Source organism: Actinoallomurus sp. NBC_01490, from assembly GCF_036227085.1.
In the GTDB taxonomy this organism is placed as follows: domain Bacteria; phylum Actinomycetota; class Actinomycetes; order Streptosporangiales; family Streptosporangiaceae; genus Actinoallomurus; species Actinoallomurus oryzae.
Map to the genome: position 1 here is coordinate 6,299,375 of NZ_CP109433.1, position 110,311 is coordinate 6,409,685.

116 protein-coding genes and 1 pseudogene (2 of these 117 cut by a window edge) are annotated in these 110,311 nt (G+C 72.2%); 54 read left to right on the forward strand and 63 right to left on the reverse strand.

Translation table 11 applies throughout. The features are described 5' to 3' along the window. On the forward strand, positions 1–95 hold the end of the coding sequence (locus tag OG417_RS29420) for an MFS transporter (RefSeq protein ID WP_329235283.1). The gene continues 1,432 nt to the left of window position 1, outside the view; only the last 95 of its 1,527 coding nucleotides appear in the window; its start codon lies off the left edge, out of view; the stop codon is at positions 93–95. A gap of 72 nt (positions 96–167) precedes the next feature. Here the strand turns inward: OG417_RS29420 and OG417_RS29425 are convergent, their stop codons facing one another. Next, a complete protein-coding gene (locus OG417_RS29425; RefSeq protein ID WP_329235287.1) occupies positions 168–1,700 on the reverse strand; it encodes an MFS transporter in 1,533 nt (510 codons plus the stop codon). A 249-nt stretch (positions 1,701–1,949) separates the two neighbouring features. Between OG417_RS29425 and OG417_RS29430 the strand changes: the two genes are divergently transcribed. Together OG417_RS29430 and OG417_RS29435 are read left to right on the forward strand one after the other, a co-directional pair. Next, positions 1,950–2,888 carry an RNA polymerase sigma-70 factor gene (locus OG417_RS29430; protein ID WP_329235290.1) on the forward strand — a complete coding sequence of 313 codons (939 nt, stop codon included), beginning with the start codon at positions 1,950–1,952 and terminating at the stop codon, positions 2,886–2,888. 72 nt (positions 2,889–2,960) lie between these two features. Next, the gene (locus OG417_RS29435) at positions 2,961–4,745 is read left to right on the forward strand and encodes a hemerythrin domain-containing protein (protein WP_329235294.1); all 1,785 of its coding nucleotides are present in this window, start codon (positions 2,961–2,963) and stop codon (positions 4,743–4,745) included. Here the strand turns inward: OG417_RS29435 and OG417_RS29440 are convergent. Further along, positions 4,692–5,699 carry an alpha/beta hydrolase family protein gene (locus tag OG417_RS29440; RefSeq protein ID WP_329235297.1) on the reverse strand — a complete coding sequence of 336 codons (1,008 nt, stop codon included), beginning with the start codon at positions 5,697–5,699 and terminating at the stop codon, positions 4,692–4,694. The two genes, OG417_RS29435 and OG417_RS29440, sit on opposite strands and share 54 nt — an antisense overlap. Positions 5,700–5,863: 164 nt before the next feature. Between OG417_RS29440 and OG417_RS29445 the strand changes: the two genes are divergently transcribed. Next, the gene (locus tag OG417_RS29445; RefSeq protein ID WP_329262699.1) at positions 5,864–6,235 is read left to right on the forward strand and encodes a MerR family transcriptional regulator; all 372 of its coding nucleotides are present in this window, start codon (positions 5,864–5,866) and stop codon (positions 6,233–6,235) included. A gap of 134 nt (positions 6,236–6,369) precedes the next feature. On the opposite strand, the gene OG417_RS29450 is transcribed toward OG417_RS29445, so the two are convergent. From OG417_RS29450 to OG417_RS29460, 3 genes are read right to left on the reverse strand one after another with little or no spacing between them, the layout of a single operon-like run. Continuing rightward, entirely contained in the window at positions 6,370–7,158 is a 789-nt protein-coding gene (locus OG417_RS29450; RefSeq protein WP_329235300.1) for an ABC transporter permease, read from the reverse strand. Further along, positions 7,155–8,672 carry an ABC transporter permease subunit gene (locus OG417_RS29455; protein WP_329235303.1) on the reverse strand — a complete coding sequence of 506 codons (1,518 nt, stop codon included), beginning with the start codon at positions 8,670–8,672 and terminating at the stop codon, positions 7,155–7,157. Before OG417_RS29455 ends, OG417_RS29450 begins: the two co-directional genes overlap by 4 nt. Then, positions 8,669–9,535 (reverse strand): ATP-binding cassette domain-containing protein, encoded by an 867-nt coding sequence (locus tag OG417_RS29460; RefSeq protein ID WP_329262706.1) that lies wholly within the window; start codon positions 9,533–9,535, stop codon positions 8,669–8,671. The genes OG417_RS29455 and OG417_RS29460 overlap by 4 nt, the downstream gene beginning before the upstream one ends. A gap of 252 nt (positions 9,536–9,787) precedes the next feature. Between OG417_RS29460 and OG417_RS29465 the strand changes: the two genes are divergently transcribed. Both OG417_RS29465 and OG417_RS29470 read left to right on the forward strand, forming a co-directional pair. Continuing rightward, the gene (locus OG417_RS29465; protein WP_329235306.1) at positions 9,788–10,450 is read left to right on the forward strand and encodes a response regulator transcription factor; all 663 of its coding nucleotides are present in this window, start codon (positions 9,788–9,790) and stop codon (positions 10,448–10,450) included. Beyond that, positions 10,447–11,643, forward strand: coding sequence for a sensor histidine kinase (locus tag OG417_RS29470; RefSeq protein ID WP_329235309.1), 1,197 nt, complete (start codon positions 10,447–10,449; stop codon positions 11,641–11,643). Before OG417_RS29465 ends, OG417_RS29470 begins: the two co-directional genes overlap by 4 nt. A gap of 60 nt (positions 11,644–11,703) precedes the next feature. Here OG417_RS29470 and OG417_RS29475 read toward each other — a convergent pair whose 3' ends face one another. Further along, positions 11,704–12,972, reverse strand: a complete 1,269-nt coding sequence (locus tag OG417_RS29475; RefSeq protein ID WP_329235311.1) for a hypothetical protein — start codon at positions 12,970–12,972, stop codon at positions 11,704–11,706. A gap of 329 nt (positions 12,973–13,301) precedes the next feature. Here OG417_RS29475 and OG417_RS29480 point away from each other — a divergent pair, with 329 nt between their 5' ends. Beyond that, the gene (locus OG417_RS29480; RefSeq protein WP_329235314.1) at positions 13,302–14,468 is read left to right on the forward strand and encodes a tyrosine-type recombinase/integrase; all 1,167 of its coding nucleotides are present in this window, start codon (positions 13,302–13,304) and stop codon (positions 14,466–14,468) included. A gap of 76 nt (positions 14,469–14,544) precedes the next feature. On the opposite strand, the gene OG417_RS29485 is transcribed toward OG417_RS29480, so the two are convergent. Together OG417_RS29485 and OG417_RS29490 are read right to left on the reverse strand one after the other, a co-directional pair. Next, complete coding sequence (locus OG417_RS29485; protein WP_329235317.1) at positions 14,545–15,306, reverse strand: B3/B4 domain-containing protein; 762 nt, start codon at positions 15,304–15,306, stop codon at positions 14,545–14,547. Continuing rightward, positions 15,303–15,914 (reverse strand): LysE family translocator, encoded by a 612-nt coding sequence (locus OG417_RS29490; protein WP_329235320.1) that lies wholly within the window; start codon positions 15,912–15,914, stop codon positions 15,303–15,305. Before OG417_RS29490 ends, OG417_RS29485 begins: the two co-directional genes overlap by 4 nt. A 69-nt stretch (positions 15,915–15,983) precedes the next feature. Between OG417_RS29490 and pdxR the strand changes: the two genes are divergently transcribed. From pdxR to OG417_RS29510, 5 genes and pseudogenes are all read left to right on the forward strand, one after another. Further along, positions 15,984–17,474, forward strand: coding sequence for a MocR-like pyridoxine biosynthesis transcription factor PdxR (gene pdxR, locus OG417_RS29495; protein WP_329235322.1), 1,491 nt, complete (start codon positions 15,984–15,986; stop codon positions 17,472–17,474). Beyond that, positions 17,468–17,782, forward strand: a pseudogene (locus tag OG417_RS54465) (hypothetical protein); the annotation flags it as partial. The gene pdxR and the pseudogene OG417_RS54465, both read left to right, overlap by 7 nt. Continuing rightward, the gene (locus tag OG417_RS29500) at positions 17,730–17,936 is read left to right on the forward strand and encodes a malic enzyme-like NAD(P)-binding protein (RefSeq protein ID WP_329262713.1); all 207 of its coding nucleotides are present in this window, start codon (positions 17,730–17,732) and stop codon (positions 17,934–17,936) included. The pseudogene OG417_RS54465 and the gene OG417_RS29500, both read left to right, overlap by 53 nt. Then, complete coding sequence (locus OG417_RS29505) at positions 17,937–18,368, forward strand: hypothetical protein (protein WP_329235325.1); 432 nt, start codon at positions 17,937–17,939, stop codon at positions 18,366–18,368. Between the two features lie 242 nt (positions 18,369–18,610). After that, the gene (locus OG417_RS29510; RefSeq protein WP_329235328.1) at positions 18,611–19,336 is read left to right on the forward strand and encodes a dienelactone hydrolase family protein; all 726 of its coding nucleotides are present in this window, start codon (positions 18,611–18,613) and stop codon (positions 19,334–19,336) included. Here the strand turns inward: OG417_RS29510 and OG417_RS54470 are convergent. Together OG417_RS54470 and OG417_RS29515 are read right to left on the reverse strand one after the other, a co-directional pair. Next, positions 19,333–19,908, reverse strand: a complete 576-nt coding sequence (locus OG417_RS54470; protein WP_442875585.1) for an alpha/beta fold hydrolase — start codon at positions 19,906–19,908, stop codon at positions 19,333–19,335. The two genes, OG417_RS29510 and OG417_RS54470, sit on opposite strands and share 4 nt — an antisense overlap. A 597-nt stretch (positions 19,909–20,505) precedes the next feature. Further along, positions 20,506–21,078: a TetR/AcrR family transcriptional regulator gene (locus tag OG417_RS29515; protein WP_329235331.1), complete on the reverse strand. Its 573-nt coding sequence runs from the start codon at positions 21,076–21,078 to the stop codon at positions 20,506–20,508. A gap of 55 nt (positions 21,079–21,133) precedes the next feature. On the opposite strand from OG417_RS29515, the gene OG417_RS29520 reads away from it, so the two are divergent. Beyond that, positions 21,134–22,315 carry an MFS transporter gene (locus OG417_RS29520; protein ID WP_329235334.1) on the forward strand — a complete coding sequence of 394 codons (1,182 nt, stop codon included), beginning with the start codon at positions 21,134–21,136 and terminating at the stop codon, positions 22,313–22,315. 92 nt (positions 22,316–22,407) lie between these two features. Here the strand turns inward: OG417_RS29520 and OG417_RS29525 are convergent, their stop codons facing one another. Continuing rightward, on the reverse strand, positions 22,408–22,986 hold the full coding sequence (locus OG417_RS29525; protein ID WP_329235337.1) for a TetR/AcrR family transcriptional regulator: 579 nt from the start codon (positions 22,984–22,986) through the stop codon (positions 22,408–22,410). Between the two features lie 78 nt (positions 22,987–23,064). Between OG417_RS29525 and OG417_RS29530 the strand changes: the two genes are divergently transcribed. The 4 genes from OG417_RS29530 to OG417_RS29545 all read left to right on the forward strand — a co-directional run bounded on the left by OG417_RS29530 (position 23,065) and on the right by OG417_RS29545 (position 24,669). After that, on the forward strand, positions 23,065–23,223 hold the full coding sequence (locus OG417_RS29530; RefSeq protein ID WP_329235340.1) for a hypothetical protein: 159 nt from the start codon (positions 23,065–23,067) through the stop codon (positions 23,221–23,223). 8 nt (positions 23,224–23,231) lie between these two features. After that, positions 23,232–23,354 carry an SDR family oxidoreductase gene (locus OG417_RS29535; RefSeq protein ID WP_329235343.1) on the forward strand — a complete coding sequence of 41 codons (123 nt, stop codon included), beginning with the start codon at positions 23,232–23,234 and terminating at the stop codon, positions 23,352–23,354. A gap of 30 nt (positions 23,355–23,384) precedes the next feature. Further along, positions 23,385–23,753 carry a VOC family protein gene (locus tag OG417_RS29540; RefSeq protein WP_329235346.1) on the forward strand — a complete coding sequence of 123 codons (369 nt, stop codon included), beginning with the start codon at positions 23,385–23,387 and terminating at the stop codon, positions 23,751–23,753. Between the two features lie 106 nt (positions 23,754–23,859). Further along, positions 23,860–24,669: a YwqG family protein gene (locus tag OG417_RS29545; RefSeq protein WP_329235349.1), complete on the forward strand. Its 810-nt coding sequence runs from the start codon at positions 23,860–23,862 to the stop codon at positions 24,667–24,669. 49 nt (positions 24,670–24,718) lie between these two features. On the opposite strand, the gene OG417_RS29550 is transcribed toward OG417_RS29545, so the two are convergent. Continuing rightward, a complete protein-coding gene (locus tag OG417_RS29550; RefSeq protein ID WP_329235352.1) occupies positions 24,719–25,372 on the reverse strand; it encodes a TetR/AcrR family transcriptional regulator C-terminal domain-containing protein in 654 nt (217 codons plus the stop codon). An 18-nt stretch (positions 25,373–25,390) separates the two neighbouring features. Between OG417_RS29550 and OG417_RS29555 the strand changes: the two genes are divergently transcribed. The 4 genes from OG417_RS29555 to OG417_RS29570 all read left to right on the forward strand — a co-directional run bounded on the left by OG417_RS29555 (position 25,391) and on the right by OG417_RS29570 (position 28,622). Beyond that, positions 25,391–26,038, forward strand: coding sequence for a zinc-binding alcohol dehydrogenase family protein (locus tag OG417_RS29555; protein ID WP_329235356.1), 648 nt, complete (start codon positions 25,391–25,393; stop codon positions 26,036–26,038). Continuing rightward, on the forward strand, positions 26,035–26,289 hold the full coding sequence (locus tag OG417_RS29560; RefSeq protein WP_329235357.1) for a hypothetical protein: 255 nt from the start codon (positions 26,035–26,037) through the stop codon (positions 26,287–26,289). The genes OG417_RS29555 and OG417_RS29560 overlap by 4 nt, the downstream gene beginning before the upstream one ends. Before the next feature lie 180 nt (positions 26,290–26,469). Next, entirely contained in the window at positions 26,470–27,681 is a 1,212-nt protein-coding gene (locus OG417_RS29565; RefSeq protein WP_329235359.1) for an MFS transporter, read from the forward strand. Positions 27,682–27,746: 65 nt separating this feature from the next. Continuing rightward, positions 27,747–28,622 (forward strand): alpha/beta fold hydrolase, encoded by an 876-nt coding sequence (locus OG417_RS29570; protein WP_329235362.1) that lies wholly within the window; start codon positions 27,747–27,749, stop codon positions 28,620–28,622. A 208-nt stretch (positions 28,623–28,830) separates the two neighbouring features. On the opposite strand, the gene OG417_RS29575 is transcribed toward OG417_RS29570, so the two are convergent. Beyond that, a complete protein-coding gene (locus tag OG417_RS29575; RefSeq protein ID WP_329235365.1) occupies positions 28,831–29,529 on the reverse strand; it encodes a TetR/AcrR family transcriptional regulator in 699 nt (232 codons plus the stop codon). A gap of 124 nt (positions 29,530–29,653) precedes the next feature. On the opposite strand from OG417_RS29575, the gene OG417_RS29580 reads away from it, so the two are divergent. Further along, a complete protein-coding gene (locus OG417_RS29580) occupies positions 29,654–30,784 on the forward strand; it encodes an FAD-dependent oxidoreductase (RefSeq protein ID WP_329235368.1) in 1,131 nt (376 codons plus the stop codon). 87 nt (positions 30,785–30,871) lie between these two features. Here the strand turns inward: OG417_RS29580 and OG417_RS29585 are convergent, their stop codons facing one another. Then, entirely contained in the window at positions 30,872–32,032 is a 1,161-nt protein-coding gene (locus tag OG417_RS29585; protein WP_329235371.1) for an FAD-dependent oxidoreductase, read from the reverse strand. A 53-nt stretch (positions 32,033–32,085) separates the two neighbouring features. On the opposite strand from OG417_RS29585, the gene OG417_RS29590 reads away from it, so the two are divergent. The 4 genes from OG417_RS29590 to OG417_RS29605 all read left to right on the forward strand — a co-directional run bounded on the left by OG417_RS29590 (position 32,086) and on the right by OG417_RS29605 (position 34,817). Further along, complete coding sequence (locus OG417_RS29590; protein WP_329235374.1) at positions 32,086–32,778, forward strand: TetR/AcrR family transcriptional regulator; 693 nt, start codon at positions 32,086–32,088, stop codon at positions 32,776–32,778. Continuing rightward, positions 32,775–32,987, forward strand: coding sequence for a hypothetical protein (locus tag OG417_RS29595; RefSeq protein ID WP_329235377.1), 213 nt, complete (start codon positions 32,775–32,777; stop codon positions 32,985–32,987). The genes OG417_RS29590 and OG417_RS29595 overlap by 4 nt, the downstream gene beginning before the upstream one ends. Before the next feature lie 171 nt (positions 32,988–33,158). Then, entirely contained in the window at positions 33,159–33,968 is an 810-nt protein-coding gene (locus OG417_RS29600) for an inositol monophosphatase family protein (protein ID WP_329235380.1), read from the forward strand. Between the two features lie 27 nt (positions 33,969–33,995). Then, positions 33,996–34,817, forward strand: coding sequence for an alpha/beta fold hydrolase (locus OG417_RS29605; RefSeq protein ID WP_329235382.1), 822 nt, complete (start codon positions 33,996–33,998; stop codon positions 34,815–34,817). 31 nt (positions 34,818–34,848) lie between these two features. Here OG417_RS29605 and OG417_RS29610 read toward each other — a convergent pair whose 3' ends face one another. Further along, positions 34,849–36,078: an MFS transporter gene (locus tag OG417_RS29610; protein WP_329235385.1), complete on the reverse strand. Its 1,230-nt coding sequence runs from the start codon at positions 36,076–36,078 to the stop codon at positions 34,849–34,851. Between the two features lie 81 nt (positions 36,079–36,159). Between OG417_RS29610 and OG417_RS29615 the strand changes: the two genes are divergently transcribed. Beyond that, on the forward strand, positions 36,160–36,504 hold the full coding sequence (locus OG417_RS29615; RefSeq protein WP_329235387.1) for an ArsR/SmtB family transcription factor: 345 nt from the start codon (positions 36,160–36,162) through the stop codon (positions 36,502–36,504). A gap of 94 nt (positions 36,505–36,598) precedes the next feature. Then, on the forward strand, positions 36,599–37,411 hold the full coding sequence (locus tag OG417_RS29620) for a pentapeptide repeat-containing protein (RefSeq protein ID WP_329235390.1): 813 nt from the start codon (positions 36,599–36,601) through the stop codon (positions 37,409–37,411). On the opposite strand, the gene OG417_RS29625 is transcribed toward OG417_RS29620, so the two are convergent. Continuing rightward, positions 37,408–38,346, reverse strand: a complete 939-nt coding sequence (locus tag OG417_RS29625; protein WP_329235393.1) for an alpha/beta hydrolase — start codon at positions 38,344–38,346, stop codon at positions 37,408–37,410. The genes OG417_RS29620 and OG417_RS29625 overlap by 4 nt on opposite strands. Positions 38,347–38,442: 96 nt before the next feature. Here OG417_RS29625 and OG417_RS29630 point away from each other — a divergent pair, with 96 nt between their 5' ends. Beyond that, the gene (locus OG417_RS29630; RefSeq protein ID WP_329235395.1) at positions 38,443–39,021 is read left to right on the forward strand and encodes a GNAT family N-acetyltransferase; all 579 of its coding nucleotides are present in this window, start codon (positions 38,443–38,445) and stop codon (positions 39,019–39,021) included. Here the strand turns inward: OG417_RS29630 and OG417_RS29635 are convergent. The 3 genes from OG417_RS29635 to OG417_RS29645 all read right to left on the reverse strand — a co-directional run bounded on the left by OG417_RS29635 (position 39,005) and on the right by OG417_RS29645 (position 41,710). Continuing rightward, entirely contained in the window at positions 39,005–39,487 is a 483-nt protein-coding gene (locus tag OG417_RS29635; RefSeq protein WP_329235398.1) for a methylated-DNA--[protein]-cysteine S-methyltransferase, read from the reverse strand. The two genes, OG417_RS29630 and OG417_RS29635, sit on opposite strands and share 17 nt — an antisense overlap. 35 nt (positions 39,488–39,522) lie before the next feature. Continuing rightward, positions 39,523–40,992: an AlkA N-terminal domain-containing protein gene (locus tag OG417_RS29640; RefSeq protein ID WP_329235401.1), complete on the reverse strand. Its 1,470-nt coding sequence runs from the start codon at positions 40,990–40,992 to the stop codon at positions 39,523–39,525. 91 nt (positions 40,993–41,083) lie between these two features. Beyond that, positions 41,084–41,710 carry a TetR/AcrR family transcriptional regulator gene (locus OG417_RS29645; protein WP_329235403.1) on the reverse strand — a complete coding sequence of 209 codons (627 nt, stop codon included), beginning with the start codon at positions 41,708–41,710 and terminating at the stop codon, positions 41,084–41,086. A 196-nt stretch (positions 41,711–41,906) separates the two neighbouring features. On the opposite strand from OG417_RS29645, the gene OG417_RS29650 reads away from it, so the two are divergent. Further along, positions 41,907–43,340 (forward strand): DHA2 family efflux MFS transporter permease subunit, encoded by a 1,434-nt coding sequence (locus OG417_RS29650; RefSeq protein WP_329235405.1) that lies wholly within the window; start codon positions 41,907–41,909, stop codon positions 43,338–43,340. 43 nt (positions 43,341–43,383) lie between these two features. Here OG417_RS29650 and OG417_RS29655 read toward each other — a convergent pair whose 3' ends face one another. Together OG417_RS29655 and OG417_RS29660 are read right to left on the reverse strand one after the other, a co-directional pair. Then, the gene (locus tag OG417_RS29655; RefSeq protein ID WP_329235407.1) at positions 43,384–43,830 is read right to left on the reverse strand and encodes a GNAT family N-acetyltransferase; all 447 of its coding nucleotides are present in this window, start codon (positions 43,828–43,830) and stop codon (positions 43,384–43,386) included. Between the two features lie 285 nt (positions 43,831–44,115). Then, positions 44,116–44,247: a hypothetical protein gene (locus tag OG417_RS29660; protein ID WP_329235409.1), complete on the reverse strand. Its 132-nt coding sequence runs from the start codon at positions 44,245–44,247 to the stop codon at positions 44,116–44,118. A 223-nt stretch (positions 44,248–44,470) separates the two neighbouring features. Here OG417_RS29660 and OG417_RS29665 point away from each other — a divergent pair, with 223 nt between their 5' ends. Beyond that, positions 44,471–45,796: a lectin-like domain-containing protein gene (locus OG417_RS29665; RefSeq protein ID WP_329235413.1), complete on the forward strand. Its 1,326-nt coding sequence runs from the start codon at positions 44,471–44,473 to the stop codon at positions 45,794–45,796. A 76-nt stretch (positions 45,797–45,872) separates the two neighbouring features. Here the strand turns inward: OG417_RS29665 and OG417_RS29670 are convergent, their stop codons facing one another. Further along, positions 45,873–46,544 (reverse strand): class I SAM-dependent methyltransferase, encoded by a 672-nt coding sequence (locus OG417_RS29670; RefSeq protein ID WP_329235416.1) that lies wholly within the window; start codon positions 46,542–46,544, stop codon positions 45,873–45,875. Between the two features lie 89 nt (positions 46,545–46,633). On the opposite strand from OG417_RS29670, the gene OG417_RS29675 reads away from it, so the two are divergent. Next, positions 46,634–47,146: an SRPBCC domain-containing protein gene (locus OG417_RS29675; protein ID WP_329235419.1), complete on the forward strand. Its 513-nt coding sequence runs from the start codon at positions 46,634–46,636 to the stop codon at positions 47,144–47,146. Here OG417_RS29675 and OG417_RS29680 read toward each other — a convergent pair. After that, complete coding sequence (locus OG417_RS29680) at positions 47,135–47,872, reverse strand: alpha/beta fold hydrolase (protein WP_329235422.1); 738 nt, start codon at positions 47,870–47,872, stop codon at positions 47,135–47,137. The two genes, OG417_RS29675 and OG417_RS29680, sit on opposite strands and share 12 nt — an antisense overlap. Before the next feature lie 95 nt (positions 47,873–47,967). Between OG417_RS29680 and OG417_RS29685 the strand changes: the two genes are divergently transcribed. Beyond that, positions 47,968–48,927 carry a helix-turn-helix transcriptional regulator gene (locus tag OG417_RS29685; RefSeq protein WP_329235426.1) on the forward strand — a complete coding sequence of 320 codons (960 nt, stop codon included), beginning with the start codon at positions 47,968–47,970 and terminating at the stop codon, positions 48,925–48,927. 93 nt (positions 48,928–49,020) lie between these two features. Here OG417_RS29685 and OG417_RS29690 read toward each other — a convergent pair whose 3' ends face one another. Both OG417_RS29690 and OG417_RS29695 read right to left on the reverse strand, forming a co-directional pair. Further along, entirely contained in the window at positions 49,021–49,674 is a 654-nt protein-coding gene (locus tag OG417_RS29690) for a response regulator transcription factor (RefSeq protein ID WP_329235429.1), read from the reverse strand. Continuing rightward, positions 49,671–50,876 carry a sensor histidine kinase gene (locus OG417_RS29695; RefSeq protein ID WP_329262718.1) on the reverse strand — a complete coding sequence of 402 codons (1,206 nt, stop codon included), beginning with the start codon at positions 50,874–50,876 and terminating at the stop codon, positions 49,671–49,673. The genes OG417_RS29690 and OG417_RS29695 overlap by 4 nt, the downstream gene beginning before the upstream one ends. A 156-nt stretch (positions 50,877–51,032) precedes the next feature. On the opposite strand from OG417_RS29695, the gene OG417_RS29700 reads away from it, so the two are divergent. The 3 genes from OG417_RS29700 to OG417_RS29710 are packed head-to-tail and all read left to right on the forward strand — an operon-like array spanning position 51,033 to position 54,078. Then, positions 51,033–51,944, forward strand: coding sequence for an ABC transporter ATP-binding protein (locus tag OG417_RS29700; RefSeq protein ID WP_329235432.1), 912 nt, complete (start codon positions 51,033–51,035; stop codon positions 51,942–51,944). Continuing rightward, positions 51,941–52,804, forward strand: coding sequence for an ABC transporter permease subunit (locus tag OG417_RS29705; protein WP_329235435.1), 864 nt, complete (start codon positions 51,941–51,943; stop codon positions 52,802–52,804). The genes OG417_RS29700 and OG417_RS29705 overlap by 4 nt, the downstream gene beginning before the upstream one ends. Positions 52,805–52,827: 23 nt before the next feature. Then, a complete protein-coding gene (locus OG417_RS29710; RefSeq protein ID WP_329235439.1) occupies positions 52,828–54,078 on the forward strand; it encodes an alpha/beta hydrolase in 1,251 nt (416 codons plus the stop codon). Between the two features lie 138 nt (positions 54,079–54,216). Here OG417_RS29710 and OG417_RS29715 read toward each other — a convergent pair whose 3' ends face one another. Continuing rightward, positions 54,217–54,984: an SDR family NAD(P)-dependent oxidoreductase gene (locus OG417_RS29715; protein WP_329235443.1), complete on the reverse strand. Its 768-nt coding sequence runs from the start codon at positions 54,982–54,984 to the stop codon at positions 54,217–54,219. 144 nt (positions 54,985–55,128) lie between these two features. Here OG417_RS29715 and OG417_RS29720 point away from each other — a divergent pair, with 144 nt between their 5' ends. Both OG417_RS29720 and OG417_RS29725 read left to right on the forward strand, forming a co-directional pair. Continuing rightward, entirely contained in the window at positions 55,129–56,352 is a 1,224-nt protein-coding gene (locus tag OG417_RS29720; protein ID WP_329235447.1) for an SLC13 family permease, read from the forward strand. A gap of 3 nt (positions 56,353–56,355) precedes the next feature. After that, a complete protein-coding gene (locus OG417_RS29725) occupies positions 56,356–56,856 on the forward strand; it encodes a universal stress protein (protein ID WP_329235450.1) in 501 nt (166 codons plus the stop codon). Here OG417_RS29725 and OG417_RS29730 read toward each other — a convergent pair whose 3' ends face one another. Both OG417_RS29730 and OG417_RS29735 read right to left on the reverse strand, forming a co-directional pair. Beyond that, positions 56,857–57,561 carry a DedA family protein gene (locus OG417_RS29730; protein ID WP_329235452.1) on the reverse strand — a complete coding sequence of 235 codons (705 nt, stop codon included), beginning with the start codon at positions 57,559–57,561 and terminating at the stop codon, positions 56,857–56,859. 92 nt (positions 57,562–57,653) lie between these two features. After that, positions 57,654–59,294, reverse strand: coding sequence for an FAD-dependent monooxygenase (locus OG417_RS29735; protein ID WP_329235455.1), 1,641 nt, complete (start codon positions 59,292–59,294; stop codon positions 57,654–57,656). 90 nt (positions 59,295–59,384) lie between these two features. Here OG417_RS29735 and OG417_RS29740 point away from each other — a divergent pair, with 90 nt between their 5' ends. After that, the gene (locus OG417_RS29740; protein ID WP_329235457.1) at positions 59,385–59,987 is read left to right on the forward strand and encodes a TetR/AcrR family transcriptional regulator; all 603 of its coding nucleotides are present in this window, start codon (positions 59,385–59,387) and stop codon (positions 59,985–59,987) included. A gap of 27 nt (positions 59,988–60,014) precedes the next feature. Here OG417_RS29740 and OG417_RS29745 read toward each other — a convergent pair whose 3' ends face one another. Together OG417_RS29745 and OG417_RS29750 are read right to left on the reverse strand one after the other, a co-directional pair. Further along, the gene (locus OG417_RS29745) at positions 60,015–60,659 is read right to left on the reverse strand and encodes a response regulator transcription factor (protein WP_329235460.1); all 645 of its coding nucleotides are present in this window, start codon (positions 60,657–60,659) and stop codon (positions 60,015–60,017) included. Continuing rightward, entirely contained in the window at positions 60,656–61,810 is a 1,155-nt protein-coding gene (locus OG417_RS29750) for a sensor histidine kinase (RefSeq protein ID WP_329235463.1), read from the reverse strand. Before OG417_RS29750 ends, OG417_RS29745 begins: the two co-directional genes overlap by 4 nt. 161 nt (positions 61,811–61,971) lie before the next feature. Here OG417_RS29750 and OG417_RS29755 point away from each other — a divergent pair, with 161 nt between their 5' ends. Further along, positions 61,972–62,685 (forward strand): ABC transporter ATP-binding protein, encoded by a 714-nt coding sequence (locus OG417_RS29755; RefSeq protein WP_329235466.1) that lies wholly within the window; start codon positions 61,972–61,974, stop codon positions 62,683–62,685. A gap of 56 nt (positions 62,686–62,741) precedes the next feature. Beyond that, a complete protein-coding gene (locus OG417_RS29760) occupies positions 62,742–63,503 on the forward strand; it encodes a hypothetical protein (protein ID WP_329235469.1) in 762 nt (253 codons plus the stop codon). Positions 63,504–63,540: 37 nt separating this feature from the next. On the opposite strand, the gene OG417_RS29765 is transcribed toward OG417_RS29760, so the two are convergent. The 3 genes from OG417_RS29765 to OG417_RS29775 all read right to left on the reverse strand — a co-directional run bounded on the left by OG417_RS29765 (position 63,541) and on the right by OG417_RS29775 (position 67,686). Further along, the gene (locus OG417_RS29765) at positions 63,541–64,869 is read right to left on the reverse strand and encodes a cytochrome P450 (protein WP_329235472.1); all 1,329 of its coding nucleotides are present in this window, start codon (positions 64,867–64,869) and stop codon (positions 63,541–63,543) included. Positions 64,870–64,903: 34 nt separating this feature from the next. Next, the gene (locus tag OG417_RS29770; protein ID WP_329235476.1) at positions 64,904–66,508 is read right to left on the reverse strand and encodes an FAD-dependent oxidoreductase; all 1,605 of its coding nucleotides are present in this window, start codon (positions 66,506–66,508) and stop codon (positions 64,904–64,906) included. A gap of 200 nt (positions 66,509–66,708) precedes the next feature. Next, on the reverse strand, positions 66,709–67,686 hold the full coding sequence (locus OG417_RS29775; RefSeq protein WP_329235479.1) for an EamA family transporter: 978 nt from the start codon (positions 67,684–67,686) through the stop codon (positions 66,709–66,711). Between the two features lie 156 nt (positions 67,687–67,842). Here OG417_RS29775 and OG417_RS29780 point away from each other — a divergent pair, with 156 nt between their 5' ends. After that, the gene (locus OG417_RS29780; RefSeq protein WP_329235482.1) at positions 67,843–70,275 is read left to right on the forward strand and encodes a hypothetical protein; all 2,433 of its coding nucleotides are present in this window, start codon (positions 67,843–67,845) and stop codon (positions 70,273–70,275) included. Positions 70,276–70,294: 19 nt separating this feature from the next. On the opposite strand, the gene OG417_RS29785 is transcribed toward OG417_RS29780, so the two are convergent. From OG417_RS29785 to OG417_RS29805, 5 genes are read right to left on the reverse strand one after another with little or no spacing between them, the layout of a single operon-like run. Next, a complete protein-coding gene (locus tag OG417_RS29785; protein WP_329235485.1) occupies positions 70,295–71,092 on the reverse strand; it encodes an urease accessory protein UreD in 798 nt (265 codons plus the stop codon). Positions 71,093–71,152: 60 nt separating this feature from the next. Further along, entirely contained in the window at positions 71,153–71,899 is a 747-nt protein-coding gene (locus OG417_RS29790; protein WP_329235488.1) for an urease accessory protein UreF, read from the reverse strand. Continuing rightward, positions 71,899–73,608: an urease subunit alpha gene (locus OG417_RS29795; protein ID WP_329235491.1), complete on the reverse strand. Its 1,710-nt coding sequence runs from the start codon at positions 73,606–73,608 to the stop codon at positions 71,899–71,901. The genes OG417_RS29790 and OG417_RS29795 overlap by 1 nt, the downstream gene beginning before the upstream one ends. Beyond that, positions 73,601–74,023: an urease subunit beta gene (locus tag OG417_RS29800; RefSeq protein WP_329235493.1), complete on the reverse strand. Its 423-nt coding sequence runs from the start codon at positions 74,021–74,023 to the stop codon at positions 73,601–73,603. Before OG417_RS29800 ends, OG417_RS29795 begins: the two co-directional genes overlap by 8 nt. Next, a complete protein-coding gene (locus OG417_RS29805) occupies positions 74,020–74,322 on the reverse strand; it encodes an urease subunit gamma (protein WP_329262724.1) in 303 nt (100 codons plus the stop codon). The genes OG417_RS29800 and OG417_RS29805 overlap by 4 nt, the downstream gene beginning before the upstream one ends. Before the next feature lie 333 nt (positions 74,323–74,655). On the opposite strand from OG417_RS29805, the gene OG417_RS29810 reads away from it, so the two are divergent. Next, on the forward strand, positions 74,656–75,438 hold the full coding sequence (locus tag OG417_RS29810; RefSeq protein ID WP_329235496.1) for an alpha/beta fold hydrolase: 783 nt from the start codon (positions 74,656–74,658) through the stop codon (positions 75,436–75,438). Positions 75,439–75,618: 180 nt separating this feature from the next. Here OG417_RS29810 and OG417_RS29815 read toward each other — a convergent pair whose 3' ends face one another. Beyond that, the gene (locus OG417_RS29815; RefSeq protein ID WP_329235499.1) at positions 75,619–76,554 is read right to left on the reverse strand and encodes a hotdog domain-containing protein; all 936 of its coding nucleotides are present in this window, start codon (positions 76,552–76,554) and stop codon (positions 75,619–75,621) included. A 204-nt stretch (positions 76,555–76,758) separates the two neighbouring features. Between OG417_RS29815 and OG417_RS29820 the strand changes: the two genes are divergently transcribed. Beyond that, complete coding sequence (locus OG417_RS29820) at positions 76,759–77,514, forward strand: nuclease-related domain-containing protein (RefSeq protein ID WP_329235502.1); 756 nt, start codon at positions 76,759–76,761, stop codon at positions 77,512–77,514. Positions 77,515–77,551: 37 nt separating this feature from the next. Here OG417_RS29820 and OG417_RS29825 read toward each other — a convergent pair whose 3' ends face one another. From OG417_RS29825 to OG417_RS29835, 3 genes are all read right to left on the reverse strand, one after another. Next, the gene (locus OG417_RS29825) at positions 77,552–78,736 is read right to left on the reverse strand and encodes an acyltransferase family protein (RefSeq protein ID WP_329235505.1); all 1,185 of its coding nucleotides are present in this window, start codon (positions 78,734–78,736) and stop codon (positions 77,552–77,554) included. A 103-nt stretch (positions 78,737–78,839) separates the two neighbouring features. Beyond that, entirely contained in the window at positions 78,840–79,496 is a 657-nt protein-coding gene (locus OG417_RS29830; protein ID WP_329235508.1) for an alpha-ketoglutarate-dependent dioxygenase AlkB family protein, read from the reverse strand. Between the two features lie 161 nt (positions 79,497–79,657). After that, positions 79,658–80,125 carry a hypothetical protein gene (locus OG417_RS29835; protein WP_329235510.1) on the reverse strand — a complete coding sequence of 156 codons (468 nt, stop codon included), beginning with the start codon at positions 80,123–80,125 and terminating at the stop codon, positions 79,658–79,660. A gap of 888 nt (positions 80,126–81,013) precedes the next feature. On the opposite strand from OG417_RS29835, the gene OG417_RS29840 reads away from it, so the two are divergent. Next, complete coding sequence (locus OG417_RS29840) at positions 81,014–82,093, forward strand: WD40 repeat domain-containing protein (protein ID WP_329235513.1); 1,080 nt, start codon at positions 81,014–81,016, stop codon at positions 82,091–82,093. A gap of 141 nt (positions 82,094–82,234) precedes the next feature. Here the strand turns inward: OG417_RS29840 and OG417_RS29845 are convergent, their stop codons facing one another. The 9 genes from OG417_RS29845 to OG417_RS29885 form a co-directional block, all read right to left on the reverse strand. Then, positions 82,235–82,702 carry a DUF4158 domain-containing protein gene (locus OG417_RS29845; RefSeq protein WP_329235516.1) on the reverse strand — a complete coding sequence of 156 codons (468 nt, stop codon included), beginning with the start codon at positions 82,700–82,702 and terminating at the stop codon, positions 82,235–82,237. 49 nt (positions 82,703–82,751) lie between these two features. Further along, a complete protein-coding gene (locus OG417_RS29850; RefSeq protein ID WP_329235520.1) occupies positions 82,752–82,955 on the reverse strand; it encodes a DUF3040 domain-containing protein in 204 nt (67 codons plus the stop codon). Positions 82,956–83,068: 113 nt separating this feature from the next. Beyond that, positions 83,069–83,950, reverse strand: a complete 882-nt coding sequence (locus tag OG417_RS29855; RefSeq protein ID WP_329235523.1) for a carbohydrate ABC transporter permease — start codon at positions 83,948–83,950, stop codon at positions 83,069–83,071. Then, complete coding sequence (locus tag OG417_RS29860) at positions 83,947–84,870, reverse strand: carbohydrate ABC transporter permease (protein ID WP_329235525.1); 924 nt, start codon at positions 84,868–84,870, stop codon at positions 83,947–83,949. Before OG417_RS29860 ends, OG417_RS29855 begins: the two co-directional genes overlap by 4 nt. Next, positions 84,870–86,219: an extracellular solute-binding protein gene (locus OG417_RS29865; protein ID WP_329235528.1), complete on the reverse strand. Its 1,350-nt coding sequence runs from the start codon at positions 86,217–86,219 to the stop codon at positions 84,870–84,872. The genes OG417_RS29860 and OG417_RS29865 overlap by 1 nt, the downstream gene beginning before the upstream one ends. 260 nt (positions 86,220–86,479) lie before the next feature. Next, the gene (locus OG417_RS29870; RefSeq protein ID WP_329235531.1) at positions 86,480–87,322 is read right to left on the reverse strand and encodes a methyltransferase domain-containing protein; all 843 of its coding nucleotides are present in this window, start codon (positions 87,320–87,322) and stop codon (positions 86,480–86,482) included. Continuing rightward, entirely contained in the window at positions 87,319–87,909 is a 591-nt protein-coding gene (locus OG417_RS29875; RefSeq protein WP_329235534.1) for a hypothetical protein, read from the reverse strand. The genes OG417_RS29870 and OG417_RS29875 overlap by 4 nt, the downstream gene beginning before the upstream one ends. Positions 87,910–88,248: 339 nt before the next feature. Further along, positions 88,249–89,676 (reverse strand): extracellular solute-binding protein, encoded by a 1,428-nt coding sequence (locus OG417_RS29880; protein WP_329235537.1) that lies wholly within the window; start codon positions 89,674–89,676, stop codon positions 88,249–88,251. A 139-nt stretch (positions 89,677–89,815) separates the two neighbouring features. After that, positions 89,816–91,366: a glycoside hydrolase family 10 protein gene (locus tag OG417_RS29885; protein ID WP_329235540.1), complete on the reverse strand. Its 1,551-nt coding sequence runs from the start codon at positions 91,364–91,366 to the stop codon at positions 89,816–89,818. A 124-nt stretch (positions 91,367–91,490) separates the two neighbouring features. On the opposite strand from OG417_RS29885, the gene OG417_RS29890 reads away from it, so the two are divergent. From OG417_RS29890 to OG417_RS29900, 3 genes are read left to right on the forward strand one after another with little or no spacing between them, the layout of a single operon-like run. After that, entirely contained in the window at positions 91,491–92,570 is a 1,080-nt protein-coding gene (locus tag OG417_RS29890; RefSeq protein ID WP_329235542.1) for a site-2 protease family protein, read from the forward strand. A gap of 41 nt (positions 92,571–92,611) precedes the next feature. After that, a complete protein-coding gene (locus OG417_RS29895; RefSeq protein WP_329235545.1) occupies positions 92,612–94,642 on the forward strand; it encodes an intein-containing Rv2578c family radical SAM protein in 2,031 nt (676 codons plus the stop codon). A 19-nt stretch (positions 94,643–94,661) separates the two neighbouring features. Continuing rightward, positions 94,662–95,309 carry a spermidine synthase gene (locus OG417_RS29900; protein ID WP_329235548.1) on the forward strand — a complete coding sequence of 216 codons (648 nt, stop codon included), beginning with the start codon at positions 94,662–94,664 and terminating at the stop codon, positions 95,307–95,309. Here the strand turns inward: OG417_RS29900 and OG417_RS29905 are convergent. The 5 genes from OG417_RS29905 to OG417_RS29925 all read right to left on the reverse strand — a co-directional run bounded on the left by OG417_RS29905 (position 95,282) and on the right by OG417_RS29925 (position 98,885). Beyond that, a complete protein-coding gene (locus OG417_RS29905; protein WP_329235551.1) occupies positions 95,282–96,214 on the reverse strand; it encodes an SRPBCC family protein in 933 nt (310 codons plus the stop codon). The genes OG417_RS29900 and OG417_RS29905 overlap by 28 nt on opposite strands. Beyond that, complete coding sequence (locus OG417_RS29910; RefSeq protein WP_329235554.1) at positions 96,211–96,573, reverse strand: ArsR/SmtB family transcription factor; 363 nt, start codon at positions 96,571–96,573, stop codon at positions 96,211–96,213. Before OG417_RS29910 ends, OG417_RS29905 begins: the two co-directional genes overlap by 4 nt. A gap of 58 nt (positions 96,574–96,631) precedes the next feature. Further along, positions 96,632–97,393, reverse strand: coding sequence for an alpha/beta fold hydrolase (locus OG417_RS29915; protein WP_329235557.1), 762 nt, complete (start codon positions 97,391–97,393; stop codon positions 96,632–96,634). Between the two features lie 214 nt (positions 97,394–97,607). After that, entirely contained in the window at positions 97,608–98,030 is a 423-nt protein-coding gene (locus OG417_RS29920; RefSeq protein WP_329235560.1) for a nucleoside deaminase, read from the reverse strand. A gap of 3 nt (positions 98,031–98,033) precedes the next feature. After that, positions 98,034–98,885 (reverse strand): LLM class flavin-dependent oxidoreductase, encoded by an 852-nt coding sequence (locus tag OG417_RS29925; protein WP_329235563.1) that lies wholly within the window; start codon positions 98,883–98,885, stop codon positions 98,034–98,036. Between the two features lie 93 nt (positions 98,886–98,978). On the opposite strand from OG417_RS29925, the gene OG417_RS29930 reads away from it, so the two are divergent. Together OG417_RS29930 and OG417_RS29935 are read left to right on the forward strand one after the other, a co-directional pair. After that, positions 98,979–99,434 (forward strand): Lrp/AsnC family transcriptional regulator, encoded by a 456-nt coding sequence (locus OG417_RS29930; protein WP_329235566.1) that lies wholly within the window; start codon positions 98,979–98,981, stop codon positions 99,432–99,434. A 60-nt stretch (positions 99,435–99,494) separates the two neighbouring features. After that, on the forward strand, positions 99,495–100,550 hold the full coding sequence (locus OG417_RS29935; RefSeq protein WP_329235569.1) for a zinc-dependent alcohol dehydrogenase family protein: 1,056 nt from the start codon (positions 99,495–99,497) through the stop codon (positions 100,548–100,550). Here the strand turns inward: OG417_RS29935 and OG417_RS29940 are convergent. After that, positions 100,516–101,736 (reverse strand): FAD-dependent monooxygenase, encoded by a 1,221-nt coding sequence (locus OG417_RS29940; protein ID WP_329235572.1) that lies wholly within the window; start codon positions 101,734–101,736, stop codon positions 100,516–100,518. The two genes, OG417_RS29935 and OG417_RS29940, sit on opposite strands and share 35 nt — an antisense overlap. A 133-nt stretch (positions 101,737–101,869) precedes the next feature. Between OG417_RS29940 and OG417_RS29945 the strand changes: the two genes are divergently transcribed. Beyond that, positions 101,870–102,478, forward strand: coding sequence for a TetR/AcrR family transcriptional regulator (locus OG417_RS29945; RefSeq protein ID WP_329235575.1), 609 nt, complete (start codon positions 101,870–101,872; stop codon positions 102,476–102,478). A 15-nt stretch (positions 102,479–102,493) separates the two neighbouring features. Here OG417_RS29945 and OG417_RS29950 read toward each other — a convergent pair whose 3' ends face one another. The 4 genes from OG417_RS29950 to OG417_RS29965 all read right to left on the reverse strand — a co-directional run bounded on the left by OG417_RS29950 (position 102,494) and on the right by OG417_RS29965 (position 104,599). After that, positions 102,494–102,949: an ABC transporter permease gene (locus OG417_RS29950; RefSeq protein ID WP_329235578.1), complete on the reverse strand. Its 456-nt coding sequence runs from the start codon at positions 102,947–102,949 to the stop codon at positions 102,494–102,496. Then, the gene (locus tag OG417_RS29955) at positions 102,943–103,362 is read right to left on the reverse strand and encodes an ABC transporter permease (RefSeq protein ID WP_329235581.1); all 420 of its coding nucleotides are present in this window, start codon (positions 103,360–103,362) and stop codon (positions 102,943–102,945) included. Before OG417_RS29955 ends, OG417_RS29950 begins: the two co-directional genes overlap by 7 nt. An 89-nt stretch (positions 103,363–103,451) precedes the next feature. Next, positions 103,452–104,090, reverse strand: coding sequence for an ATP-binding cassette domain-containing protein (locus OG417_RS29960; protein ID WP_329235584.1), 639 nt, complete (start codon positions 104,088–104,090; stop codon positions 103,452–103,454). Positions 104,091–104,092: 2 nt separating this feature from the next. Beyond that, complete coding sequence (locus OG417_RS29965) at positions 104,093–104,599, reverse strand: PadR family transcriptional regulator (protein WP_329235586.1); 507 nt, start codon at positions 104,597–104,599, stop codon at positions 104,093–104,095. A 409-nt stretch (positions 104,600–105,008) separates the two neighbouring features. On the opposite strand from OG417_RS29965, the gene OG417_RS29970 reads away from it, so the two are divergent. Further along, the gene (locus OG417_RS29970) at positions 105,009–106,247 is read left to right on the forward strand and encodes an isochorismate synthase (RefSeq protein ID WP_329235589.1); all 1,239 of its coding nucleotides are present in this window, start codon (positions 105,009–105,011) and stop codon (positions 106,245–106,247) included. Positions 106,248–106,299: 52 nt separating this feature from the next. Here the strand turns inward: OG417_RS29970 and OG417_RS29975 are convergent, their stop codons facing one another. Further along, positions 106,300–107,349 carry an Lrp/AsnC family transcriptional regulator gene (locus tag OG417_RS29975; protein ID WP_329235592.1) on the reverse strand — a complete coding sequence of 350 codons (1,050 nt, stop codon included), beginning with the start codon at positions 107,347–107,349 and terminating at the stop codon, positions 106,300–106,302. A gap of 90 nt (positions 107,350–107,439) precedes the next feature. Here OG417_RS29975 and OG417_RS29980 point away from each other — a divergent pair, with 90 nt between their 5' ends. Continuing rightward, entirely contained in the window at positions 107,440–108,963 is a 1,524-nt protein-coding gene (locus OG417_RS29980) for an MFS transporter (protein ID WP_329235595.1), read from the forward strand. Between the two features lie 108 nt (positions 108,964–109,071). Then, positions 109,072–109,746: a TetR/AcrR family transcriptional regulator gene (locus OG417_RS29985; protein WP_329235598.1), complete on the forward strand. Its 675-nt coding sequence runs from the start codon at positions 109,072–109,074 to the stop codon at positions 109,744–109,746. A 5-nt stretch (positions 109,747–109,751) separates the two neighbouring features. Here OG417_RS29985 and OG417_RS29990 read toward each other — a convergent pair whose 3' ends face one another. Then, positions 109,752–110,311: the 3' portion of a carboxymuconolactone decarboxylase family protein gene (locus OG417_RS29990; protein ID WP_329235601.1), read on the reverse strand. The gene runs 127 nt beyond the window's last position; the window shows 560 of its 687 coding nt (coding positions 128–687); the start codon falls outside the window, past its right edge; the stop codon is at positions 109,752–109,754.

Here is a 110,311-nt window from a genome sequence, read left to right on the forward strand (position 1 = left end):
TTTTTCGCGGGCGTCGTATCTATCCCCGCGATGTCGCCACGGCCGCCGAGTCCGAGCGTGTGACGGCCGGAGCGAACGGCCCGCGATCTCCCTGACCGCCCGCCGGCTCAAGAGGCGCCTCGGCCGAGCGGCTTCAAGCCTTGGGCGGTCAGGAGTGCGGGGCGTCGCTATCGTGCGGCCGTGGCCCGCTCGGACGGCTGCCGCACAGTGGTGTCTCCGGGGCGGGTCAGCGGGCCGGGTCGCAGCAGCGCGCCGCAGATGACGGCGCCGGCGGCGAAGATGCCGGCGCACCACCAGAACACCGTGGTGTAACTGTGGATCGCCGCGAGCTGGACCAGCCGCGGCGTCGGCCGTCCGTATGAATGGCCGGCCAGGTAACCGGCGGCGGCGCTGGCCGCGACGGTGTTGAGCAGCGCGGTGCCGATCGAGCCGCCGAGCTGCTGCCCGGTGTTGATGCTGGCCGAGGCCACCCCCGCGTCGGACGGTGCGACGCCGAAGGTGCCGGTGGCGGCAATCATGCCGAAGATGAGGCCCATGCCGGCGCCGGTCACCATGAGCGGCCCGAGCAGCGCCGACGCATAGCCCGAGTGCACGCCGATCCTCGTCAGCCAGACCATGCCGGCCGCGTTGAGCAGCATGCCGGCGATGACCATCGGTTTGGGGCCGATCCGCGGCATCAGCCGGGTGTTGCCCAGATTGGCCACGGTGCCGCTGAACGCCACCATCGGCAGCATGGCCAGGCCCGAGACGACCGCCGAGTACCCCAGGGTCACCTGCATGTAGTAGATCAGGAACAGGAAGACGCCGAACGTACCGGCCCCGCTGATCAAGACGGTGAGGTAGGCCCCGGCACGGTTGCGGTCGAGCACGACGCGGGGCGGCAGCAGCGGGTGCGCGGTGCGCGACTGCCAGGCGGCGAAGGCGATCAGCAGAGCGACGCCGACGATGAGAAAGCTCCAGGTCGAAGGCGTGTGCCAGGTGTGGGTCGCGGCGTTGGAGAAGCCGTAGACCAGGCAGAGCATCCCGCCGGACACCGCCACCACGCCCGGGACGTCCAGCCGGCCGCCCGGCGTCCTGTGCTGCCGGCCCAGCAGCAGCACCCCTCCGGTGATCGCGGTCACCGCGAAGACCAGGTTGACGTACATGCACCATCGCCAGGACAGGTAGGAGGTCAGCGCACCGCCGAGCAGCAGCCCCAGGCCACCGCCGGCGGCCGCGACCGCGCCGTAGACGCCGAACGCCTTGGCCCGCTCCTTGGGGTCTTTGAAGGTCGTGGCCAGCAGCGACAGGGCGGACGGCGCGAGCAGTGCGCCGAAGACACCCTGGCAGACGCGCGCCGTCACCAGCATCGAGAAGTCGACCGAGGCACCGCCGACGGCCGAGGCCGCCGCGAAGCCGACGAGCCCGGTGAGGAAGGTGACCTTGCGGCCGATCAGGTCGGCCAGCCGCCCGCAGAACAGCAGGAGGCTCCCGAACGACAACGCGTACGCGGTCACGACCCACTGTCTGTCGGCGGCCGTGAACTTCAGCGCCCGCTGCGCCGACGGCAGCGCGAGGTTCATCACGGTCAGGTCGAGGACGACCATGAGCTGGGCGGCGGCGATGACGGCGAGGATCAGCCACCGTCTCGGATCCCCGGCCGCCGTCCCGGCCGCCTCGGGGCCCGGCCCGGTCGCCGGGAGTGCGCTGCGTGCTGCCACCGTCATCTCCTTGTCACATTGAACGGATCGAGGCACAGGGCGTCACTTCGCGGTCCCCTGCCTTTTCTCAGCCGCCGGGTGCCGCGATCGTTCGCCGCGGCGTCCTGACGAACACGAGACGCCGCCGGCCCGATCCCTGTGACAGCGCGCTTTTGTGACGTGGACCACCGGCCGTGGATGTCACAGAACGGCGGGGCCCGGCGTCTTGTGCGTGTGGCAGGGCTGAGAGCGAACAGGCGGGAGCCGGGCATGAGCGAGCGAACCACGGACACGGCCGAACCGATCGATGGTGCCGGCCGCGTGGATTCGGTGGACTCCGCCACCGAGGCGTTCGTCGCCCACCGCAACCTGCTGTTCACCGTCGCCTACGAGATGCTCGGTTCGGCCGCGGACGCCGAGGACGTCCTGCAGGAGACGTGGCTGCGCTGGGTGCGTGTCGATCTCGGCACCGTGCGGGAGGAGCGGGCCTTCCTGGTGCGGATCGTCACCCGGCAGGCGCTGGACCGGCTGCGTGCGCTCGGCCGGCGTAAGGAGGCCTACGTCGGGCCGTGGTTGCCCGAACCGTTGCTGACCGCGCCCGACGTGGCCGAGGACATCGAGCTCGCCGACAGCGTCTCGATGGCGATGCTGCTGGTTCTGGAGACTCTCGGACCGGTCGAGCGGGCGGTGTTCGTGTTGCGGGAGGTGTTCGACCTGGACTACGACGAGATCGCCGAAGCCGTCGACAGGAGCCCGGCCGCCGTCCGCCAGATCGCCCATCGGGCGCGGGCGCACGTCGCCGCACGCCGGCCACGCGGCACCGCCTCCCCGGCCGAGACCCGAGCCGTGCTCCAGGCCTTCCAACGAGCCGTCGAAACCGGTGACCTGCAGGGCCTGCTCGACGTCCTCGCACCGGACGTCGTCGCCCTGGCCGACGGCGGCGGAGTCAAGCATGCCCTGCTGCGGCCCATCGTGGGCGCGGACAAAGTGGCCCGCCTGCTGGCGATCCGCTGGTGGAAACGCGACGCCGAAAGGTCGGTCGAGCCGGTGCAGGTCAACGGCGGCCCGGGGCTGCTCGTCCGCGTCAACGGGGAGATCGACGGCGTGCTGGCGGTGCGGGTCGAGAACGGCACCGTGACCGGCCTCTACCACGTACGCAATCCGGAGAAGCTGTCGCGTGTGGAGCGGGAGACCGCCGTGAGCCGCTGAGGCCGGAACGACCGGGAGCCGGGTGCACGCCGGAAAGCTCATAGGCCCTGTTCGTCCGGGTAGGTCTAGTACATGACCTGCCTTGGCCTGGCAGATTCCGATGATCGATCGTTGATCTGTGTGCTTAGCCGTGATCACGAACGCATCATGGGTCTGCTCATGCGGCTGCCCGCGGCACGTGAGGCAGGGCGCCGGCGGGTGGTCGACCAGGTGACCGGTGAGCTGATCAGGCACGCGGTGGCCGAGGACATGTACCTGTACCCGGCGATCCACGCGAGCGTGCCGGACTGGGCCATCGACATGACCAAGGAGACCCGGGCCCACACCCGGATCGAGCGGCTGCTGGCCGCCCTCGCCGCCACCGACACGGACGACGTCGCCTTCGACGCGCTGGTCACCGATCTGCTGTGGGAGGTGGACGGGGAGATCATGCACGAAGAGATGGACGTGTTCCCGCTGCTGACCATGTGCGTCGACCCGCAGATGCTCATCGACCTCGGCGAACAGGTCCAGGCGTTCAAGACGACCGCGGTCGTGGAGAAGACCCCCGACACCGGCCTGAGCATCCGCTACGGCGAGCGGGTGCTGCAACGCTGGGGACTCTCCGGGCACGCAGACGGCGAAGCCACAGCGGGCGCGCCCCGTGAGGCCGGTGCGGTGCAGACGCCGATGGCATCAGTGGTCTCCGCGAACGCGGACCGTGCCGAGTTCGACAGAGTTCTGCGGGAGCAGGCGGCGTTCCGCCGGATAGCGGTGCTGGTCGCGCGCGGCGGGCCGCTGCCGCAGGTGTTCGCCGCCGTCGCCGGGCAGATCGGCCGGCTGCTCGACACCGACTACGTCATCATCAACCGCTTCGCATCCGATCACGCCACCACGGTGGTCGGTCACTGGACTCGACCCGGCAGGCCCGGCTTCGTACCGCCCGCGGTACCGAGCCGGCGGATCTCCGACGGCTCCGTGGCCGCGGCGGTGGCACGGAGCGGACGCCCGGGACGGATCAACGGGCACGTCGACACCGAGAGCGAGATCGGCGTACGGCTCCGCGACGGCCCGGTCACGTCCCTGGTCGCCTGCCCCATCATGGTCAAAGGACGCGTGTGGGGCACGACGGTCTCGCTCGGCTGTGGTCCGCAACCGGCGAACACCGAGGCACGCATGCTCCAGTTCATGGTGCTGACCAGCGCCGCGATCACCAACGCCGAGACCGACGCGGAACTGCGCGCCTCCCGCGCCCGCGTCCTCAACGCCGCCGACGCGGCCCGCAGCCGCATCGAGCGCGACCTGCACAACAGGCTGCAACAGCGCCTCATCTGCCTCAGCCTGGAACTACGCGCCGCGCAGGACGCCCTCACCCCCGAACAGGACGCCCTCAAGGGACAACTGGCCCGTACGGCTCAGGCGCTGACGAACGTACTGCAGGATCTGTGGTCCATCTCGCGAGGGCTGCACCCGGCGATCCTGTCCCGTGGGGGGCTGAAGGCCGCCCTCAAATCACTGGTGCGCCGCTGCCCGATACCGGTCGAGCTCCATGTGCACGTCGGCAGACCCTTGGACGAGCCCCTCAAGGTGGCGGTCTACTACATCACCTGTGAGGCGCTGAGCGCCGCCCTCGCCCACACCGATGTGAGCGCCATCCGCCTCGACCTGCTCGTCGGCAAGCACACCGTTCGCGTCCTCATCCACGACGACGGCGCCATGGCGACCAGCGTCACCGACGCCGCCGACGTCGACTGCGAAGCGGGCCCGATCAACCTCGGCGACCGCGTCGAGGCGCTCGGCGGGAAGATCTGGACCAACCGCGAGTCAGAGGGCAACCGCCTGCTGATCACCATCCCCCTGTACCCCGGGACCGCCTGACCTGGATTCGATCCGCCCCCGTGGCGTGGCGCTCTGGGACAGAGCCTTGCGCGCCGCCGACCAGGCGGCGTCCTCGATGCCGAGCGCATGGCGAAGGTAGGCCCACGTGACCCGCTGGATCAGGGCGACGCGCTCGGGATCTTCGTCCGTCGTCTCCTGGACCTCATAGCCGCCGATCCCGCCGAGCGAGTGTTCCGCCCCGAACAGAGTGAACAGGCTCTTCTCCCCCGGACTCAGCAGGTACGGGTCGGCCATCCAGTCCGGTCCGCGGACGGTCAGCCGGTGCTTGCGCGGAGTGTCGTCCCGGTCCCCCACGACCACCAGCGCCGGCGTGGTCATGTACGCGAAGTTCGGGTTCATGAACGGGAAGTGCTCGGCCGCGAACGGTGTCAGGTTGGCCCCGCCCTCACCGGCCGTGGCGAACAGCACGCCGGCCTTGACGCGCGGGTCGGACAGGTCCTCTTCCCTCTTGGTCTCCGGGTCCAGGACGCGCAGGCCCAGCAGATTGCCCGCCGTCTGGCCGCCGAAGGAGTGTCCGGCCGCGGCGATGCGGCTCCGGTCGAGGCGGCCGCTGAGACCGGGTACGGCGGCTTCCAGCAGATCGAGCCGGTCGAGGATGCGTTTCAGGTCCTCGACGCGGAACCGCCACAGTCGCGGTCCGCGGGCATCGTCCTGGGCAAGGCCCACTGTCCTGGAGTCGAGGTGGGTTGGCTGGATCACCACGAAGCCGTGAGCGGTCCAGAAGTCGGCCAAGGGGCCGTAGCCGTGCAGCGACGAGCCGAAGCCGTGGGAGAAGACGATGATCGGCAGTTCGCTCCCGGTCGTCGGCGCGGAGACCCTCACCTGCAGGTCCTCGCCACGGCCCGGCGCTTCCAGCGTTACCGGCTGCACCGAGACGACGGGGCTGGGCGCGGTGAGGGCCACCTCCGTCGTCGCCATGTCTGATGCGGTCATGGAGCGCTTCCTCCAGCTGTTTCACGGTTGATGTGGGGTGTCGCGCGGCGGGGATGTTGTCGAGCCGCGGTGTACCGAGGGCGTGAGGCCCACGTGAGATACGCTAAAACCTGACGTTGACGTCAGAGGCAAGGAATGTGGTCCGAGTCACGTCGGAGGGCATGATGCGTATCGGCGAACTCGCCACCAGGGCGGGCGTCAGCGTTCGGGCGCTGCGCTACTACGAGGAGCAGAACCTGCTCGCCGCAGAACGCAGCCCCAGCGGCCAGCGGCACTATCCGGACAGCGCGGTCGACCGCGTCCGGCTGATCCAGCAGTTGTACGCCGCCGGGGTGACGAGCAGGTCGATCGCGGATCTGCTGCCGTGCGTCGTGGACGGTCAGGCCACGCCGGAGCTGCTCGACCGGCTCTCCGCCGAACGAGACCGCATCGACCAGCAGATCGGCGACATGGTGAGCGCCCGAGACCGGCTGGACACCGTCATCGCCGCCGCCACCGCCAACTGGCGCACGGGCCAACGCTGCCGACCCGAGTGACCGGTGTCCGTGGCCGTGACCGGTGCCCTGCCGACGCGCGGCCCGGCCGAGTACGAGCCCGGCCGCGGCCGGCAACTGACCGACGGCAGGTGCTGGCCGCGTGGGACCCCCGCCTGCCCAGAGGCAATTGATGTTCAGGCGTCGCCGGTGCGCAGCAGCAGGCCGCCGGCGAGCAGCGCCGCGGCAGCCCATCCGGCGGTCACGCCGAGACCGGCCCAAGGACCGATGGGCAGGTCGTGCAGATCGGTGGTGGCCTGGACGGTGAGCCCGGCGTTCATCGGCCCGATCTGCCGGAGCAGGCGCTGCCAGTGCGGACCGCCGATCGTCTGGGAGAGGATGGGGAACAGGTAGAGCAGGCCCAGGACGATTCCGATGCCGGCCGCGGAGTCGCGTACGGCGGTGGCGACGCCGAGGCTGAGCAGGGCGATCAGGATCAGGTAGAGGACCGACCCGACGGCCGCGCGCAGGGTGGGCCCGTCGGCCAGGGACAGGGCCGAGTGGCCGCGGGCGGCCGTGAAACCGTGGCCGGGCAGGATGAGCCATCCGGTCAGCAGCGACCCGAGGACCGCGACGGTTCCGGCCGCGGACACGATGCCGGTGAGGGTGACGGTTTTGGCCGCGAGGACCGTGATCCGGCGCGGCACCGCCGTCAGCGTGGTGCGGATCATGCCTGAGCCGTACTCACCGCTGATGATCAGTACGGCCAGGACGGCGACCGGCGCCTGGCCGAGCATGACGCCGATGAGGCTGAGCCTGGTCGTGTCGCCGCCGCAGCCGGCGGACGTGCAGGTCACCACCGAGGTCACCACCGAGGTCGCCCCGGCGCTCAGGGCCACGGTCGCCGCGATCGCGCCGAGCAGCAGCCACAGCGGGCCGGCGACGGTCCGGATCTTCGTCCATTCCGCGTGCAGGGCCGATCTCATGCGTCCCTCCTGCGGAGGAGGACGGCGGCTACCGCGAGGCTGACCACCGCGTACCCGGCCAGGACGGCGAGCCCCGCCCACGGCCCCAGCGGGTAGTAGCCCTCGTACGGCGTGTAGACGCTGCTGACCTGGTGATACCGCACGAGCGTCTGCTGGACGGCGAAGGCCGCGGCCGGTGTCACGCGCGTCAGCCAGTTCGCCACGCTCGCGGGCATGAACGGGATGGCGACCAGGATGTAGGGCAGCACGATGCCCACGATGACGGTGGTGACCGCGCCGGCACTGTGCCTGAAGATGGCCCCGACGGACAGGGCCATGATCGAGGCGGTCGCGAGCAGCGCCGCGATCCCGAGCTCCACCCGTAGCTCGGTCGAGGACGTCACCGGGAAGATGTACACGCCGTTGGCCCGGGCGAGCCGCTCGCCGAGCCGAACCGCGACGGCCGCACCGGCCAGCCCGGCGACGAAGGTGACGGCTCCCAGCACGGTCGCCTTGGCCACCAGCACCCGGATCCGCTTCGGGCTGGCGGCCAGCGTGACGTGGATCAGGTTCTTCCGGTACTCCGTGGTGATGAACAGCGCCCCCACGACGACCACGGCGATCAGCGCGGCGAACGTGCCGATGAGGATCTCTCCGAGGGCGCCGCCGGTCGGCAGGGTCACGCGAACGGCGGGCGCGATGTCGCCGGCGCCGGTCACCGTGAAGCGGCCCGCAGATCCCGTGACCGAACCCGACGTGTTCGGCGGGTAGCCGGAGAAGCTCGGGGATTCGGGCCCCACCTGGTCACCGGCCCAGTCGCCACCGGCCCAGCGCCCCTGGACGCGCAGGTCGTCGAAGACGGCCGTGGACACACTGCCGCTCGTGCCCATGCCGTGCACGGAAGGCGGGGATGCGACGAACAGCCCGCCCTGCGCGGTCGGTCCGAGCCCGCTCACGTGCACGGTGCCCACCGTGGTCCAGTGCGTGCCGTCGCCCGAGGCACGACCGGTGATCGCGTCGCCCGAGCGGTCCAGCCGCAGCCAGCGGGGCGAGGCGGCGGAGACGGGCCCGGGGAGGCCGGCCGTGTCGCCGGCGTAGTCGTCCTGCATCCGTACGCCGTGGCCGCCGGTCACCATGATCGCCGCGTACGGTGATCCCTGGCGCGTGCTCTGCTTGATGATGAGCCCGGCCTTCGACCACGGCACGACGCCAGGCCGCAGGTCCGTGAGACCCCTGGGAATGCTGCTCCGGAGCGCGGAGACGGAGACCGTGATGCTGCCGTCTCCGGCCAGCGGCCGGTGCACGAAGTAGAAGCTGTCGGTCACCGGTTCACCGCCCGGCCCGACCGGGACACGCGATGCGTCATCCTGAACGCTGCCGGCCCCGGCGAGCGCGGCGAACAGCACCAGCATCAGCGCCGCGACCACCGTGCCGATGACCCACCCGCGGACGGTTCGGAACTTGGTCCACTCCGCGCGCACGACCTGGGCAAGGCCGTTCCGGCCGGAGCGCGACCGTGTGACGGCGGCGGTCACCGCGCGACCTCCCCGGACGTCGCCGCGGGGAACTCGACCGCCTCGCGGGTGAGCTCCAGGTAGACCTCCTCAAGGGAGGCGCGGTGTGCCGCCACCTCCGAGAACGGCACCGCGCTCTCGCTGAGCAGCGTCACGATCCGGTCCGCGGGCAGTCCGGAGACGGCGATGGTGTCGCGGCCGGCGGGCGCCACGGTCGCGCCGGCGTTCGTGAGCACCCTCGTCGCGTGCGTCCCGGCCGTGGTCCGCAGGGCCACCCGGTCCCTGGAGACCGCCGCGATCAGGTCGGCGACGCCGGCGTCGGCGATGGCCCTGCCGCATCCGACCACGACGAGATGGTCGGCGGTGTCCTGCACCTCGCTCATCAGGTGGCTGGAGACCAGCACGGCGCGGCCATCAGCGGCCAGCGACCGCAGGAAGCCGCGCATCCAGATGATGCCGTCGGGGTCCATGCCGTTGAACGGCTCATCGAGCATGATGACCGGCGGGTCGCCCAGCAGGGCCGCGGCGATGCCGAGCCGCTGCCGCATGCCGAGCGAGTAGCCGCCGGCCTTGCGCCGGGCCGCCGAGGTCAGGCCGACCTGCTCGATCACCTGGTCGACCCGGCGCGCGGGCAGGCCCTGTGAATGCGCCAGCCAGAGCAGGTGGTGACGAGCGCTGCGGCCGGGGTGCAGCGCCGAGGCGTCCAGCAGTGAACCGACGTGGTTCAGCGGGTGCCGAAGGTCGTGGTACGGCCGGCCCTCGATCAGCGCGGTGCCCTCCTCGACCGCGTCCAGGCCGAGGATCACGCGCATCGTGGTGGACTTCCCGGCCCCGTTGGGCCCCACGAAGCCGGTCACCCGTCCCGGACGGACGGTGAAGGACATCCCGTCGAGGGCCAGAGTCGCCCCGTACCGCTTGCGCAGTCCGGCGACGACGATTCCCGGGGCGCTCACCGCGGCGAGTTCGGGGTTCGAAACGGATTCATGCCGACGGTTGTACGCGGTGCCCGGTTCCAGCCCGGTCGCGGCGGCTGCGACCTGGTTGCGACCGGGGATCTGGCATCGTCGGGGCATGGCACCTCGACCCGATGGCCGGTTCGGCCGCCCGGCCCGTACGACGACCGGCGGTGAGCGGCGGTGAGGGTCCTCGTCGTCGAGGACTTCGAGATCCTCGCCCGCTCGATCGGTACCGGGCTGCGCCGCGAGGGCATGGCCGTCGACGTCGTCCTCGACGGAACCGCCGCGCTCGACCGCCTGTCCGTCACCCGCTACGAGGTGGTCATCCTCGACCGCGACCTGCCCGGCGTCCACGGGGACGAGATCTGCCGGCGGCTCGCCCACGGCCGGTGCGAGACCCGCGTCCTGATGCTCACCGCCTCCGACACGATCGAGGACCGCGTCGACGGGCTCAGCCTCGGCGCCGACGACTACCTGCCCAAGCCGTTCGCGTTCGCCGAACTGGTCGCCCGCGTCCGTGCCCTGGCCCGCCGCGCCACCCCACCACTACCGCCCACCCTGGCCTGGGAGGACATCACCCTCGATCCGGCCCGCCGCATCGCGTTCCGGGCCGGCCGGCGCCTTCAGCTGAGCCCCAAGGAGTTCGCCCTGCTCGAATGCCTGCTCGCCGCGCCCGGTCTGGTCAACTCCGCCGAGGAACTGCTCGAACGCGTCTGGGACGAGGCCGCCGACCCGTTCAGCAGCGCCGTCAAGCACACCATGCACCGGTTGCGGGCCAAGCTCGGCGACCCACCCGTGATCGAGACCGTCCGCGAAGGCGGCTACCGCATCGGATCGTCATGACCGCCCCGCCCACCCGAAGGTCCCTGCAGACGCGGCTCGCGCTGGCGTACGCGGCGGGCATTTACGCCGCCGGGGTCTTCGTGCTCGTATTCGTCGACGTCCCGCTCGCCGGCGTCCAGTCGGCCACGCCCAAAGGCCATCCCTCATCGGGCACGATCACCGGTACGGGGGACGGGGTCGGCCTGCCGCAGCTCCTCATGGGATCCGCCGTCGCCCTGATCGCCTTGGTTCCCGTCGCCCTGGCCCTCGGATGGTTCGTCGCCGGCCGGTTCCTGCACCCGCTGCGCGCCATCACCGCCACCGCCAAAGTCATCTCCGCCGGCGACCTCCACCGGCGCCTCGACCTCGGCGAACCCGCGGACGAACTCACCGAACTCGGCCGCACCCTCGATGACCTGTTCGCCCGCCTCCAAGCCTCCTTCGACGCCCAGCGCCACTTCGTCGCCAACGCCTCCCACGAGCTGCGCACTCCCCTCGCCGGGCTGCGCACCCTCCTCGAAGTCGCCCTCGCCGACCCCGACGCCGACGCCGGCACTCTGCGCGCGGCCTGCCAGGAGGCCCTCATTCTCGGCGGGCACCAGGAACGGCTCGTCGACGCACTGCTCGCCCTCGCCACCAGCGAACGCGGGATCTCCCGCCGGGACACCCTCGACCTCGCCCGGCTCACCGCAGAGGTGCTCGCCTCCCGCCGCGACCGAGCAGCAGAGACAGGCATCGACCTCGTCGAACACCTGACGCCCGCGGTGACGGCCGGGGATCCACGGCTGGTCGAAAGCCTCATCGCCAACCTCATCGACAACGCCATCCGCCACAACCACCCGGGCGGGCACGTAGAGGTCACCACCCGGACCTCCGGCACGCAGGTGACCTTGACGGTCGGCAACAGCGGGCCGGTCATCCCCGACGACCAGGTCCAGCGGCTCTTCCAACCCTTCCAGAGACTGGCGCCCGACCGTAACGGCCACCACGACGGCCACGGTCTCGGCCTCGCCATCGTCGACGCCGTCACCCGAGCTCACCACGCCACCCTCACCGCCGGCGCACGCCCCGAAGGCGGCCTGTCCATCACCGTACGGTTCGCGCACGCGTCTCATCCGCGCAGCGCGACGACGCAGGGACCGCGGTGCGATGGCCCGGACGCGAGGGCGGAAACGCGCCGGCGTCCTTCGCCGCGTACGAAGCGGCGCCGCTGACTCGGCACCGAATCCGGTGTTCCTGCCGGCGTTCGTGGCCTCATGGCAGGTTCGTCACCGTCATACCGCTTCTCCCCCGGGCGCAGGAACGTCGGAGTGCCGGGCGCTGATGGCCAGCAGTGCGCGGCCGAGCGTGCGCGCCTGCTCTCGGGTGTGACGGTCCTCGACGCCGCGGAGCAGGATGTGTTCTCCGTCGGTCACGACCGTGCCGTCTTCGACGCGAACGCCGGGCCGCCCGTCGATGTCCTCCAGCGGCGGCAACTCACGGGCCTGGCGAGCGGCGGTCTCGGCGGTGCGGGCGCGTTGTTCGGCCACGGCGGCGCGTTCACGCTGCGCGGCGGCATCGGCCCGGGCGGCGGTGAGCTCTTCTTGGAGGAACCGAAGTTGAGTCCGGTGACCGCCTTGGGCGGCGGCCAGATCGGTGCGGGCCTGGTCGCGTTCGGCGGTCAGGCGCTCGGCGGCCTGCTGCGCGGCTTGGACGTCGCGTCCGGTCCTCTCGAGCTCCTGTTCGGCACCCGCGAGGCGGCTGGAGAGATTCTCGATGGCGGCGGTGTCGTGAGCGTGCTGCCGGTGAGCGGCCGTCAGGTCGGCGGTGGCCGCCTGCAGCCGCCGATCGCGTTCGTCGAGTTCGGCGCGTAGCGCCTCGATCCTCTGGTCCGCGTCGCGGAGCCTGACGGCGAGTTCGTCGCGGTCGCGCCGGGCGGCGTCACGCTCCTCGCGGGCCTCCTTCTGGCCGGCCAGGGCGTGGTCGCGTTCGGTTTCGGCGGCGCCGCGGGCGGCCTCGTGCTCGGCGATCGACTCGGTGGCGCGCTCGGCGATCGCGGCCACGCGGCGTTCGGCGTCCTCGGTCGCGCGGCGGGCGGCGAGCTCGGCGGCCTGCCGGGCCTGGACGGCCTCCCGCGCGGCCGCGCGGGCCTGGTTCTCGCGGCGTCCGGCCTCGGCGGCGGCGGCCTGCGCGGCGACGGTCTCGGTGTGGGCCTCGGCCTGCTCGCGTTCGGCCGCCTCGACCCGGCCGGTGAGGTCGCCACGGATCTCCTCGGCCAGCCGCAGCAGTTCGGCGATCCCGGGCGCGATGCGCTCGTAGGTCTCCTCGAAGCGGCGCAGCGCCCCGTCCGTACGGGTGACGGCGGCACGACGGCGCAGCTGGGAGGCCCGGTCGGCATGGGCCTTGCTGCAGAACTTGGGCGGCTGACCGCCCTTACGCCGCCCCAGCGCGTCCACCGCCGGCGCCGGTGCCGGGTTGTCGCAGGTCTCCCATTCGTTCAGCGCGCACCGCCACGCGTCGGCGGCCTCGTCCTGCTCCGCGCCGGTCACCAGCTCGTCGTCCATGATCGAAAGTATTTCACATTCGCTTTCGCGTGTCGCGTTATTAATATCGCGACCCGCGAAAGCGATACTGATCATCCCAGGAAGCTTGGCTTAATGAGGAATTAAGCCAAGCCCGTGTCGTCCGCGACGCTACGATGCGGATGGCATCACACCGGTGCGAGCGCGCGTGGGAGGCCGGGCGAGGGGCGGTTCGACGTGGCGAGGGCGGGAGCGAAGGTGGGTATGAGCGACCGCGACGGTCGATGCGGACCGGTCCCGGGTGAACCCTGCCGATGCTCTGGCACGCCGACCCACCTCCCCCGCTCCCTCAGGGTCCTGGAGGTGGCGGCGTGAATCCGCAGGACGCGACCTCGGCCGTGCCGGTCGTCCTGCCTGCGCCGGCCGGTGAGCGGGCGCCGATCCGCTCCCCGGCGCCGGCACTGGTGCCCGCCGACCCGGACCACCAGCTGTCGGAGGACGCGGCGGCGCTGGTGGCACGAGGCCTGGCGGCCAACACCCGGGCCGCCTACGAACGGCACTGGGCACCGTTCGAGCGCTGGTGTCACCTGCGCGGGCGTACGCCACTGCCCGCGACCGCCGCGACCCTCGCCGAGTACGTGCACCACCTGACCCGCACCACCACCCAGTACGGCGGGCCGCCCAGCGCCTCCACCATCAACCACGTGCTCGGCTGCCTGCAGGCCGCCCACAAGCACGCCGGGCAGGTCTGCGACGTACGGCTCGCCCGGCTCGCGCTACGCGCCTACCGCCGCGACGCCAACGCCCCCGACGGTGACATCGCACCTCGGCGGCGTGGCCGCCGCCGGTCGGCACCGATCGCCGTGGCGCAGCTTCGCTCACTGGTGCACGCGATCCTCACCGCGGTCGCCGAGGGCACGGTCCACCCGGTCAAAGGCCAGCGCGACCAGCTCGCTCTCGTGCTGGGGTTCGCGATGGCCGCCCGCTCCGCCGAGGTCGCCGCTCTGAACATCGCCGACCTGGCGTTCTCCGACCGCGGCCTGACCATCACCGTCCGCTCCTCCAAGACCGATCAGGACGCGGCCGGCGCCACCGTGCGCATCAAGTACGGCCGCCGCCTGGAGACCTGCCCGGTCCGGCTCACCCAGGCGTGGATCGACACCCTCGCCGCGCACGGCATCAGCAGCGGACCGCTGCTACGCGGCGTCGACGCCCGCGGCCGTCTGGCCGGGACCCCCCACTACGCCGGCCGGACGCCTCCCGACGGCCGCCCGGCACCGATGACCAACACCGCCCTGAACGACCTGCTGCGCACCGCCGTACGCCGGGCCCGTACCGCCGACCCCGACCTGGCCGACCCCGAGGACTACTCCTGGCACGGCCTGCGCGCCGGATTCGCCACCGCCGCGGCCGAAGGCGGCGCCGCCCCGAGCGCCATCGCCGACCACGGCCGGTGGAAGGGCCTGCTCATGGTCATGCACTACTGGCGCGGCGGAACCGCATGGAACAACCACGCCCTCGACAAGATCGACCTGTAAAGGCCCGAGGCGGTCAACGGTGCGTTCGTGGACGAGGTCGCGGGCGTGCAACTCCTCTTCGAGAAGCACGAGGAGTTCAGCGTTGCGTTTCGTCTCTGGCTCCGCTCGGCTGGACGGCGAAGTCGAAGCGCGGCGCGTGGCGGCTCAACGTCGCGGTCCGCACCGTGGCCGGCCAGACGCTGCTCAGCGCGTCCGACAGCGTGGCGATGAGACGTGGGACGTCAGTGGCCGCCGAGGCATGCACTCCCTCCGCGACGATCAGGACTGTGTCGGTCGTGTCGCGGACGGCAGAGTGGCCGCTCTGCCGGTTCGTCCATCGCCGGGCGTGCGTGTGCCCGGCGGCGTCGACGAAGGTGACCTCTCCCGGTTCTGGGTTCTCCGGCTCTCCCGACAGTGTCAGGTAGTTCTCGTCGCCGGCCGCGTGCCGGACTTCGAGGTGCCTGGAGATCCTGTCGACGTCCAGCGCGGCCACCGGGATCGCGAAGGCGAGCGAGATGGCGTTGCAGAGGTCGACCAACGGGTGGATCCGTGGCAGGGCGCCTTCTTTGCGGAAGCGTCGCAGCAGCGACTCCGAAGCGCATCGGTATCGCGTGGGCTTGAGCCCCATCTTTGAGAAGGTGCGCCGCCAGGCCTGGATCTCGGGCAGGTCGGCCTCCGTGCCCGCTGCGAGCCGCGCCTTGGCGAGCATGGTGAACGCCTCGATCCGGGGTTCGACGACCGCGTCGGCGGTGATCCCCGTGGCGACGAGCGCGCCGACGACGAGTTCGGGGTGGTCGGACCAGATCTCGTCCGAGTGCTGGAAGTACATGTTCGGGTCCGTCGTGGAGTGCGCGGTCATCGGGCGGCGAGCGCCAGCTTGGCGCCGAGGGCGACGAAGGACCCGGCGAAGCCCCTGCGCAGCCAGGCCATCAGCCGCGGCCGCGCGGTCACGTGGTCCCGCACCGAGGCGGCGAAGACGCCATAAGCGGCGAAGACCGCCAGTGTGACCAGCATGAAGACGGCGCTGAGTTCCAGCATCCGTAGCACGTGGCCCGGTTCGCCGGTGTCGACGAACTGCGGCAGGAAGGCGAAGAAGAAGATCGTCAGCTTCGGGTTGAGAAGGTTGATCAGGACGCCGGAGGCGATCACGCGTCCGGCCGGGCGCGGCGCGGATTCCTTCTCGGCGACGATCGGATCCGTGTCCTTCAGCGTGGCCCACGCCATGTACAGCAGGTAGGCCACTCCCAGGTATCTGACGAGCTGGAACGCCGTTGCGCTGGTGTGCAGCAGCGCCGCCATGCCGGTGATCGCCGCCACCATGTGGGGAACTGTGCCCAGCGTGCATCCGATCGCGGCGACGACGCTCGCACGGCGGCCGTGCGACAAACCCGCCGACAGTGTGTAGATCGCCCCGGTGCCGGGCGTGGCGACCACGACGAGCGTGGTGAGGAGGAACGCGATGCTCAAGGCGGCTCTCCTGATTGGTTGCGGTGATGGCCGTTCTCGTGACCGGAACTCTGCCGCCACAATGGCCCGATGGACAGGTCCAATGAAGACCTCTTCGAGGGGTCCATAACAGCGGGCTCGGATTTCCTCCAGCTGAACGTCGAGGACGCACCCGCCGGTGGGCTGTCCGAATGGCTCGCCGACCGATTCCGGTCGGCGATCTACGACGGCCGCCTGACCGTGGGAAGCAGGTTGCCTGCGAGCAGGGTGCTCGCACGGGACCTGCGCGTGTCCCGCGGCGTCGTCACCGAGGCGTACCAGCGTCTGAACGAGGAAGGCTACGTCGCGGGGCGCGGCCGGAGCGGAACGATCGTTGTCGGCGCTCCGGGACGGAGGCCCCCGGCCCGGCCGCGGCCCGCTCCAGCGGATGCGACGGCGGCGGACGCGGTGTTCACGGCGTCGCCCGGCGTCGAGGCCTTCGACTCGCTGCGGGCGGCCGCGGCAAGGATCGACCTGTCACCGGGCGTGCCCGACCTGGCCGCCTTCCCGCGGACCGCATGGCTGCGCGCCGAACGCTCACTGCTCGCCGGCCTGGCGTCTTCCGCCCTCGGATACGGGGATCCGCGAGGATCCCTGGCGTTGCGCGCCGCCGTGGCGAACTGGCTGGCCCGCAACCGCGGGATCCTCGTCGACCCGGTAGATGTGATCATCACCGCCGGCACCGCTCAGGCGCTGGGACTGTTCGCGGAGGTGCTCGTCGAGAGCGGGATCCGCGAGGTGGCGGTAGAGGATCCCGGATCACTGGGTGCCCGCCAGCATCTGCACAACCGGCGGCTGGCCACCCCGCCGGTGCCGGTCGACGCCGACGGGATAGATGTCGGCGCGCTGCGCGCGACAGGCGCACCGGCTGTCATGCTCACCCCCGCACATCAGTTCCCGACCGGCGTGGTGCTCGGCGGCGACCGGCGCCGCGAGCTGATGCGGTGGGTCGATGAGGGCGGCTTGATCATCGAGGATGACTACGACGCCGAGCACCGTTACGACCGGCCTCCGGTCCCGGCGCTACGGTCGACACTCGGCGAGCGCGTCTGCTACGCCGGGAGCGTGTCCAAGCTACTGGCTCCGGCGCTGAGGATCGGATGGTTTCTCCCGCCACCGCGGTACCGCGACGCCGTCGTGGCCGCCAAGCGGTTCGCCGACCTCGGGAACGCAGTGCTGCCGCAACTGGTACTGGCCCGCCTGATGGAATCGGGAGAGATGGAACGCCATCTGCGGCAGCTGCGCAGACGCCACCGCCGTCGCCGAGACGCCATGATCGACGCGATCGGAGCCCAGCTACCGGACGCGACGGTGCACGGCGCCGCAGCGGGCCTGCACTTGACGATCACCTTCAACGCCGGCTTCTGCGACGTCGACCTCGCCGCCGCGTCGCTCGCGCGCGGGGTGAAGGTACAGCCGCTCTCGTGGCACCGGCAGTGCCCCGGCCGCCCCGGGCTCGTGCTGGGCTACGCCGCGAGCGCCCCGACCGCCATCGGCGAAGCCGTGGCGGTCATAGGCGAGGCACTACGCCGTGTGTGCTGACGGCTCCTCGGGTTGCAACGCAAAAACACTGGAGGTGGCCGGACGCCCACGTTCACCTGCTGGTCTCCCAGGGCTTGAGGCGGAGTGTCAGCTTTGAGTACCGGCGGCCGCGGGGCGTTTGCGTGTCCGTCGACGACGCCGACGGCACCGAACGCGCCTTCGCCGACCTTGCACTGGGGGCCGACGACGTCGATCTGGTGGTGGCCTCCGACGCCGAAGAGATCCTGGGGATCGGGGACTGGAGTGTGGGCGGCGGTGCCGGGATCGCGGCCGGCAAGCTCGCGGTGTACACCGCTGCGGCAGGGATCGACCCGACCCACCGCGGGTCTCGGCATCGCAGACCAGTTGCGCGTAGCGATGGTCCGGGACGGCCTGGACCACGAGGCGGCCACCCGGCGGATCTGGCCCATCGACAAGCAGGGTCTGCTCGTCGAGACCATGTCCGACCCGCGGGACCTCTAGGTGCCGTACGCCCATCCTGCCGCCGAGGTCGCCGGCTGGAAGAGGGACGAGGGCCGTTTCGGGCTGGTTGAGGTCGTCGAACGGGTCAAGCCGACGATGCTGCTGGGCACCTCGACGGCGCAGGATCCGGTGCACCCGAACGACCAGGTGAACATGGGCCGATCCTCCAACGGCACCTCCGTGTCCGCCATGCACATCGCCGCCGTCGTGATGATCGAGACCAGGCCGCCGCCCGCCCTGGACCGGCCGGCCGCCCGGATCGCGCACCGCGCCCTGGACGAAGACCTGCCCCTGAAGGACGCCGCGCTGAAGTCCGGAGTCAGACCGGAACTTTACGAACGCGTCGTCATATCGGAGGCCCTCACCCGGCCCGGAGTCGCCGGCACCTCGGCCGGCGAGAACAGCGATCACACGAGGCGAGATCGCTCCTGAGGCACGCCACGGGTCGGCCTTGGCCTTTTAGGCAGAGTGGCTCCGTGGCGTCCGGCCACGGAGCCTCGGCAAAGCCGTTGGCTGACCACGGTGACCACTGCTACCTTTCCGGAGGCCGTGCCAGAGAACGAGGAGGTGGTACCCGTGAACGCACTATCGACATGGGTGCTCCCCTCTGGGGTCACGGTCGGGCGTTAGGTCGTCCGGGAGCGCCGTTCAGAGCACTCCCGAAAGGCACGACCATGCGATTCACCTCCGAGCAACGCCTCGACGACGGCGTCCTCGAACGCGAATTCACCCTCGGCGAGATCCCCGGCATCCTGTGGACACCCGCATCCGCACCGGCGCCGCTGATCTTGCTCGGCCACCCCGGCGGACTGCACAAGATGCGCCCCCGGCTGGTGGCCCGGGCCCGGCACTCGGCGGAGCACGGCTTCGCCTCGGCCACCATCGAACTCCCCGGGAGCGGTGACCGGCCTCGCTCGGCCGTCGCCGAGCAGGCCCGCGCCGACGTGCGCCGGGCGGTAGAGGCCGGTGAGCCGGTCGACGAGGAGATCGTCGACCGGCTCATCCTCCCCCTGGTCGAAAAGGCGGTGCCGGAATGGCAGGCCGCCCTGGACGCCCTCCTTTCGCTGCCCGAGATCGGCGGCCCGGTCGGGTACTCGGGCGGAGTGATCGCCATCGGCGTCCGGCTGGCGGTGGTCGAGCCGCGCATCTCGGCCGCCGTTCTGTTCGCCGGGAGTTTCGTGCCCCGCGCCACGTTCGAGGAGGCCCGGCAGGTCACCATTCCGCTGCATGTCCTGCTGCAGTGGGACGACGAAGGGAACGACCGGCAGGCGGCCCTGGACCTGTTCGACGCCTTCGGCACCAAGGAGAAGACGCTGCACGCCAATCTGGGCGGGCACACCGGCGTCCCGCAGTTCGAGGGAGACCCCGCGGCCCAGTTCTTCACCCGGCATCTGAGCTAGTCGCCGAGCACGCAGTGCGGCAGGTTCGCCCTGCCGTACTGCGTCGAGCTCAGACGCCTGCTGTTGGTGAAGCGCCGTGGCGCCGGTTCACAAGCCACACGGCGACAGGGGTCGCCGTCCTCAGAGTGATGGCTGGTCGAGGATGGCCGCCACCTCCGCCGCTCGGAGCAGGAACCCGACGTGTGAGGTGTCCAGGGAGTGGACGTCGCAGGGGTTTGTCCGGGGTCAGGGCATCGGCTTCGGCGATCAGCCGGTCCTGCATGGTCACCGGAAGCGTGCGGTCTTCGGTGAGACGGGCGTAGGTGCGAGCCGGCCCACCAGCGCGGGGATCTCGTTGCCCACCCCCGTGGTGGTCGTTCCGCCGAGCTGGCGCCGACCAGCACCACCGGCCCGTACTCGGCCCCGTGGCCCGGCAGGTCGACGGCGTAGCCGCGGTGGCCGCGCAACGCCAGTTCGCGTTGGACCGGCGCCCACATGGGTGAGCTGGTGCCGGAACCGTGGACCAGCACGAAGGTGGGAGCGTCGGCGGTCTGACGTCCAGGACGGGAGGGGCTGTCGGAGACAGGTGACATACAGGTCAACCCGATCGGATTGGAGCGCGGCGGCCACACCCGGTATCGGGCATGGGGAGGGAGATGCCGCTGACGGAAGTGGCGAGCGCGCACAGCGGTGGGCTCGGTGGCGGCGCCCCGTCGAGCCGTGCGTCGGCCCGTCAGGGGAGAACGCGGCTGAGAGCATCAACCGATGGCTGTGCGGAGTTGACGGTTCGGGTCGGATGAAGCCCGTGTGGCGGCGTCACACTGCCGGGGCCTCCTCAACCGCCGCGGGTCACCCCTTGACCGGCGGGAGCAGACCGTCTCAGGCGGTCCGAAGACGGACGAACATGTAGACCATGGCGTGGCCCTAGCAGCACCAACAGCACGAGTTGATCACCCGGCCTTTTGACGCACCGAGGACGGGCGCCCTTCCGCGGGCTCGTCCTCGACCTGTCCATCGCGCTCCACCGTCGCCGAATCCCATCGCCATCACGCCCCCGCGAACCCGCGACCGATGCTCGGAGCGACGCACGAACGCTGCTGCTTCTCGCGTACGCGATCAGGGAGGGGACGATCTGTGGCGGGCGCCGGTTGATGCGGTCTCCGGTTCGGGTGTCGATGTTGAAGACCCCGTTAGGCCCGGGCGAGGAGGCGGCGGGCTGCGTCACGCGCGTCCTGCCCCGCGGCCGGGGTCCCGTCGATTGCGGTGACGACGCTGGCGCCCTCGATCAGCAGCAGCAGTTGCCGCGCCACCGCCGCCGGGTCGGCGAGGCCCAGGCCGTCCAGCCGGTCCTCCAGCAGCGCGCGGTACCGGACGAGGTGGCGGCGCGCGATGGCGGCGACCTCGCCGCTCGCGCGGGTGTCGGTGACGGTGTTGACGACGGCGCACCCGTGGTAGCCGGGCCGCGCGAACCAGTCGATGAGGAGGTCGAAGACCGACAGCACCCGTTCGGGCCCGGGGGGCGCGGACGCCGTCTCGCGGTCGAGCCAGGCGTGGATGCGGTCGCTGTACTCGGTGAGCATGGCCTGTACGAGCAGTTCCTTGGACGGGAAGTACCGGTACAGGCTGAGTTTGGACGCGCTCGCCCGCGCGGCGATCTCGTTGACGCCGACGGCGTGGACGCCGCGCTCGTAGAACAGATCTGCGGCCGCTCCCAGGATCCGGGCGCGGGTGGCGGCCTGGCCCGCCGTCATCGTCTCGGCCATGGCCCCACGATACCGGGTTGTACTGTCACAGTACAGAACTGTACTGTCTTGCCACATGGACGATCAGGTGCCGATACGGCGACTCTGGACGGCGGTTCTCTGCGGCTACCTCGCGCTCGGCGCGACGCTGCAGGAACTCCCCGGATACGTGACCGACGACATGGGCCGGGGCACCGCGGCGGCGGCGCTGGCCGTCGGCACCGCTTTCGCCGCCACCGCGCTCGTCCGCCCGTTCGCCGGACGCGCCGGGGACGCCGGACTGGCCCGCCCGGTGGTGATGGCGGGCGGCGCGCTGACCGCCGCCGGCGCCGTCGGCCATCTGCTCGCGCCGAACCTCACCGTGCTGCTCACCGCCCGGCTGGTCATGGGCGCGGGCGAGGCGGCCCTGTTCTCCGGTGCCCTGCCCTGGGTCCTCGCCGGAGCCACCGGCGGCCGGAGGGGCCGGCTGACGGGATGGTTCGGGCTGTCGATGTGGGGCGGCCTGTCCGCCGGCCCCGTGCTCGCAGTCCTCCTCCACCGGCTCGGCGGCGTGGACGCCGTCTGGTGGACGGTCGTGGCCCTGCCACTCGTGTCGAGCGCCCTCGTCGCCACCACCCGTTCGCGTCAGGAGCGGCGGCCGGCCTCCTGGCACGGCCTCCTGCCCGGCGGCGCCGGGCTGCCGGGGCTGTGCCTCGGCCTCGCCGCCTATGGCTACGGCACCCTGACCGCTCTGCTCGTCCTCTACCTCGGCGACCGGCACATCGGCGGCCGGCAGGCGGGGCTGGCGCTGTTCGCGGTGCCGTTCTTGCTCGCGCGCTCGGCGGGCAGCCCCCTGGTGGACCGGTACGGCGGCGTCGCCGTCGCCCGGATCGTCCTGCTGGTCGAGGCGGCAGGCCTGACCCTCCTCACGGCCGCGGCGTCCGAACCCGTCGCGCTCACCGGTGTCGCCGTCACCGGAGCGGGGCTCGGCCTGGTCTACCCCTGCACGACCACGATCACCCTCGGCCGTACGGGGGCGCTGCGGCCCGGCGCGGCGGTCGGCACGATGACGTCCTTCTGGGACCTCGGCATCCTCGCCGCCGGACCGCTCGGCGGCCAGATCGCCGCGCACCTCGGATACCGGACGGCCTTCGCCGCCGCCATCGCCGCGGCCCTCGGAGCCTTCGCGACGGCCGCAGCCCTCCGCCCCCGCCGCACGTTGGCCCGCGAGAAGGCCGAGTGCGTGATCAGCGGTAGCCCCGGCAGGTCGTCCTCGTGACGTACGAGGTCCACCTCAACCGCAACGGCTGGGCACAACCAGGAGTGAACCTTGTCGATCTCGCCCGAACCACAAGCGACAACGTCCGCGGCTCAGGTTGCCCGTGGGGCGCCGTAGCGCAGGCCGTCGAAGAGGAGGGCCGTGATCTGCTGGGCTTCGCCCAGCCAGCCTTCCGTGGCGCGCATCCCGCAGATACCACCCAGGGCGCGCAACAGCGTGGGACCGGTGACGCCGTCGCGGACCGTGCCGGCCGCGGCGCCCGCGTCGAGCAGTTGGGTGAGGGCGTTCGCCATCCGGGTGCGGGCGGTCTCGAAGACCGGTGAGTCCGTCGCCATGATGCTCTCCAGGGCGACCGACATCCCCTTCCCCACGGCGGCGTGGTCCACGAGCAGCAGCAGGAAGCGCCGTAGGGCCTCGTCCGGGGGGTGCCGCTCCAGGAGCTTGGAAGGTGCGGCGCACAGGTCGTCGACCTCCTTGCGATAGACCTCCTCGATGAGGACTTCCCGCGTCTCGAAGTGGCGGTAGAGCGTCCCGACGGCCACGCCGGCGCTGCGGGCGATTTCCTCGACGTGTGCGTCGGCGTCGCCGCCGAGGAACGCCTCCCGCGCGGCGGCCAGGAGCGCCTCGCGGTTGCGTCGCGCGTCCGCGCGCAGCGGGCGTGATGACGACAACAGAGCCTCCATAAGGTGAGTCCGGTTCCGGTTGTGTATGGTTTCCGGAGTCCGGTTCATCTTACGGAGGAGATGCCCATGACGATCGCGGACGAAGGTCGCGAGCACGGGGGGCGCGTGGTGTGCGTCCTGCCCGGCTTCGTCGGCACCGACGGCGCCACCGCCCACCTCCGGCACATGGCCGACCAGCAGGGCGTCACCACCGGCGAGGTCACACGGCCAATGTGGATCACCTGAAGGTCCCCATGGGCCGCCCCGGAGACCCCGAGGACGTCGCCGAGATGATCGTTTTTCTCGCCTCCGGCCGCGCGAAGTGGCTCACCGGACCGCAGTTCCGCGTCGACGGCGGCATCATCCCGACCATCTGAGCACCGACCGGCAACAAGAACAGGACCCCCATGCCCATCACCCTGGCCTCTGTGATCATCGACGCCGCCGATGTCGAGGCGGAGAGCGCCTTCTGGCACCGGCTGCTCGACGGCTCGATCACCCGCACACCGACCCACCACTTCATCCAGGCCCCCGGCCTGCCGGTGATCGTCGTCCAGTCGGCCCCCGGACATGTCGCCCCGAACTGGCCGGACGGCACCTCCCAGCAGATGCACCTCGACTTCGGCGTCGACGACCTTGCGACCGCCGACCGTACGGCCACCGAAGCCGGCGCCACCCGACTGCGGCCCACCGACGACGTCACCCCGGAAACCCGCACCGGCAGCCGGGTCTACGCCAGCCCGGCCGGACACCCCTTCTGCCTGCGATCGGCCTGAGACTGCCGTCGTTCGCCGCGCCGTACCTCGCGGCCGCCGAGGGCGGTGAGGGTCTCGTTGGGTTCAGCCATATTGCGGGCGAATCGGTAGTGGTTGGATGCCCCGCATGAACGTGGACATGGAGGTGCTGGCCGAAATCCAAGAGCACTGCGTTGAGACGTTGGGCGATCCTGACGGGCCGCGGATAGCGGCGCTGGCGCGACGCGGCTACCGGATCGCTCCGGCCGGTGAGGACACCACGCCCGCGGGCCGCAGCCGTCTGGGTGGCAGCGCGCTGCTGGAGCCGACCACCGAATGGCCGCACGTCGAGGGGATACCGCTTAACCTCATGGCGGTCCTGGATGTCGACGTCCTGGCCCCCTGGCTCGGCGAGGAGCTACCCGCCGTTTCCGGACTGCTCAACTTCTTCTACTTTGAGCCTGACCTGCCCTACGACGAATACCGGCATATCGACGAGTTCACCGACTCGCGCTGCTGGCGGGTCATCCCCGCCGACCCGCAGCGCGCGATGGGGAGGTCCGCTCCCTACCCCGCGCACGCCTTCGACCCTCGTCCGGCAGCCGCCGCACCGATCATCAGCCTGCCCGAATGCCAGGAATCGGTCGTGCGAGATGTCCTTGATTCCGACGACGAAGACGGCATGCCGAAATGGCTCAAGGCGTTCAACCTCAATGACGAGTGGAGATCAGGTAGCGGCCACCCGGCCTACGACTGGAACCGCCACCACCGTGCCTTCGGCTGGCCGTGGCCTCTCCAGGGCGGCTTCATGCGGGACGACGAGGTTCATCTCCTTCAGCTGGACAGCGACAGCCAATGGCAATTCGGCGACTTCGGCCTGCTGTACTTCGTCATTCCGGCCGATGCTCTTCGCGCGGGCGACTTCAGCCAGGTCCGCGTCGAGATGCAGTGCCACTGACCCGATCCCGCACGCCGGCCCTTCTTGCCCTGAGTGATGACCGGCAAGCTCAGCCGGTGCCAGGCCGCGGCCCGCTCGAGTTCGCGGCAGGACCATGGATGATCTGTTCCAGGCAATCGCGAAACAGATCGTCGACGGTGCGGCCGGGTTGGAAGTACTCGGCCACGCCGGCCGTCACGATGGGGTACGCCGCGGCGTACGCGTCCATGTCGAAGCCGTCCAGGGCGTCCTCGTCGGGGCGGCCGACCTGTTCCTCCAGGACGAAGCCGACGGTGAAGCGCAACACCGTCAACACGATCAGGCGAGCCTGCCGCAAGGGAATGTCCCGCCCCACCAGTGTGCTCATTGCCAGTTCGGAGATGGCGGCCATCTTGAGGGACAGTTGGGAGGCCGCGATGATCCGGGCTCCGTCCGGGTGGGCCGGCAACGCGTGCCGCAGCCGTCCGGCCAGGCCGATCAGCCAGTCCTGCCGGCACTCCTCCGGCGCGGGCGACGCCAGTTCGGGGAACTGCTGCTCAAGGATCGCCTCGGCGATCGCGGTGACCAGCGCCGCCTTGTTCGGGATGTGCCAGTAAAGGGTCGGCGACTGTACGCCGGGCCGGGCGGCCCGTTTGCGCGTGGTCACGCCGTCGAGAGCCTCGGCGTCCAGTAGCGCGACGGCCTCGGTGACGATCCGCTGCTTGTCCAGAGCCAATTCCGGCATGAGGACTTCCCTGATCCGGTGGCCGGCGACGGCGAGGTGATCATCGACGTCAGGGCGGTCGCCGTCGAGAATGTCGACAAGGCGATCGCGGCCGGTACGCACTACGCCGGCGAGACGTACATCGGCCGGTTTCCGGTGATCCCTGCCTTCGACGGCATCGGCACCCTCCCAGACGGCACGCTCGTCGGGTTAGGTGACATCCGCCCGCCCCACGGCGCGCTTGCCGAGAAGGTCGCGGTGCCGCAGGGCTCCTACGTACCGATCCCCGACGGCATCGCCCCGGCCGTGGCGACCGTGATGGCCTCGGCCATCACCGCGATGTCGATGAAAGCGGCCGCGGGGTCGGTTCCCGGGGAGACGGTGCTGGTGCAGGGCGCCACCGGGGTCGCCGGGCGGCTCGCGGTCAAGGTGGCCCGGCTGCTGGGCGCCGGCCGGATCGTCGCCACCGGCCGAGACGACAACCAGTTGCGTGAGGTACGGGCCATCGGAGCCGACACGGTGATCAACACCGCGGTCTCCGACGAGGCGCTGGCGCAGGCGTACCTCGACGCCAGGGGGGACGGCTACGACGTCGTCGTGGACTACCTGTGGGGCAGGCCCCCAGCGAGATCCTGCTGCGCGCGCTGGTGCCCCGGTCGTTCGCGTTCGGCAAGCCGACCCGGGTGATCCAGATCGGCGAGTCGGCCGGCGCCGAGCTCGCCCTCGCCGCGTCGAGCCTGCGCACTTCAGGTGTGGAGATCTACGGCGCGGCCAAGGGGCTCGCCCCGCAGACCATGGACGAGGTGTACCAGCAGATCGTGACATGGACGCGGTCCGGCGAGCTCACCTTCGACGTGGAGAAGGTCCCGCTGAGCGACATCGAGACCGCCTGGCAGCGAACCGACCTCAAAGGCAGGCGACTCATCGTGATGCCATGACCGCCCCGCGCCCACGATCGACAGTTCCACGGTGCGCACTGAGGATGACGGTGAGGTCGAAGGAGCCGACCGAGGGCTCGGGCAGGGTGCGCGGCACCGCTGCCCCGTCTCAATTGTTTGACGTCCATCGAATCGTACTCTAGCGTCCATCGTGTGATGATTCGACAGACATCAAACGATTTGCCGACCCGCCGCCTGGTCATCCTCGCCGTCGGCACGTTCGTTCTCGGCGTCGACGGTTTCGTGCTGGCCGGGCTGCTCCCCGCGGTCGCCCGCAGCCTGCACGTCGGCGTCGCGCAGGCCGGCCAGCTGACCACCGCGTTTGCGATCGCGTACGCGCTCGGCTCGCCGCTGATCGCGACCGTCCTGGGCCGATTCGACCGGCGGGTGGTGGTCGGCGGCGGGATGGCGGTCTTCCTTCTCGGCATGGTCGGCCAGGCGCTCGGCCCGACCTATGGGGTGGTGATGGCCGGCCGGATCCTGTCGGCGCTGGGCGCGGCCGCGTTCCAGGCCAACGCGTACGCGGTCGTCGGGGTGCTCTCATCGCCGGAACGGCGGGCGCGCTCGCTGGCGATGGTCGGGGCCGGGTCCAGCCTGGCCACCGTCGTCGGGGTGCCGGTCGGGGCGCTGGTCGGACAGCAGATCGGCTGGCGCGCGACGTTGTGGGGAATCGCCGGCATGGCCGCGGTGGCCGCCGGCCTCTGCCTGGCGCTGCCCGCCGTCAGGCTGCCCGCCGCCTCGCTGCGGGAGCGGTTCCGCATTCTCCGCACGCCGAGCATGCTCCTGTTGCTCTGCGGCACCGCGCTCCAACTCGTGCCGCAGTACGCCGTCATCGGCTACATCGCCCCCATCCTCGGCGCCCAGGGACGGACCGCCACCCGGACGCTCCTGGCGCTGATGGTGTTCGGCGCCGCCTTCTTCACCGGGAACCGGCTGGTCGGACAGCTCGCCGACCGATGGGGTGGGCTCCGAGTGATCACGCTCGGTCTGAGCATCAGCGCGCTGGCGCTGGTGACGCTCTGGGCGGTACGGCCGAGTATCGTGCCCGCGCTCGCCGCCCTCGCCGCCCTCGGCCTGGTCGGCTCCTTCCAAGTGACCCCGCAGCAAACCCGCGTCTTCGCGGCCAGCGGCACGGCCGCGACCGTGGCGCTCGGGCTGAACGGCTCGATGATCTACGTGGGCAGCGGAGGCGGGGCCGCGCTCGGCGGTGGGGTGCTCGCGTTGGCCGGCGCCGGGTTCGTGCCCCTTGTCGCAGCGGGAGCAGCCCTGGTCGCGCTGACCTTCCTGCTGGCCACGGCGCCGGAACGCAAGGCAGCTCAAGGAGACGCCAGCTGCCGAAACGGCTCGTCTCTACCTACTGCGATCGCGGCTCGTCAGCCGACCGGTCGTTGAGTTACAAGATGACAAAAGGGAGACAGAGAATGTTGTCAAGTGTCACGGACCGTTTCACTCACCGCGTGACGTCGGCCGGGCCGGCCCAAGGGATGACGTTCGCGGGCCGGCGGCGATTTTCCGAGGGGGCGGACAACGAGGATCTTCCTCTTGTCGTCGCGGTGCACGGGGGCGGTTACACGTCTGCGTACTTCGACGTTCCCGGCTACTCGCTTCTGGACCGGGCGGCGGGGCTGGGAGTGCCGATCATCGCGATCAACCGGCCCGGGTACGGCGGTAGCAGTCCGGTCTCGCCTGATGGGTCGATGTTCCTCGCGAACGCCGCGGCGCTCGACCACCTCATCTCCGAACTGTGGGAAGCGACCGGGGCCGGCACGGCGGGTGTCTTCCTCATCGGCCACTCCATCGGCGCTCCGATCTCGATGGCGATCGCAGCGCGCAAGCCGAAGTGGCCACTTCTTGGCATGGCATTGTCGGGTTGCCTGCTGCGAGAGCCCAAGGACTTCGCTGACATCTGGGCGGCGCTCCCGGGTCTCACCCTGGATTCGCCACCCGACCAGAAGGCTGCGCGGATGTTCGGTCCGGACTGGACTCGGCGCGACGACATGCCGGAGGCCGGCTACTTCGCGAATGTTCCAGTTCTCAAGGCCGAACTGGTGGAGAGCGCGTCGACCTGGCAGAACATGTTCCGCGAGATCGCACCGCGGATCTCCGTGCCGGTCCACCTCCGCATCGGCGAATTCGACAGGCTCTGGATCACCGACGACGAGCAGGTCACCGAATTCGCCGCAGGCCTGACGTCTTCTCCGCGGGTCGACGCCGAGGTCTTCCCCGCGGCGGGACATGCCATCGACTACCACCGAGGTGGTGCCGCATTCCAGGTTCAGCAGCTTTCCTTCGCGCTGGACTGCGCAGCCCGCCGAATCACCAAGAGGAACTGAACCGGAACACCCTGGGCCGACCCAGGCCAACGCGCTCCAGGCTCCGGTAGTCGATTCACCAAGTGCCAACTTCCTCCGACACACGGCTACCTCGCGGCCGGTGACACCGACCCGAGCGGGGCCCGTCCAGTGGCGCCGCTGCGGCGCCGGGTACCGCCTGGTGGCGTCGCCCCGCCATCGCCTCGCGCGCATCCGAACGGAGGGCTGGTCAGCGCAGGGTCGCGATGCCGGCCAGGAAGATGTCGACACCGGCGAGGAACTGTTCGCGGTCGTCGTGTTCGCGCAGTCGCGTCGCCGCCTCGTGCACGAACGGGTACCGGCCGGCGTCCAGTCGGGTCCATTGTGCGGCGACGGCGGTGAGGAAGGCGTCTCGGTCGGTGTCGCCGCCGGCGAGATATCGGGTGTTGGCGGCGTTCTGCGCGGCGACGCCGAGGATGTAGTTCACCAGCGTCCCGGCCGCGTCGAAACGCGCTCTGGCGGGGACGCCGAGTGCGTTCAGCAGCCGGCCGATGTTCTCGTAGAACTCCAGCAGCACGGGCCGCCACGGTTGCCGGGAGAGTTCGGTGCCGACCCAGGGGTGCGCGTCGATCGCGTCGAACAGGCCCAGCGCGAGGCGACGCAGGGCCTCCGGCGGGTCCGCATCGACGACCACGCCGGCCAGGACATGGGCGATGACGTCGTCGGTGGCCGCCGCGAGCAGGTCGTTCCTGTCCGCGACATGATGGTAGATCGCTCCGTAGCCGGTGTGCAGGCGAGCGGTGAGCGCGCGCATCGTCAGAGCGGTCTCGCCGCCCTCGTCCAGAAGGTCGGTCGCGGCCTGGACGATCGCCTCCCTGGACAGCGCCTCCGCGCGCCGCGGGCTCCGCGGAGCCCGCGGCGCGGTCCCCTGCGTAGATCTCTTCGCCACAAGCACCAAGTATGACACCGATGGATTGCCGCTCCAAAGGTGCGCTAGCCTGAGTTGGATCGTCAATCCAACGATTGATCCAACGCGTGATCCAGTGCGGATCCACCGGGCTTGGGAGAGAACCATGACGACACCGGTCACGATCATCGGAGCCGGTCTGGGCGGCCTTGTGCTGGCCCGGGTGCTGCAGGTGCACGGCATCGCGGCCACGGTCCATGAGGCCGATCCCTCACCGGACGCGCGCCGCCAGGGCGGCCTGCTCGACATCCACCCCTGGAACGGCCGGCCGGCGCTGGAGGCGGCCGGCCTGATCGAGGGATTCCGCGAGCTCATCCTGCCCGGCCGCGAGTCCTACCGTGTCATGGACCAGACCGGGACCGTGCTGCTCGACATCCCCGACGACGGCACCGGCCGGCGCCCCGAGGTGCCGCGCGGCGCGCTGCGGCGGCTGCTGCTGGACGCGCTTGCGCCCGGCACTGTCCGGTGGGGGCACAAGGTCACTCGCGTGCGGGGCCTGGGCGAGGGCCGTCATGAGGTCGGCTTCGCCGACGGCACCAGCACTGTCGCGAGCCTGCTCATCGGCGCTGACGGCGCGTGGTCGCGGGTACGCCCGGTGCTGTCGGCCGCCACTCCCGAGTATTTCGGCGTCTGCAGCGTGGAGACGTTCCTGTTCGACGGCGACACCCGCCATTCCGCCGCCGCGGACGCGGTCGGTGCCGGATCACTGTTCGCGCTCGCGCCGGGCAGAGGCTTGCTGGCGCATCGGGAAGGCGACGGGACACTGCACGCCTACGCGCAGCTGAGGAAGCCCCAGGACTGGCTCGCCGACCTCGACACTGCCGATGCCGCGACCCTGACCGCGCAGGTCGTGAAGGAGTTCGACGGCTGGGCCCCCGAACTCACCGCTCTGATCACCGACAGCGACACTCCGCCGGTACTGCGCCGTATCTTCACCTTGCCGGCCGGGCACCGCTGGGACCGGGTACCCGGGGTGACCTTGCTCGGAGACGCCGCCCACCTCAGGCCGCCGAACGGTGAGGGCGCCAACCTGGCCATGCAGGACGGCGCCGAGCTGGGCCGGGCCCTCGCCGCGCACCCTGACAACGCGGAGGCTGCGCTCTCCGAGCACGAACGCGGCATGTTCGCCCGCGCCGCCGCCGTAGAAGCAGACGACGACATGTACGCGACCATGATCGATGGCGATGCTCCCCACAGCACGATCGCCCTGATGACCGGTTCCCAGCAAGATTCGTGACCCATGGGGCGGCTGCACGGCCGCGATCCCCACCCGGCCGGCGCGCTTCGAAGAAGCCGTTGGTGCCGGCGCTCCCGCGCTCGGCCGTCAGGCCGGCTGGACTTCGTCGAAGAGGGCGATGGCTTCGGCGGGGTCCGGGCTCACGAGGCGTTCCAGACCGGCCGTCGTGATTTTCGCCCACTTGCCGGCCCGTGCCCACATCTGTTCCTCGAAGGCGAGGACGGCCTCATCGAGATCTCCAGGACCGGAGGCGGCGGCGACGGACTCGGCGAGTTCGGCGCCTTCCAGCATCGCGAGGTTCGCGCCCGCCCCCAGCGGGGGCATCAGGTGGGCGGCGTCGCCCAGGAGCGTCACCCCGGGAACGTGGGTCCAGGTGTGGGACACGGGCAGGACGTAGAGGGGGCGGTGGACGAAAGCGGTGCCGTGGCGGAGGAGGTCGAGGACGGGAGCGGCCCAGCCGTCGAACAGAGCCAGCAGGCCTGATCGCACGGCCTCGACGTCGGCCAGGTCCAGGCCCGCGTGCCCGATCAGGCCCATGTGCCGCTCCAGGTTCGTGTGCCAGTCCAGCGGCGCGCGGAACTGGGCGTACGCCTTGACGTGGCCGCCACTGTTGCGCTGGGCGACGAGGGCGCGGTTCACGCCGTACACGGCCAGGGAACCGTCACCGATCAGCCGGGAGAGGTCGGGATGGCGAGTGTCGACGTCGTCCAGGGAGGTCTCGACCGCGGTGATGCCGGTGTAGCGCGGCGTCGCGGGCGAGACCGCCGGGCGTACTCGGGACCAGGCGCCGTCCGCGCCGATCACGAGGTCGAACGTCTCCTGCCGCCCGTCCGCGAACCGGACCAGCACGCCGTCCCGGGTCTCCGGCACCACCTCCGTCACGCTCCGCCCCCACTGAACGTCCAGAGGGCCGAGCAGCAGGTCACGGAGCTGCCCGCGGTCGATCTCGGGATGGGCCTGGTCATCTGGACGGGCCGGCCAGTCGCGGAGGACGGTCCCGTCCGTGTCCAGGATGCGCATGGCCTGCCCCTCGGGACGGGACAGCGCCTGGAACTCCGCCAGCAGCCCCGCCTTCTCCAGCGCGAGCCGGCCCAGCTTTTCGTGCAGGTCCAGCGTGCCGCCCGGGGGACGGGCGTCGGGGGCGGGATCACGTTCGAGAACGGTGACGGGGTGATCATGGCGGTGCAGGACGCGGGCGAAGGTAAGGCCGCCGGGGCCGCCCCCGATCACCGCAATACGGTGTCTCATGTCGATACACCGTATTGGGCCATTACGGTGTATCGCAAGAGTACGGTGTAACCATGTCTGTGTGGGACCGTCCGGAGCCGCCGACTCGCCCCGCGCCGCTCGACCGGGAGCGAATCGTCGCCGCCGCCGTCGCGCTGGCCGACGAGGGCGGGCTGGAGGCCGTGTCGTTGCGTAAGGTCGCGGCCCGGCTGGACGTCGGCCCGATGCGGCTGTACGGATACATCTCCACCAAGGAGGAGCTGTTCGACCTCATGGTGGACGAGGTCTACGCCGAGATCCTCCCCGAGGAGCAGCCCGGTGACTGGCGGGAGGTGCTGCGCGTCCGCGCTCACCGCACCAGGCGGGCCGCCCTCCGTCACGAATGGCTGGCCGACCTGCTCGGCGGCCGTCCGACCCTGGGCCCGAACGCCCTCGCCGTGACCGAGGCCACGCTGGCCGCCCTCGACGGCCTCAGCGACCTCGACACCGTCATGCGCGCGGTGGAGACCGTCGGCGCCTATCTCACCGGCGCGATCAGGCGCGAGATCGCGAACCTGCGGGCCGAGCGCGACACGGGCATGTCCAAGCGCGAATGGCAGCGCGCCTCCGGCCCGCATGTGCGGAAGATGCTGGCCACGGGCCGCTTCCCGGCGCTGGCCAAGGCCGTGTACGACGGCACGGAGGTGGACGCCGAGGTGTCCTTCGCGACCGGCCTGGACTGGGTCCTCGACGCCGTGGCCGCCAAACTCACCCAGCCGCCGACGTGAGCAGCCGCGCAGTGCGGGCGTATCACACCGCCGAGGAGCTCATCGAAGGTGAGCGGTCCGCGACCATCCGACGCCGGCTCACCGACGGGACCGCCTACCGGATCGTCAAAGTCCCGCACCGGCCCGCCGACCTTGAACGGCAGCTCGAACGGATCGGCTGGTGCATCAAGGTCCACCCGACCTCTGGGCCGTTTTTCTGGGGAGAGTGAAGCCGGGCACCTCGAGACGTCGTCCCCTGCCTCCTTCGCGGCTCTGGCAGAAGGATGGAGGGTCGCCCCGGCGTCAAGGTCAAGACGAACGGCCCGCAGGCGACGGGCGGGTTCTGCCTCCCGTGGTGGCCACGGCGGCTCGACCGAGTCTGAGGCGGCTATCCTGCGCGAATGCTCAAGGCGGGGACGGACGTCGAATTGGCCGTATCGGCAGCGCAGGCGGGAGCCGCCGTGGTGCGCCAGATGTACGGGGAACCGCTGGCGCGGTTCGAGAAGTCGGCCGGCGACTTCGCCACGGCCGCCGACCTGGCGGCGGAGAAGGCCATCCTCGACCTCCTCCGGACCGCCCGGCCGGACGATGCCGTGCTGGGTGAGGAGAGCGGCCGTACGGGCACCGACGGCGCGGAGCGCATGTGGCTGGTCGATCCCCTGTGCGGCACGTTGAACTACGCGGTCCGGAACATGCTGGTCGCGGTGAACGTCGCCCTGCGCGTGGAGTCGCAGATCACGGCGGCGGCATCGGCCGATCCGTTCAACGACGAGGTGTTCTGGACCGACGGCGAGCGCGCCTGTGTCCGCCACGACGGCGCGGACGCGGAACTCGCACCGTCACCGGACTCGCACCTGGTGGACGTCAACCTCGATCCGCCGTTCCCGAACGCACCGCGCTTCCGTGCGGTCCGCCTCCTCGCCGACACCGAGTTCGCCGAGCGGTTCCGGCCGCGTGTCGTCTCCACCACTCTGGCGGTGGCCTGGGTGGCGGCCGGCCGGCGAGCCGCCTACGTCACCGACGGCCACCTGCGTGACAGCGTGCACTTCGCCGCCGGGATCGCCCTGTGCCAGGCCGCCCGTTGCGTCGTGACGGGAATCGACGGCCAACCCCTGCACACCGGTGCGGGCGGGCTGGTCGTGGCCGCCGACCCGGAGACGCACGCCGCGCTGCTGAAGATGATCCAAAATCAGGTCTCGTCCGACCGGTGACGAGCAGGCCGAGAGGCGGGGCGAGCGATGAGCGGGCCGCACATCGCCTGGACGGAGCGCACCGTCGTACGGGACGGGGTCCGGCTGGTCGCACGCGACCATGGAGGCGCCGGGCGTCCCGTCCTGTTCCTGCACGGGCTCGCCGGGTACGGCGGCGAGTGGGACGCCACCGTCGCCGGGATGCGCGGGCGGTACCGCGTGGTGACGCTGGACCAGCGCGGGCACGGCGCGAGCGAACGCCGTCCGCCCGGCGGTGACATGTCCCGGTCGGCGTACGTGGCGGACGTCATCGAGGTCGTCACGGCGCTGGGCCTGGACGACGTCGCCCTGGTCGGGCAGTCCCTCGGCGGGAACACCGCCATGCTGGTCGCCGCCGCCCGCCCCGATCTCGTACGGGCGCTGGTGATGGTCGAGGCGGGCGCCCGCGGCATGGTCACGCGTGAGGTGGACCGGATCGGTGCCTGGCTCGATTCCTGGCCCGTGCCGTTCGGCTCCCTCGACGCGGCGGCGGAGTTCTTCGGCGGCGGCCCGGCCGGAGCGGGCTGGGCCGCCGGGCTGGAGCGACGGGCCGACGGATGGTGGCCGCGGTTCGACGCCGGGCTGATGGTACGGTCCCTGGCCGGCCTGGTGCGCCCGTCCTTCTGGAGTGAATGGCGGCAGGTGGCCTGTCCGGCGCTCGTCGTCCTCGGCGAGTCCGGCATCATCCCCCTCGACGAGCAACGGGAGATGACGTCGGCGCGGCCGGGCACGGCGATGGTGACCGTGCCCGGCGCCGGGCACGACGTTCACCTCGACGCCCCGGAGGCGCTGCGGGCCGTGCTCACCGGCTTCCTGGAGCGACACCTCTGATCGCCGTGGTGTCCGGCGGATGGAGGCACGGTCAGCGGCGGGCGCGGGCGAGGACGAGCAGCAGCATCAGGCACAGCCCGGCGGTGACGGCGGCGAAGTACCGTACGGCGACGAGGAGCCCGACCGCGGTGGCGAGGAAGCCGACCCCGACGACCGGTACGCCGACGCCGAGATAGAGCACCACGTAGAAGCTGGACAGCACGTCGGCGTGGCGGCCGGGAGGAGCCGCCTGGTTCACCGCGGTGAGACCTCCGAGGAACACCAGGCCCTGGCCGGACCCGGCGATCACGGTGGCGACGAGCAGCAGCGGTAGCGAGGAGACCGTGCCCGCGACGGCGAGCAGCACCAGCCCCGTGGCCAGCAGCGGAAGCCCGGCGGATTCCAGGCGCCGTGCCGGCCGGCCGTAGCCGGCGAGTTGGGCGAGCGTGGAGCAGGCCAGCATCAGCGCGACGGCCGCACCGCCCAGCAGAAGGTTGCCGCTGCCGGACAGCTCGGCGACGTACGGCGGAACGAGAGTGAGGAACAGCCCGATCACGGCGAAGGCCAGGAAGCTCGCCGTCCCGCTGGTCGCGAACACCGTCCGCATGGCGGCGGGGATCTGCGGGCGGCGCGGAACCCATCGGGCGCCGGAACGCTTCGCCGGCAGTGTCGCGATCGCCGCCCAGGCAGGTACGAGGAGCACGAGCTCCACCGCGAACGGCAGCACGTGCGGCGCCGGCGCGTACTGGGCGAGCAGCCCGGCCACCACCGGTCCGAGGCCCAGCCCGCCGGCGGAGGCGACGGTGGCCACCAGGGCCGCCCTGCGGCGGTCTCCCCCGGGCTCCAGCTCGGCCAGCGCCGCGGTCAGCGGCCCCGAGGCCGCGCCGAGCGCGGCCCCCTGCAAGATCCGGGCCGCGAACAGCCATGCCGTGCCCTCCGCCAGGGCGAACACCAGCGAGCCGAGGGCGGCCAGGGCCACCGCCGGCACCAGTACGGCGCGACGCCCCACCGCGTCCGACAGCGGGCCGGCCACCAGCAGCGAGGGGATCAGGACGGCCGCGTAGACGGCGAAGATCAGTGTGACGACCAGCGGCGAGAAGCCGAACCGCACCGCGTACCCGCGGTACAGCGGCGTCGGCAGGTTCGTGCCGGTCAGCAGGATCAGCAGCGCGTAGGCGACGGCCCAGAAACGCCATCGCCGGGGCCGCGGGTCCGGGTCCGGCGAGCGGCGGTCGTGGCCGGGCGTCCGGCCACGGCGCGCGGCGGTGAGGAGGAACGGCATTCGCGAGCTCCCATCATGTTCGGGAAACGCGAACATAGCAGATGTTCGGACTTATCGAACATGACGGTTATGCTGGACGCCATGGCCAGCCGGACCGCGACCGAACTCCTGCATCCCGCCCGCGACGAGCTGCGGTTCACCACCGTGCTGGCCGCTCTCAGCGACCCGGTCCGGCTGGCGATCGTCGCCCGGCTCGCCGACGTCGAGCCGGACGGCGAGCTCGCGTGCACGACGTTCGCGCTGCCGGTCAGCAAGTCCACGCAGAGCGGCCACTTCAAGGCCCTGCGCGAGGCCGGGGTGATCCGCCAGCGGGACGAGGGCACACGGCGGCTCAACCGTCTGCGCCGCGACGACCTCGACGCCCGGTTTCCCGGGCTGCTCGACCTCGCCATCCCCCAGGGGCGCCAGGTCGTCGCCGGCTGGTGACGAGCGCCGAGGGAGGTCAGGCGCTGCCGGTCTGCTCGCTCATCACAGGCGTTAGGCTGCGAAGAATCGGCGGAATTATCACGGGGGATCCGGCTTGCCCGAGCAACGAGAGCTGCGCGCCGGCTGCGCGAACTGTTTCGCGCTGTGCTGCGTCGCACCGGCCTTCGCGGCCTCGGTGGACTTCGCGATCGACAAGGGCGCCGGGCGGCCCTGCCCCAACCTGCACGCCGACTTCCGCTGCGGCATCCACGCGGACCTGCGTGACAAGGGCTTTCGCGGCTGCACCGTCTACGACTGCTTCGGCGCGGGCCAGAAGGTCTCCCAGAGCACCTTCGGCGGCCGCGACTGGCGCGACGGGCCGGACACCGCGCGGCGGATGTTCGCGGTCTTCCCGGTCATGCGGGACCTGCACGAGCTTCTGTGGTACCTGACCGAGGCGCTGGCCCTGCCCGCGGCGCGCCCGCTGGCCGACCGGCTCGACCACAAGCGCCGGGAGATCGAGCGTCTCACCGAGGGCGGCCCCGACGACCTGCTGAAGGTCGACGTCGCCGCGTGCCGGCGCGAGGCCAACACGCTGCTGTCGCGCGCCGGCGAGCTCGCACGCGCGGGAACGCCCGGACGCGACCACCGCGGCGCCGATCTCATGGGCCGGGACCTCAGCGGCAGGGACCTGCGCGGCGCGAACCTGCGCGGCGCCCTGCTCATCGGCGCGAACCTGAGGAACGCCGACCTGGCCGGCGCCGACCTCACCGGGGCCGACCTGCGTGACGCCGACGTGCGCGGCACCGACCTGAGCCGGAGCCTGTTCCTCACCCAGGCCCAGCTGGACGCCGCGAAGGGCGACGCCCGAACCCTCCTGCCGGCCGCACGGGTACGCCCCGCGCACTGGCTCGGCGCGGTGCCCTAGTCGGCGACGGCCTTGGCCAGGAACTCCCCCTGGGCGGCCAGTTCACGCTCGGCGACCGTCAGCGGGTGCGAGAGGAACCCGTGGGCGGCCTCGGCGATGACCTCCAGCGTCGTCTCGTTGCCCGCCGCGCGCCAGCGCGCCTCCATGAACAACGTGTCGTCCAGCAGCAGGTCCCGCGTGCCGACGACGAACCGGGCCGGCGGAAGGCCGCTCAGGTCCGCGTACAGCGGGGAGACGTCCGGGGCGCGACGCGCCTCGACGTCGGTGCCCGGCACGAACTGGTCGTAGTACCAGGCCATGATCGGCGTGGACAGGGCGAGGTTCAACTCGCCCCACAGCCGCTGGCTGGGCGTCATCGACAGGTCGAAGACCCCGAACGTCAGCTGGGCCGCGCGGAACCCCCGCCCGCCGAGGCGCAGGAGGGTGACCGCGGACAGGTGCGCGCCGGCCGATTCGCCGCCGATCGTCAGCCGGTCCGTGCCGAACTCGCTCCGCGCGTTCGCGACCAGCCAGCGCGCCGCGTCCTCGCAGTCGTCCGGGGCGGCCGGGTAGGGGTGCTCGGGCGAGAGCCGGTAGTCGACGCTGACCACGGCCATCTCGGCGGCCTGCGCGAGCCGCCACAGCAGCCCGTCCTGGTCCGCCGCCGAGCCGAACGTCCAGCCGCCGCCGTGGATGTGCAGGTGAACGCCGCGGACGACCGGAGGCGTGAACACGCGCAGCGGGATCCGCCCGGCACGGCCGGGGATCGCGCGGTCCTGGCCCACGTCCAGGCGCACCGGGGCCGGGAAGGCTCCCTCGCCGCGGGCCCGTGCCGCCCGCGACACCACGGGGTCGTTCACCTCGTGATGCGCCGGGAGAGCGGCGAGAGTCTCGGCCAGGGTCTGGTTGAACGCGCGCGTCTCCTCGACGACGTCCGCGCCGGTCGTGATCAGCATCGTCCCAGCGTGCCGCAGGCCAACCTGGCCACGAAACCCCCCAGACGGGCGAAAATCACTTCGCGCTCCCGCCGGGCCGGTCACTACCATCGACCGGTGCTGTCTCCCGAGCTCCCGATCAAGACCGAACGGCTGCTGCTGCGCCTCTACACCGAGAACGACCTCGACGACCTCGCGGACATCCAGTCCCGCCCCGACGTGACCCGCTACCTGTACTGGGGCCCGCGGGACCTCACCCAGACACGCGGATCGCTCGCCATGAAGATCGCCGCCTCCGGGTTGAGCAAGGAGGGCGACAACCTGACGCTGGCCGTGGAGCTACCCGAGACCGGCAAGATGATCGGCGATGTCCAGCTCTTCTGGACCAGCGAGGAACACCGGCAGGGCGAGATCGGCTACATCTTCCACCCCGACCACGGCGGGCACGGTTACGCCACCGAGGCCGCCGAGGTGATCCTGCGCCTGGCCTTCGAGGGGCTCGGCCTGCATCGTGTCGTCGGCCGCCTCGACGGCCGCAACACCGCCTCCGCCCGGGTCCTCGAACGCCTCGGCATGCGCCGCGAGGCGCATCTGGTGCAGAACGAGATGGTCAAGGGCGAGTGGACCGACGAACTCGTGTACGCGATGCTCGAGGACGAGTGGCGCGCCCGCCGCACCGTCACGACCGCTCGCTGACGGTCCGCTCGAAGTCCAGCAGCCGCCGCTTGCGGTCCAGCCCGCCGCCGTAGCCGGTCAGATCGCCGTTCGCGCCCACGACCCGGTGGCAGGGCACGATGATGCCGATGGGGTTGTGGCCGTTGGCCAGGCCGACGGCGCGCGCCGCGGTGGGCCGGCCGAGCCGGTCGGCGAGCTGCCCGTACGACACGGTCCGCCCGTACGGGATCGCCCGAAGCGCCTCCCAGACCTGCCGCTGGAACGGCGTGCCGGCCATGGCGAGCGGCAGGTCGAAGCTCGTGCGTCTCCCGGCGAAGTACTCCTCCAGCTGCCGCGCCGCCTCGGCGAAGGGCACGTCGTCCCGGTCGCCGAAGGTCTCGGGTTCGGGCCGGTACCGCTGCCGGTCCATGTACAGGCCGGTGAGCGCGCCGTCGGCGCCGACGAGCGTGAGCGGGCCGAGCGGACTGTCCACGACGGTGTGGGGCATGGGGTGTTCCTGATCGGGTCGGGGGCGGAGGGGCTTCAGGCGGGGATCCGGTTGATGGCGTGGTCGCCGGTGGCCCACAGGTGCTGCACCGCGTACGCGCGCCAGGGCCGCCACGCCGCGGAGTGGCGGATCAGCGCCGCCGGGGTGCCGGGCAGGCCCAGGTGCCGCGCGGCGATGCGTACGCCCAGGTCGGTGGCGGTGAAGGCATCCGGGTCGCCGAGGGCCCGCATGGCGATCGTCTCGATCGTCCAGGGACCCAGGCCGGGCAACTCGCCCAGCCGCACCCGTGCCTGGGCCCAGTCGCTGCCGGGCCCCAGGTCGATCTCGCCCGCGGCGAGCGCCGCCGCCAGGGTCGTCAGCGTCACGCGGCGGGCCCGGGGGAACGCCAGCGTCGCCGGGTCGACCTCCGCCAGCGCCTCGGAGGCGGGGAACAGGTGGGTCAGCCCGCCCTCGGCGTCGGTCACCGGGTCGCCGATGGCGCTGACGAGCCGGCCCGCGTGCGTACGGGCCGCGGCGGTGGACACCTGCTGGCCGAGCACGGCGCGGACGGCGAACTCCGCGCCGTCCGCGGTGCGCGGCACCCGCCGTCCGGGACTCTTGTCCACGTACGGCGCCAGCACCGGATCGCGGCGCAGCAGATCGTCCACGGCGACGGGGTCGGCGTCCAGATCGAGCATCCAGCGGCATCTGCTGATCGCGTTGGCCAGGTCGCGCAGGTCGGTGAGGGCCAGCCGGCAGGTGACGTGCTCCGCGCCCGGCCGCAGCGAGACGATCCCGTGGCCGTGCGGGAGCCGCAGGGTGCGCCGGTACGCTCCGTCGCGCCACTCCTCGACGCCGGGCACGGCGGTCGCCGCCAGGTGACCGAACAGGTTGTCCGGGCACAGCGGCGCGCGGAACGGCAGCCGTAGCGTGAGCGTGCCGGATGTCTCGACGGGCCGGCCGCGGCCGACGCGGTGGCGCAGCTCGGTCGGCGAGAGCGCGAAGACCTCCCGCACCGTGTCGTTGAACGTGCGGATGCTGGCGAACCCGGCCGCGAACGCGATGTCGCTCATCGGCAGCGTGCTGGTCTCGACCAGGAGCCGGGCGGTCTGTGCGCGCTGCGCGCGGGCCAGCGCGAGAGGGCCGGCACCCAGTTCGGCGCGCAGCTGACGTTCGATCTGCCGGGTGCTGTAGCCCAGCCGTGCGGCCAGGCCCGGCACGCCCTCACGGTCGATGACACCGTCGGCGATCAGCCGCATCGCGCGGGCCACCAGGTCGGCGCGCTCGTTCCACTGCGGTGAGCCGGGGCTGGCGTCGGGACGGCACCGCTTGCACGCGCGGAACCCGGCCTGCTGGGCCGCCGCGGCGCTGGGGTAGAACCGCATGTTCTCCGCCTTGGGCGGGACCACCGGGCAGCTCGGCCGGCAGTAGATCCCGGTGGTCAGCACCCCGGTGAAGAACCAGCCGTCGAACCTGGCGTCCTTGGATCGTACGGCGCGTACGCAGCGTTCCACGTCCTCATGCATGCGCTCCAGCATCGCCTCTGGCCACCGGCCTCCGCTAGCGAGAATCCGACATCAACGTGCGGCGCCCCGAGGATGGCCCGCAGCGGTCGTCTCAGCCGATTTCACGGTCGTCTCGGCCGGCGGGAGGAGGATCCGCCGGCTCACGTGCGGGCAGGCCGCGCAGCAGGACGTCCAGGAACAGGTCGAATCGCGGCCGGCCGTCGCCCAGGTCCAGGGACTGCTCCTGGGCGGCCAGCCAGCTCACCAGCGAGGTGCCGAAGATGTACCAGCTCTGCTCGGCCAGTTCCGGGGGGACGCCCGCGCCGGTGAAGGCGCGGATGACCCCGGCCCGGAGCCGCCCGAACGACTCGGCGTTGTGGCGGTGCGGACGGGCGGTGCGCGTCGCGTAGCCGGGGACGGCGAGGAACTCATCGTGCATCGACCAGGCCAGGCGGCGCAGCCAGGGCCGCCACTGGCCTTCCTCGGGCTCGTCGGCGGGCAGGATCCGCTCCACCAGTACGTCGCTGACCAGGTCCATCAGCTCGTCGCGGTCGGAGATCCACCGGTACAGCGCGCCGTGCGTGACGCCGAGGCGGGCCGCGAGTTCCCGCAGCGTCAGGGTCTGCAGATTCGACGCCAGCGCGGCGGAGACGATCTGCTCGCGGCTGAGCTGCGGCGGGCGTCCTCGCCGCGGCCGGTGCGGCGCTCCCTTGGCGTCCTGTCCGGCGCGGCTGGCCATGGGCCTGAGTCTACGGCCCGCCGGAGGCGACACTCCCGCCACCGGAGTCGCGGCCGTCCGCGACCGAAGCCGCCCGTCACCAGAGCCCTCCGGGACCGGCCCGCCCACGGCGCGGCCGGCTCGCGCCGCACTGCCCCACCCACGCGGAGGCCGATATAGTGACCAATGGTCACTAATTAGGTTAGGCTTACCTTTCATGAGCGCGAAGCCAGGTTCTCCCCTCGCGGCCGGTACCGCCTCCGGGCCGGTCGCCCGTGCCGGCTCGGGCGGCGCACCGGTCCTGGCGCCGGCGTGCGCCGGGGTGTTCGTCATCATCCTGGACGCGACCATCGTCTCCGTCGCCCTGCCGGACATCACCGCCGACCTGCGGTTCGCCCCCGCCGACGTGGCCTGGGTGGTCAACGCCTACACGCTGGCCTTCGCCGGGCTGCTGCTGCTCGCCGGACGGCTGGTCGCCAACCACGGGACCCGCGCGATGTTCCTGACCGGCGTCTGTTGCTTCGGCGCGGCGAGCCTGGCGTGCGGGCTGGCTCCCCAGGCATGGGTCCTGATCACGGCCCGCGCGGTCCAGGGCGCCGGCGGGGCGATCGTCATGCCGGCCACGCTGACCATGGTCACCGGCGCCTATCTCGACCCCGCGGCGCGCAGCCGCGCGCTGGGGCTGTGGAGCGCCGTCGGAGCCGCCGGTGCCGCCGCCGGCTCGGTGATCGGAGGCGTGCTCACCGACCTGGCCGGCTGGCGCTGGGTGTTCCTGGTCAACGTCCCCCTCACCCTGGCCATCGCGGTGGCGACCGTGGTCGTCACTCCCCATGCGGACCGCCGGCCCGCGCGGGCCCGGCTCGACGTGGTCGGCGCGGTCCTGGCCACGTGCGGGCTCACCGCCCTGGTCTACGGCGTGCTCGACAGCGCCGACGACGGCTGGTCATCGCTCCCGGTCGTCGTCTCGCTCGCCGCCGCGGCCGTACTCCTGGTCGTGTTCGTGGCCCACCAGCACCGGTGGGCGGGTGCGCCGCTGGTGCCGCTCGGCCTGTTCGGCTCCCGCCCGGTCGCCGCCGCGAACGCGGTGATCTTCTGCCTCGGGCTCGGCTTCTTCGCCAGTCCCGTCCTGCTGTCGATCTACCTGCAACAGGCGCTCGGCTACCCGCCGATGCGGGCCGGGCTGGCGTTCCTGCCCGCCGCCGGCGCGCTGTTCACCGGCGCCCAGCTCGCCGGACGGCTCACCCACCGCCACGGCGTCCGGGTGGTCGCCGCCGTCGGCGCCCTCCTCGCCGCCGCCGGATTCACCTGGCTGGCCCGCCTGGGAGCACACACGCGTTACTGGCCCGCGATCGCCCTGCCGCAGGTCCTGTTCGGCCTCGGCATCGGTGTGGCCTTCACCCCGATCACCGTCGCCGCCACCGCCGTCCCCGCCGACCTGGCCGGGGTGGCCGCCGGCGTACTCAACACCGTCCGTCAGGTCGCCGCGGCGGTCGGCCTGGCCGTACTGTCCACACTGGTCACCGCCCACTCCGGCCACACCGACGGCTACAGCCTCGCCTTCGGCGTCGCCGCCCTCATCGCCGCGATCGCCGCCGCCGGCGCCGCACTCCTGCTCCCCCGGCGCCCCGCGGACACTCCGCCGGCGGCATGAGGCCCCCTCGCCGAGCCGGCGGAGCCGTCGGACGGAGCCGAGATCACAGCGGCAGCTTGAATCCGTCGTGGCTGCGCACGAAGCCGAGCGAGGCGTAGAAGCGATGGGCCTCGGTGCGCCGTTTGTTGCTGGTGAGCTGCACCAGTGTGCAGCCGCGGGCACGAGCCCGGTCGATGGCCCAGGTGAGCATCGTACGGCCGAGGCCGGCCCCGCGCCGGTCGGCGCGTATCCGCACCGCTTCGATCAGCGCGCGCTCCTGCCCGTGACGTCCCAGACCGGGGATATAGGTGAGCTGCAGACAGCCGAGGACCGTACCGTCGCCCTCGTCGAGGACCACCATCTCGTTGCGCGGGTCGGCGTCCACCGCCTCGAACGCGTGCGCGTACGCCTCGTCGACCACCACGGTCGCCGGATCCACGACCGCCCGCTCATCGGACAACAGCGCGATGATCGCGGGCAGGTCCCGCCGTGTCGCAATACGGAAGAGCATCTCGGCAGAATGACAGACGACCGGCCCGATCGCGGCCGGCCTGGGCTTCCGGGGGCAACCAGCCTCGGCGCGGTGCTCGCACATGCCGAGGCCGCCACCGACCAACGCGGATACCGGTCGGCCTTCGCCCGCGAGCAGATCCCTCGCACCCGGTGCCGGGCGCTGGAAGGAACGGACAGCGATGGGGCCGGGCTCGCGATCAATGGCACCCGAGCTGCGGCCCGGTCGAGTGCTTCGCCTTCGCTGAGGTCCGTGGCACCGCTAACCGGCTCTTCGGTGAGTTCCTCACCGGCCTGAACTGAGACCGCCGTCCTCGGAGGAGGGCAGGAACCTGAGCAGGGAGGCGCCCTGCTCCCCGAAGTGGGTGAGGGCGGAATGCCGGCACTCGTGCAGGCCCAGCCCGTCCCCGGTCCGCACCCGGCGGTGTGTTCATCGAGCAGAGCGCGGGGCGGGTCCGATCGGGCTGCGGGGATTGGCTCGGTTTGCGGTGTGATCGGCTCTGGCCTGGACTCAGGAATGACGATCCGCATGTCCCACTGTTACGGACGGTGACCAAGGATGGCTGTCGGCGGCTCCCCAGGTGACCGCGCGACATGAGCGGCGAGTCGTGAGCCGCCGTGGGTGATTCTCGGAGGCAGCTGTGGTTCATCGGTATGCCCGTGCGGTGGCGGGCGTGATGATGGCCGGCGCCGCGGTGCTGGCCGGCGGGCCGGGCGGTGATGCCGCCGCGAAGCGGCAGGGAACCAGCCTGGTGAATGAGACGTTCCGGCTCGCGACCGCGGATCCGCGGTTCCGCGCCTTCGGGGCCGCCTGCCTGACCGGTGCTCCGCGTGGGGCGGCTCCGCCGGCGGGCGAGCACCCACTGGGCGGCTGCACGTCCACGCCGGTGGGGCCGGTGCCGCCCGGGTCGGCCTCGCCGTTCGGGTACCTGCAGTTGACCGATGCGAGTAACGACCAGGTCGCGGCCGCGCTGTTCGACTCGCCGATCCCCTCGAGCAACGGCCTGGAGGTCACGTTCGAGCAGTGGCAGTACGGTACGACCACCCCCGAGTTCTCGCCGGCCGATGGGATCTCCTTCTTCCTCACCGACGGCGAACAGGAGCTCACCACGCCCGGAGCGTTCGGGGGCAGCCTCGGGTACGCGCAAAAACTCCCCGACGACGATCCGGCCAACCCGTTCCTGCCCGGCGTCGACCACGGCTATCTCGGGGTCGGCCTGGACGTCCTGGGCAACTACTTCGGCGACTGGGAACACCGCGGGAACGGGTGCGAACAGCGCTCACCCGCGGGCACGGTCTTCCGGATCCCGGCTCCGGGCCCGAACATGGTGACCGTGCGCGGCCCCGGCAACGGCACCGTCGGTTACTGCTTCGTGACCGCGACGACCTCGAACTTCACCACCACGGGTCCGTGGCCCTCCACACTGCCCGGACAGCTCCAGGGCACCCTGACATCGATTCCGCCCGACGCCACGCCCGAACAAGCCCAGGCCCTGCTCGAGCCCAGCAGGCGCACCGTGCGGATCCGCATCACCCCCGCACCGGACCCCCAGGTCAGCATCGACATCGACTTCCAAGACGGCCAGGGCTTCCAACGCGTCCTGGACTTCGCCGCACCCCAGCCGGTTCCGGCCGGCTACCGGTTCGGCTTCGCCGCCTCCACCGGCCTGTTCACCGACGTGCACCTGATCCGCAACCTCACCGTCTCCAGCCTCACCCCGATCACCCCACCCACGCCACCGGCTCCTCCCGAACCTCCGGCTTCTCCCGAACCTCCGGCGCCGCCGCGGCCGAAGGAGAAGCCATCCGCGACGGTCCCGCGGGCCCACCGGCACCCGCAGGCCGTGGCCGTACAGGGCAACAAGAACAACCTCGACCTGCATCTTCGCAGCCACCACCATCACGGTGGCCTCGACACCAACCGGCAAGACGACACCCGAGTGCACCACGTCCGACACACCCGTTAGCCTCCACGGCCACGACCCGCAGACGGGACCGCCTGCGAGAAAGCGCCTGGTCACGGCTTTGCGGGATCGTCGGTGATCACCTCGCCGACGCTCGATGATGACGCCAGACGAGCGTGTAACGCCAGAACAGCCGGCGGCGCAGTCGTGCGCCGGGCAGGGCCGCTCGGGCGTCGCGGACGATGTCGGGGAAGCTCATCTCGGCCGGTCGGGTCAGGGCCGTCATCGAAACCGGACGAGGTGCTGCGCGACCCTTGTTCTTGAGCCAGCCCGTGGCGACGTTGAGCGGGACGGCCGCGGCCGCGAGCAGGTGGTCGGCGGGAGTCGTCGGGCGCGACAGCCCGAGAACCACCAGGGTGCCCCCGGGCGCCAGGTGCCGGCGGAAGACGGCGAGAGCGTCGGTGAACGGCAGGTGGTGGATCGCGGCGACGCAGGTGATGACGTCGTAGGGGCCGTCGGGGACGCCGGTCAGCGCGTCCGCGGTCGTGAAGGTGACGGGAGCCGCCGGAGGGGTCAGCTCCCGGGCCCGGGCGGTGATCTTCGGGTCGGAGTCGATGCCGAGCACCCGGTCGGCGCGTGCGGCCAAGAGCCTGGCCAGGTCGCCGCTGCCGGAGCCGACGTCCAGGGCACTGCCGAAGCGCCGGGGCAACTGCCGCAGGATCCACGGGTGGTAGTGGGCGTTGTGGTCCCAGGGGTGGGCGGCGTTGAACCGGTGAAGTGCCCCGAGGACACAGGGCGGCAGTGTCGGCATGGCGTCAGTCCACCAGGTCTCTGGTTCGCCGACCAGGCGATCTCCTACCCGTACGTGCGGTGTGCGGCGTTTGTGGCATGCTCCCGTTCATGTTCAACCGGCTGATCGCGGGCATCCTGGCACCCGCCATCGTCCTCGCCGGCTTCTACCTGTGGGGCCGCTCCCACCCCTACACCGTGACACGGTCCACCGAGATCGCCGCCTCCCCCGCCCGGGTCTGGCAGGTCCTCACCGACCTGCGCTCCTACGACCGCTGGAACCCCGAGATCACCGACGTGGACGGCCGCCTCGCCGTCGGGGAGACCCTGACCCTCCGCCTGCACTCCAGCGGCGGCACCTCGACCGTCCGCCCGACCGTACGGGCGGCCGAGGCGGGCCGTGAGCTGCGCTGGTTCAGCCACTATCACGAGGTCGGCGGGCTGGCCGACGGCGAGCAGCGGTTCACGATCGAGGCGGCCGGCCCGGGGCGGGTGCGGTTCACCCAGGCCGAGACGTTCCGCGGGATCGCCGTGCCGTTGTTCCACGGGAGCCTGGCCGCGAGCTGCGACCGCTTCGACGCGATGAACGCCGCGCTGAAGAAGCGTGCCGAGTCAGGCGAGTGAGGCCAGCGCCCGCGCGGTGTCGTCCGGGCGCGACAGCATCGGGTAGTGCCCGGTCGGCAACGGCACCACCTGGGGCACCCCGTCGAAGCCGGCCATCATCGGATCCTCGTCCGCGAACATCTGCTTAACCTGCTCCTCGGCGAAGACGCAGGCGATCAGCGTCTCCGGCACGGGCGTGCGACGGGTCCGCCGCAGCGGCTCGGTCGCGGTCGCGAACGGCTGGGGCACGCTCCGTTCGCGTAGCAGCGCCAGGTCGGCCGGGCCCAGGCCGGCCAGGTTGCGCGGGTCCTCCGCGACCTCGGCGAACGGCGGCGGGGGCAGCCGCCAGCCCTCCCCCTCCGCCGCGACCCGCTTCTCGATCTCCGCACGGGCCTCGGGCGGGTTGACGTCGAACTGCCGCACCCCGTCCGGCAGCGGCACCGAGTCCAGGTAGACCACCCGGCTCAGCCGCTCGGGGACCCGGTCGGCGGCCTGCGCCACCGGCATCCCGCCGCCGCTGTGCCCCACGAGGATCACCTCCCGCAGGTCCGCGTACCGCAGGGTGTTGACCACGTCGAGGGTGTGGGTCTCCACGCCGACCTCGGGCGTCGCCAGGTGTGCCCGGTCACCGAGTCCGGTGAGCGTCACCGGATGCACCTCGTGCCCGGCCGCCCGCAGGCGGGCGCCGACCGCCTCCCACACCCAGCCGCCGAGCCAGAACCCCGGGACCAGTACGAATGTCGCCATCATGCGTCCTTTCTCTTCGTCTGACCCGAACCTAGAGCCGAATCCGGACAGTGTCGGTCCGGTATAAAGAGCAGAATTCGCCCGGGGAGGAACCGATGTCCCATCCGACCACCCGCGTGCTGGCGATGCTCGAACTGCTGCAGGCACGCCGGGAGCTCACCGGCCGGGAACTGGCCGACGCGCTCGGCGTGGACGAGCGCACCGTACGGCGTTACGCGCTGCGCCTGGCCGACCTGGGCATCCCGGTGGAGGCGCGGCGCGGCCGGTACGGCGGTTACCGGCTGCTGCCCGGTTACAAGCTGCCGCCGCTGATGTTCAGCGAAGACGAGGCGGTGGCGGTCGTGCTCGGCCTCCTCGTCGGGCGCCGCCTCGGGATCGCCACCGACGGGGCGCTGGAGAAGATCCATCGCGTCCTGCCGGCGTCGTTGCGGGACCGCGTCGCCGCTCTGCGCGAGACCCTCGGGTTCACCCTGGCCCCGCGCGAGGCGTCGTCGCCGGACGCCTCCGCGCTGCTGGTCCTGGCCGCCGCGGCGCGCGACCGGCGGCGGGTGCGGCTGCGGTACCGCTCCTGGCGAGGCGAGGACAGCGAACGCGAGCTGGACGCCTACGGCCTGGTGTTCCACTCCGGCCGCTGGTACGCCTCCGGGCTGGATCACCGGCACGGCGAGGTCCGCACCTTCCGCGTCGACCGGATCGCGGCGGTTGAGCCGCTTCAGGTCACCTTCCCCGACCCGGGCGAGTTCGACGTCGTGGCGCACCTGACCGCCTCGCTCGCGTCCGTGCCGTACGCCCATGAGGTCGAGGTCGTGCTGCGGACGACGTTGACGGAGGCCAGGCGGCGGCTGCCGCCGACGGTGGCGACGCTCACCGAGGTGCCCGAGGGCGTGCTGCTGCGCGCCCGCGCCGAACGCTTGGACGGCATGGCGAGAATGCTGGCCGGCCTCGGATGGGCCTTCACGGTCCGCCGGCCGCAGGAGCTGCGCGGAGCCGTACGGGAGCTGGGCGAGCACCTGCTCCGGTCGGTCGAGGGCGCGCAGGACCCGCTGTCCGGCTGACCGGCTCGCCGTGGTCGGTGAACGCCTCGGCCGGCCGTGGCAGAGTCGTCGCGCGGACCGCCGGCCCTGAACCGGGAGAGGAGTTCCCGCCGGTCACCGGGTCGGTGCGACCAGTCCTGATTGGTAGGCGAGGATGACGAGTTGGACGCGGTCGCGGGCGTCGAGCTTGGCGAGCAGGTTCGCGACGTGGGTCTTGGCGGTTCCCGCGCTGATGTGAAGGTGGGCGGCCAGTTCGGCGTTGGACATGCCGCGTCCGACGAGCGTGAGGACTTCGCGTTCGCGTGCGGTGATGCGGTCGAGTTCCGGTACCGGAGCCGGCTCGGGGCGGCCGGCGAACTGTGCGATGAGGCGGCGGGTGACGCCCGGGGCGATCAGCGCGTCGCCGGCGGCCACCACGTGGACGGCGGTGAGGATGTCGTCGAGGGCCATGTCCTTGACGAGGAAGCCGCCGGCGCCGGCGCGGAGCGCGGCGTAGACGTTGGCGTCGGTGTCGTAGGTGGTGAGGATGACGACACCGGTCGCCGGAGAGTCCGCGGTGATCATCTGGGTGGCCTCGATGCCGTCCATGCCGGGCATCCGGATATCCATGACGACCACCTCAGGGCGCAGTTCCCGGGCCAGCCGGACGGCTTGGGCTCCGGTCGCGGCCTCGCCGACGACCTCGACGTCCGGGGTGGTGTCGATGACCATGCGCAGGCCGGCGCGGACCAGTTCCTGGTCGTCGGCGAGGACGACGTGGATCGTCATCGCGCCTGTCCGGCGTCCGTGGGCAGGGGCAGCCGCGCGCTGACCAGAAAGCCGCCTTCGGAGCGTGGGCCCGCGCTGAACCGGCCGTTCAGGAGAGCGACTCGCTCGCGCATGCCGGAGATCCCGTACCCCGATCCGGCGTCACCCGTGCCGTTGTGTCCGTCGTCGGTGATCTCGATGCGCAGTTCGTCGGGACGGTGATCGATCGACACCCGGCACCGGCGGGTGCCCGCGTGGCGGATCACGTTGGTCACCGACTCCTGGATGATACGGAAGGCCGCGTGGTCGACGGTGGGCGGCAGCGGACGCCGTTCCCCGTGGCGTCGTACGTCCATCGTGACGCCGGCCGTCGCCGTGGTCGCGGTCAGCCGGTCCAGGTCGGCCAGTCCCGCGAGCGGTGTGACGTCCTGGGGCGTCGTCTCGGGTTCGGCTTGGCGGAGGACGTCGAGCATGCGTCGCAGTCCGTGCAGGGTCTGCCGGCTGGTGGCCTCGATCGCCCGCAGCGAGGTCCGTGCCTGCTGTGGCGCGGTGTCGATGACCCGGCTGCCCGCGCCGGCCTGAATGGCGATCACCCCGATGCTGTGGGCGACCATGTCGTGCAGCTCACGGGCGATCCGCAGCCTCTCGGCGGTGACCGCTTGGACCGTCGCGTGGGCGCGGAGCGTCTCGCCGTACTCGCGCCGCTGACGCAGCGAGGTCCCCGTCAGCCAGGCCGTCACGACGCTCACGGCGAGCAGCACCGTCAGAGCGACGAACCCCGGTACGAGCAGGCGATGCGGTCCTCCGTCCTCGACCAGGCCCACCTGCCAGGTCGCCTCTTGGACGACGAGCGCGGCGGCGGTCGCCGTCAGGCCCTGGCGGCGTGTCCGCGTGGCGGTGACGAACGCGACCAGCAGGTCCGTCGTGACGAACAGCGGCCAGACCTGCTCGGCCCGCAGTCCGAGCGGCGCAGTCGCCGCGGTCGCGGCCAGCAGCACCCCCAGGGCCGGCCATGGGCGGTGCCGTGCCCAGCCGAGCGGCGCGGCCAGCGCCACCGTCACCGCCACCAGGCCGGCGGACAGGTCGTTCCCGGGGCTGCCGGGCTCGGCGCCGCCAGTGATCGTGGCGCACAGCACGAGGGCCGGTCCAGCCACCGCGCACGCGGACAGCACGGTTCGCGCGATGGGCGACGTGTGTCGCGAGGGCGGAAGGTCCGGTGTCATCTGGTGCACGGGCGGATCGTACGGGTCCGGCCACCGCCCTGGCGTCAGCCTCGAGACCTATGCCCGCGGGCGTATGCCCGCCGGCCGATCCCACGCGCGGAATCCCCGCCGCCGGACCGATGCGGGATCACCACCACCCCCGGCAGCGTGGACCGGGTGATCGAAGTCAACGGATTGACCAAACGCTACGGGCACGTTCTGGCGGTGAACGACCTGAGCTTCACGGTGCCGTCCGGCCAGGTCACCGGGTTCCTCGGGCCGAACGGCGCGGGGAAGAGCACGACCATGCGGATGATCCTCGGACTGAACCGGCCCAGCGCCGGCACCGCGACGATCGACGGGCGGCCGTTCAGCGAGCGGCGCGCCGGACTGCGTCACGTCGGCGCGCTGCTGGACGCCGACGACGTCCACCCCGGGCGCAACGCGGTCGCGCACCTGTCCGCGCTCGCCCGCGGCAACGGCCTGCCCCGCCGCAGGGTGCGGCAGGTCCTGGAGGAGGTGGGGCTGGCGGGCGCGGCGCGGCGCCGCGTCGGCGGGTTCTCCCTGGGCATGCGGCAGCGGCTGGGCATCGCGTCCGCGCTGTTGGGGGATCCACCGGTGCTGATGTTCGACGAGCCGGTCAACGGTCTCGATCCCGAGGGCGTGCGATGGATGCGGGACCTGTTCCGGCGGCTCGCCGCCGAGGGCCGTACGGTGCTGGTCTCCAGCCATCTGATGAGCGAGATGCAGAACACCGCCGATCGGCTGGTGGTCGTCGGCCGGGGCTCGCTCATCGCGGAGGAGACGGTCGCCGAGTTCGCGGCGCGCGGCACCCGCGCCCGGGTCACGGTGCGCACACCGGAGCCCGCCCGGCTGGCGGCCGCGCTGACCGCCGCCGGTGCGGTCGCGGCGGCGGACGGCCACGAGGCGCTGACGGTGACGGGGCTGCCGGCCGCCCGTGTCGGTGACCTGGCCCTCGAGCACCGGATCCCGCTGCACGAACTCACGACGCGCTCCGCGTCACTGGAGGAGGCCTTCATGGAACTCACCGCCGACCAGGCCGAGTACCGCGCGGGAGACCGCCGGTGACCGCCCCGGCCTCGCCCCGGGCGGTCGCACCGGCTTCGGGCGCCCGGCGTCATCCGGTCGCGGATCCCGGCGTCCGGTTCCGTGACCTGCTGGCCGCCGAGTGGATCAAATTCTGGTCGCTGCGCTCGACCCGCTGGGTGCTCGGGCTCGGCCTGCTGCTCGTCCTCGGAGGCACCCTGCAGAAGAGCCTGGACGCCTACAACTCCTGGCCGACCTTCCGCCCGATGGAGAAGGCCCACTTCGACCCGTTGACCACGGCGTTCAGTGGCGTGACGGCGACTCTGATCATGATCGGCGCCGGCGTCATGGGGGCGCTGACGATCGTCGGCGAGTACTCCACCGGCCTGATCCGCACCACCCTGACCGCCGTTCCGGCCCGCGGGCGCGTGGTGGCGGCCAAGGCGACCGTCATGGCGGCCGTCATGCTCGTGCTCGGCGCCGCGCTGTCGCTCAGCACGTTCGCGGTGAGCCAGGCCATCCTGTCCGGGCGCGGTGTCGCCCTGTCTCCGGGCGCCTCCGGCGTGCCGCACGTGCTGGTCGCCAACGGGCTGCTCGCGCCCCTGTCCGCGCTGGTCGGCATGGGCGTCGGCGCGCTGCTCCGGCACACCGCCGGCACCGTCGCCACCTGCTGCGCCGTCCTTGTGATCGCGCCCGGTTTCTTCAAGCCCACCGTCCACCAGTGGGCCAACGACGTCTACGCCTGGTTCCCCTTCTACGACTGGGTCAACTGCCTGTCGCAGCGGCATCCCAGATCGGCTCCCGCACTGCCGACGACGACCGGCTCATGGATCGTCTTCGCCGTGTGGCCGCTGGTCTCCGCCGCTCTCGCCGCGATCGTCGTTCGACGGCGCGACGTATGACCAGGCGTCCCGAAAGGAATCCGATGAAACCGAACCTGACCGATGCGTCGCGGCCCGTCGGCCGTACTCCGACCGGCCTGCGCGGCCGGAGGCCCGCGTCGCGGCTGATGGCGGCACTGCCCGCGGCCTGCGTCAGCCTGGCGATCGCGGCCTGCGCGCCCTCGTCATCGGAGGCCCGGGCCGCGGGCGCCTCCACGCCGTCCGCCGTCGCGTCCTCGCGCGTGCCCGGCGCCCGAGCGGAACTGCCCCGCCCGACGGGTCCCCACGCGGTCGGCCGCACGACCCTGCACCTCGTCGACGAGAACCGCCCGGATCCCTGGGTACCGACGGCCGGCCCACGGCAGTTGATGGTGTCGATGTACTACCCGGCCCTGCCCAAGACCGGCGGACCCGCACCGTACATGACCACCGAGGAGGCCCGGCTCCTGCTCCAGAGGAAGGCCCCGACCACCACCGTCACCCCCGAGACGATCAGCGCTACCCGCACTTACGCGCACACCGACGCGCGCCCGGCGCACGGCCGCTTCCCGCTGGTGGTGTTGTCACCCGGCCTCACACTGCCGCGCGCCCTGCTCTCCGGGCTCGCCGAGGACCTGGCCGGCCGCGGCTACGTCGTCGCGGTGGTCGACCACACCTACGAGGCCGCCGGCATCACCTTCCCCGACGGGCGGACCCTCGCCTGCGTCATCTGCGACCGGCCTCCCGCGGGCGGCCAGCCGGCCATCGCCGAGAGCAGGGCCAGGGACCTCACCTTCGTCCTCGACCGGCTGACCGGCCGGCACCCGGCATGGCCTGCCGCCCACATGATCGACGCGAGGCACATCGGCCTGGCCGGGCACTCCATCAGCGGCGACGCAGCACCCGTCACCATGGCCGCCGACGACCGGGTGCGGGCCGGAGTGAACCTGGACGGCACCTTCTACGCGCCGGTCCCCACCACCGGACTGCACGGCAGGCCCTTCCTGCTCCTCGGTACGAGCTCCATCCACAGTTCGGGCGGTGACAAGGACAAGACCTGGGACCGCGACTGGCCGAACCTCGACGGCTGGAAGCGCTGGCTGACCGTCACCGGTGCCGACCATTCCAGCTTCACCGACGGGCCGATCCTGTCGACGCTGCTCGGCATGCCCTCCGAGCTCCCCGGCTCGCGCGCACTGACGATCACGCGGGCCTACGTCGGTGCCTTCTTCGACCAGCACCTCAAGGGCGAACACCGGACACTGCTCGACCGTCCGACATCCGCCTATCCGGAGGTCACCTTCCAGCACGGGTGACGAAGCGGCCACGACCCCGGCGGGTTTGATGACCCTCGGTCCCGCCTCGGTGAGGTCCTTCACCAGCCGCGACGCCTTCGAGCTGCTGATGGCGCGGTCGCGGCACAAGGAGGCGGCGAACCAAGCCGTGTCGGGCGTTCAGTGCGCGGAGAACCCGCCGTCCACGAAGATCGACTGGCCGGTGACGTACGCCGACGCCGCGCTCGCCAGGAACACGGCCGCGCCGGCGAAGTCGTCGGGCCGGCCGTTGCGGCCGATCAGCGTGCGGTCGGCCATCGCGGCGTGCCTCTGCGGCGGGATGTGGGTGACCAGCGGCGTCACGACGAACCCCGGGACGAGCGCGTTGCAGCACACGCCGCGCGCCGACCACGCCTCGGCCTGCGAACGGGTCAGCGCGACCAGGCCGCCCTTGGTGGCGCCGTAGGCGCCGCTGTTGCCGAACGCGCGGAAGGACTGCTGGGAGGCGACGTTGATGATCCGGCCGTGGCCGCGCTCGGCCATGCCCGGCCCGAACCGCTGGCCGAGCAGGAACGGGGCGTCGAGGTTGACCGCCATCGACCGGTCCCACACCGACGCGTCCAGCTCGTCCATCGGCGGCCGCAGGTTGATGCCGGCGCAGTTGACCAGGATGTCGGGCTCGCCGAAGATCTGCGCGGCGTCCTCGGCCGCCCGCCCCACCTCGGCGCGCTCCCCCAGGTCGGCGGTGACATGGGCGGCCCGGCCGCCGGCCGCCTCCAGCGCGGCGACGGTCTCGCGCAGCGCCGGCGCGCCGCGGGCGATGAGCACGACACTCGCGCCGGCTCCCGCCAGCGCGGTCGCGATGCCCCGGCCGATGCCCGAGCTGCCACCGGTCACGACCGCCACCCGGCCCGCGAGCCCGAAGGTCTCCTCCAAGAACCCCGTCACAGCGGCAAACGCTATCGGATCGGATCGGCGCGGCGGCGAAGCGCGCTTGGCGGCGGCGATCGCGGAGATAATCCGACCGCGAGGCGTCGGGATCGTCTCCGGGAGGCCGTACTGAACACCGTCGTCGCCGGGATCGTCTCGGCCGTGTCGCTGCTGGCGGTGCTGGCGTTCGCCGTCGCGCGGCCGCGGCGGTTGCCGGAGGCGGCGGCCGCGGTGCCGGCGGCGGCACTGGTCGTGGCGATCGGCGCGGTGCCGCCCGAGCGGGCGTGGACGCAGGTCCGGCAGCTCCTGCCGGTCGTTCTCTTCCTGGCCGCGGTGCTCGTGCTGGCGCAGCTGTGCGACGACGAGGGCCTGTTCACCGCCGCCGGCGACCTGATGGCGGGCACCTGCCGGGGGCGTCCCGAACGCCTGCTCGGCGGTGTCTTCGCCGTCGCCGCACTGGTCACGGCGGTGCTCAGCCTGGACGCGACGGTCGTGCTGCTGACGCCGGTGGTGTTCGCGACGGCGGCGCGGGCCGGCACCCGGCCGCGACCGCACGTGTACGCGTGCACCCACCTGGCCAACTCGGCGTCGCTGCTGCTGCCGGTGTCGAACCTGACGAACCTGCTGGCCTTCCCCGCCACCGGGCTGACCTTCGCGCGGTTCGCGGCGCTGATGGCCTTGCCGTGGCTGGCCGCGATCGCGGTGGAGTACGCGGTGTTCCGGTGGTTCTTCCGCTCCGACCTGGCGGCCTGGGCCACGCCCGCCGCGCCGGCGCGGCGCACGCGCCTGCCGGTGTTCCCCCTGGTCGTGCTGGCGTTGACGCTGGCGGGGTTCGCGCTGGTCTCTCTCGCCGGGCACAACCCGGCCTGGGCTGCGCTGGCCGGAGTGCTGGTGCTGGCGGCGCGGGCGCTGGCGCGGCGGCGTACGAGCGTGCGGGAGCTGGTGGGGGCGGCGAACCCGCTGTTCTGCCTGTTCGTGCTGGCGCTCGGTGTCGTGGTCAAGGCCGTGACCGACAACGGGCTGGGTGCCGTGGCACGGCACGTGCTCCCGCACGGGTCGAGCCTGCCCGCGCTGCTGGCGGTCACGGCCGTGGCGGCGCTGCTCGCCAATCTGATCAACAATCTGCCCGCCGTGCTGGCGCTGGTGCCGCTGCTCGCCTCAGGCGGGCCCGGTCCGGTGCTCGCGGCGCTGATCGGGGTGAACGTCGGCCCCAACCTCACCTACGTCGGGTCGCTGGCCACGCTGCTGTGGCGGCGGGTCCTGCACGAGCGCGACGCGGAACCGGCGCTGGGCGACTTCACCCGGCTGGGGCTGATCGCGGTGCCCGCCACGCTGGCGGCGGCGACGGTGGCACTGTGGGTGATGCAAAGTGTGCTCGGAGGATGACACATGCCGGTGATGACGATCATTTGGATCACCGAGGGCACGTGGCAGGCGGCGGTCGACGCGGCCCGCACGCTCGCCCCGCCCGACGCGGAGTTCACGCTGCTGCACGTCAGCGGTGGTGAGGCGGCCGGTGCGGCGCACGCGGCGTTCGCCGGGCTGCTGGGCCGCGGCGGACGCGGGGGACGCGACCCCGGCGACCGGCTGGAGGAGCTTTCGGAGGCGGCGGCGGAGGATCTGCTGCGGGCGGCCGGGGAGCGGCTCGGCCGGCCGGCGGCGGTCCTGCGGCGCCGGGGACGGGTCGAGCGCGAGGTCGTACGGGCCGCCGAGGACGCCGACCTGCTGATCTGCGCGCGCGACGGTGACCGTGAGCGGCTCGGGCCGCGCAGCCTCGGCCCGGCGGCGCGTTTCGTCGTCGACCACGCGCCCTGCCCGGTGCTGGTGGTGTGGCCACGGGAGGCGCCCGGCCTGGACTCCCTGCCGCCGCCACCCCCGCCCCGGCACTGATCAGTCCGCGTCGGCGGTGGCCGGGGTACGGCGGCTGCGCAGGCGCTGCACGACGACCACCCCGGCGACCAGCGCGATGGAGATCCACAGCCCGTAGTGGGAGATGGTCCTGGCGACGTCGACGGCGTCCTGGCCCAGGTAGTAGCCCAGTGCGGCGAGCATCCCGATCCACAGCAGCGCGGCGACCACGTCGAGCAGCACGAAGGTGATCAGCCGCATCCCGGTCCAGCCGGCGACCACGAACAGCAGCGCCGCCGGTATGGGCAGGTAGTAGGCGAAGACCACGCCCAGCCAGCCCAGCCGGCGCCCGTACCTTTCGGCGCGGGCGACCAGCCGGCCGCCGCGGCGGCTGCGGCCCGCGAAGATCAGCAACAGGCCGCGTCCCCAGCGCCGGCCCGCCCACCAGAAGAACGGATCGAACATGATCATCCCCGGGACGGCGGAGACGACGACCAGGAACAGCGGCACCTGCCCGACGCGGGCGAACGCGCCGGCGGTCACGATGGAGGTCATGCTGCCGGTCAGCAGCTCCAGCAGCACCGGATGGCTGCCGATGAGCAGGGGCCGTACCGGGATGATCGCCAGGGCGTACAGGCCGCTCGCCGCGATGCCGAACCAGCAGATGAGATCGGCCCGCCGGGGCCGGCCCGCCCAGGGTACGCCGGGCTGCGGTGCCTGAGATGCCCTGTCCTGGGCGGTGGTCATACCTCGATCGTAGGGGCGGCAGGTCAGGGATCCGGCGGGCGGGCGGGGTCGCTGGGGGAACCTTGACGAAGCCGGTGTGGGCTCTGGCCGCCTCAGTGCGCCGCCGGACGGCCGGCTCCCAGCGCCCGTCGCACGGCGGCGCTGAGCGCGGCGAGAGCGTCGGGGACGGCGCGGGGAGCGCGCCAGGCGATCACTTGGTCGGGGCGGACCAACAGGGCGCCCTGGCGGCCGATGCCGCAGACGTCGGTGGTCCGGGCCGTCGCCGAGGCGATGTCACCGGGCAGGAACGTCGCGTCGAGGAAGGCACCGCGCGGGTCCAGCCGGCGTGCGGCTCGTACCCAGGGGCCTCCTTCGGGTCCGGCGAGAAGCAGGTACCGGCCGTCGCGGACCAGATCGAGCGTGGAGCCCGGGCCGTCCTGGCCGATGAGGGGCAGGTGCGGCAGCCGGGTGCCGGGCTCGCCGCGCCAGCGGTCCGGCTCGTCGGCCGTCGGCAGGCCGTCCGCCTCGTCCGGTAGGGGGTAGCGGTAGCCGACGGCCACCGCCGCCTCACTGAGCAGCGGGCGGTCCTCGATCGGAACCCGGGCGCGGTCGCGGGCGCGCAGCAGCGCCTGTTCCACCGTGATGTGGCCCACCGTGCGGCGCTCGGGCTCATAGTCCTCCAGCAGCCGCGGGTCGGCGTGGCCGCGCAGGACCGAGACCAGTTTGGCGGTGAGGTTCCAGGCGTCCTGGATGCCGGTGTTGGCGCCGAATCCGCCGGTCGGCGGCGTGACGTGCGCCGCGTCGCCGAGCAGGAGAACGCGGCCGGCTCGGTAGGAATCGGCCACCCAGCCGCCCATCTGCCAGGGGCGGCGTTCGGTGAGCGTGAAACGCGTCGGCGGCAGGCCGAGCGCCCGGGAGACGATCTCCCGGCACCGCCGGGCATCGAACGCCGCCGGGTCGGTGAGGACGGGATCGTAGGTCACCGACACCGTCCCGCGGTCCTGCGCGGTGGTCCAGGACAGGAACGCCTGCTCGGGCGGGCCGGTGAAGGCCAGGGCGAGCCGGCGGCCCTCGAGCACCGGGCGCAGGTCGGCCTCGAAGCCGATCTCCATGACGTGCGCGACCACCTCGGTGCCGCCGCGGCCGATGCCCAGGCCCTCGCGGACGGCGCTGCCGTTTCCGTCCGCGGCCAGCAGATACTCGGCCGCCACGGTGTACGCGCCGCCGTCGGCGCCGCGTATCCGTGCCAGGACATGGTCCTCGTGCCGGCGCAGTTCGAGAAGGCGGTGGCCGAATCGCAGGTCGGCACCTGCGGCGCGGGCGTGCGCGCGGACGACCTCTTCCAGGTCGGCCTGTTTGACGAAGGCGCTGGGGCAGGGCGAGACGCCGCTGAAGTCCTCCGCGGCCGGCAGCGGCCAGCGCCGCAGTTCCGGGCCGGCGAGCGAGGTGACCACCGCGGCGTGGTCGGCCGGCGGGAGACGGTCCTGGACGGCGTAGACGTCCTGGTCGGCGCCGACCGAGCGGTACGCCTCCATCGTGCGCGGATAGAACAGCTTGGCGCGTGGCCTGGCCGAGACCGCGGTGTGCTTCTCGACCAGGACGGGGGTGATGCCGCGGGCCGCGAGGAACAGCGCGGCCGAAGCCCCCACGATGCTGCCGCCCACGATCAGGACGGGAACGCGCGCCGAGGGCGGCGGATCGGCGGCGACCGAGGCGATCTCGCCGTCCGGCGTGGTGGTACCGGCGTCGGGCATGGGAGGTCCCTTCAAACGAATCGGAACAGATCTGTTCCATTATTACCTCGCGCCAGGAGTCAAACGAAACAGCCCTGTATCGTTACGGAGGTGAACGCGGAACTTCCGACCCGTCGCGGCGGACGGCGGCGCGACCCCGCCGCCGACTCGGCCATCATCGACGCGGTCCTCGACCTGGTCACCGCCGGCGCGACCCTCACCGGCCTGTCACTGGTGGCCATCGCCAAGCAGGCCGGAGTCTCCCGCAACAGCGTCTACCGGCGCTGGAAGACCAAGGACGAGCTCTACCTCGACGTACTGGAGACGATCAACAGGCCACGGCCCGCACCGACCGGCGCCGACACCCGCGACGATCTGGCCGTCCTCCTGCGGGCCCTGGCCGAGCGCGTCGTCGACGAACGGGCCAGCAGCATGCTGCGCGCCCTCAACGCCGAGGCCACGACCTTCCCCCGGCTGCACCGCCGCTACTTCGAGGAGATCGTCGCCCCCCGCCGGGAGGCGATGAACCGTGTCCTGCGGCGCGGCGTGGAACGAGGAGAGATCCGCCCGGACGTCGACCCCGACCTGGTCTCGGAGCTTCTCGTCGCGCCCCTGCTCGCCCGGATGGCAGCGGGCGGCACCGACCGGCTCGACCCCGAACGGACCAGCCGCCAGATCATCGACCTCGTCCTCAGCGGCGCGGCGCCGAGCTGACGGGCAGGAACACCCTGACCCGGCGGGTCACAGGAGGCCGGCGTCGCGGACCTTCATGGCGACGTGGACACGGTTGTCGGTGCCGAGTTTGGTGAAGATCCGGGTGATGTTGGCCTTCACGGTGGCGACGCTCATGTACAGCTGCTCGGCGATCTCGGCGTTGGATCTGCCGCGGGCCACCTCGACGGCGACCTCGCGCTCGCGTTCGGTGAGCCTGTCCAGCTCGCGTTGAGCCTGGGTGCGCGGGAGGTCCTGCCGGGTGGCGGCGGCGATCAGCTGGCGGGTCACGCTCGGTGAGAGCACCGGCTCGCCGTTGACCACGGTGCGGACCGCCTCGATCATCTTGGCCGGCGGTGTGTCCTTCAGCAGGAACCCCGCGGCGCCGAGCCGCAGGGCCCGCAGCACCATGTCGTCGGCGTCGAAGGTGGTGAGCACGAGGATCCGGGGCGGATCCGGGCGCGCCAGCAGGCGCTCGGTGGTGACCAGGCCGTCCTGGACGGGCATCCGGATGTCCATCAGGACGACGTCGGGCCCCAGCTCGTCGACCACCCGCAGGGCTTCGCGGCCGTCGCCGGCCTCACCGACGATGGCCAGGTCGGGCTCGCCGCCCAGGATGAGGCGCAGCCCGGTGCGGACCATCGGGTCGTCATCCACGATCACCAGTCGGTTCACGAGCTCGGGATCTCCCAGGGCAGGCGGGCGTCGAGGACGAAGCGTCCGTCCCGGAGGACGTGGCTGAGGGTACCTCCGGCCATGCGGGTCCGCTCGGCCAGGCCGACCAGCCCCAGCCGCCCGCCGGGTCCGGGCGAGGCACCGGACGCCGGGTTGCTGACCCGGATGCGCAGGCCCTCGCCCGGCCGCCCGCCGAGTTCGGCGGTCACCCGGCTGTCCGGCGCGTGTTTGCGCGCGTTGGTGAGGGCCTCCTGGAGGATCCGGTAGGCGTGCCGGCCGGTCTGTTCGGGGAGCAGGTCCCGGTCGGCGATGGTGTCGGCCACCTCGACCCGCTGGCCGGCGGCGCGCACCTCCTCGAACAGGGCGCCCACATGGGCCAGGGTCGGCTGCGGAGCCGCGACGGCACCGTCGGAGCGGAGCGTTCCCAGCACGGTGCGCAGCTCGTTCAGCGACCGGTGCGCGTTCTCCTGGATCGCCTGCGCGGCCGAGCGGATCTCCTCGGCGTCGAGGTCGGTACGGTACGCCAGGCCGCCGGCGAGCATCGACAGCAGCGAGAGCCGGTGCGCGAGGATGTCGTGCATCTCCTGGGCGATCTTGGCGCGCTCCGCCAGTTTCGCCTGCTCGATCCGGGACAGCTGCTCGCGCTCGGCGGTCAGCTCCGCCTCGCGGCGCGAGGCCGCCAGGTCGCGGCGTCCACGCAGGTAGAGGCCGAAGACGGTGAGCCCGCCGAGGATGAGGGTGCCGGTCGCCAGGGAGACGACGGTCGCCTGGCCGATGCCGAAGCGCACCGAACGCGCCACCAGGCACAGCCAGGACACGGCCGCGATCGGGATGATCTCGCGCCAGCGCCGGCGTGTGCTCAAGGACACGTACGCCACCTGCGCCGGGCCGGTCGCGAGGTCGGAATAGCCGGTGAGAAGGGCGGTCGCCAGCGCGATGGGCCAGGGCCGGCGTCGTCGCCAGCGCATCAGGACCAGCCCGGTCAGGCCCAGCGCCAGGTCGGCCAGCGCCGGGACGAGCCGGTGGTGGCCGCGGGACAGGGCCGCGGCCCAGGTGGAGGCGTAGAACACCATGGGAACGGCGGCGCACAGGTAGCGCAGCGCGACGCCCGCACGGTCGAGGGGCGGCTGGTTCCGCGGGTGGTCCTCCACAGGCCGCAGCCTAGAGACGCCCGCGCCGGGGCCGTTAGCGACCCGGGTCGATCCCGGGTCGACGAAGGTCTACGCGGGTGAGCGGTGAGGCCCGACCCACGCCCGGCCGCGCTCGACCCGGGTCCGATGATCGGCCGGGGCGGCTCCGGTGGACTGAACGCGTGATCGAATTCAACCACGTCAGCAAGACCTACCGGGGTGTGCGGGCGCTCGACGACGTGTCCTTCACCGTCGGCCCCGGATGCGTCACGGGGTTCCTCGGGCCCAACGGCGCCGGGAAGTCGACGGCCCTGCGCATCCTGGTCGGCCTCGCCCGCCCCACCTCCGGCTCGGCCACCGTGCTCGGCCGGGCGTACGCGGACCTGGACGCCCCCGGAGCGCGCGTCGGCACGCTGCTGGACGCCGGTGCCCTGCATCCGGGGCGCACCGGGCGCGAGGTCCTCACGCTCGGCGCGATGACGATCGGCCTGCCGAGGGCACGGGTCGGCGAGGTCCTCGACCTGGTCGGGCTGAGCGGCCGGGAGGCCGGCCGGCCCGTCGGCGGCTACTCGCTGGGGATGCGGCAACGCCTCGGCATCGGCCATGCGCTCCTCGGCCGGCCCGAGGTCCTCATCCTCGACGAGCCCGCCAACGGCCTCGATCCCCAGGGCATCCACTGGATGCGCGTGCTGCTGCGCGGGCTCGCGGACTCCGGATGCTCGGTGCTGCTCAGCTCACACCTTCTGCATGAGATCGAGCAGGTCGCCGACCGGGTCGTGCTGATCGGAGGCGGCCGGATCCTGGCGCAGGGCACCGTCACCGAGCTGGGCCGGGGCCGCGGCCTCGAGGAGACCTTCCTCGAACTCACCGCGAACGCCGATCGGAGTGCCTCATGACCGCGCGCGGCGAGGGAATCGATGACACGCCCCTGGGGTCACGCCCACCGACGAATATGACCGGCATCACCGACCCGCGCGCCGCCCCGGCGCGCCCTCCCTTCCACCGGCTGCTGCGGGTCGAGACGCGCAAGCTCTTCGACACGCGCAGCGCCAAGATCATGACTCTGGTCCTGGCGGGCCTCACCGTCGCGCTCATCGCCGCCCGCGGCGTCGTGGCCGGTCCGCACCCGCGGACGCTGACCGGCACCGCCGGGGTCGGGTTCGGGACGCTGCTGCCGGTACTCGGCATCCTCACGGTGACCGGCGAGTGGAGCCACCGCACCGCCATGACGACCTTCGCGCTCGAACCCCGGCGCCACCGGGTGCTGGCGGCCAAGTGCCTGCCGCCGTTGGTCACCGCCGTGGCCGCCTCGCTGTTCGCGCTGCTGGTGACGGTGCCGGTGACGGTGATCAGCGCCCGGGTCGAGCGGGTCCCGGCCGACTGGAACTTCGGGCCGCTCGCCGTGCTGGGCTGGACCGCGACGAACGTTCTGCTGGTCGCGATGGGCCTGGCCGTCGGCATGCTCCTGCTGAACGCCCCGGCCTCCATCGTCGTGTACCTGTCGGCGCCCGCCCTGGGAACCTTCGTCGGTCACCTCGGCGCCACCGGCGAGGTGCTGGTCCGCTGGTTCGACCTGAACACCACCGTCGGTCCCCTGGCTCAGGGCGACATGTCCGGAACCGAGGCCGGCCGGCTGGCCGTGTCGATCACCTTCTGGATCGTCGCGCCGATGACGGCCGGGTTCGTACGCGCGATCCGCAAGGAGGTGAACTGACCGGCCGGCCCGTGGTCCCGTACGCCGGAGTCCGCGCTCAGGGATCGACGCCGTCGTAGTCCACCAGCAGCCGCCGGGGGCCGCGCAGCGCCGAACTCGGCCGGTACGGCGGCGGGTCGGCGACCAGCCGCGGGTCGCGCAGCCGCCTGGTCAGCTCCCCCAGCGCGGTCTGGGCCTCCAGCCGGGCCAGCGGCGCGCCGAAGCAGTAGTGGACGCCGCCGCCGAACCCCAGGTGCTCGTTGGTCTCGCGGCACGGATCGAAGCGCTCCGGGGCACGTACGTGGTCCGGGTCACGGTTGCCCGCGGCGAGGGCGAGCACGATCGGCGCGCCGCGCGGGATCGTGGTGTCGCCGATCGTGATGTCGTCGAGCGCCACGCGTGTCGCGGGGAAGTGCACGGGCGGCTCGTAGCGGAGCAGTTCCTCCACGACGCCGACGACCAGGTCCGGCTCGCGCCGCATCCGCTCGAGCACCTCCGGGTGGCGCAGCAGGGTGAGCATCCCGTTCGCGATGAGGTTGACGGTCGTCTCGTGCCCGGCGACCAGCAGCAGCGTCACCGTGCTGACCACCTCCTCCATCGACATGCCGCCGTCCGGGCCGTCGTCGGTGAGCAGTCCCGACAGCAGGTCCCGGCCGGGGGCGCGGCGGCGCGCGTCCGCCAGCCCGCGCACGTAGTCCGCCAGGGCCTCGGCGGCGCGCTCACGGCGGCGCACGCGTTCGGGCTTGGCGTGTCGGTCACCACTCCCGACTTCCTCCGAGGCGGCCTCCGCAGGCTTTCCCGGTCGCTCACCGCCCCTCACTCGCCGCGTCGGGTTCGCTTCCGGCGGGATGTGGCGCTCACCAGGGCCGACGGTCTCGACGATCTCGGTCGACCACGCGTGGAACCGTGGCTCGTCCTCGCGCGGCACGCCGAGCAGCCGGCAGATCACCGTCACCGGGAACGGGTAGGCGACCGCCTCGACGATGTCGGCGCGCCGGTCGCCGGCGATCGCGTCGATCAGTTCGGTGACGATCGCGGTCAGCTCCGGCCGCAGCCCCTTGACCAGGTCCGGTGAGCCGGGCGGGCCGAAGTGCCGCATCGCCAGGCCGCGCAGCCGGTCGTGCTCGGGCGGGTCGACGACGATGAAGGGGGGTTCGCGGCCGGGCGGTACGGGTTCGCGGTCGGCGAAGTGCTCGGCGAGGTTGCGGCGGTCGGAGCTGACCCGCGGGTCGTGCAGGAGCGCGACGATCTCGCGGTAGGTGCTGACGACGTAGCTGCCGTCCTCCAGCGCCGCCACCGGGGTCTTGCGCAACTCGGCGTACAGCGGGTACGGGTCGGCGCGCCCGGCACGGTCGAGGATCCGGCCGAACACCTGGCTCTCTGTCATGTCTCCCCCTTCCTCCGGCGACGCGCGGCGGCGGTCACCGGGATCGGTGGACCAGCCAGGCCCGGCGTTCGGCCGGGTCGTGGCCGGTCACCACGACGGTCGCGCCGTGGCTGGCCGTCACCCGGTCGGGCACCTGCGCCGGGACCGGGCTCGCCGCACCGGCCGGGTCGACGGTGCGGAACCGGGGCGGGAACGGCGCGGCCTGCTCGATCAGCCCCTGGTAGAACTCCAGCCACATCCCCTGGTCGAAGGTGACCGCGGCGGTGATCCGCCCCCGGTAGCCGTACACGGCGACGAAACGGAACTCCTTGGCCGACCCCTGCGTGATGATCACCTCGTCCGCGAAGGTCGGCACTCCCACGGACTTGATCTCGACGCCGAACTGGGTGGACCAGAACACCGGCAGCGCCAGGTGCGGCCAGCGGCGCGTCTGGCCACTGAGCATGTTGTGCGCGGCCACCTCGGCCTGGGCGACCGCGCTCCCCCAGTGCTCGAGCGCCAGGAACTGGTACTCGTACACCGGATGTGGCAGGCGGGCGACGTCGCCGGCGGCGAAGACGTCGTCGGTGACCAGGCCGTTGATGTCGAACACGCGGCAGCCCGCGTCGCAGGCCACGCCCCAGGGCCCGGCGGCCAGCCCGGAGCCCTCCAGCCACTCGACGTTGCGGACCGCGCCGAGCGCGGCGACCGCCAGGTCCACCTCCAGCACGTCACCGTCGGACAGGCGGGCGCGGCGCAGCCGGCCGTTCTCGCCCTCCAGCGCCGTGACGCCGACCTCGCAGCGCAGGTCGACGCCGTGCGCGCGCTGCAGGTCGGCGGCGATCCCGCCGACCACACCGCCGACGGCGCCGACGAGCGGCGCCGGTCCGCGTTCGGCGACGGTCACCGGCCGGCCCAGCTCGCGGCAGACCGAGGCGATCTCCGACCCGGTGAACCCGCCGCCGATGACCAGCACGCGGCCGTCGCCGGAGGCCAGGCGCTGCCGCAGCCCGGTGGCGTCCTCGGCCGTCCGCAGCGTGCGGACCCCCTCCAGGGCCGCCTCCGCCGGGTCCGGCCACGGCCGCGCCCGGGTGCCGGTGGCGATCAGCAGGCGGTCGAACGGCAGGTCGCGGCCGTCGGCGAGGATCACGCGGCGGCGGTCGAGGTCCAGCCCGGTGGCGGGCACGCCGCGCAGCCACTCGGCGTCCAGGTCGGGGAGCCGGGGCAACGCCGTGGCGCGGGCGGGCACCCGGCCGCTGAGGACCTGCTTGGACAGCGGCGGCCGGTCGTACGGCTCGCCGGTTTCGTCCCCGACCAGCGTCAGCGAACCGGCGAAGCCCTCGGCGCGCAGCACGGCCGCGGCGCGGGTGCCGGCCAGTGAGGACCCGACGATGACGACGCGCCCGTCGCGGCGGAACCGGTCGCCGTCCGCGGTGTACGGCCCGGGCTCGGGCCCGGGGCCCGGCGGGGCGGCCCGCTCGACGTGCAGCGCCTGCACGGGACAGGCCGCCGCGGCCCGCAGCACGTTCTCGCGCTGGTCCTCGGAGGGGGCGGGGTCGTAGGCGAGCGCCTCGCGGCCGTTCATCGAAAAGACCCGCGGGGCCATGAAGACGCACTGCCCGTACCCCTGGCACCGTGTCAGGTCGACGACGACTCTCACCCGGGTCCCCCCTTTCCGGGCGTGCCCGCACCGCCCGTCCCCCGTATCGGGGATCTACCCGGGTTCGGCGGCCGGTAGTTTCCCCGCGGGGCGGCTCATCCGGCGGGGGTCTCCTTGACGGCGCGGGCGCCTCGGCCGATCTTCCGCTCCGGCCGGCGGCGTCATGGTGTCACCGGTGTCCGCCGCCGGCGCCCGCGCGTTCATCCGTGAGAGCGCGTGACGCCGACGGTCTCCATGACGGGCAGTTCCCCGATCACCTGCTCGCGGGCGGCCACCGACCGCTGGGCGACGAACGCGCCGGCCAGCACGATCAGACCGCCTGCGAGCTGGACCGGAGACAGGCGCTCGCCCAGCATCACCCAGGCGAACACCGCCGCCGCGACCGCCTCGACGTACCCCACGGCGCCCGCGACCGGCGCCGACAGCCGGTGCACGGCGGCGACGCTGGTGACGTACGCGGTGACGGTGCTGATCAGCACCAGCAGCGTGAGCAGGAGCCAGCCGGGCGCGGTGCGGCCGCCGAGCGCGACGTCCACGCCGAGTTCGTGCCAGGGCACGGTCCACGGCGGGGCGCAGGCGGCCAGGGCGACCGTGCCGACGGCGAAGCCGGTGGCGGTCATGACGAGCGGGTCGATCCGCCCGCCGGCCCGTTCGGCGGCCAGGAAGAAGGCGGCCTGGCACGCCGCCGCACCCAGCCCGGCGAGCACGCCGACCAGGTCCAGCCGCAGCCCCGACCACACCTCCACCACACAGGCCAGCCCGACCAGCGCGATGCCGACCCCGACCGCCGCCGAACGCGGCAGCGGCGCCCGCAGCACGAACCGGGTCCAGCCGACCACCAGCACCGGACCGGTGAACTCCAGCAGGATCGCCACCCCGACCGGCAGCCGCGACGCCGCGACGAAGTAGAAGGACTGGCACCCCGCCACGCCCATGACGCCGTACAGCAGCAGGAGCCGCCAGTGACCGCGCACCGCGGCGCCGGCCGCCCGGCGGCGCGCCGCCAGCATCACCGGCACCAGCAGCAGCGTCGCGCCGGCCACCCGGATCCACGACGCCTGCAACGGCGACATGCCGGCTTCGATCAGCGCCTTGCCGAACGCACCGGAGGTGCCGAAGCAGACCGAGGAGAACACCCCGAATCCCAGTCCCCATGCCTTCACCCGAGCGGCGTCCACGGAGCCCCCCTCACCTGTCGAATCAGGAGCATCAATACATCATGCTCCTTACGTACGACAACGGGATTCTCACGACGCACTACCATGCCCAGGGTGACTTGGCCCGGCGCAGCCCCCACGGATCCGTTCGCAGCGATCGAAACGGACATCCGTGCCATGACGGCCTCGCCCTGGTGGATGAACGCCGTCCCGCCGCAACGCGCCCAGGCCGTCACCGCGCGGATGCTCGCCGGTGCCGGCGAGTGGTGGCTGTTCGGCCTGTGGGGCCGCTGGTACCGCTGCGGCCTGGAGGGCAACTGGCACCTGTGCCCGCCGCCGTTCGACCCGGTGGCGCGCCAGGCGATGATGCCCGCGCCGCCCGGCGCCGGCAGCCCGCCCGTGCCCCCGTCGATGGTGCCCAGCGGCCCCGACCTGACGCCCGGCCCGCTGGCCGCCGACGGGCTGTTCGGCGCGCCGCCGCCTCCCCCGCTGATGTCCCGGCTCCAGCAGACCCTGGCCACGGCCGCCGCCGTCAACCCGGCGCAGTTCCCGATGCACGACCCGCAGTTCGTCCCCGGCACGCCGAGCCCGGCGGCGGTCTGCCTGTTCTCGGTGCTGTGGTGCGCGGGCGCGCCGGTCGCCGACCCCGACCACCCGATCCTCGGGCTCTTCAGCCGCTTCCTCAGCGGCACCGACGGCGGGCCGCGCTGGTTCCTGCAGCCGGACCTGTCACTGATCGTCGGCGCCTACACCGAACGCCTGCGCGCGAACGACCCCATGGGCGCCACCCACATCGTCCGCACGATCTGGGAGACCGCCGAGACGCTGCGCGGCGGCGCGGCGTTCCGCCCGCGCGCCGACGCGCTGGCCGCGATGAGCGGCGCGACCCTGCGGATGATCCAGAGCGACCACGCCGGCGTCCGCTTCGGCGACGCGGCCGTCTACCAGGAGTGGCTGCGACGCTGCCCGCCGCAGCTGCGGATCGCGGTGCTGCGCGAGACGACGCCGGGCGACCACTTCCGCCTCGCCTGCTACGACCTGGCCGCCGCCGCGGCGATGCTCCCGGCCGCGGCGAGCGGACCGGCCGAGGCCAGGCGCGTCGCCCTGGCGCTGCTCGCGGCGGACCTGCAGGACTCTCCGGCCGCGGCGGGGACCGTCATGGCCTGGCTCGACGCCGAAGGCGTCCGCACGCTGCAGTCCCTCGCCCAGCCCGACCACCCGCTGCGGCGGCTGTGGCCGACCGGCGGCACCCTGCCCGACGCGGTTGCCGGCGCCGACCCGCAGATCCTGCGGACCCTGCTGGCGGCCTCCTACGCCACCGACCTGGCCTGGTGCCGGCTCGCCGGCACCGCGCCGCCCCGCCCGGGCTTCACCGTGCCGGCCGCGCTGATGAACACGCTGGTCGCCGCGCCCGACCCGGTCGCGGGCGAGTCCATGACGCCGTGGGAGATCATCGAGGCGGCGCGCGCGCACCTGGCCGAGCAGCGCAAGGCCGACGCGGCGGCGGCCGAACCACCCGCGCCCGCAGCGCCCGCCGCTGACGCGACCACGGCGTGGCCCGGCGCCGAGCCCGCGGCGGAGCAGCAGGGCACGACCGCCTGGCCCGGCACCGAGGAGGCGGCCGAGCAGCCGGGCCAGGCGGCCTGGCCCGGCACGGAGGAGGCGGCGGCGGGGCAGTCGGCCACGACGGCCTGGCCGGGGGCGTCCGACTCCCCGCCCGCCGCGCCGCCGACAGCGGCGGAACCGCCCGCGTACTCCACCTCACCGCCCACGGTCGCGGCCGGAGCCCCGGCCACGTCGGTCTCGGGCGAGGCGCCCGCCACCGTGGAGGCGTACGGCATCGCGTTCCTGCCCGGCGCCGACGACATCGAACGGCTGCTGACCGAGCTGCGGCGCCGCGGCAAGTGGGCGCAGAGCCTGCGCGGTCAGGAGGTCTCCAGCGCCTCCGCCCCGGCGGTCCTGCTGGTCGGCGACATCTCCTGCGGGCAGCGCCGCCTCACCCGCATGATCGCCCGCGCGCTCGCCGAGGGCGGGATGAACAGCGGCGACGTCCGCACCGTCGACGTGGACGACCTCGCCGAGATCGACCCGCGGCAGCTGCGCGAACGCCTCGCCGAACACGCCGGCCACACGCTGCTGATCGAGGGCCTGGACGCTCTGATCCTCGACGACGAGCGCGGCGCCGCGTACGCCACGTCCCTGTACCGGCTGCGGGCCGAGGGCGTCAGCGACATCGCGCTGGTCGGCACCTGCGCGCCGGACCGGCTCAGCGCCCTGACCGAGGCCAGCCCCGAGCTGGTCACCGACTTCCGGTCCGTGCGCCTGCCCGACTTCGCCGACCCGCGGGCACGCGTGGCCCTGGCCGGGCTGCTGGCCTCCGAACGGCACCTGCGGCTGACGCCCGGCGCCTGGGAGGAGGCCCGCCGCGACCTGGGGACGCTGCGCGGGCGCGGGCGGCTCACCAACGCCCGGCTCGTCGAGGCCTATCTCGACCGTGCGTGCAGCCGGCATCTCAGCCAGGCCGGGGAGACCCAGGTGTTCCGCGGCGAGATCTCCCTCACCCTGGACATCGGCGACATCACCGGCGTCGCGGCGGAACTCGAACCCTGACCCCGGCCGGACCGGCTCCTCAGAGGCTTCGTTGCGCTGTGGCCTGCCGCCGGCCGGTGCCGATGCGGGCCAGCGCGGTATCGAGTCGCCGGCGCAGTGTGGCCGTGTCCGGGGCGAGCGTGCTGATCATCGTGGCCGGCCCGGCCAGGGCCATGACCGCGGTATGGGGTCCGCGGGCAGTGGCGCGGACGGGATCGGATCCGTCGGGGTCGACGACCAGCAGCGTCCCGGCGCTGCGGTGCCCGGCGGTGACCGCCGGGCCGTCCCATCCCGGCGTTCCCGGCCCTACGGCGAGTTCCTGGTCATAGAGCGGACGGTGGTCGCGCACGATCCGCAGCCGCTGGCGAAACGTCCCGGGCTGCTCCTGGTGCCGGCCGAACAGGACCTCCTCGCGCAGCAGCAGCCGGGCCTCGGCGTGCAGCGTGACCCGGATGTCGGTGCGGTGACGGCAGTCATGTGCGGCGATGACCAGCTCCGGCAGCCAGGCCAGGGTGGCGCCCGCGGCGACGTGGATGTCGATTTCGGTCCGTGACCGTTCGCCGTGCGGGCCTGGCAGCAGCAGGGTCGGGGAGACCTCGCCCAGGATCAGCGCGCTGCCCCGTCCCACGCGGACGTCCAGACGGAGCCGGTCGCCGCCGATCGGGCCCGCGCCCGCGGCGGTCAGGTGCACCTGGGCGACGTCGTCGCGGGCGACCCAGCCGCTGATCACGTCCGGTTCACGGGGCCGGGTGGTTCGGAGCATCAGCGGCCAGCCGGAGCGCAGGATCTGGACGCGGGTGCGCCCCCGAGGGTCGGCTTCGGTGGCCAGACGGGCCACCGCGTGGTTCCTCACGCCGGCGTCGCGGGCGGCCGCACCCCGCCGGGCTGATGACCGTGCTCAGGACGCAAACAGGCGCACCTCCCAGGCGGCATGGTGCTCGGCGGAGATGTCGAGCATCGGGGCGCCCGGTGCGGGCAGCCGCTCCGCCGGTGTGGCGGCGTGATCGGCGGCTTCGCGCGCCAGCTCGTCCAGGTGCGGCGCGAGCCGGATGAGGACGGCGTGCACGGCGAAGGGGTCGAGCCCGAGCAGCCGGATCGCCGCGGTCGCGGGTCCGGCCGCCGCCTCGTGCAGGGCCGCCACCGCCGCCGCGTGCGGAGTCAGCTGGAAGACGGCGGAGGTCACGCCCAGCGCGATCGGCTGGTGGGGACCGTCCGGCATGGTGACGGTGAGCGGGTCGAGACCGGGGTGCGCCCGGATGGCACGGGCGGCGCGCAACAGCTGGCGGCCGAGCACGCGCGAGGTGCCGCGCAGCGCCGGGGAGGGGGTGCGTGCGTCCAGTTCGGCGTCGAGGTCTTCGAGCTCGCCATTGGTCATCGTGGGGTCGGCCTCGAACGCCGCGCAGGCCGCGGCGGCGAACGCGGCGCAGACCGCGCCGCTGGTCACGGTCCGGCCGCGCAGGAACGACATCAGCGTTGTCACGTCGGTGACGCGCCCGGCGGCGACGGCGGCCTCCAGCCCACCGGAATGGGCGTGGCCGCCCGCGGGAAACCTGCCGTCGGCCAGCAGCAGCAACGCCGACAGGCCGGCGGCGTGACCGGCCGGCGAGGCGTCGGGCGCCACGCCGCGGTGGCCGGGGGCGCTCATCAGAACAGCAGGTAGCGCTGGGTCATCGGCAACACGGCCGCCGGCTCGTGGTCGACCTCCTCGCCGTCGATGCGTACGGCGAAGGTGTCCGCATCGACCTCGATGGCGGGGAGCGCGTCGTTCTCGGGCAGATCGGCCTTGGTCCGGCCGCGCATGTTCTTCACCGCGACCAGTTGACGTTCGACGGCCAGGCGGTCGGCCAGACCGTCCTCGATCGCGGCCGGGGCGACGAACGCCACGCTGGTCGCCGCCGCCGCCCGGGTCCGGGTGTTGTAGCCCAGCCGGGGCAGCACCGGCTGGGGGGTGGGCACGGCGGCGTTCGGGTCGCCGAGCAGCGCCATCGCCGCCATCCCGGACTTGAAGACATAGCTGGGCCGCACGCCGAACAGCGCGGGTGTCCACAGCACGAGGTCGGCCAGCTTGCCCGGCTCGACCGATCCGACCTCGTCCTCGATCCCGTGGATGATCGCGGGGACGATGGTGTACTTGGCCACGTACCGGCGAGCGCGGTGATTGTCCGCGCGGCCGTCCCCGGGCAGCGGGCCGCGCAGCCTCTTCATCACATGCGCGGTCTGCCAGGTACGCCGCACCACCTCGCTGAGCCGGCCCATCGCCTGCGCGTCCGACTGCATGCCCGAGATCGCGCCGAGGTCCTGCAGGATGTCCTCGGCCGCCATCGTCGTCGCGCGCACCCGGCTCTCGGCGAACGCCAGCTCCGCCGGGATCTTGGGATTCAGATGGTGGGCGATCAGGCAGATGTCGAGTTGCTCGTCCGCGGTGTTGACCGTGAACGGGCGGGTCGGGGTGGTCGAGGAGGGCAGGACGTTGGGCTCGCCGGCGATCCTGATGATGTCCGGGGCGTGACCACCGCCGGCGCCCTCGGTGTGGAAGGCGTGGAAGTTACGGCCGCCGGCGGTGCGCAGCAGGTCCTCGACGAATCCGGCCTCATTCAGGGTGTCGCTGTGGATCGCGACCTGCACCCCGGCGGCCTCCGCCACGGTCAGCGCCGTGTTGATCACGGCCGGTGTGGCGCCCCAGTCCTCGTGGCACTTGAACCCGCCCATCCCCGACCGCAGCTGTTCCCACAGCGCCTCCTGCGACACCGTGGTGCCCCGGCCGAGGAACAGGACGTTGACCGGCCACGGGTCGAACGCCTCGAGCATGCGTTCCATCCACCAGCCGGCCTGGCTGGTCAGCGCGGCCTTCGACCCGTCGGTCGGGCCGCTGCCGCCGCCGACGAGCGTGGTGGTGCCGGCCTCCAGCGCCACCACGGACATGTCCGGGGAGACGAAGTGCACATGGGTGTCGACCGTCCCGGCCGTCATGATCAACCCGCTGCCGTTGACCATCTCGGTGTTGGGCCCGACCACCAGGTCCGGATGCACGCCGTCCATGATGTCGGGGTTGCCGCATTTGCCCAACGCGACGATGCGGCCGTCCCGGATTCCGACGTCGGTCTTGATCACTCCCCAGTGGTCCAGCACCACCACACCCCCGATCACCAGATCGGGGGTGCCCTCGGCGCGGGTGGCGTGCGACTGGCCTTGGGACTCCCGGCCCGACTTGCCGCCGCCGAAGACCGTCTCGTCCCCGCCGACGCAACGATCCTCCTCCACCTCGATGAGCAGATCGGTGTCGGCCAGCCGAATCCGGTCACCCGTGGTCGGCCCCAGCGAGGCCACGTACTGGTGCCGGGGAATCTCAGCCATCGAGCCGGCCCCCGCACTCGCCGCGCAGTCCCCGGACGATGCGCCGGCCACCCAGCCGGACCAGCCGCACCTCCACGGTCGCGCCCGGGTCGAAACGGACCATCCCGCCCGCGATGATGTCCAGCCGGTGGCCCCACGCCGCCTTTCGATCGAAGCTCAACGCGGGGTTGGCCTCGGCGAAGTGGTAGTGCGAGCCGACGCTGACCGGACGGTCCGCGGTGTTGATGACGGCCAGTGTGATCACCGCCCGCCCGGCGTTGATCACCACCGGCTCGTCGCCGTAGATGATCTGTCCTGGGCTTCCCTCCCGCTCACCGGAGTCCGCGCCCGGCTGAGTGAGGCCGACGACGGCTCCCTTGCCCGACGCCGACCGGCTCTTCCTGCCCGAACCGGATGGACCGCGGCCGTCGGTCACCGGATCGGCTCCTGTACCGCGATGAGCTTGGTGCCGTCCGGGAACGTCGCCTCCACCTGGACCTGGGTGAGCATCTCCGGAACCCCGTCCATCACCTCGTCACGACTCAAAACGTTACGGCCGGCGTCCTGCAGGTCGACCAGCGTCCGCCCGTCCCGTGCTCCTTCCAGCAGGAACGAGGTGATCAGCGCGGTGGCCTCGGGCAGGTTCAGCTTCAGGCCCCGCTGCCTGCGTTCGGCCGCGAGCCGGGCCGCCGTATAGATCATCAGACGTTCTCGTTCCTGCAGGCTCACGAGCATCGTCAACCTCCGCATCCTGGTCACAAGGTCAGGGCAGGTACGCCGTCGCCAGGCCGTCGCCCCTGAGGTCTTACGGCCGTCGTCCTCAAGGGCATTTCTTCCCGCGCCGCGGCCCGAGGCCGAACAACCGGCCGTCAAAGTTGTCGGTCCGGAATGACCAGGCGAGCAGGCGGTGCACCGCCGCGCGGCGTGTTCCCGGTGGTGACCGCCGCACAGCCCCGCAACGGCTCGCTGCGCCCGCTGCTCCACCGACGGACAAGAGGTGATGTCCGCACCGGGCAAGGTGACAGCGGTCACGGTGACTGAGTGGTAACTCAGGTCTAGTCTCGGCGCGTGGACATCGTTTTCGAGCGGCGGGGTGACGGCCCGCCGCTGCTCCTCATGCACGGAATCGGCCACCGCTGGCAGGCGTGGGAGCCGGTCATGGACCGCCTCGCCAAAGAACGCGACGTCATCGCCGTGGACCTGCCCGGCTTCGGCACCTCCCCTCCCCTGCCGCCCGACAGACCGTACGGCCTGGACACGATGGTCACGGTGCTCGGTGAGTTCATCGACAAGCTCGGCCTGGACCGCCCGCACGTGGCCGGCAACTCCCTCGGCGGCCTGTTCGCACTCGAGGCCGCCGACCGCGGCCTGGCCCGTTCGGTCACCGCGCTGTCCCCGGCGGGCTTCTTCACCCCGATGGAACTGCGGTACGTCGGGGCGGTGCTGCGGGCCTGCCGCCTCGGCGCCGGCGTGCCCGAGCCCGTCATGCGCTGGCTGGCCCGCTCGCCGCGGCGCCGCAACCTGATGTTCGGCATGATCTACGGCCGGCCGGACCTGATCGACATCGAGACGCTGATCGCCGACGCGTCCGCGCTGCACGACGCCGTCGGGTTCGAGCCGACCTTGCGGGCCGGGCGTGGGATCAGGTTCCACGGCGCGTTGCGCGACGTCCCGGCGACGATCGCCTGGGGCACCCGCGACCGGCTGCTGCGCAGCGGCCAGGCCGTACGGGCACAGCAGAACCTGCCGCACGTGCGGTTCGTGTGGCTGCGCGGCTGCGGGCACGTGCCGATGGCCGACGATCCGGAGCAGGTGACCAAGGTCCTGCTGGAGGGAAGCTCGGCCGGATGACTTTGCGTTCCGGCGGCCGGCGGGTAACGATGGAGGTGTATCCGCGGCCGCCCACCGGCGGTCGCGCACCGAGCTTCCGCTGCGGGCGCACCTGCTCGCCCGATTGGCTGGCGGCTTTGGAGCACCCGCGGGTGCGGGCCGTTCAGCGCGACAACGTAGGCCTGGGCCCGCAGCGGCTGCTCATCTCCCCCGGTCCGCGGCGCCTGCGACGCCGGCCAGCGCCTCCGGCAGCCCGGTCGCCGCGCCCGCACGCCCGACCGCGACGTAGGTGATGCGTCCCTCGGCGACCGGCCCGGCCGGGCCGCGCACGGTGAAGGCCATGGTCAGCGACGTACGGCCGGCCCGCTCGGGCCTGGTCTCGACGGTCAGCGGGTCGCCCAGGCGGGCGGGACGGCGATGGTCGCAGGCGCTGGAGACGATCACCATGTCCACGCCCTCGTCCCGCAGGGCCGCGTAGCCGCCGGCGTGCTCGTCGAGCCAGTCGAGGAAGGCGTCCTCGAAGAACTCGTGGTACCGGCCGGCGTAGACCACGCCCTGCGCGTCGCAGTGCCGCGGCCGTACGCGGAACGCCGAGACGGCGGACGCGGCGGCCGTCGGGAGGTGGCCGGGCCCGGTGGTGGAGGCCGGCGAGGTCGTCCCCGAGCCGGTGGGCGTGGCGGCGCGGCCGTCTTCGGGAGCGCCGCGGACGTCCGCCCGGTCCGCGGCCGGGCCCGCCCACACCGCGTCGAACGCCGCCGGGTCGAGCGGCAACAGCCGGCACTCGGCGACCCTGCCGCCGCTCAGCCGGTACAGCCCGACCGTCGACCAGCTGACCCGTCGCCCGCCGAGCACCGCCTCGCCGTCGGTGAGCGAGGCCACCCACTCCCCGCGGCCGGCGAGCAGGTCGCGGGGGCGCATCCGGAACGTACGCCCGGCAAGGTCGCGGCGTCCGGCGAAGTAGGCCAGCACGGACTCGATGCCCTCGTAGTGCCCGGCGATCGCGTTGTCGCCGGGCACGTGCCAGGAGACGTCCGGGCTGAGCACCTCACGTAGCGCGACGTCCCCGCCACCGCCGTAAAAGTCGTTCTGCGCGGCGTGCAACCGCGCCAGCAGCGCTGCGGCCTCATCATCACCCACGGGCGTACGGTACTCCCGCCCTCCGACGCGCCGCCCGCCCGGCGCCGGTCGCCCGCCCGTGGCGGCTTGCGCTGCAACTTTTATCAACAGTGGCATTACACATTCTGTAATATTGCCCTGCTGCGCCAATAGCCTTACCCGCTCGTGCACCTCACCGCGAGGTTAAGTAACAATAGGTGCGTATCGCGGAAAGGGGCGGCAAAAATGTTCGGCAGGTCGATCTATGTTCCGGACAACCCCGCGTGGGTCGGTGGGTCACCGCAGTCCATCCACGAGCAGTTGTGGGCGCAGGGCCGGCGCCGACGTCTGCAGATCCGCGCCGGCATGGCCGCGGCGGCGCTCATCATCGGCACCTGGCTGTTCTCGCTGCCCTGGGGCCTGCTGGCCGCGATCGTGGTCGCGGGCGCGGACACCCTGTGGCGCTGGCGGGAACGTGCCGCCTCCAGCGTCTGGCGCAAGGGCCTGCGCGGCGAGCGCCGTACGGCGCGGGTGCTGCGGGCGCTCGTCGAGTGGCGCGGATACCACGTGCTGCACGGCCGCAAGATCCCCGGTCGCGGGCAGGTCGATCATCTGGTCATCGGCGGCGCCGGGGTCATGCTCATCCAGAACGAGGCGGTGCCGCCGGAGATGCAAATGGCCGAATACCGCGGGAAGCTGTATATCGACGAGCGGCCCGGCGCCAAGGTCGCCACGGAATTGCGCGAAACCGCCGAGCAGGCGGCCGAAATGCTTCGGGAACGGCTCGGCCGTGAGGTTCCCGTCGAGCCGGTGAAGGTCGTCTACGGCGGCGACCTCCAACGCGGACTGGTCAGCGCCGAGGGCGTCACGATGCTGCGGGCGCACCGCCTGCCCCTGTGGCTGCGGAACCGGCGGGTCCGCTACACCCCGGAGCAGGTCACCGAGATCTATGAGGCCGCGTGCACCCTGCCCATCAGCCGGCAGGCCCTCTTCGTCCGCTGACCGGCCGCGGGTCCTCCGGTGGCCGATCCGGGGCCGGTCACCGAGGTGGGGCGCCGTGCCGCCGACGCGGCGGGGGCTGCACCGTGTCGCGAGGCCGCACGGCGCCGGCGCGGCCCGGCCCGGCCGGGGGCCCGTGTTCGCCCGCGCCGGCCGGACGCGGCACCGCGCCGGCCGGTGGGGGCACGCGCGGGTGAAAGAGCCAGTCCAGCCGGGGTTCGACCGCCCACCGGAACGCCCCGCGAAGGGGACCGCTGGCCAGCACCACGGCCAACGCCGCGCAGCCGACGGTCACCAGCGCGAGCTCGGCTCCGGAGATCCGGTAGTACCAGCCCTGGTAGGACAGGAACAGGGTGACGAAGCCGTGCAGCAGGTAGACGTACATGCTCGCGGACCCGAAGCGGGTGAACCACGTGCGGCGTCCCGGCACGACGGCCAGGAAACCCACGGTCAGCGCGACGGCCGAGGCCAGCGCGAGAAGCCGGAACCCCACGCCCGCGGGCGCGCCGACGCCGAGCTGCCCGAAGCTGCGCCGCCAGTGCACCCATTCGGGATCCACGGTCAGCGCGACGGCGTAGGCGGCCACCCCGCCGAGCACCAGCAGCGCCGCGCCGCCGGCGCGCATCGCGCGGCGCCGCAGGAACGCGAAGTGGTGGGGCCGCAGCGTGAGCCCGACGACGAAGAACGGCAGGAACGACAGCACCTGCGCGGCGTTGAGCATGCTCGGCAGCGTGATGAAGCCGGCGAGCATCGAGATCACCAGCGCGGCCGTGACGGGATAGCGGATCTGCTGCCACAGCGGCGTCGACAGCCGCCACAACAGCAGCGCGGGCATGAACCAGGTCAGGTAGTACGGTTCGAGCGGGTCCCAGCCGACGTGGTCGCCCGCGAGCAGGCCGGCCCACAGCGGATACGCCACGCTGAAGATCACGTACGGGACGACGATCGCGGCGACGAGCTTGCGGGTGCGGTCGCGCCCGGCGGTGAACCCGCGGGAGAAGTACCCGCACATGACGATGAAGACCGGCAGGTGGAACGCGTAGACGAACGTCTGGGCCGCCTCGAGCACGCGCCCGCCGACGTTCGCGGCCCGCAGCGGCTCCCAGGCGTGGCCGATCACCACGAGCACGACCGCGAGGAACTTGGCGTTGTCGAAATAGGGGTCACGGCCGGCCGCACGCGAGCGTGCGGGCGGTGCGGTGCCGACCGAGGCGAGGGTGGTCAAAACGGGGAACCCTGGGCTCGACAATGGATGACCGGGTCAGTCAACACGACGATCCTGAACACCACCTCAACGCGACGGGGCGCGCCGGCGAACCGCGGTGCGCTCACGCCGCGCCGCCGTCCGGCCCCAGACCCGACTCGCGCAGGGTCAGGTTGAGGCGTCCGCGCAGGCCCAGGTGGTGCGGGGCCGTGCCGGGCAGGGTCTTGGGCACGCCGTGGTAGGCCAGCCGGGACTCCCCGCCGAACACGAACAGGTCGCCCGACTCCAGCTCGACGTCGCTCCAGGGCCGCCCCCGGTCACGGGTGTTGCCGAAGCGGAAGACGCACGTGTCGCCGAGACTGAGCGAGACGACGGGCGCGAGACTGCGCTCGTCCTTGTCCTGGTGCTGGCCCATGCGGGCCCCGGCGTCGTAGAAGTTGACCAGCGCGATGTCGGGCCGGTAGCCGCCGTCGTCACCGTACGCGGCGGCGACGGCGCGCCGGCCGAGGTCGGCGAGCCAGGCGGGGAACGGCTTGACCGGGGCGCCGTCGTCGGCCGTGCGCTGGTAACGGTAGGGCACCCAGTGCCAGCCGAGGCACACGGTGCGCACCGACATCACGCCGCCGCCCGGCAGGCGGGTGTGCCGCATCCCGGCCGGCGGGCGGGCCCATTCGCGGCAGGCGTCGAGCAGCCGCCGCTGCTCGTCCGCGGCCAGCCAGCCCGGAACGTGCACCGCCCCGGGCGCCACCTGCGCCCGGGGCCGCGGAATCAGCGCCGTCACACCCCTGACCTCCCTTTATGTCGGCTTCCGCACGCCACGGTACGTGATGGCCGACCGGGGCGCCGACGACGTGGTCCCCGCGTGTTCGGGTCTCAGGAGCGAGCGGACCCGGCCGCCCGTGGAAGGGCGCCCGGGTCGCGTGACGGGCCGGAGGATCGCGGTCAGTCTCCGGTGTTGGTCGCCCAGACCGGCTGCCTGCTGCTGTTGTAGATGACGACGTTGCCGTCATCCTGCACCGCGAGGTACGCGCCCCGGTGCCAGGTGTTCGACGCCCAGACCGGCGTACCGCCGCCGGCGTAGACGACGAAGTTGCCGTCCTCCTGGAAGACCGCCGAGACTCCGCGGCCCCACGCGTTCGGCGCCTGCCATACCGGCCGGCCGTCCTTGTAGAGCACGAAGTTGCCGTCCCCCTGCAACCGGAGGATGGCCCGGCCGTTCCCCGAGGTCAAAGCCTGGTTACGGAACAGCGTGACCGGCGGCCGAAAGATCGCGTCAGCCCGCTGGTGCGCGCCGTGCCGGCCGGCGGGCTTGGCAGTGACCGCTTGTGCGGTACCGGCAGCCGCGCCGCCCGCGAGCGCCAACCCGGCGGCCATGGCCGTGACGCAGAGTGAGCTGCGGAGTTTGGACATTGGTATCGCTCCTTTGGTCCGTTCTGCTCGAGACTTGACCTCGGTTGTGACTCTGTGGATCAAATCAGTTACTCAGAGTGATGTCCACGACCATGGAGCCTGCTTCCCACCGACGGCGCCGTGACCCGCTTCCGCACGGCCGGCGACACGGCGGAGGTGGAATACGCATCGCGGGAAAGGGGTTACGCTGGTGATGCCGGTGTGGCATGTGTCCCCGGGCCGCACCTATCGCCTTCGCGGAATACCGTCCGGCCTCTGGCCGGAGCAGGAGCCGCGTTGTGCCTTCGCCGCGAGGCGACCACCACACCGGCTTGAACGTGGCGGGCCCGCATGCTCACCGCCTGCGGCGGCTTCGCCGGGGCCCGCGGTGTCTTTCCGGGGGGCGGCCCCCGGACCCCCGAGATGGCGGGCCCGCATGCTCACCGCCTGCGGCGGCTTCGCCGGGGCCCGCGGTGTCTTTCCGGGGGGCGACCCCCGGACCCCCGAGATGGCGGGCCCGCATGCTCACCGCCTGCGGCGGCTTCGCCGGGGCCCGCGGTGTCTTTCCGGGGGGCGACCCCCGGACCCCCGAGATGGCGGGCCCGCATGCTCACCGCCTGCGGCGGCATCGCCGGGGCCCGCGATGTCTTTGCGGGGGGGGCGTGCAGGGCTGCTCCGCCCTGGCGCCACAGTCCGTGGGGCGGGGCACTTTGGATCATCGACAGGCGGTGTGGGGACCACCCGTACCGAGCGTCTGCGCGGGCGAAAGACGCGATGCAGCGCGTTCTGACGGAGGTGCTGTGCGCGGGGCAGCCCACCACCTGGGTGAGCCCGGCATCGCCGGTACCTCCGGATCGCAGATATGGGCATTTTCCGATCATTGTCGGGGTCCACGCCTAGAATCCGTCTGTGTCTGGACTCCAAGCCGTTCTGACCAGCAGAGCGCCCTCCGGTCTCCAAATCGTCGATTTCGACCTCGTCGACCGTGACGGTCACGTGCTCGTCATCGGTACCGACCGATATCAGGCCTTCTCCTGGGATCCGATGACCGACCAGTGGACCGAGCACCGACTCGACGTTCCGTCACGTGAGTTCGCCCAAGTCGAGCTCCTTCGGATATGCGCGGCGGCCGTCGACGGCCGGATCGTGATCGGCGGCGGCGGGGACCACCAGGACTTCGCGCAATGGGACCTGGAAACCGGCGCGGTGCTGCAGGGTGCCGACGGCGGAAGCCCGAGCTCGGCTCGCACGGCCACTCTCGGCGGACGGACCCTCTTCGTTATCGGCTATACCGGCCCGGCCGTAGAAGTGCAGAGCCCGGCGAAGCATCACGACCCCGATGACGACCTCCTCGACAGCGAAGAGCCCGAGGAGGATGAGGACGACGATATCTATTTCTTGACGACGGAGCTGGAAAGCGGCGAGAGCGTTGCGGCGGGAACATTGTGGGGTCGGCCGGTAATCGCGGCCTCCGGCGAGGATGGCGGTGTCATCGTGTGGGACATCGATGAGGACTGCCCGGTCGCCGAACTCGATGAGCCCGACGGCATCGATGACGAAACCCTTGGCCATTTCGCACTGGCCGCCCTGGAGGACCGGGGGTTCTTGGCGGCGGCCTGGGGGCGGGTCCTGGCGGTATGCGATGTGAGCGACGCCGACGCTTCGGTGTGGGCTGAGCCGATCATCGTGCCGGGAGGCGAGATTGAGTGCCTGGACGCCGGCGTCGTGGGCGGGCGCGTAGTCGCGGCGACCGGCGGCGAGGACGGCACGCTGTGCCTGTGGGACCTTGCGGACCGGCGCCTGCTGGCAGAGCCGAACACCGCGCATGTTCGGGGGAAGCGCGATGCCCCTAGCGAGGTGTTCGCCGTCCGGTTCGCTGAACTGAACGACCGCCCCGCCGCCATCACCGCCGGCCGAGACGGCACCGTGCGCGTCTGGGACCTTCCCGAGATTGGAAGCAACAAGCGGAACCAGGTTGTTCCGCTCTGAGCCTGAATCCACCGCCAGACTGAGGTTCTCACTGAGAAGGAGCCACGCTCTACCGGACATCGCGGATTCAAGGGTGGCCGGGTCGCCAGAAGTCGCCGGCCAGCACTGCGTGGATGCTGCGCGGCGGCCAGTGCCTGATGATCAAGCGGTCCGACGGCCGCGCGGACTTTCATCGTCAGCGTCGACGACGCCGAGCGCGGTGCCGGCCTCCTCAACGCGATTCCCTCGCCGACACCGCCTAGTCGAACAGCGCCACGACCTCGTCCAATTGCGACGGCGGCCTGGCGACGAACGCCGAAAAGATCGGATCGCCTTGGCGGCCGGCCGATACTCCCGCGCCAGGTTGAACAACGACGTCGGCGAGTCGTGCTCCATCGCTCGGTCCAGCAGGAACTGCTCCAGCTCCTTCAACACCGTGCTGCCGGCCGCCGCGATCTTCCACCCCAGATACTGCGCCGCCAACGCCAGATGATCCGTACGGGTATGCGCCCGCTCGTCAGTGCTACCAAGACCCCCTTTCCGGGGGCCACCCCCGGACCCCCTGAGGTGGCAGATCCGCGTGCTCACCGCCTTCGGCGGCTTCGCCGGCAGGGGCGACGCCGGGTCCACGAGATCGCCCCCGCCGGGCCTGGGGTCCGGCGGGGGCGGTTCGCGTCTGTCAGGTGGGCAGCGTCACGAACGCCGCTCCGACCAGCGAGGCGACCACGAGCACCGCGATCACGACCGCCGCGATGGCGCGGATGCGCCGGCGCCTGCGCAGGCGCCCGAAGTTCGCCAGGCGACTCGCCAGCGCGGGGTCTTCCTGGCCGAGTTGAGATGCGATCTCTGTGAGGATCCGCTCCTCCTCCATCGAGAGCGCCATGCCGCACCTCCAGGGGGTCTTACATTTCCTCGAATCATCCCCCCTTTACCTCCGGGGGGAAACCTTGAGGAAGGAGTCCGATTACCCGTCGTTCTCCTTTCACATGAAGCGCTTCACCCCTTGACACCGCCGGACAGGGCGAAGGCGTTCCCCAGCACCCGCTGGACCAGCGTGTACAGCACGACGACGGGCAGGGAGTACAGGATCGAGAACGCGGCGAGCAACCCGTAGGAGGCCGTGCCGTGCAGGCCGAAGTACTGGTAGATGGCCACCGAGGCGGGCTGTTTGGCCGGGTCGACGAGCAGGATGAACGGCACGAAGAAGTTCCCCCACGTCAGCGCGAACGTGAAGGTGAACACCACGGTGGTGCCCGGCAGCATGAGCGGCAGCACGATCCGCAGCAGGGCGCGGAGCCCCGACGCGCCGTCGACCCAGGCCGCCTCCTCCAGCGCGATCGGCACCTCGTCCATGAAGTTCTTCATCATCCAGATCGCCATCGGCAGCCCGGTCGCGGTGAGGAACAAGGTGGTGGCCGGGATGGAGTCGAGCAGTTCGAGCTGGACGAACAGCCCGTACACCGGCACGAGGATCGCGGTGATGGGCAGGCCGGTGGCGAACAGCAGGCCGAGCAGGATCGGCCGGCCGAACCGCCGGCTGTAGCGCGAGAGCGGGTAGGCGGCCGGCGCGGCGAGCACGAGGGTGAGCACGGCCGCGCCGAGCGAGAGCACCAGGCTGTTGGCGAGCGCGTGCAGGTTGTCGCCGGTCAGGACGTCGGCGAAGTTCCGCAGCGTCAGCTGGTGCGGCACGTCGGCCTTCAGCGAGGCCTGGTCCGAGACCGAGGCCAGCAACAGCCACCCGAACGGCAGCAGGAACGCGATCGCCACCACCGCGAGCACCAGGTACGCCACCGCGGCGGCCGCGCCGCGGCGCGGCCCGGTCGTGGACAGGCGCGGGGACCGGGAGGTGCGCGGGGTCGCGCTCACGGCCGTTGTCATACTTCCTCCCGCATCATCCGCAGGTAGACGACCGAGAACACGCCGCCGACGGCGAGCAGCACGATGGCCAGCGCGGCGCCGTAGCCGAGCTGGTAGAACTTGAACGCGCTCTGGTACATGTAGATCGGCAGGGTCTGGGTCTTGGTGCCGGGCCCGCCGCCGGTCATCACGAAGATCAGGGTGAACACCGCCAGCGTCTGCAGCGTGATCGTCATCAGGTTGGTCATGACCGCGCGGCGCATCAGCGGCAGGGTGATGTGCCGCAGCCGCCGGTAGGACGAGGCGCCGTCCACCGCGGCGGCCTCCAGCAGGTCCTCGGGCACGTTCGACAGTGCGGCGGAGTAGACGAGCATGGAGAAGGCGGTGCCGCGCCAGACGTTGGCGATGATCACCGACAGCAGCGGCATGGCGTACAGCCAGCTCTTTCCGTGCAGGCCCACGGCGTGCAGGATGGCGTTGAAGGTGCCGTCGTCGGCCAGGAACGCGTACCAGACGAACCCGGCGACCAGTTCGGGCATCACCCACGCGCCGACCACGATCGCGCCGACGACGGCGCGGGCGATCCGGTGCCGCGACTTCATCAGCAGCGCCAGCGCCATGCCGCCGACGTTCTGCCCGATGACGGCCGAGCCGAGCACGAACACCACGGTCAGCCACAGCGACTGGCCGAACGCCGGGTCGGAGAACATCCGCCGGTAGTTGCGCAGGCCGACCAGATGCGGGGTGCTGGCGGTGGCGCCGGTGAGGGCGACGTCGGTGAAGGAGGCGTAGACGCACCACAGGATCGGGCCGAGGAAGAACAGGGCGATGAGCGCGAACGCGGGAACCAACGGCAGGACCCGGCCGGCGGCCCGCCGCCCGCGCGCGGGCGAGCGGCGGGCGGCGGGCCGGGTGGACTCGGGCAGGTCCACCGCGACCATCAGGAGGTCCCTTCGACCTTGTCCGGCCCGGCGAGCTGTTTGATCTGTCCGGCCAGGTCGGCCACGGCCTTCTCGGGTGCGGCCTGGCCGGTGACGACGGCCTCGGTGGCGGCCTGGAGCTGGTTGGAGATCTGGGGGTAGACGCTGTACGCGGGGCGGTACTGGGTGTACTGCACCAGGCTGGTCCAGAACTTCTGGGTCGGGTTGCCCTTGAGGTACTCCGGGTCGGCGGTCACGTCGTTCCGGACCGAGACCTGCGTCCCCTTGATGTAGAAGAACAGGGAGTTCTCCTTGTTCATGGCGAGCTGGACCAGCTTCCACGCCGCGTCGGGGTTCTTGGTGTTGGCGCCGACCGACAGCAGCCAGCCGCCGGAGAGGCTGACCTTGCCGGGTGCCTGGCCGTTCTGGGTGGGCATGGGGGCGGTGCCGAGCGTCTTGGACCAGTCGGGCCAGGCGGACGCGCCGCCGGGGATCCAGGCCTGGGGCAGCCAGGAGCCGTCCAGGTCGATGGCCAGCTTGCCCTGGGACAGCTCCTGGCCGTTGACGTTGTCGCTCCAGTGCGGGTCCAGTGCCTGTTGCGGGGTCGGGCCGAGCTTTTCGGAGTAGACCGTCTTGAGGAAGTTCATCGCGTCGTTCATGCCGCGGCTGGGGGCGACCCACTTCTTGGTCTGGTCGTCGTACAGCTTGTCGGCGGTGCCGTACAGCAGCATCTCGAAGCCCTGCATGGAGGCGGCCTCGCCGACGCCCTTGCCGGCGTAGACGTTGAGCGGGATGACGCCGGGGACCTTCGCCTTGATCTGGCGTGCGGCGGTGAGGAGGTCGTTCCAGGACTTGGGCTGCCAGTCGGTGGGCAGGCCGGCCTTGGCGAAGATCTTCTTGTTGAACCAGAGGCCGCGGGTGTCGGTGCCCATCGGGACGCCGTAGGTGTGGCCGTCGCCGGCCTTGCCGGCGGCCTTGGCCGCGCCGACGAACTGGTTCCAGTCCGGCCAGGAGGCGAGCTTGTCGTCGAGCGGCATGAGGAACCGGGCCTGGGCGTCGGAGTTGACGAAGAAGGTGTCCTCGTAGGCGACGTCGGGCGCGGTGGCCTTGGAGCGCCGCATGAGGCCGAGCTTGGTGTAGTAGGAGTTCTCGTCGGCCTCGATCGGGATGAGCTTGAGCTTGACGCCGGGGTTCTGCTGCTCGAAGACCGGCTTGATCTTCTTGAAGAGTTCGTCGGCGCCGATGAAGTTGCCGAACTTCTGGTACGCGACCTTGATCGTCTTGCCGTCGGAGGATCCGCTGTCGCCGCAGGCGCTCAATCCCGCCGCGACCGTCACCACCGTCATCACGAGAGCCCATCGCCGCCGCATGCGCAGCACCTCCGCGAATTGCCATTGTGTTGTGGCAAATGTGGAAGGACGAGGCGAACGGCGTCAAGAGCTGACGGAAGAGGTGACAGATACCTTACTCGCGAGTGATATCAGCGTCGCGGGAACGGACGAGCGGGCGTGCAGGCGCCCCGGCGCCCGACGCGGACGGGCACGGCTGCCGATGCGGTCCGCGCGGCCGCCCGGGGCCGAGGTCGGGCGCCCGGGGCCGAGGTCGGGCGCCCGGGGTTTCGTGCGGACGGCTACCGCTCGCGGTGGAGGACGGCGATGTAGTGAGCCGTCGAGCCCGGAAAATAGGTGACGTCGGTGAGCTCCCAGCCGGTGCCGGGAACCAGTTCGGCCAGTTCGCGGGGCGCCGGGTTCAAGTAGTCGAACCAGGGCGTCGCCACGTCGCGGTAGCGGATGCGCAGGGTGCGCTGGCCGGCGATGCGGCCCGCACGCAGGTTCCGCCGGTTGTAGGGCAGGTGCAGGGGGTCCTCCGCGTCGGTCAGATTACGGCCCTGGGCGACGACGACGGCGCCGGGCCCGGCCATCGCGGCCAGCGCCCGCAGGAACTCCGGCGCCCGTTCACGGCTCTCCAGGAGGCCCAGGTTGGCGCCCAGCAGAAGGAAGCTGTCATACCTCGCCCCGGTCGCGGCGTGCTCGCCGACCGTGCCGCGAACGACGGACCGTATCCCCTGACGGCGGCATACCTCCAACGCGCCGGGCGAGACATCGATCGCCGTAACGTCGTGACCGCGGTCGAGGAGCGCGCGTGCGGCCCGTCCCCCACCGGCGCCGACATCCAGAACCTTGCCCTTGAGCAGGTCCAGCGCACGGCGTTCCCCCTCCGGCCACTGCCCGACCGGCGCGATCCAGGCCGCGGCGGGAAGGGCCAGCACGAGGCCGTCGTCACGTTCGGCGATCTGTTGGACCGGGGCGGCGGACGGGTCGCGGGACGCCTCGTACGCGGCACAGAGCATGTCCCCGATGGCGTCACCGATACGCGGACCGACCCGGGCGTCGCCTTCCGGTGGTCCTCCGATTCCCGGGCCGGGCTCAGGTACGGCCCCTTGCCCGGGTGTGCGGCCGGTCGTTGCGTTCATATCGTCTCCTTGGCGGGAACGGAGGAAACAGCCGGTGCGCCGGGCCCGGTGATCGGCCGGAGCGCGAGCAGGAGCATGAGAAGGGTGCCGGCGGCGCACCATGCCCCGATGACGGTCGCGGTGGGCAGGCGTTCGGCGAGCGCGCCGGTGGCCAGGACCGCGGCACCTTGAGCGATCTGGATACCGCCGTTCATGACGCCGAACGCCCGGGCCCGGTATTCATGCGCGAGGGTTCGTTGGAACAACGTCTGCGCGGCGGGCAACAGCAGCGACATGACAACCCCGGAGGCGGTGATCAGGAGGAGCGCACCGGCGAGTGGCGGGTTGAACAGCGCGGGGGCCAGGGTGAGAGGGGCCAGGACCGCGAGCGGCCGGATCAGCCGCGTGCGGGTTCGTGGCCGCGGCAGCCGTGTCAGTATCAGGCCGCCGATGGCGACGCCGAGCGGGTACCGGGCGCCGGTGAGGATCCGCGGGAGCTGGGCGGACCGGGCCGCTTCGAACGGCGGGGCGAGCAGCCCGCCGACGAACAGCAGCGTGAACATGACGGGTACCGGCGCGCCGGGGAGCGCGATCAGCCCGACGAGCACCGCCCTGGCCAGGTCACGAAGACCGCACGATATTCCGCGAGTATGAACAGTTCCCGATATGTCGCCGACGGTTCCTCGTCGGCAGTCAGACCGTTCATACGCTCCCGCAGCGCACGCCATGAAAAGGCCGACCCCGGACGAACCGAGGCCGGCCATCGTTGAGGAGTCAGAGATCAGGGCCAGCTGGTGTCCCGACGGTTCATGACATACCTCCCTCGCGATCGTGATCATCTGAACACATCCGCCGTGCGCCTGACAATCCCCGCTTCACCGCCGTGCGGATCCAGAGCCTGAGCCACGAGGCGGTACCGGGTCCGGAATCCGGGCCGCCGGCGCGGGTCAGGCGTGGACGATCGGACGGCCGGTGATGGCGCTGATCCGGTCGGCGGTGAGCGTGACCGCGGCGGCCGGGCTCCAGCGGCGGGTGAGGACGCCTTCGAGCATGGTCTGCAGCTGCGCCGACACCAGGGCGTAGGTCGGCGCGGAGGGCCGTACGACGGCGTGCTCGAGCAGCGCCGCGGTCTCGGCGTGGAACGGTGAGACCGGGGCCAGGGCGTCCAGGACGCTGCGGCGGGGCGGGAGCTGCCCGGTCTCGGCGCACACCTGCGCCAGCCACTTGGGCGCGGTCGCGGCGCGCAGCAGCCGCATCGCCAGCTCCGGGTGGCGGGCCTGGCGGGGGATGCAGTAGACCATGCCGCCGCACAGGATCCCCGGCGGGCCGTGCGGCCCGGCCGGCAGGGGCGCGAACCCGAACCGCCCGGCGACCTCGGCCAGCGGCGTCCCGGTCTCGGCGGCCAGCATCTCGGCCTGGTAGCTCGCCCCGACGATCATGCGGGCGCGGCCGGCGGCGAGCAGCTGCACGGCCCGGTCCATGCCGTAGGTGACGACCTCGGTGGGCAGCGCGCCGTCGTCGGCGAGCCGGCGCAGGAACCGCAGCGTCGCGACCGTCGCGGGGCCGTCCAGCGTCACCGCCTCGGGCGTGAACACGGTCGCGCCGTTGGCCACCAGCAGCGCCACCAGCGCGTACGTGGTGGTCTCCCCCGCCGCGGCACCGCCCGGCATGACCAGGGCGTGCTCGCCGCGGGGCGCGTCGGCGGCCAGGGCGCGGGCCAGGGCGCGCAGGTCACGCCAGGTCTGCGGCGGCGCCGCGTCGCCGAGGGCCGCGCGGTCGTACCACAGGCCGGCCACGTCGGCCGGTGCGTGCACCGCGACCAGGCCCTGTCCCTCGAACCGGTAGGCGTCGACGAAGGGCGGCAGGAAGTCGGCGTCGTGGTCGGCCGCCCAGTCCGGGTCCAGTTCGGCGATGGGGGTGAGCATGTGCGACTCGGCGAACTCGGCGACCCAGACCGAGTCGACGATGGCGAAGTCGGGGCCGCGGCCCTCGGCGATCGCGCGGCGGAACATCGCCCGTGTCTCCCACAGCGGCGCCGTGGTGAACTCCAGCCGCAGGTCGTTGCCTGCCGCCTCTCTTAACTGCCCCTCCCAGCCGCCGTGGGAGGCCATCACCGAGATCTTCGGCGCGGCGTGCAGGCGGGCCATCCAGCCGGGGTGGACGAAGGTGCCGCGGCGGCGGTGCCGGACCACGACGCCCTCGGCGGCCAGCTCCGACAGCGCCCGCGCCACGGGTGTGCGGGACAGGCCGTAGGCGGCGCACAGCTCGTGTTCGGTGGGCAGCCGCCCGTCCGTGCCGTAGTGACCGGCCTCGATGTCGGCGAGCAGCCGACGCTTGAGCCGGTAGTACGCCGGAAGGGGTGACGCGAACTCCATGGCTGTCCTTCATCGGCGCGGGTGGCGGTTTTGCCATCAGTGTGCAGCAAATCAGCCGCCGAGATCCACAGTGTTACGGCGCGCCGCCCTCACCGCGGGGCGAGCGCCCCCGCCGGGCGGGGGCGCGGATCGCCGGGGTTCAGTCGCGTGCCGCGGTCGCCTGGACGCCGCGCGTCGTCGCCGACTCGTGGCGGCGGCCGTCCAGGGCGGTGACGTAGTAGGTGTAGGTGCGGCCCGGTTCGGCGGTCTTGTCGGAGGTCGCGTGCACGTCGCCGTCGACGACCTTCAGCAGGAACTTCCGGTCCGGTGCGATGCACGCCGGGCTCTTGGCCGGGGCGCGGTAGACCGCGTACGCGGCGGCGCCGGCGCCCTTCCAGGTCAGCCGGCCGTTCTTGGCCGTCAGGCCGGCCGGGGCCGCGGGGGGCTTGCCGGGGCCGGCGACCGGGGCCAGCGCCGGATGGGAGTAGTGGTCGCGCAGCAGCCGGGTGGCGAAGCCGCGGCGGTCCTGGGCCAGGTCGTGCGCGCTGAAGAACGCCTCGCCGCCGACCTGCGGGTAGCCGGCGTCGATCGCGACGTGGCGGGACAGCTCGCCGGGGTCCTTCCACGCGCCGGGCTGGCCGACCTGGTAGGCGGCCTGGCCGATGATGAGCTGAACGTGGGTGCCGGCGACCTGCTTGGCCCACCACGCGACGAGTGTGCGGTAGTCGGCGGCCTTGAACCCGACCGGCCAGTACAGCTGCGGGGCGATGTAGTCGACCCAGCCCTTGCGCACCCACGTGCGGCTGTCGGCGTAGATGTCGTCGTAGCTCTGCAGCGCCGCGGTGGCCGACCCGGCCTTGTCTCGGGACTTGTTGCGCCACACCCCGAACGGGCTGATGCCGAACTGCACCCACCCTTTCGCCTGGTGGATGCGCGTGTGCAGCTCCTGGACGAGGGTGTCGACGTTGTGCCGCCGCCAGTCGCCGAGGTTCTTGTAGCCGGCGCCGTACTTTTTGAACGTCGCGGCGTCGGGGAAGGCCTTGCCCGCGATCGGGTAGGGGTAGAAGTAGTCGTCCAGGTGCACGCCGTCGACGTCGTAGTGCTGGACCACGTCGAGGACGACCCGGACGGCCAGGTCGCGGACCTGCGGCAGCCCCGGGTCGAACCACAGTGCGCCGCCGTAGCGGTGCACCCAGTCCGGGTGCAGCCGCGCCTGGCTGTTGGCCGCGAGTTTCTTGGGGTCGGCCTGCGTGGCGGCGCGGTAGGGGTTGAACCAGGCGTGCAGTTGCAGGCCGCGTTGGTGCGCCTCGGTGATGAGGAACCGCAGCGGGTCATAGCCGGGGTTCGCGCCCGGGTGGCCGGTGAGGAACCGCGACCACGGCTCGTAGTGGGAGGCGTAGAACGCGTCGGCGGCCGGGCGCACCTGGACGTAGACGGTGTTGAAGTGGAGTTTTTTGGCCACGTCCAGCAGGTGGCGGTATTCGGCCTGCTGTTTGGCGACCGGCAGCCCCGGCCGGCTGGGCCAGTCGCCGTTGTTGACGGTCGCGATCCACATCGCGCGGGTCTGGCGCGCGCCGGCGCGCTGGGCGGTGGTCTGGCCGCATTCGGCCGCCGGCGCGCCCGCCGCCGAGGCGTGCGGCTCGTCGTCGCCGCCGCCGCATCCCGCACCGCCCGCCGTGATGAGCAGCGCGGCGCCCGCCGCCGCGCTCACCCGCCGGAGTCTCCGCCTGCCGTGCCGCCCCCGTGACCCGCCCATGGGATGGCATTCTGCCGGAGAGTACGAGCCCGCATCCGGGTATCGGTTCACCAAGGGCACTCTCATGAGGCGGCGGCGGATGAACGACACCTTCCGGCTGGGCCGGATCGTCGGCGTGCGCGTCGGCGTCAACTGGACCGTCCTCGTCGTCTTCGCTGTCCTGGCGTACGGTTTGGCCGCCGACCGCCTGCCCCAGTCCTACAAGGGCCTGCACCCGGTCGTGTACGTCCTCGGCGGCCTGCTCACCGCCGCCGCGTTCATGGCCTCACTGCTGGCCCACGAACTGGCGCACGCCGTCGTGGCGCGCCGCAACGGGCTGACCGTCGACGGCATCACCCTGTGGCTGCTGGGCGGGGTGGCCCGGTTCGAGGGCGAACCGGACAGCCCGGGGGCGGAGCTGCGGATCGCGGGGGCCGGGCCGCTGGTGAGTCTACTGCTGGGCGTGGTGCTGGCCGGCGCGTCCGCGGTCCTGCTGCTGGCGGGCGCGAACGGCATGGTCACCGGGTGCCTGGCCTGGCTGGCGGCGATCAACGTCGTGCTGGCCCTGTTCAACGTCCTCCCGGCGGCGCCGCTGGACGGCGGACGGCTCGTGCACGCCTTGTTGTGGCGGCTGTCCGGCGACCGGACGAAGGCGACGCTGCGTGCGGCCCAGACCGGCCGCGGGTTCGGCTGGGCCGCGATGGTCGCCGGGTTCTACGTGTCGCTGTGGACCTTCAGCGGGCTGTGGCTCATCGTGATCGGCTGGTTCCTGATCGCCGCGGCCGGGATGGAGGCGGGCCAGGCCCGCGTGATCGCCCGCCTGGAGGGCATCACGATCGGCCGGATCATGACGCCGGACCCCTTCACGGTGCCCGGTTCGATGACGGCGGCGGAGTTCTTGCGGGAGATGCTGCCCCGTCACCGCCACACCGCCTACCCGCTGGTGGACGAGGGCGTCGTCCGCGGCATCGTGACCGCCGAGCGGATCGGGGAGCAGGACCCGGGCGCGCCGGTCGGCGCGGTCGTGGAGGAGGCCGGGCGCACGGGCGCGCACACCTCGCTGGCCGAGCTGCTGCCCCGCCTGGCCCGCGAGCGCCTGCTGGTCTTCGACGGCGACCGGCTCGTCGGCATCGTCACCCCGCGCGACCTGACCCGCGCCCTGGAGCGTCTTCCCTCCTGACCCAGGACACGATCTTCGAACTGGTGTTCTAGCATGTGGGGATGCGCTGGGACGCTCTGTCACTCGACGGCCAGGAGCCGGGCCTGTTCGGGCCGCCGGTCACGGTCGACACGCCCGAGTTCCGCGGGATCACCTTCCACGAGATCCGCGCCAAGTCGATCATCAACAAGGTGCCCGGCACCTCACGGGTGCCATTCACCTGGACGATAAATCCCTACCGAGGATGCAGTCATGCGTGCACCTATTGCATATACGGCGAAACGCCAATTCTCATGGCAAATGGGCGCACCAAGCCGATTCGGGACATACGCATCGGCGATGCCATTTACGGCACGGAAGTCAAGGGCTCCTATCGTCGGTACGTCGCGACGGAAGTGCTGGCGCACTGGAAAACGACCAAGCCAGCTTATCGCATCCGCCTGGAGGACGGCACTGAGCTGATCGCAAGCGGCGATCACCGATTCTTGAGCGACCGCGGATGGAAGTACGTCACCGGCACGGAGCACGGCACCGACCGACGCCCGCACCTGACGCGTAATAACAAGTTGATGGGGACAGGAGGGTTCGCCGCTCCTCCTAAGAAGGACGCGGACTACCGGTTCGGCTATTTGTGCGGAATGATCCGCGGCAACGCGAATCTCGGGTCGTACACGGCTTCCACCGGCCAGAAGATCTACCGATTTCGGCTGGCCCTGGCCGATCAGGAGGCCCTGCATCGCACGCGTTGTTTCCTTGAGGACTTCGGTGTTCCCACCAAGGAGTTCCTCTTCCAAGACGCCACCGATACGCGGCGGGCGATGCGTGCCATCCACAATCAGAGTAAGGCAGGAAACGACGTCGTCAGGGACCTCATCGCCTGGCCCCGCATCACGACGGACGAATGGCGCAAGGGGTTCCTCGCCGGCATCTTCGACGCCGAGGGAGACTGCTCACACGGGATCCTGCGTATCACGAACGGCGACGCCGACATCATCCAAGCGATCACCAGCGGCCTCGAGCATTTCGAATTCGACTATGTCATCGAGGCCGTGGAGAGGCCGAACCTGCGGCCGGTGCGCGTCGTCCGGCTGCGGGGCGGTCTCGCCGAACGATTGAGGTTCCTCCACCTGACCGATCCCGTGATCACCCGTAAGCGGGACATCGCAGGCGTGGCGCTCAAGAGCAGCGCCGAGCTGGGCGTCGCGTCCGTCGAGGCGATCGGCATGGACGTACCGATGTACGACATCACCACGGGGACGGGCGACTTCATCGCGAACGGCGTCGTCTCCCACAACTGCTTCGCCCGCGGCACCCACAAGTACCTGGACTTCGACACCGGTCACGACTTCGACTCCCAGATCGTGGTGAAGGTCAACGCGCCCGAGCTCGTGCGCCGGGAGCTGGCCGCGCCCCGGTGGGCCGGCGAGCACATCGCGATGGGCACCAACGTCGACTGCTACCAGCGGGCCGAGGGCCGCTACCGGCTGATGCCCGGCATCATCGAGGCGCTGCGCGACCACGCCAACCCCTTCTCCATCCTCACGAAGGGTTCGCTGATCCTGCGCGACCTCCCACTGCTGGAGGAGGCCGCCGAGCGCACCGAGGTGGGCGCGGCCGTGTCGGTCGGCTTCGTCGACAAGGAGCTGTGGCGGCTGATCGAGCCGGGCACGCCGAGCCCGCTCAAGCGCCTGGAGGTGTGCGCCACGCTGGTGGAGCACGGCATCGGCTGTAGCGTGCTGATGGGCCCGATCGTGCCGTACCTGACCGACACGCCCCGGCAGCTGGAGGCGGCGGTCCGGCGCATCGCCGAGGCCGGCGCGTCGTCGGTGTCGCCGATCGTGCTGCACCTGCGCCCGGGCGCCCGCGAGTGGTTCATGCGCTGGCTGCGCGAGTGCCGTCCCGAGCTGATCGCCCCCTACGAGCGGCTGTACGGGCGCGGCGCGTACGCGCCCAAGGACTACCAGCGGCGCATCTCCGCCAAGGTCGCCGAGCTGGCCGAAAAGCACGGCATCACCGGCCGCCGCGACCCCCGCCGCCTGCCGGCCCCGCCGGCCGCGCCCCGGCCGGTCGCCGAGCAGCTGCCGCTGCTGTGAGTCGGTAGGGTGAGGCGGCGTGGAGGTCTATGAGCGCCGCGCCGGGGAGAACGGCGAGCTGGTGCTGCGCGGCGACGGCCGGCACTTCGAGATCATCAGCAACGGCGTGTTCCTCATGGACACCCGCGCCGGTGAGTCCGAGCGCCTGCTGGTCCGCGCCCCGCTGGAGTGTCTCGCGCGGCCCGCGGACGTCCTCATCGGCGGGCTGGGCGTCGGTTTCACCCTCGCCGAGGCGCTGCGCTGCCCGTACGCGCGCTCGGTGACCGTGATCGAACGCGAGCCGGCGGTCATCGGCTGGCACGAGAGTCATCTGCGGCCCTTCTCCGGCGGCGCCCTGTCCGATCCGCGCGTGCGCGTCGAACACGCCGACCTGGCGGCGTGGCTGCGCGCGGGCACGGCCGCGTTCGACGTGGTGTGCCTGGACATCGACAACGGCCCCGACTGGACCGTCACCGACGGCAACGCCGCCCTGTACGGGCCGGAGGGCCTGGCGCTGGTGGCCGGGCGCCTGCGGCCCGGCGGCGTGCTGGCGGTCTGGAGTGCCGGTGTCGCGCCGGCGTTCGAGGCGCTGCTGCGGGAGCGGTTCACCGGCGTCACCGCCCGCCCGGTGGCGGTGCCGCGCGGCGAGCCCGACGTGGTCTACCTGGCCTCGGTGCGCTCGGCGTAGCGCGCGGCCAGTTCCTCGGTACGGTCCTTCGGCCAGGGGCAGTGGGTGACGCCGCGCAGGTGGTCGGCGAACACCTCCAGCTGGGTGTGCCAGGCGGCCAGCGCGGTGGCGGGTTCACCGGCCAGGCCGGTCTGGGTGAGCACGACCCGGGTGCCGGCCGGGTGACCGCCGGTCAGCTCCCAGCGCACCCGCCCGGCCGGTGCGCCGTCGCGGAGCCAGGTGTATTCCAGCAGCTCTTCCGCGCGGACGGCGGTGAGGGCGCCCGCCGGGACGTAGGCGTTGGTGGCGGGCAGCGGCGGCGGGTCGCCGATGGCCGGAGCCGCCGCCTCCCCGGTCCGCGTCAGCGCCGGCCAGACCTGCCCGGCCGGATGGGGCAGCATCCGCTCGAACCGGATCGTGCCGCTGCCGGCGTGGAAGGTGCCCTCGCCCAGGCCGAACGCCGCCACGTAGGCGTCGTGGCGTTCGGCGTAGTGCTCCGGCTGGATGAGCGACCCCTCGACCGGCCCGGCGAGGGTCTTCTCCAGCGCGCCGAGGCAGGTGTCCCAGCCGGTGGCGAAGCTGCCGGCCATGGGCCGGTCGGCGAAGGTGTGGGTGAAGACCAGCCGGGTGCCCGAGCCGTCGGGTGTCAGCTCCATGCGCAGGGCGTCGCCGTTCCAGGTGAGGGCGAAAACCCGCGGTGGGTCCAGCTCGATGACCTCCCCTTCGTCCGGCGCCGCCTCCCCGGCGGGGTAGGTGTAGCGGATCCGGCCGCCGGGGCGCGGGTCCATCTCGACGATGGCGGGGAACCAGTGCGCCATCTGCTCCGGGTCGGTGACCGCCCGCCAGACCTTCTCCACCGGGTGCGCGAGGCGGCGCTCGAACCGCAGGACGCTGCGCCCGTCGATGGTGTGCAGGGTCGCGTTCATGAGTCGTCTCCCGTCCGCCGGGACGGGCCGGCCGGCGTGTCGCCCGGCCCGTCGTCCGGCATCGCGTCCAGGTGTCGTTCGAGGGCGTCCAGCGAGCGTTCCCACAGCCGCCGGTACGGCCGCAGCCACGCGTCGATCTCGGCGAGCGGCTCGGGCCGCAGTTCGTACCAGCGGCGCTGCGCCTCGGCACGGACGCGCACCAGACCGGCCTCGCGCAGCACCCGCAGGTGCTTGGAGGTGCCGGGCTGGGTGAGGCCGAGGACCTCGGTCAGCTCCGCGACGGGCCGGGGCCGCTCCAGCAGCAGATCGAGGATCCGCCGCCGCGTCGGCTCGGCGAGCACATCGAATGGTGCGGTCATGCAGGGAGCATACCCACACAGATATATACGCTTCAAGGCATATAGCGGCCGCCGACGGTCACCGGCGGTCGGCGAGGAAATCCACGATCGCCGCGACGAATTCCGGTGTGGCGGGCGCCGTCTGGTGATCTCCGGGCACCACGGCGCGAGTGCCGTGCGGCAACGCCGCGACCAGCTGGTCGACCGAATCGGCGCGCGTGTCATCGCCGCCCATCGCGACGAGCGTCGGCACCTGGATGCGGCCGAGCGCCTCCTCGGGTGTGGCGACCATCGAGTCCAGCACGTGGAGCAGCGCGACCGGGTCGTCGCCGCTCGACCGGAACCACTGCACGGCCCGCTCCTCCGGCGAGCCCGGCTCGAACGTCTCCGTCCCGGCGAAGATCCGCCGCAGGAACTCTCCGGCCCCGCCTCCGAAGCCGAGCACCTGACGCAGGCCCTGACCCGCGACCACCGCCCGGCCGGGTGTCGCACCGCGCGCCAGCATCCCCACCACGATGCGCGCCCCGAGCGAGTAACCGCCGAGGTCGTAGTCGTCCAGCCCCAGGTGCTCGACGAGGGCCAGGCCGTCGTCGGTCAGGACGTCGGCGGGGTAGGCGGAACGGTCCCGGGGTTTCTCGCTCCTGCCGTGCCCGCGGAAATCCGGCATGATCACGCGATGGCCGTGTGCCGCGATCGTCTCGGCCTGCCCGTGACGCAGCCACATCGTCGCGTCTCCGCTGATGCCGTGCAGCAGGATCAGCGGTCTCCCCTCACCCACCTCCCGGTAGGCGAGGCGCACGCCGTCACGGCCGGAGAAGAAGGACACGGCGGGACTCGGCATGTGCCGGAGCGTATACCCGCCGGAACCGGCCCGGTGGCGGGTCCGGTGGCGGGTCCGGTGGCGGGTCCGGTGGCGCCGGAACACCCGGCCGGGCCCGTCGGCCCTCCGGGTCGCTCCCCGTCAGTGGTGGCGCCTCGCCGGCGAGCCGACCCGACGGGCGCCGACCGCCCGGAATCCGGTGACGGCGGCTGCCGCACGCCCCCGGCCGCGGCGCTCAGTAGTAGCCCTCGACCGGGACGCGGGCCTCCTCGTACAGCGCCGGGCCCTCCTGGGGCACCTCCGGCCATCCGCCGCCCGGTTTGAGACCGGCGAGCTGTTCGTCCGACAGCGCGTACACCACGCGGCCCAGGCCGGAGCGGGCGATCGCTCCGGTGCACATCTGGCACGGCTGGCAGCTGGTGTACATCGTGGTGGCCGCCGCGGTCGCGGGGTCGAGCTCGCGCGCCGCCCAGCGGGCCAGCTTCAGCTCCGGGTGGGCGCTGATGTCGGCGCCGGTGACGGTCGTGTTGCGCTCCTCGGCGAGGATCTGCCCGTCCGGGCCGGCCAGCAGCGACCCGAACGGCGGGTCGCCCGCCGCGCGCGCCTCGGCGGCCAGGGCGATGGCCCGGCGCAACAGGTCATCGGGGTCCAGGGGCATGGTTCACTCCGATCGGTCGGGGGTGAAGGAGGCGGCGACGGCCGCGAGCGCGCGCCAGGCCTCACGTGGGCGGCGGGTCTCCTCGGGGTCGCCGTTGAAGGGGTCGAGCACGACGGTTTCGGCGCCGAGCCGGCGCAGCTCGTCCAGGTCCGCGACGATCTGCTCGAGGGTGCCCTCGCCGGCGAGCCGGTCGGGGCCGGTGACCGGAGCGCAGGTGAGCCGCAGGGCGATGCGGGGCGCCAGCGCGGGAACGGGCCGCCCCTGGTCCCGCGCGGTGGCGGTGAGGCGTTCGCGCGCCTCCCGCAGCCACGGCAGGGTGACCCGCAGCGGATGCCAGGCGTCGCCGAGCGTCACGGCCCGGCGGATGCCCGCGTCGCTGTTGCCGCCGACCCACAGCGGGATCGCCCCGGCGCGGTAGTCGGCCGTGTCGGCCCAGGCGGCCCGTACGGCGCGCAGGTGCTCGTCGGTGAGCCGGCCGCGTTCGCCGTACGGCACGCCGAGCGCCGCGAACTCCTGCCGGGCCCAGCCGACGCCCACGCCGAGGACGAGACGGCCCCCGCTGAGGTCGTCCAGGTTGGCGGCCATGCGGGCCAGCAGCAGCGGATGCCGGTACGGCACGATGACCACGGTGGTGCCGAGCCGCAGCCGTTCGGTCACGCCGGCCAGCCACGACAGCGTGGTGAACGGCTCGTAGAACGGCGCCGGGTACTGCTCGGCCACGTCGGGTGTCACCGCCACGTGGTCGGAGACCATCAGCAGGTCGAAGCCGAGTCCCTCGACCGTACGCGCCCAGTCGCGCAGCACGCCGGGATCGGTGCCGGGCCCGAAGTTGGGGACGTTCACGCCGAGTTTCATCGCTTCACGGTATCCAGACGATCACCCCTGACGTAAGGGACCATTCCCGGTACTAAGGCCGGTTCGCCGTTGATCTGCCGGTATATTCGCGTCATGGCCGAGGACCTCGACGCGACGGACTGGGCGATCCTGGCGGAGATGCAGCGTGAGGGCCGGATTCCGCTCACGGAGCTGGGCCGGCGGGTGAGCCTCAGCGCCTCGGCGGTGACCGAGCGTGTCAGGAGGCTCGAGGCCGCCGGCGTCATCACCGGGTATCGGGCCGAGGTGGACCTGGAGAAGGTCGGGTATCCCGTGCTCGCCGTCGTCCGCCTCAAGTATCCGGGCAACCGTCACGAGCCGCTGCACCGGCTGCTCGACGAGCGCGACGAGATCCTCGAGTGTCTGCGGACCACGGGCGATGACTGTTACACGCTGAAGGTCGCGGCGGCCTCGATGACCCATCTGGAGAGGATCGTCGGCGAGCTGACCGACTTCGGCAGCACCGCCACGAACATCGTCTACCGCCAGACCCTGCCCTTCCGCGGTCCCCGGGCGGCCCCGCCGACCTGAGATCCGCTCCGCGCCCGGCCCGGGGTACGGTGACGCGGACGGCGGGGAGGAGACGGTCGGGTGCGAGCGGTGGTGTTCGAGGAGTTCGGGCGGATGCCGGAGCTGCGGGAGGTGCCCGATCCGGTGCCGTCGCCGGGCGGGGTGGTGATCAGGGTCGCGGCGACCGGGCTGTGCCGCAGCGACTGGCACGGGTGGATGGGCCACGACTCCGGCATCGCGCTCCCCCACGTTCCCGGGCACGAGCTGGCCGGGGTGGTCGAGGCGGCCGGGCCGCGGGTCGCCGGGTGGCGGGCCGGGGACCGGGTGACGGTCCCGTTCGTGTGCGCGTGCGGGCGCTGCCCGGCGTGCGCGGCCGGGGAGCAGCAGGTGTGCGAACGCCAGACCCAGCCCGGGTTCACCCACTGGGGTTCCTTCGCCGGGTACGTCGCCGTGGAGAACGCCGACGTGAACCTGGTCGCGCTGCCCGAGGGGCTCGGTTTCGCGGCGGCGGCCGGCCTCGGCTGCCGTTTCGCGACCGCCTACCGTGCGCTGACCGCGCACGGGCGGGCCGCGCCGGGGCAGTGGGTGGCGGTGCACGGCTGCGGCGGCGTCGGCCTGTCCGCGGTGATGATCGCGGCGGCGGCCGGCGCGCGGGTGGTGGCCGTCGACGTCTCCCCCGCCGCGCTGGAGCTGGCCCGCGCGTTCGGCGCCGAGGCGTGCGTCCGGGGCCCGGACGGCGTGCCGGAGGCGATCGAGGAGGTCACCGCAGGCGGCGCGCACGTGTCCCTGGACGCGCTCGGCGACCCGCGGACCTTTGCGAACTCGATCGCGTGCCTGCGCCGCCGCGGACGGCACGTCCAGGTGGGCCTGCTGCCGCCGGAGGCGGGCCCGGCGGCGCCTCCGATGGACCGGGTGATCGCCTATGAGCTGAGCGTGCTGGGCAGCCACGGCATGCCCGCCCACGCGTACGGGCCGATGCTGGACCTGGTCGCCGCGGGCACGCTGCGCCCGGACCGCCTGATCACCGCCACGATCGGGCTGGCCGAGGCGCCGGCGGCGCTGGCGGCCATGGGGACCGTGGGAGCCGCCCCGGCCGCCGGCGTCACGATGATCGAACCGTGGTCCGGTAGTCCTTGAGCGCGATCGCGTTGGCGGCCCGGTGGATGGGCGCGACCGCCTTCGCCATGATCCATTCCTTGCCCGGCAGCCTGTCCAGGAGCCCGAGCATCGCCATCGAGACGCGGACCTGCCCGCGCGTGCGCATCACCATCCGCTTGATGTTGGCCGGGCCGAGCTTCTGGTTCGCCTCGGCGAACGGCCGCATCTCCCGCTCATAAGCCGCGAACCCGGCGTGGTGGTCCCCGCCGGCCGCGGCCAGTTCGCCCGCCAGGACGTACGCGCCGACCAGGGCCAGGCTGGTGCCCTGGCCGGACGCCGGTGAGGCGCAGTACGCGGCGTCGCCGAGCAGGACGATCCGGCCCGCCGACCACCGGTCCATGCGGACCTGGCTGATCGAGTCGTAGTACAGATCCGGCGCGGCGGCCGCCGAGGCGACGAAGCGCGGCACCTCCCAGCCCTCCCCGCCGTAGACGGAGGCCAGGGCGCTCCGCCGGCCCGCGCGGTCGCTCGGTTCACCGCTCAACTCGGCGGAGCCGAACAGGAACATCGCCTTGGCGCCCTCCTGCCCCGCGGTGCTGTAGGCGAGCATCGTCTTGCCGGGGCCGACGTAGGTGACCTCCTCGCGATCCAGCCCGAGATGGTTGGGCACGTCGCAGATCGAGATGCGGTAGCCCAGGTCGTGGACGAACCGCTCCTGCGGTCCGAACGCCAGCGCGCGGGTCACCGAGTGCAGGCCGTCCGCGCCGACCACCAGGTCGAAGGTGCGGCTCCGCCCGCTCTCCAGGTCGACCTCGACCCCGTCGGGCGTCTCGCGCAGGGCGGTGATGGAGTCGCCGAAAAGGTAGGTGACCGACTCCGCGGTCCGCTGGTACAGCAGGCGGTGCAGGTCACCGCGCAGGATCTCGGCGTCGCCGTGGGTGCGGCCGCCGAAGGTGTCACCGTCCATGCTCGCCACGCTCTTGCCGACCGCGTCGACCACGGTGCCGCGCCGCACGTCGGTGCGCAGCGCGCGGATCTCCTCCAGCAGGCCCATGCGCTCGGCGACCGTGAGCGCCGCGCCCCTGATGTCGACCTTGTAGCCTCCCGCCCGGATGGCGGGGGCGCGTTCCACGACGGTCGGCGTGAAGCCGTGCTGCCGCAGCCAGTGGGCGAGGGTGACGCCCGCGATGCCGGCACCCGAGATCAACACATTGACGTTCTTCATCCTCACGGCTCCTTGCCACTGCCTCGTCCGAGGCCGAGCGCCTCGCATGACTCCGACGATACGACGCATTTAGACATTTGTGCAAGACGGATGTCTTAGACATTCGTTCGATCGGCGCGGTAGAGTCGGCGGCATGGGCAATCGCGAGGATCTGCTGGACGGCGCCCGGCGCTGCCTGCTGGAGAAGGGCTACACGCGGACGACCGCACGCGACATCGCGCAGGCGTCCGGGGTCAGTCTCGCCGCCATCGGCTACCACTTCGGGTCCAAGGACGTGCTGCTGAACGAGGCGCTGCGCGGCGCGATCGAGGAGTGGGGCGACCAGATCGCCGCGGCGATGGCCGCCGCGACCCCCGCCGACGCGGACCCGGCCGAACGATTCGCGGCGACCTGGGCGAACATCCTCGACACGTTCGCCACGACCCGGCCGCTGTGGGCGGTCCAGTTCGAGGTCCTCGCCCACATCGAGCGCACCCCGGAACTGCGCGGCGTCTTCGCCGCCGCCAACCGGCAGGCCCGCCTGGGCCTGGCCGAACTGTTCGGCGTCGACGCGGCCTCGCTCGGCCCGCACCGGACCGAGATGATCGGCGCGTACCTGCAGGCCCTGCTGTCGGGCACGGCCGCCCAGTGGCTCATGGACCCCGGCGGCGTGCCGTCGGCGGCCGACCTGCTCGACGCCGTACGTGTCTTCTCCGCCGAGCTGGGCCCCTACGCCACCGGTGCCCGGCCGGCCGCGGAGTAGGACCGGCCGGGGCCTCTAGTCGGTCCGGCGGAACTGGGCGATCGCGCCGGCGAGAAGGCCGGCGCCCAGCGCGATGACCAGGCCGACCTCCAGCAGCGGAGGCACGTGCCAGCCGAACCAGGTGACGCCGGGGTTGAACCGGGCCTTCAGCGCGGGGCTCGCGGTGATGTGGGCGAACACCGCGTGCCGCAGCGGGTCGACCGCGTAGGTCAGCGGGTTGATCCGGGTCAGGACGCTCAGCCAGGCCGGCAGGCCCGACAGCGGGAACAGCGCGCCGGACAGGAACATCATCGGCATCATCGCCATCTGCATGATGCCGAAGAAGGACTGCATCCGCCGGATCCGCGCGGCCAGCACCACACCGAACGCGGTGATGGTGAACGCCCCGGTGAACATCACCGCGATCAGCGTCAGGATCATCACCGGGTCGTAGGGCACTCCGGCCAGGCCGGCCAGCGCGAGGATCACCACGCCCTGGAACTGGCGACGACCGCGCCGCCGAGGACCTTGCCGACCACGATCGCGGTCCGGCCGACCGGCGCGACGAGCATCTCCCGCAAGAACCCGAACTCCCGGTCCCACACGATCGAGGCGGCCGAGAACATCCCGGTGAACATCACCGACATCGCGATGACGCCGGGGAAGATGAAGGTCTTCAGGTTCACCGTGCCACCGCCGGAGACCAGGGACCCCAGGCCGGTGCCCAGCACGAGCAGGTACAGCACCGGCTGGATCACCTGGGAGATCATGCGGCTGCGGTCGTAGAGGAAACGCAGCAGCTCACGGTGCAGGACGATCTTCACGGCGCGCAGGTCGTGAGCCAGGCCGCGGCGTGCCACGTGCACCCGCGCGACGTTCACCGGGGCCCGTACGTCGGTGGTCATCGGCTCACCTCCTCATCATCCGGCGGGCCAGGTCCGCCGAGCCGGCCTCGGCGTCGCGGATCGTCGTGCCGGTGTAGTTCATGAACACGTCATCGAGGGAGGGCCGGGCGACGTGCACCGACCGGATCGGCACGCCCAGCTCGGCGAACAGCCGCGGCACGAACGCCTCGCCGGAGGCCACCGCGAAGGTAACTCCAGATCGCGGCGCGGGTCCGGGGGTCCAGGCCGACCGTCGGCTCGTCCAGGAACAGCACCCGCGGCGAGTGCAGCAGGCCACGGGCGATCTCCAGGCGCCGCCTCATGCCGCCGGAGAACGTCTCGACCTTGTCGTCCTTGCGGTCGGCCAGATCGACCATCGCCAGGACCTGGCCGATCCGCCCGGTCATCGCCTCGCGCGGCAGCCCGTACAGCTCGCCGTGGAAGCGCAGGTTCTGCTCGGCGGTCAGGTACGCGTCCAGGGTGGGGTCCTGGAAGACCAGCCCGATGTCGCGGCGCACCTCGTCGCGCTCGGCGACGATGTCGTGGCCGGCCACGTACGCGGTGCCGCCGCTGGGACGGACCAGCGTGCACAGCATCCCGATCGTGGTGGTCTTGCCCGCGCCGTTGGGGCCCAGGAACCCGAACACCTCCCCCCGGCGTACCTCGAACCCGACGCCCTTGACGGCCGCCAGGTCGCCGTACCGCTTCGCCAGGCCCTCCACCGCGATGGCCGGGCCCGCGCCGGTCACGGTCACTCCCCCTCTCCGGGGTCTTCGGCGAGCAGCCGGTACAGCGACCGGCGCGCGTCGGCCAGGATCCGCCCGGCCCGCTGGTGCTGGTCGGGCGTGCCGGCCTGCGCGACCTGCCGCAGGGCCATGGCCAGCCGCACGAACAGCGCCCGCAGGTCGACCACCTCCTCGCTGACCGACTCGGCCACCGCCGCCCAGGGCTCGGCGAGCGCCTCCTCGTGCGCGGCCACGTGCGCGCGGCCCTCGTCGGTGAGCTGGTACGTGCGCCGCCCCGCCTCCTCCTTGGCCCGGACCAGCCCCTCGTCCTCCAGCTGCTGCAACGCCGGGTAGACCGAGCCGGGGCTGGGCCGCCAGAGGCCGTGGCTGCGCTCGGCGATCTCCTGGATGATCTGGTAGCCGTTGCGCGGGCCCTCGGCGAGCAGCGCCAGGGCGGCGGCGCGCACGTCGCCCTTCCTGACCTTCGGCGCGACACCGGGCGGCAGCACGCCCGGACCGAACAGATCCGGCATCGGCGGCATGCCGGGAGGGGGAGGCGGCGGCGGAACCGGCGGCGGGAAGGGCACGCCGTGCGGCCCATGCGGACCGCCGACCGGTCCCTGTGGCCCATGTGGACCGGGGGGACCCGGTGGGCCACCGCCCGGGGCGTTCGCGGACAGGAATACGGCCGGGTCCATCCCACCCGGCAGCCAGTCGTCCATGCCCTCACCTCCACGTGATCATCTAGACATATTAACGATATATCTAGAGGGTTCGCCGAACAAGGTCCGGCGTCACCGGCGACGGGCGTTGACCACACCCGGCCGCAGGCGGGCCCGGCGACGGCGCGCCGGCCCAGGCCGGGAGGGGCCTCCACGGCCCCACGAAATGCAAAGGTCACGCGTGTTTGAACAGGTTCAAAAATCCCGTACAGTGGTTCGGGTGAACGTCGCTGTGGGAATCCCCGACCGGCTCACCGTCCGGACCACCGTCGTGTCCGGCGGCGTCTCAGCACACGAAGACCTGGTGGCGCGCCTCCCCCACTCCGAGGCGCTCGCCTGGGTCCGGCACGGCGAGGGCCTCGTCGGCTGGGGCGAGGCGGCGCGGCTCGTCCTGCCGGGCGGCGAGGACCGCTTCACCCGCGCCCGCGAGTGGCTCGCCTCCGTGTTCGCCGCCGCGTCGGTCGAGGACCCGCTCGGCATCCCCGGATCGGGCCCGGTCGCCTTCGGCAGCTTCTCCTTCGACCCCAAGTCCGGCGACTCGGTGCTCATCGTCCCGCGCGTCGTCCTCGGCCGCCGCGACGGCCACGCCTGGTACACCACGATCGGCGACACCCCCGAGCCACTGGCGCTGGTACGCCCGCCCGTACCCCCCACCGGCGTCCGCTGGGCCGACGGCGCCGTCGACGCCTCCCGCCACATGCGCGCCGTGGCCGCCGCCGTCGAACGCATCCGCGCCGGGCACCTGTCGAAGGTGGTGCTGGCCCGCGACCTTCTGGCGACCGCCGACTCCCCCATCGACACCCGCGTCCTGCTGCGCCGCCTCGCCGACCGCTTCCCCTCCTGCTACACCTTCGCCTGCGCCGGCCTCGTCGGCGCCACCCCCGAACTCCTCGTCCGCCGCATGGGCGGGCAGGTCGAGTCCCTCGTACTGGCCGGCACGATCGCCCGCGACACCGCCGACGAGGTCTCCGCCGCGACCCTGTTCGCCTCCGCCAAGGACCGCGAAGAGCACGCCTACGCCGCCGACATGGTCCGCGCCGCCCTCGCCCCACTGTGCCGCGAGCTCACCGTGCCCGACGAGCCGGAACTGCTCCGCCTGTCCAACCTCATCCACCTGGCCACGCCCGTACGGGGACGGCTGAGCGAAGAACGCTCCGTCCTCGACGTCGTCGCGGCCCTGCACCCCACACCCGCCGTCGGCGGCACGCCCACCACCGACGCGCTGGAGACCATCCGCGAGCTGGAGCTGATGGAACGCGGCCGCTACGCCGGGCCCGTCGGCTGGATCGACGCCCACGGCGACGGCGAATGGGGCATCGCGCTGCGCTGCGCCCACGTCGAGGGCACCCGCGCCCGCCTGTACGCCGGCGGCGGCATCGTCGCCGGCTCCGACCCGGCCGCCGAACTCGCCGAGACGCAGACCAAGCTGCGCGCCATGCGCCACGCCATCGACGGCTGAGACCCCGCGAGGGCCCGCGGCTCCCCCGCCGCGAGGCTCGGCGCACCGGTGGTCAGCGGCGGTGGCCCTTCGCGTGTTCTTGCAGCCGGTCACCGGACAGCAGGGTGCCGGCCTGCTTGATCTGGCGGTGGATGGGGCTCACCTCTGCCGCCTCGACGCCGGGGAGGGCGCCGACACGGTCGGAGGTGAACGCGAAGAGCTCCTCCAGGTCCCGGCAGCGGACGAGCGCGTGCAGATTGTCCTTGCCGGACATGGCGGCGGCGAAGCCCACTTCGGGCATCTGCGCCAGCGCGCGCCCCACGGACTTGGTCTTCGACGGGTGCACCCGCAGCCAGAGGTTCGCCCGGGCGTGGTATCCCAACGCCGCCGGCGAAAGCTCCACGTGGATGTGAACGACGCGCTCGGCGACGAGCGTCTGCAGCCGCCGGGACGCCCGGCCCGGGGTGAGGCCGGCCGCCGCCGCGAGGTCGACGAGGCTGGCACGCCCGTCGGCGGCGAGGGCCGCCAGCAGCCTCTCGTCGTGATCTCGCAGATGCGGCGATCGGCTCACGACCACGGCGGACTCGGTGAAGGGGCTGCCGGCCGACCCGAGTCGCGCTTCCTGCTCAGGCGTCAGCACTCCGGTGAGCGCGGCCCAGTAGTGGCCTCTGCCGCCGAGGAACTTACGGAGCATGACGGAGGATTCGAGGTCGAGCACGGCGGTCGCGCGCGGGAGCTTGTGCCCGAGCAGGTCCTCGCGTTCCTCCTGCGACCGTGACCGCACCCAGCAGGTGACCTCGGCGCCGGCCGCGCTCAGCGCGACCCAGCCGACGTCGTCCCGGTCCGCGAGAGCCTCGGCGATGGCCGCGCCGCTGCCGGGCCGGCACCGAAGCCGCACCATCCACTGGCTCTGGCCGAGAGCGCCCGGGTCGACGACTCCGGTCACCCGCAGCACGCCCGTGCGTCGCATCCGCCCGTACCGGCGGGACACGGTCGGCTCGGACAGCCCGAGCACCGCCGCCATCGTCGCGAACGGGACCCGGGGATCGATCTGCAGGGCCCGGATGATCTGAAGGTCGGTCGCCTCCAGTGTGAAAGGATCCGCCATTTGAACCGCTGGCATATCAATGATCGTACAAGCACGGGCGGATCCGAGGCACTCCTCCACAGCCGTGCGCCGACACTGAAGCGCACACAAGTGAAGGAGTGTTCGATGCGTAAGTGGTCACCGCTCGTCGCGGTGTGTCTGGGCACGTTCATGTTGCTGGTGGACGTGACGATCGTGAACGTGGCCCTGCCCGACATGGCCGTCGATCTGCGGACGTCGTTCAGCGCGCTGCAGTGGGTCGTCGACGGCTACGCCCTGGCGCTGGCCGCGCTGCTGATGGGCGCCGGCGGGCTGGCGGACCGGATCGGCCACCGCCTGGTCTATCTGGCCGGGCTGGTGGTGTTCGCGCTGGCCTCGCTGGCCTGCGGCCTCGCACCGGATCCCACGGTGCTCATCGTCTCCCGGGTGGTGCAGGGCGTGGGCGGCGCGGCGATGATCGCCACGACGTTCGCGCTGCTGAACGGCTCCTACACCGGACGCGAACGCGGCATGGCGTACGGAATGTGGGCAGCCGTGTCGGGTGCCTCCTCGGCGGTCGGGCCGTTGATCGGCGGTCCGCTGACCGAGGGGCTGTCGTGGCGCTGGATCTTCTTCGTCAACCTTCCGGTGAGTGCGGTGGCCATCGCCCTGGGCCTGCGCGTGCTGCGCGACGGACAGGCCCGGCACGCCCGTCGCATCGACCTCGTCGGTGTCGTGGTCTTCTCGGCGGCGATCGGCTCCGTGACGTTCGGGATGGTCTCGGCCGGTGAGCACGGCTGGGGCGCCCCGAGCTGCTGGCCGGCGCTCTGTGCCGGTGCGGCGTTGCTGCTCACGTTCCTGGTCGTCGAGACCCGGACCGCCGAGCCGCTGCTCGAGCCGTCACTGCTGCGCAACCGGGTCTTCAGCGGCGTCCTCATCGCGGCTCTCCTGCTGAACTTCGCCGCGTACGTGTCGTTGACCTACTCCTCGATCTGGATGCAGTCGGTCCTGCGCCTCACGCCGGTGACGGCCGGTCTGGTCGCTCTGCCGATGTCGGGAGCCGCGTTCGCCGCCTCGGCCTTGCTCGGACGCGTCATGCACCGGCTGCGGCCGGGCAACGTGATCGCCGGCGGGATCCTGCTCGTCGGCGTCGGTGACCTTCTCGGCTTCGCGCTCGTGCACGCGTGGGCGTCGTGGCCGGCGCTGCTGCCCGGCTTCTTCGTCGTCGGGCTCGGCGTCGGCCTGGCCACGCCGCCGCTGAGCTCGACCGGCACGGCCGCGGTACCGGCCCAGCGCGGCGGGATGGCGGGCGGCGCGATATACACCGCCCGGCAGGCGGGCGTCGCGTTCGGCATCGCGCTGCTCGGCAGCGTCTTCACCGCCGGCGCGCACCACACCCTCGCCGGCCGGCACATCGAGTCCGCGGGCTCGGCCGCTCACGACGTCGCCGGTGCGCGGAGCGCCGACCTGCTGCGCTCGGCGCCCGCGGGCTCACGCCACCTCCTCGACGAGGCGATCCACGCCGCGGCGGCCAACGGCATCGCGACCCTCCTCGCCGTCGCCGGACTCGTGGGCGTCGCCGGCGCCCTGATCTCCTTCCTCATGCTGCGAGAACGACCCGTGCCCGAGACCGTGGCCGAAGCGCGACCGGAACGGGTCCTGGCCGAGTAGCGTCCGCGCACGCGACACGTGGCCACGGCGGCCACGCCGAGCCCACGGCCGAGGACACGCCCGTCGGCGGCACCGTGACAAAAGACCGGCGGTCTGTAATCTGGCGGCATGGCGACCTTCCAGCGGGCCCGCAGCGCGGAGCAGCGCGCCGAGCGGCGGCGCGCGATCCTGGACACCGCGGTCGCCATGCTCGCCGAGATGCCCGCCGGCCGCCTCACCCTCAACGAGCTGAGCCGCCGCGCCGGCCTGGCCAAGTCCAACGTCCTGCGCTACTTCGAATCCCGCGAGGAGATCCTCCTCGAACTCCTCGACGCCGCCGTCGCCGCCTGGCTCAACGAGGTCACCACCGGCCTGGACGGCGACGGCGGCGCCCGCGCCGCGACCGCCGAACGCGCGACCCGGCTGAGCTCGGCCCTGGCCGCCTCACTCGCGGCACGCCCGATGCTGTGCGACCTGATCAGCGCCCAGGCCGCCGTGCTGGAGCACAACGTCTCCCTCCCGGTCGTCCTGCGCCACAGGCACCGCCTCACCCACCACGTCGCGGCCCTCGCCCGGCTCATCCGCCGGCACCTGCCCGAACTCGCCGCACCGGACGCCGACTGGCTCGCCGGCACCATCGTCATGGTCACCGGCTCCCTGTGGGCCCACGCGAACCCCTCCGGCGCCGTCCGCGCCGCCTACGAGGCCGACGCGTCCATCGCCGCCCTGCGCATCGACTTCGCCGACCGCCTGCAGACCACCCTCACCGTCCTCATCGCCGGCCTGCTGACGCGCCGTAGGTGACCGCTTCAGGCGAACACCGTTCCCGTCTCGGTGAACAGGCCGTCCAGCACGCGCAGGGCACGCCAGGCCTTCGTCATCCCGAACAGGGCGGAGAACCGCACCACCGCACGGACCTGGTCGGCGGTGGCACCGGAGGCGAACGCGCGCGTCACATGGGCACGGAAGCTCTCCTCCAGCGTCTGGTAGAGCACGTCGACGGTCATCGTTGCGTACGCGCGCTCGCGCGGACTCAGGCGCCGCATGCCACCGCGCATCCGGGACTGCAGGTCCATGTAGTCGCCGAACGCGTCGTCGAGGCCGCGCACCGCCCGCCGCATCGGCGCCGGAATCGGACTGCCCGAGCCGTCGGCGTTCGTCTCGTGCCCCTCACCCGTGGGCTCCACGCCCAGCTTCCGCTCGATCTCCACCAGGCGGTCCAGGGCCGCTGCGGCCGCGGGATAGCCGCTGTCGTAGGCGATGAAGCGCAGCAGCTCCCGCAGGTCATCGCCTGACACGCCGTACCGCGACGCCATCGTCACGTGCTCTTCGAACGGCAGGCCGAGCGTCTGCTGGCAAACGTCGGCGA

Bases quoted from the DNA above. Each gene is read 5' to 3' on its own strand.
- OG417_RS29430 (WP_329235290.1), top strand. From the start codon at position 1,950: ATGAGCGAGCGAACCACGGACACGGCCGAACCGATCGATGGTGCCGGC.
- OG417_RS29435 (WP_329235294.1), top strand. From the start codon at position 2,961: ATGACCTGCCTTGGCCTGGCAGATTCCGATGATCGATCGTTGATCTGT.
- OG417_RS29440 (WP_329235297.1), bottom strand. From the start codon at position 5,699: ATGACCGCATCAGACATGGCGACGACGGAGGTGGCCCTCACCGCGCCC.
- OG417_RS29445 (WP_329262699.1), top strand. From the start codon at position 5,864: ATGCGTATCGGCGAACTCGCCACCAGGGCGGGCGTCAGCGTTCGGGCG.
- OG417_RS29450 (WP_329235300.1), bottom strand. From the start codon at position 7,158: ATGAGATCGGCCCTGCACGCGGAATGGACGAAGATCCGGACCGTCGCC.
- OG417_RS29460 (WP_329262706.1), bottom strand. From the start codon at position 9,535: ATGTCCTTCACCGTCCGTCCGGGACGGGTGACCGGCTTCGTGGGGCCC.
- OG417_RS29470 (WP_329235309.1), top strand. From the start codon at position 10,447: ATGACCGCCCCGCCCACCCGAAGGTCCCTGCAGACGCGGCTCGCGCTG.
- OG417_RS29475 (WP_329235311.1), bottom strand. From the start codon at position 12,972: ATGGACGACGAGCTGGTGACCGGCGCGGAGCAGGACGAGGCCGCCGAC.
- OG417_RS29485 (WP_329235317.1), bottom strand. From the start codon at position 15,306: ATGACCGCGCACTCCACGACGGACCCGAACATGTACTTCCAGCACTCG.
- pdxR (WP_329235322.1), top strand. From the start codon at position 15,984: ATGGACAGGTCCAATGAAGACCTCTTCGAGGGGTCCATAACAGCGGGC.
- OG417_RS29510 (WP_329235328.1), top strand. From the start codon at position 18,611: ATGCGATTCACCTCCGAGCAACGCCTCGACGACGGCGTCCTCGAACGC.
- OG417_RS54470 (WP_442875585.1), bottom strand. From the start codon at position 19,908: ATGTCACCTGTCTCCGACAGCCCCTCCCGTCCTGGACGTCAGACCGCC.
- OG417_RS29515 (WP_329235331.1), bottom strand. From the start codon at position 21,078: ATGGCCGAGACGATGACGGCGGGCCAGGCCGCCACCCGCGCCCGGATC.
- OG417_RS29520 (WP_329235334.1), top strand. From the start codon at position 21,134: ATGGACGATCAGGTGCCGATACGGCGACTCTGGACGGCGGTTCTCTGC.
- OG417_RS29530 (WP_329235340.1), top strand. From the start codon at position 23,065: ATGACGATCGCGGACGAAGGTCGCGAGCACGGGGGGCGCGTGGTGTGC.
- OG417_RS29535 (WP_329235343.1), top strand. From the start codon at position 23,232: ATGGGCCGCCCCGGAGACCCCGAGGACGTCGCCGAGATGATCGTTTTT.
- OG417_RS29540 (WP_329235346.1), top strand. From the start codon at position 23,385: ATGCCCATCACCCTGGCCTCTGTGATCATCGACGCCGCCGATGTCGAG.
- OG417_RS29545 (WP_329235349.1), top strand. From the start codon at position 23,860: ATGAACGTGGACATGGAGGTGCTGGCCGAAATCCAAGAGCACTGCGTT.
- OG417_RS29550 (WP_329235352.1), bottom strand. From the start codon at position 25,372: ATGCCGGAATTGGCTCTGGACAAGCAGCGGATCGTCACCGAGGCCGTC.
- OG417_RS29580 (WP_329235368.1), top strand. From the start codon at position 29,654: ATGACGACACCGGTCACGATCATCGGAGCCGGTCTGGGCGGCCTTGTG.
- OG417_RS29585 (WP_329235371.1), bottom strand. From the start codon at position 32,032: ATGAGACACCGTATTGCGGTGATCGGGGGCGGCCCCGGCGGCCTTACC.
- OG417_RS29590 (WP_329235374.1), top strand. From the start codon at position 32,086: ATGTCTGTGTGGGACCGTCCGGAGCCGCCGACTCGCCCCGCGCCGCTC.
- OG417_RS29600 (WP_329235380.1), top strand. From the start codon at position 33,159: ATGCTCAAGGCGGGGACGGACGTCGAATTGGCCGTATCGGCAGCGCAG.
- OG417_RS29605 (WP_329235382.1), top strand. From the start codon at position 33,996: ATGAGCGGGCCGCACATCGCCTGGACGGAGCGCACCGTCGTACGGGAC.
- OG417_RS29610 (WP_329235385.1), bottom strand. From the start codon at position 36,078: ATGCCGTTCCTCCTCACCGCCGCGCGCCGTGGCCGGACGCCCGGCCAC.
- OG417_RS29615 (WP_329235387.1), top strand. From the start codon at position 36,160: ATGGCCAGCCGGACCGCGACCGAACTCCTGCATCCCGCCCGCGACGAG.
- OG417_RS29625 (WP_329235393.1), bottom strand. From the start codon at position 38,346: ATGCTGATCACGACCGGCGCGGACGTCGTCGAGGAGACGCGCGCGTTC.
- OG417_RS29635 (WP_329235398.1), bottom strand. From the start codon at position 39,487: ATGCCCCACACCGTCGTGGACAGTCCGCTCGGCCCGCTCACGCTCGTC.
- OG417_RS29640 (WP_329235401.1), bottom strand. From the start codon at position 40,992: ATGCATGAGGACGTGGAACGCTGCGTACGCGCCGTACGATCCAAGGAC.
- OG417_RS29645 (WP_329235403.1), bottom strand. From the start codon at position 41,710: ATGGCCAGCCGCGCCGGACAGGACGCCAAGGGAGCGCCGCACCGGCCG.
- OG417_RS29650 (WP_329235405.1), top strand. From the start codon at position 41,907: ATGAGCGCGAAGCCAGGTTCTCCCCTCGCGGCCGGTACCGCCTCCGGG.
- OG417_RS29655 (WP_329235407.1), bottom strand. From the start codon at position 43,830: ATGCTCTTCCGTATTGCGACACGGCGGGACCTGCCCGCGATCATCGCG.
- OG417_RS29670 (WP_329235416.1), bottom strand. From the start codon at position 46,544: ATGCCGACACTGCCGCCCTGTGTCCTCGGGGCACTTCACCGGTTCAAC.
- OG417_RS29675 (WP_329235419.1), top strand. From the start codon at position 46,634: ATGTTCAACCGGCTGATCGCGGGCATCCTGGCACCCGCCATCGTCCTC.
- OG417_RS29680 (WP_329235422.1), bottom strand. From the start codon at position 47,872: ATGGCGACATTCGTACTGGTCCCGGGGTTCTGGCTCGGCGGCTGGGTG.
- OG417_RS29685 (WP_329235426.1), top strand. From the start codon at position 47,968: ATGTCCCATCCGACCACCCGCGTGCTGGCGATGCTCGAACTGCTGCAG.
- OG417_RS29690 (WP_329235429.1), bottom strand. From the start codon at position 49,674: ATGACGATCCACGTCGTCCTCGCCGACGACCAGGAACTGGTCCGCGCC.
- OG417_RS29695 (WP_329262718.1), bottom strand. From the start codon at position 50,876: ATGACACCGGACCTTCCGCCCTCGCGACACACGTCGCCCATCGCGCGA.
- OG417_RS29710 (WP_329235439.1), top strand. From the start codon at position 52,828: ATGAAACCGAACCTGACCGATGCGTCGCGGCCCGTCGGCCGTACTCCG.
- OG417_RS29725 (WP_329235450.1), top strand. From the start codon at position 56,356: ATGCCGGTGATGACGATCATTTGGATCACCGAGGGCACGTGGCAGGCG.
- OG417_RS29730 (WP_329235452.1), bottom strand. From the start codon at position 57,561: ATGACCACCGCCCAGGACAGGGCATCTCAGGCACCGCAGCCCGGCGTA.
- OG417_RS29735 (WP_329235455.1), bottom strand. From the start codon at position 59,294: ATGCCCGACGCCGGTACCACCACGCCGGACGGCGAGATCGCCTCGGTC.
- OG417_RS29760 (WP_329235469.1), top strand. From the start codon at position 62,742: ATGACCGGCATCACCGACCCGCGCGCCGCCCCGGCGCGCCCTCCCTTC.
- OG417_RS29765 (WP_329235472.1), bottom strand. From the start codon at position 64,869: ATGACAGAGAGCCAGGTGTTCGGCCGGATCCTCGACCGTGCCGGGCGC.
- OG417_RS29780 (WP_329235482.1), top strand. From the start codon at position 67,843: ATGACGGCCTCGCCCTGGTGGATGAACGCCGTCCCGCCGCAACGCGCC.
- OG417_RS29790 (WP_329235488.1), bottom strand. From the start codon at position 71,899: ATGAGCGCCCCCGGCCACCGCGGCGTGGCGCCCGACGCCTCGCCGGCC.
- OG417_RS29795 (WP_329235491.1), bottom strand. From the start codon at position 73,608: ATGGCTGAGATTCCCCGGCACCAGTACGTGGCCTCGCTGGGGCCGACC.
- OG417_RS29805 (WP_329262724.1), bottom strand. From the start codon at position 74,322: ATGCTCGTGAGCCTGCAGGAACGAGAACGTCTGATGATCTATACGGCG.
- OG417_RS29820 (WP_329235502.1), top strand. From the start codon at position 76,759: ATGTTCGGCAGGTCGATCTATGTTCCGGACAACCCCGCGTGGGTCGGT.
- OG417_RS29835 (WP_329235510.1), bottom strand. From the start codon at position 80,125: ATGTCCAAACTCCGCAGCTCACTCTGCGTCACGGCCATGGCCGCCGGG.
- OG417_RS29850 (WP_329235520.1), bottom strand. From the start codon at position 82,955: ATGGCGCTCTCGATGGAGGAGGAGCGGATCCTCACAGAGATCGCATCT.
- OG417_RS29855 (WP_329235523.1), bottom strand. From the start codon at position 83,950: ATGACAACGGCCGTGAGCGCGACCCCGCGCACCTCCCGGTCCCCGCGC.
- OG417_RS29860 (WP_329235525.1), bottom strand. From the start codon at position 84,870: ATGGTCGCGGTGGACCTGCCCGAGTCCACCCGGCCCGCCGCCCGCCGC.
- OG417_RS29865 (WP_329235528.1), bottom strand. From the start codon at position 86,219: ATGCGGCGGCGATGGGCTCTCGTGATGACGGTGGTGACGGTCGCGGCG.
- OG417_RS29870 (WP_329235531.1), bottom strand. From the start codon at position 87,322: ATGAACGCAACGACCGGCCGCACACCCGGGCAAGGGGCCGTACCTGAG.
- OG417_RS29880 (WP_329235537.1), bottom strand. From the start codon at position 89,676: ATGGAGTTCGCGTCACCCCTTCCGGCGTACTACCGGCTCAAGCGTCGG.
- OG417_RS29890 (WP_329235542.1), top strand. From the start codon at position 91,491: ATGAACGACACCTTCCGGCTGGGCCGGATCGTCGGCGTGCGCGTCGGC.
- OG417_RS29895 (WP_329235545.1), top strand. From the start codon at position 92,612: ATGCGCTGGGACGCTCTGTCACTCGACGGCCAGGAGCCGGGCCTGTTC.
- OG417_RS29905 (WP_329235551.1), bottom strand. From the start codon at position 96,214: ATGAACGCGACCCTGCACACCATCGACGGGCGCAGCGTCCTGCGGTTC.
- OG417_RS29910 (WP_329235554.1), bottom strand. From the start codon at position 96,573: ATGACCGCACCATTCGATGTGCTCGCCGAGCCGACGCGGCGGCGGATC.
- OG417_RS29915 (WP_329235557.1), bottom strand. From the start codon at position 97,393: ATGCCGAGTCCCGCCGTGTCCTTCTTCTCCGGCCGTGACGGCGTGCGC.
- OG417_RS29920 (WP_329235560.1), bottom strand. From the start codon at position 98,030: ATGCCCCTGGACCCCGATGACCTGTTGCGCCGGGCCATCGCCCTGGCC.
- OG417_RS29925 (WP_329235563.1), bottom strand. From the start codon at position 98,885: ATGAAACTCGGCGTGAACGTCCCCAACTTCGGGCCCGGCACCGATCCC.
- OG417_RS29930 (WP_329235566.1), top strand. From the start codon at position 98,979: ATGGCCGAGGACCTCGACGCGACGGACTGGGCGATCCTGGCGGAGATG.
- OG417_RS29940 (WP_329235572.1), bottom strand. From the start codon at position 101,736: ATGAAGAACGTCAATGTGTTGATCTCGGGTGCCGGCATCGCGGGCGTC.
- OG417_RS29945 (WP_329235575.1), top strand. From the start codon at position 101,870: ATGGGCAATCGCGAGGATCTGCTGGACGGCGCCCGGCGCTGCCTGCTG.
- OG417_RS29955 (WP_329235581.1), bottom strand. From the start codon at position 103,362: ATGACCACCGACGTACGGGCCCCGGTGAACGTCGCGCGGGTGCACGTG.
- OG417_RS29965 (WP_329235586.1), bottom strand. From the start codon at position 104,599: ATGCCGGATCTGTTCGGTCCGGGCGTGCTGCCGCCCGGTGTCGCGCCG.
- OG417_RS29975 (WP_329235592.1), bottom strand. From the start codon at position 107,349: ATGCCAGCGGTTCAAATGGCGGATCCTTTCACACTGGAGGCGACCGAC.
- OG417_RS29980 (WP_329235595.1), top strand. From the start codon at position 107,440: ATGCGTAAGTGGTCACCGCTCGTCGCGGTGTGTCTGGGCACGTTCATG.
- OG417_RS29985 (WP_329235598.1), top strand. From the start codon at position 109,072: ATGGCGACCTTCCAGCGGGCCCGCAGCGCGGAGCAGCGCGCCGAGCGG.